Source organism: Planobispora rosea (assembly GCF_014648175.1).
Classification (GTDB): Bacteria; Actinomycetota; Actinomycetes; order Streptosporangiales; family Streptosporangiaceae; genus Planobispora; species Planobispora rosea.
On sequence record NZ_BMQP01000028.1, the window covers coordinates 1 to 96,886 of the forward strand.

The 96,886-nt window shown below is 71.7% G+C and carries 98 protein-coding genes and 1 pseudogene; 61 read left to right on the top strand and 38 right to left on the bottom strand.

Translation table 11 applies throughout. From position 1 onward, the window contains the following. Positions 1-372 (top strand): annotated as a pseudogene (locus IEZ08_RS25160) (hypothetical protein); the annotation flags it as partial. A 181-nt stretch (positions 373-553) separates the two neighbouring features. Here IEZ08_RS25160 and IEZ08_RS25165 read toward each other — a convergent pair. From IEZ08_RS25165 to IEZ08_RS25180, 4 genes are all read right to left on the bottom strand, one after another. Continuing rightward, positions 554-1,276 carry a sulfotransferase family protein gene (locus IEZ08_RS25165; protein ID WP_068922237.1) on the bottom strand — a complete coding sequence of 241 codons (723 nt, stop codon included), beginning with the start codon at positions 1,274-1,276 and terminating at the stop codon, positions 554-556. 121 nt (positions 1,277-1,397) lie between these two features. Next, positions 1,398-3,014 carry a methyl-accepting chemotaxis protein gene (locus IEZ08_RS25170; protein WP_068922238.1) on the bottom strand — a complete coding sequence of 539 codons (1,617 nt, stop codon included), beginning with the start codon at positions 3,012-3,014 and terminating at the stop codon, positions 1,398-1,400. Positions 3,015-3,091: 77 nt separating this feature from the next. Then, positions 3,092-3,589, bottom strand: coding sequence for an ATP-binding protein (locus IEZ08_RS25175; RefSeq protein WP_084779770.1), 498 nt, complete (start codon positions 3,587-3,589; stop codon positions 3,092-3,094). A 14-nt stretch (positions 3,590-3,603) separates the two neighbouring features. After that, the gene (locus IEZ08_RS25180) at positions 3,604-3,798 is read right to left on the bottom strand and encodes a hypothetical protein (protein ID WP_068922239.1); all 195 of its coding nucleotides are present in this window, start codon (positions 3,796-3,798) and stop codon (positions 3,604-3,606) included. Between the two features lie 294 nt (positions 3,799-4,092). Here IEZ08_RS25180 and IEZ08_RS25185 point away from each other — a divergent pair, with 294 nt between their 5' ends. Genes IEZ08_RS25185 through IEZ08_RS25205 form a run of 5 tightly spaced genes read left to right on the top strand, consistent with a single transcriptional unit; the run spans position 4,093 to position 9,510 of the window. Then, positions 4,093-4,449: a response regulator gene (locus IEZ08_RS25185; protein ID WP_176728428.1), complete on the top strand. Its 357-nt coding sequence runs from the start codon at positions 4,093-4,095 to the stop codon at positions 4,447-4,449. A gap of 6 nt (positions 4,450-4,455) precedes the next feature. Further along, positions 4,456-4,830: a response regulator transcription factor gene (locus IEZ08_RS25190; RefSeq protein ID WP_068922241.1), complete on the top strand. Its 375-nt coding sequence runs from the start codon at positions 4,456-4,458 to the stop codon at positions 4,828-4,830. Further along, complete coding sequence (locus IEZ08_RS25195; protein ID WP_068922242.1) at positions 4,827-5,927, top strand: HEAT repeat domain-containing protein; 1,101 nt, start codon at positions 4,827-4,829, stop codon at positions 5,925-5,927. Before IEZ08_RS25190 ends, IEZ08_RS25195 begins: the two co-directional genes overlap by 4 nt. Further along, positions 5,924-7,483, top strand: coding sequence for a glycosyltransferase family 2 protein (locus tag IEZ08_RS25200; RefSeq protein ID WP_203863697.1), 1,560 nt, complete (start codon positions 5,924-5,926; stop codon positions 7,481-7,483). Before IEZ08_RS25195 ends, IEZ08_RS25200 begins: the two co-directional genes overlap by 4 nt. After that, positions 7,480-9,510, top strand: coding sequence for an ATP-binding protein (locus IEZ08_RS25205; protein WP_189243115.1), 2,031 nt, complete (start codon positions 7,480-7,482; stop codon positions 9,508-9,510). The genes IEZ08_RS25200 and IEZ08_RS25205 overlap by 4 nt, the downstream gene beginning before the upstream one ends. Positions 9,511-9,533: 23 nt before the next feature. Here the strand turns inward: IEZ08_RS25205 and IEZ08_RS25210 are convergent, their stop codons facing one another. The 7 genes from IEZ08_RS25210 to IEZ08_RS25240 form a co-directional block, all read right to left on the bottom strand. Next, positions 9,534-10,499 carry a matrixin family metalloprotease gene (locus IEZ08_RS25210; RefSeq protein ID WP_068922244.1) on the bottom strand — a complete coding sequence of 322 codons (966 nt, stop codon included), beginning with the start codon at positions 10,497-10,499 and terminating at the stop codon, positions 9,534-9,536. Positions 10,500-10,683: 184 nt separating this feature from the next. After that, complete coding sequence (locus IEZ08_RS25215) at positions 10,684-12,312, bottom strand: hypothetical protein (protein ID WP_189243116.1); 1,629 nt, start codon at positions 12,310-12,312, stop codon at positions 10,684-10,686. A gap of 431 nt (positions 12,313-12,743) precedes the next feature. Next, complete coding sequence (locus tag IEZ08_RS25220) at positions 12,744-12,989, bottom strand: toxin-antitoxin system (protein ID WP_141703749.1); 246 nt, start codon at positions 12,987-12,989, stop codon at positions 12,744-12,746. A 147-nt stretch (positions 12,990-13,136) separates the two neighbouring features. Next, positions 13,137-13,409, bottom strand: coding sequence for a hypothetical protein (locus IEZ08_RS25225; RefSeq protein ID WP_068922247.1), 273 nt, complete (start codon positions 13,407-13,409; stop codon positions 13,137-13,139). Beyond that, a complete protein-coding gene (locus tag IEZ08_RS25230) occupies positions 13,406-13,699 on the bottom strand; it encodes a hypothetical protein (protein WP_068922248.1) in 294 nt (97 codons plus the stop codon). Before IEZ08_RS25230 ends, IEZ08_RS25225 begins: the two co-directional genes overlap by 4 nt. 108 nt (positions 13,700-13,807) lie before the next feature. Continuing rightward, positions 13,808-14,533 carry a response regulator transcription factor gene (locus IEZ08_RS25235; RefSeq protein ID WP_203863696.1) on the bottom strand — a complete coding sequence of 242 codons (726 nt, stop codon included), beginning with the start codon at positions 14,531-14,533 and terminating at the stop codon, positions 13,808-13,810. After that, a complete protein-coding gene (locus IEZ08_RS25240; RefSeq protein WP_189243117.1) occupies positions 14,530-15,639 on the bottom strand; it encodes a sensor histidine kinase in 1,110 nt (369 codons plus the stop codon). Before IEZ08_RS25240 ends, IEZ08_RS25235 begins: the two co-directional genes overlap by 4 nt. Before the next feature lie 212 nt (positions 15,640-15,851). Between IEZ08_RS25240 and IEZ08_RS25245 the strand changes: the two genes are divergently transcribed. From IEZ08_RS25245 to IEZ08_RS25290, 10 genes are all read left to right on the top strand, one after another. Beyond that, entirely contained in the window at positions 15,852-16,487 is a 636-nt protein-coding gene (locus IEZ08_RS25245; RefSeq protein WP_189243118.1) for a glucosaminidase domain-containing protein, read from the top strand. Next, the gene (locus IEZ08_RS25250; protein ID WP_189243119.1) at positions 16,484-18,979 is read left to right on the top strand and encodes an EAL domain-containing protein; all 2,496 of its coding nucleotides are present in this window, start codon (positions 16,484-16,486) and stop codon (positions 18,977-18,979) included. The genes IEZ08_RS25245 and IEZ08_RS25250 overlap by 4 nt, the downstream gene beginning before the upstream one ends. A 220-nt stretch (positions 18,980-19,199) precedes the next feature. Further along, positions 19,200-20,789 carry a methyl-accepting chemotaxis protein gene (locus IEZ08_RS25255; protein WP_068922253.1) on the top strand — a complete coding sequence of 530 codons (1,590 nt, stop codon included), beginning with the start codon at positions 19,200-19,202 and terminating at the stop codon, positions 20,787-20,789. Between the two features lie 457 nt (positions 20,790-21,246). After that, positions 21,247-22,653, top strand: a complete 1,407-nt coding sequence (locus tag IEZ08_RS25260; protein WP_068929317.1) for an MFS transporter — start codon at positions 21,247-21,249, stop codon at positions 22,651-22,653. Positions 22,654-22,919: 266 nt separating this feature from the next. Further along, the gene (locus IEZ08_RS25265; protein WP_068922255.1) at positions 22,920-24,011 is read left to right on the top strand and encodes a protein-glutamate methylesterase/protein-glutamine glutaminase; all 1,092 of its coding nucleotides are present in this window, start codon (positions 22,920-22,922) and stop codon (positions 24,009-24,011) included. A 4-nt stretch (positions 24,012-24,015) separates the two neighbouring features. Continuing rightward, a complete protein-coding gene (locus tag IEZ08_RS25270) occupies positions 24,016-24,861 on the top strand; it encodes a CheR family methyltransferase (RefSeq protein ID WP_068922256.1) in 846 nt (281 codons plus the stop codon). Between the two features lie 5 nt (positions 24,862-24,866). Further along, entirely contained in the window at positions 24,867-25,256 is a 390-nt protein-coding gene (locus IEZ08_RS25275) for a response regulator (RefSeq protein ID WP_068928547.1), read from the top strand. Beyond that, entirely contained in the window at positions 25,253-25,714 is a 462-nt protein-coding gene (locus IEZ08_RS25280) for a chemotaxis protein CheX (protein ID WP_068922257.1), read from the top strand. The genes IEZ08_RS25275 and IEZ08_RS25280 overlap by 4 nt, the downstream gene beginning before the upstream one ends. Before the next feature lie 14 nt (positions 25,715-25,728). After that, on the top strand, positions 25,729-26,091 hold the full coding sequence (locus IEZ08_RS25285) for a response regulator (RefSeq protein WP_068922258.1): 363 nt from the start codon (positions 25,729-25,731) through the stop codon (positions 26,089-26,091). A gap of 9 nt (positions 26,092-26,100) precedes the next feature. Further along, positions 26,101-26,580, top strand: coding sequence for a hypothetical protein (locus IEZ08_RS25290; protein ID WP_068922259.1), 480 nt, complete (start codon positions 26,101-26,103; stop codon positions 26,578-26,580). Between the two features lie 161 nt (positions 26,581-26,741). Here the strand turns inward: IEZ08_RS25290 and IEZ08_RS25295 are convergent, their stop codons facing one another. The 3 genes from IEZ08_RS25295 to IEZ08_RS25305 all read right to left on the bottom strand — a co-directional run bounded on the left by IEZ08_RS25295 (position 26,742) and on the right by IEZ08_RS25305 (position 28,435). Beyond that, the gene (locus IEZ08_RS25295; protein WP_189243120.1) at positions 26,742-27,161 is read right to left on the bottom strand and encodes a hypothetical protein; all 420 of its coding nucleotides are present in this window, start codon (positions 27,159-27,161) and stop codon (positions 26,742-26,744) included. Then, positions 27,161-27,442: a hypothetical protein gene (locus IEZ08_RS25300; RefSeq protein WP_068922261.1), complete on the bottom strand. Its 282-nt coding sequence runs from the start codon at positions 27,440-27,442 to the stop codon at positions 27,161-27,163. The genes IEZ08_RS25295 and IEZ08_RS25300 overlap by 1 nt, the downstream gene beginning before the upstream one ends. Positions 27,443-27,541: 99 nt before the next feature. Then, the gene (locus IEZ08_RS25305) at positions 27,542-28,435 is read right to left on the bottom strand and encodes a hypothetical protein (protein WP_068922262.1); all 894 of its coding nucleotides are present in this window, start codon (positions 28,433-28,435) and stop codon (positions 27,542-27,544) included. A gap of 188 nt (positions 28,436-28,623) precedes the next feature. Between IEZ08_RS25305 and IEZ08_RS25310 the strand changes: the two genes are divergently transcribed. Next, entirely contained in the window at positions 28,624-29,046 is a 423-nt protein-coding gene (locus IEZ08_RS25310) for a DUF6157 family protein (protein WP_068922263.1), read from the top strand. A 159-nt stretch (positions 29,047-29,205) separates the two neighbouring features. On the opposite strand, the gene IEZ08_RS25315 is transcribed toward IEZ08_RS25310, so the two are convergent. After that, entirely contained in the window at positions 29,206-30,789 is a 1,584-nt protein-coding gene (locus tag IEZ08_RS25315) for a methyl-accepting chemotaxis protein (protein ID WP_068922264.1), read from the bottom strand. 218 nt (positions 30,790-31,007) lie between these two features. After that, complete coding sequence (locus tag IEZ08_RS25320) at positions 31,008-32,102, bottom strand: methyl-accepting chemotaxis protein (protein WP_068922265.1); 1,095 nt, start codon at positions 32,100-32,102, stop codon at positions 31,008-31,010. A gap of 445 nt (positions 32,103-32,547) precedes the next feature. Here IEZ08_RS25320 and flhA point away from each other — a divergent pair, with 445 nt between their 5' ends. From flhA to IEZ08_RS25355, 7 genes are all read left to right on the top strand, one after another. Continuing rightward, positions 32,548-34,572: a flagellar biosynthesis protein FlhA gene (gene flhA, locus IEZ08_RS25325; RefSeq protein WP_068922266.1), complete on the top strand. Its 2,025-nt coding sequence runs from the start codon at positions 32,548-32,550 to the stop codon at positions 34,570-34,572. Further along, entirely contained in the window at positions 34,550-35,884 is a 1,335-nt protein-coding gene (locus tag IEZ08_RS25330) for a hypothetical protein (protein WP_189243121.1), read from the top strand. Before flhA ends, IEZ08_RS25330 begins: the two co-directional genes overlap by 23 nt. After that, the gene (locus tag IEZ08_RS25335) at positions 35,881-36,519 is read left to right on the top strand and encodes a PilZ domain-containing protein (RefSeq protein ID WP_068922268.1); all 639 of its coding nucleotides are present in this window, start codon (positions 35,881-35,883) and stop codon (positions 36,517-36,519) included. The genes IEZ08_RS25330 and IEZ08_RS25335 overlap by 4 nt, the downstream gene beginning before the upstream one ends. After that, positions 36,506-36,877, top strand: a complete 372-nt coding sequence (locus IEZ08_RS25340; protein ID WP_068922269.1) for a hypothetical protein — start codon at positions 36,506-36,508, stop codon at positions 36,875-36,877. The genes IEZ08_RS25335 and IEZ08_RS25340 overlap by 14 nt, the downstream gene beginning before the upstream one ends. 167 nt (positions 36,878-37,044) lie before the next feature. Then, positions 37,045-38,703 carry a methyl-accepting chemotaxis protein gene (locus IEZ08_RS25345; protein ID WP_218061668.1) on the top strand — a complete coding sequence of 553 codons (1,659 nt, stop codon included), beginning with the start codon at positions 37,045-37,047 and terminating at the stop codon, positions 38,701-38,703. A 291-nt stretch (positions 38,704-38,994) separates the two neighbouring features. After that, entirely contained in the window at positions 38,995-39,864 is an 870-nt protein-coding gene (locus IEZ08_RS25350) for a hypothetical protein (protein WP_068922270.1), read from the top strand. Positions 39,865-40,078: 214 nt separating this feature from the next. Beyond that, complete coding sequence (locus tag IEZ08_RS25355; protein ID WP_068922271.1) at positions 40,079-40,654, top strand: hypothetical protein; 576 nt, start codon at positions 40,079-40,081, stop codon at positions 40,652-40,654. A 333-nt stretch (positions 40,655-40,987) separates the two neighbouring features. Here IEZ08_RS25355 and IEZ08_RS25360 read toward each other — a convergent pair whose 3' ends face one another. Then, positions 40,988-41,881, bottom strand: a complete 894-nt coding sequence (locus IEZ08_RS25360; RefSeq protein WP_068922272.1) for a hypothetical protein — start codon at positions 41,879-41,881, stop codon at positions 40,988-40,990. A gap of 90 nt (positions 41,882-41,971) precedes the next feature. Next, positions 41,972-42,652, bottom strand: coding sequence for a VldE C-terminal domain-containing protein (locus IEZ08_RS25365; RefSeq protein WP_068922273.1), 681 nt, complete (start codon positions 42,650-42,652; stop codon positions 41,972-41,974). Between the two features lie 217 nt (positions 42,653-42,869). On the opposite strand from IEZ08_RS25365, the gene flgB reads away from it, so the two are divergent. The 12 genes from flgB to IEZ08_RS25425 all read left to right on the top strand — a co-directional run bounded on the left by flgB (position 42,870) and on the right by IEZ08_RS25425 (position 52,659). Next, complete coding sequence (gene flgB, locus IEZ08_RS25370; protein WP_068922274.1) at positions 42,870-43,238, top strand: flagellar basal body rod protein FlgB; 369 nt, start codon at positions 42,870-42,872, stop codon at positions 43,236-43,238. Between the two features lie 2 nt (positions 43,239-43,240). After that, positions 43,241-43,654, top strand: coding sequence for a flagellar basal body rod protein FlgC (locus IEZ08_RS25375; protein ID WP_068922275.1), 414 nt, complete (start codon positions 43,241-43,243; stop codon positions 43,652-43,654). Next, entirely contained in the window at positions 43,651-43,962 is a 312-nt protein-coding gene (gene fliE / locus IEZ08_RS25380) for a flagellar hook-basal body complex protein FliE (RefSeq protein WP_189243122.1), read from the top strand. The genes IEZ08_RS25375 and fliE overlap by 4 nt, the downstream gene beginning before the upstream one ends. Then, positions 43,962-45,572 (top strand): flagellar basal-body MS-ring/collar protein FliF, encoded by a 1,611-nt coding sequence (gene fliF, locus IEZ08_RS25385; RefSeq protein ID WP_068922277.1) that lies wholly within the window; start codon positions 43,962-43,964, stop codon positions 45,570-45,572. Before fliE ends, fliF begins: the two co-directional genes overlap by 1 nt. A gap of 2 nt (positions 45,573-45,574) precedes the next feature. Then, positions 45,575-46,588 (top strand): flagellar motor switch protein FliG, encoded by a 1,014-nt coding sequence (fliG, locus tag IEZ08_RS25390; protein ID WP_068922278.1) that lies wholly within the window; start codon positions 45,575-45,577, stop codon positions 46,586-46,588. Continuing rightward, the gene (locus IEZ08_RS25395) at positions 46,572-47,237 is read left to right on the top strand and encodes a FliH/SctL family protein (RefSeq protein WP_189243123.1); all 666 of its coding nucleotides are present in this window, start codon (positions 46,572-46,574) and stop codon (positions 47,235-47,237) included. Before fliG ends, IEZ08_RS25395 begins: the two co-directional genes overlap by 17 nt. Continuing rightward, entirely contained in the window at positions 47,234-48,538 is a 1,305-nt protein-coding gene (locus tag IEZ08_RS25400) for a FliI/YscN family ATPase (RefSeq protein ID WP_189243124.1), read from the top strand. Before IEZ08_RS25395 ends, IEZ08_RS25400 begins: the two co-directional genes overlap by 4 nt. 152 nt (positions 48,539-48,690) lie before the next feature. Continuing rightward, complete coding sequence (locus tag IEZ08_RS25405; RefSeq protein WP_068922281.1) at positions 48,691-49,266, top strand: flagellar FliJ family protein; 576 nt, start codon at positions 48,691-48,693, stop codon at positions 49,264-49,266. Next, the gene (locus IEZ08_RS25410) at positions 49,263-50,099 is read left to right on the top strand and encodes a C40 family peptidase (protein WP_203863615.1); all 837 of its coding nucleotides are present in this window, start codon (positions 49,263-49,265) and stop codon (positions 50,097-50,099) included. The genes IEZ08_RS25405 and IEZ08_RS25410 overlap by 4 nt, the downstream gene beginning before the upstream one ends. Positions 50,100-50,119: 20 nt before the next feature. Next, positions 50,120-51,313 carry a flagellar hook-length control protein FliK gene (locus IEZ08_RS25415; RefSeq protein WP_189243126.1) on the top strand — a complete coding sequence of 398 codons (1,194 nt, stop codon included), beginning with the start codon at positions 50,120-50,122 and terminating at the stop codon, positions 51,311-51,313. Between the two features lie 22 nt (positions 51,314-51,335). Next, entirely contained in the window at positions 51,336-51,809 is a 474-nt protein-coding gene (locus IEZ08_RS25420; protein ID WP_141703761.1) for a flagellar hook assembly protein FlgD, read from the top strand. Between the two features lies 1 nt (position 51,810). Further along, the gene (locus IEZ08_RS25425) at positions 51,811-52,659 is read left to right on the top strand and encodes a flagellar hook-basal body complex protein (protein WP_068922284.1); all 849 of its coding nucleotides are present in this window, start codon (positions 51,811-51,813) and stop codon (positions 52,657-52,659) included. Between the two features lie 90 nt (positions 52,660-52,749). On the opposite strand, the gene IEZ08_RS25430 is transcribed toward IEZ08_RS25425, so the two are convergent. Continuing rightward, positions 52,750-52,986: a hypothetical protein gene (locus tag IEZ08_RS25430; RefSeq protein WP_189243127.1), complete on the bottom strand. Its 237-nt coding sequence runs from the start codon at positions 52,984-52,986 to the stop codon at positions 52,750-52,752. Beyond that, positions 52,986-53,282: a type II toxin-antitoxin system Phd/YefM family antitoxin gene (locus IEZ08_RS25435; RefSeq protein ID WP_068922286.1), complete on the bottom strand. Its 297-nt coding sequence runs from the start codon at positions 53,280-53,282 to the stop codon at positions 52,986-52,988. Before IEZ08_RS25435 ends, IEZ08_RS25430 begins: the two co-directional genes overlap by 1 nt. A 200-nt stretch (positions 53,283-53,482) precedes the next feature. Here IEZ08_RS25435 and IEZ08_RS25440 point away from each other — a divergent pair, with 200 nt between their 5' ends. The 11 genes from IEZ08_RS25440 (at position 53,483) to IEZ08_RS25490 (ending at position 61,434) form a co-directional block, all read left to right on the top strand. After that, entirely contained in the window at positions 53,483-53,764 is a 282-nt protein-coding gene (locus IEZ08_RS25440; protein WP_068922287.1) for a flagellar FlbD family protein, read from the top strand. Further along, a complete protein-coding gene (locus IEZ08_RS25445) occupies positions 53,765-54,547 on the top strand; it encodes a motility protein A (RefSeq protein WP_068922288.1) in 783 nt (260 codons plus the stop codon). It begins immediately after the preceding gene. Next, positions 54,547-55,446 carry an OmpA/MotB family protein gene (locus tag IEZ08_RS25450; protein ID WP_068922289.1) on the top strand — a complete coding sequence of 300 codons (900 nt, stop codon included), beginning with the start codon at positions 54,547-54,549 and terminating at the stop codon, positions 55,444-55,446. The genes IEZ08_RS25445 and IEZ08_RS25450 overlap by 1 nt, the downstream gene beginning before the upstream one ends. 19 nt (positions 55,447-55,465) lie before the next feature. Continuing rightward, positions 55,466-55,933: a flagellar basal body-associated FliL family protein gene (locus IEZ08_RS25455; protein ID WP_068922290.1), complete on the top strand. Its 468-nt coding sequence runs from the start codon at positions 55,466-55,468 to the stop codon at positions 55,931-55,933. Between the two features lie 322 nt (positions 55,934-56,255). Then, positions 56,256-57,167, top strand: a complete 912-nt coding sequence (locus IEZ08_RS25460; RefSeq protein WP_203863616.1) for a flagellar motor switch protein FliM — start codon at positions 56,256-56,258, stop codon at positions 57,165-57,167. Continuing rightward, complete coding sequence (gene fliN, locus IEZ08_RS25465) at positions 57,167-57,895, top strand: flagellar motor switch protein FliN (protein ID WP_068922292.1); 729 nt, start codon at positions 57,167-57,169, stop codon at positions 57,893-57,895. The genes IEZ08_RS25460 and fliN overlap by 1 nt, the downstream gene beginning before the upstream one ends. A 55-nt stretch (positions 57,896-57,950) precedes the next feature. After that, a complete protein-coding gene (gene fliO, locus IEZ08_RS25470; RefSeq protein ID WP_068922293.1) occupies positions 57,951-58,391 on the top strand; it encodes a flagellar biosynthetic protein FliO in 441 nt (146 codons plus the stop codon). Positions 58,392-58,394: 3 nt separating this feature from the next. After that, positions 58,395-59,303: a flagellar type III secretion system pore protein FliP gene (gene fliP / locus IEZ08_RS25475; protein WP_068922294.1), complete on the top strand. Its 909-nt coding sequence runs from the start codon at positions 58,395-58,397 to the stop codon at positions 59,301-59,303. 10 nt (positions 59,304-59,313) lie between these two features. Next, complete coding sequence (gene fliQ / locus IEZ08_RS25480; protein WP_068922295.1) at positions 59,314-59,589, top strand: flagellar biosynthesis protein FliQ; 276 nt, start codon at positions 59,314-59,316, stop codon at positions 59,587-59,589. Positions 59,590-59,602: 13 nt separating this feature from the next. After that, entirely contained in the window at positions 59,603-60,358 is a 756-nt protein-coding gene (locus IEZ08_RS25485; RefSeq protein ID WP_068922296.1) for a flagellar biosynthetic protein FliR, read from the top strand. Continuing rightward, positions 60,355-61,434 carry an EscU/YscU/HrcU family type III secretion system export apparatus switch protein gene (locus tag IEZ08_RS25490; RefSeq protein ID WP_068922297.1) on the top strand — a complete coding sequence of 360 codons (1,080 nt, stop codon included), beginning with the start codon at positions 60,355-60,357 and terminating at the stop codon, positions 61,432-61,434. Before IEZ08_RS25485 ends, IEZ08_RS25490 begins: the two co-directional genes overlap by 4 nt. Positions 61,435-61,510: 76 nt before the next feature. On the opposite strand, the gene IEZ08_RS25495 is transcribed toward IEZ08_RS25490, so the two are convergent. Further along, positions 61,511-62,107: a helix-turn-helix domain-containing protein gene (locus tag IEZ08_RS25495; RefSeq protein ID WP_068922298.1), complete on the bottom strand. Its 597-nt coding sequence runs from the start codon at positions 62,105-62,107 to the stop codon at positions 61,511-61,513. Positions 62,108-62,309: 202 nt separating this feature from the next. Here IEZ08_RS25495 and IEZ08_RS39775 point away from each other — a divergent pair, with 202 nt between their 5' ends. Continuing rightward, entirely contained in the window at positions 62,310-63,026 is a 717-nt protein-coding gene (locus IEZ08_RS39775; protein WP_268249362.1) for a class I SAM-dependent methyltransferase, read from the top strand. Between the two features lie 104 nt (positions 63,027-63,130). On the opposite strand, the gene IEZ08_RS25505 is transcribed toward IEZ08_RS39775, so the two are convergent. Beyond that, positions 63,131-63,598, bottom strand: a complete 468-nt coding sequence (locus IEZ08_RS25505; protein ID WP_189243129.1) for a MarR family winged helix-turn-helix transcriptional regulator — start codon at positions 63,596-63,598, stop codon at positions 63,131-63,133. 61 nt (positions 63,599-63,659) lie between these two features. Here IEZ08_RS25505 and IEZ08_RS25510 point away from each other — a divergent pair, with 61 nt between their 5' ends. The 3 genes from IEZ08_RS25510 (at position 63,660) to IEZ08_RS25520 (ending at position 65,118) form a co-directional block, all read left to right on the top strand. Next, entirely contained in the window at positions 63,660-64,037 is a 378-nt protein-coding gene (locus tag IEZ08_RS25510) for a hypothetical protein (RefSeq protein ID WP_203863618.1), read from the top strand. Then, positions 64,034-64,651: an NAD(P)-dependent oxidoreductase gene (locus IEZ08_RS25515; protein ID WP_068922301.1), complete on the top strand. Its 618-nt coding sequence runs from the start codon at positions 64,034-64,036 to the stop codon at positions 64,649-64,651. The genes IEZ08_RS25510 and IEZ08_RS25515 overlap by 4 nt, the downstream gene beginning before the upstream one ends. Positions 64,652-64,758: 107 nt before the next feature. Then, the gene (locus IEZ08_RS25520) at positions 64,759-65,118 is read left to right on the top strand and encodes a hypothetical protein (RefSeq protein ID WP_068922302.1); all 360 of its coding nucleotides are present in this window, start codon (positions 64,759-64,761) and stop codon (positions 65,116-65,118) included. A gap of 150 nt (positions 65,119-65,268) precedes the next feature. On the opposite strand, the gene IEZ08_RS25525 is transcribed toward IEZ08_RS25520, so the two are convergent. Continuing rightward, complete coding sequence (locus IEZ08_RS25525; RefSeq protein ID WP_068922303.1) at positions 65,269-65,904, bottom strand: CHAP domain-containing protein; 636 nt, start codon at positions 65,902-65,904, stop codon at positions 65,269-65,271. Positions 65,905-66,378: 474 nt separating this feature from the next. Between IEZ08_RS25525 and IEZ08_RS25530 the strand changes: the two genes are divergently transcribed. Both IEZ08_RS25530 and IEZ08_RS25535 read left to right on the top strand, forming a co-directional pair. Further along, positions 66,379-66,621 carry a hypothetical protein gene (locus tag IEZ08_RS25530; protein WP_189243130.1) on the top strand — a complete coding sequence of 81 codons (243 nt, stop codon included), beginning with the start codon at positions 66,379-66,381 and terminating at the stop codon, positions 66,619-66,621. A gap of 393 nt (positions 66,622-67,014) precedes the next feature. Continuing rightward, entirely contained in the window at positions 67,015-68,103 is a 1,089-nt protein-coding gene (locus IEZ08_RS25535) for a hypothetical protein (RefSeq protein WP_189243131.1), read from the top strand. Between the two features lie 114 nt (positions 68,104-68,217). Here the strand turns inward: IEZ08_RS25535 and IEZ08_RS25540 are convergent, their stop codons facing one another. Together IEZ08_RS25540 and IEZ08_RS25545 are read right to left on the bottom strand one after the other, a co-directional pair. Beyond that, complete coding sequence (locus IEZ08_RS25540; RefSeq protein ID WP_068922306.1) at positions 68,218-68,454, bottom strand: hypothetical protein; 237 nt, start codon at positions 68,452-68,454, stop codon at positions 68,218-68,220. A 190-nt stretch (positions 68,455-68,644) separates the two neighbouring features. After that, a complete protein-coding gene (locus IEZ08_RS25545) occupies positions 68,645-70,270 on the bottom strand; it encodes a S8 family peptidase (protein ID WP_189243132.1) in 1,626 nt (541 codons plus the stop codon). Positions 70,271-70,519: 249 nt separating this feature from the next. Between IEZ08_RS25545 and IEZ08_RS25550 the strand changes: the two genes are divergently transcribed. Next, on the top strand, positions 70,520-72,850 hold the full coding sequence (locus tag IEZ08_RS25550) for a chemotaxis protein CheW (RefSeq protein WP_189243133.1): 2,331 nt from the start codon (positions 70,520-70,522) through the stop codon (positions 72,848-72,850). Between the two features lie 2 nt (positions 72,851-72,852). Continuing rightward, on the top strand, positions 72,853-73,305 hold the full coding sequence (locus IEZ08_RS25555; RefSeq protein ID WP_068922308.1) for a chemotaxis protein CheW: 453 nt from the start codon (positions 72,853-72,855) through the stop codon (positions 73,303-73,305). A 211-nt stretch (positions 73,306-73,516) separates the two neighbouring features. On the opposite strand, the gene IEZ08_RS25560 is transcribed toward IEZ08_RS25555, so the two are convergent. Continuing rightward, entirely contained in the window at positions 73,517-73,969 is a 453-nt protein-coding gene (locus IEZ08_RS25560) for an iron chaperone (RefSeq protein ID WP_068922309.1), read from the bottom strand. Positions 73,970-74,169: 200 nt separating this feature from the next. On the opposite strand from IEZ08_RS25560, the gene IEZ08_RS25565 reads away from it, so the two are divergent. After that, a complete protein-coding gene (locus IEZ08_RS25565; RefSeq protein WP_068922310.1) occupies positions 74,170-75,636 on the top strand; it encodes a GGDEF domain-containing protein in 1,467 nt (488 codons plus the stop codon). Positions 75,637-75,948: 312 nt separating this feature from the next. Here the strand turns inward: IEZ08_RS25565 and IEZ08_RS40530 are convergent, their stop codons facing one another. After that, a complete protein-coding gene (locus IEZ08_RS40530; RefSeq protein WP_307815634.1) occupies positions 75,949-77,544 on the bottom strand; it encodes an FAD-dependent oxidoreductase in 1,596 nt (531 codons plus the stop codon). Between the two features lie 233 nt (positions 77,545-77,777). Between IEZ08_RS40530 and IEZ08_RS25575 the strand changes: the two genes are divergently transcribed. Both IEZ08_RS25575 and IEZ08_RS25580 read left to right on the top strand, forming a co-directional pair. Next, complete coding sequence (locus IEZ08_RS25575; RefSeq protein WP_189243134.1) at positions 77,778-79,007, top strand: serine hydrolase domain-containing protein; 1,230 nt, start codon at positions 77,778-77,780, stop codon at positions 79,005-79,007. 104 nt (positions 79,008-79,111) lie between these two features. Further along, positions 79,112-79,519, top strand: a complete 408-nt coding sequence (locus IEZ08_RS25580; RefSeq protein ID WP_068922312.1) for a hypothetical protein — start codon at positions 79,112-79,114, stop codon at positions 79,517-79,519. A gap of 117 nt (positions 79,520-79,636) precedes the next feature. Here IEZ08_RS25580 and IEZ08_RS25585 read toward each other — a convergent pair whose 3' ends face one another. The 9 genes from IEZ08_RS25585 to IEZ08_RS25625 form a co-directional block, all read right to left on the bottom strand. After that, a complete protein-coding gene (locus IEZ08_RS25585; RefSeq protein ID WP_141703767.1) occupies positions 79,637-80,563 on the bottom strand; it encodes a type II secretion system F family protein in 927 nt (308 codons plus the stop codon). Between the two features lie 4 nt (positions 80,564-80,567). Then, entirely contained in the window at positions 80,568-82,694 is a 2,127-nt protein-coding gene (locus IEZ08_RS25590; RefSeq protein ID WP_189243135.1) for a type II secretion system F family protein, read from the bottom strand. Beyond that, positions 82,688-84,079 (bottom strand): TadA family conjugal transfer-associated ATPase, encoded by a 1,392-nt coding sequence (locus IEZ08_RS25595; RefSeq protein WP_189243136.1) that lies wholly within the window; start codon positions 84,077-84,079, stop codon positions 82,688-82,690. The genes IEZ08_RS25590 and IEZ08_RS25595 overlap by 7 nt, the downstream gene beginning before the upstream one ends. Before the next feature lie 91 nt (positions 84,080-84,170). Continuing rightward, positions 84,171-85,418, bottom strand: coding sequence for a CpaE/TadZ family protein (locus IEZ08_RS25600; protein ID WP_068922314.1), 1,248 nt, complete (start codon positions 85,416-85,418; stop codon positions 84,171-84,173). A 133-nt stretch (positions 85,419-85,551) separates the two neighbouring features. Then, positions 85,552-86,316, bottom strand: coding sequence for a Flp pilus assembly protein CpaB (gene cpaB / locus IEZ08_RS25605; RefSeq protein ID WP_189243137.1), 765 nt, complete (start codon positions 86,314-86,316; stop codon positions 85,552-85,554). A gap of 31 nt (positions 86,317-86,347) precedes the next feature. Next, positions 86,348-87,538, bottom strand: a complete 1,191-nt coding sequence (locus IEZ08_RS25610; RefSeq protein ID WP_189243138.1) for a pilus assembly protein TadG-related protein — start codon at positions 87,536-87,538, stop codon at positions 86,348-86,350. Beyond that, on the bottom strand, positions 87,526-87,996 hold the full coding sequence (locus tag IEZ08_RS39790; RefSeq protein ID WP_084779787.1) for a TadE/TadG family type IV pilus assembly protein: 471 nt from the start codon (positions 87,994-87,996) through the stop codon (positions 87,526-87,528). Before IEZ08_RS39790 ends, IEZ08_RS25610 begins: the two co-directional genes overlap by 13 nt. A gap of 46 nt (positions 87,997-88,042) precedes the next feature. Next, positions 88,043-88,225, bottom strand: a complete 183-nt coding sequence (locus IEZ08_RS25620) for a Flp family type IVb pilin (RefSeq protein ID WP_068922317.1) — start codon at positions 88,223-88,225, stop codon at positions 88,043-88,045. 249 nt (positions 88,226-88,474) lie between these two features. Beyond that, positions 88,475-88,849 carry a response regulator transcription factor gene (locus IEZ08_RS25625; protein WP_068922318.1) on the bottom strand — a complete coding sequence of 125 codons (375 nt, stop codon included), beginning with the start codon at positions 88,847-88,849 and terminating at the stop codon, positions 88,475-88,477. A gap of 193 nt (positions 88,850-89,042) precedes the next feature. On the opposite strand from IEZ08_RS25625, the gene IEZ08_RS25630 reads away from it, so the two are divergent. Together IEZ08_RS25630 and IEZ08_RS25635 are read left to right on the top strand one after the other, a co-directional pair. Beyond that, positions 89,043-90,908 (top strand): sensor histidine kinase, encoded by a 1,866-nt coding sequence (locus IEZ08_RS25630; protein ID WP_176728429.1) that lies wholly within the window; start codon positions 89,043-89,045, stop codon positions 90,906-90,908. 313 nt (positions 90,909-91,221) lie between these two features. Further along, the gene (locus IEZ08_RS25635; RefSeq protein ID WP_068928556.1) at positions 91,222-91,464 is read left to right on the top strand and encodes a DUF7455 domain-containing protein; all 243 of its coding nucleotides are present in this window, start codon (positions 91,222-91,224) and stop codon (positions 91,462-91,464) included. A gap of 153 nt (positions 91,465-91,617) precedes the next feature. On the opposite strand, the gene IEZ08_RS25640 is transcribed toward IEZ08_RS25635, so the two are convergent. Next, positions 91,618-93,660, bottom strand: coding sequence for an ATP-binding protein (locus IEZ08_RS25640; RefSeq protein ID WP_203863620.1), 2,043 nt, complete (start codon positions 93,658-93,660; stop codon positions 91,618-91,620). Between the two features lie 300 nt (positions 93,661-93,960). Here IEZ08_RS25640 and IEZ08_RS25645 point away from each other — a divergent pair, with 300 nt between their 5' ends. After that, entirely contained in the window at positions 93,961-95,199 is a 1,239-nt protein-coding gene (locus IEZ08_RS25645) for an EAL and HDOD domain-containing protein (protein ID WP_068922321.1), read from the top strand. Between the two features lie 43 nt (positions 95,200-95,242). Here the strand turns inward: IEZ08_RS25645 and IEZ08_RS25650 are convergent, their stop codons facing one another. Then, entirely contained in the window at positions 95,243-96,424 is a 1,182-nt protein-coding gene (locus tag IEZ08_RS25650; protein ID WP_189243140.1) for a coiled-coil domain-containing protein, read from the bottom strand. Positions 96,425-96,886: the final 462 nt, after the last annotated feature.

Consider the following 96,886-nt stretch of genomic DNA (forward strand, 5'->3'; position numbering starts at 1 on the left):
CCCGCCAAGAACACCGACAAGACCGACAACAAGGCCGAGAAGGCCGAGAAGGCCGAGAAGAAGACCGCCCAGGCCAAGACCACCAAGGCCGACAGCGTCACGACCACCACGCCCGCCGCCCCGGCCGCCACCGCCAAGGCCGACGCCGCGCCGAAGAACACTCCCGCGCCGAAGAGCACCCGGACCGCCAACCCCGCCGCGGCCAAGACCGTGGACCTCGGCTCCGTCGACACCGTCGCCGCCAGGGCCGACGTCCCCGCGCAGGACGGCACCTCCACCGGCCGGATCCTGGCCTTCACGCTGATCGCCGGTGGCGGCGCGTTCATCGCCGGCCGCGCGTTCAGCGAGCGCCTGGCCGCCAAGCGCGACTGACCCGGTCCCCTCGGGACACAGGCCGGACATACAGGCCGGACATACAGATCAGATACGGCGAGGCCGCCACCGGTGCCCGGTGGCGGCCTCGCCGTATCACGCGCGTCGCGCCGTACAGCTCGACCGCGTCATGGGGGCGTGTTCCCAGGTGCGCCGAAAAGCACCGAAGAACACCGAATGGCTAGGTCCGTGCCCTCCCGTGAGGCTCCTCCACGGTTGCGTGCGGGTGCCGTACGAGACCGGTCTCCCTCCCCCACAGGGTCCGGGCGAAGTTGGTCCAGAAGCTCTCGCTGTCGTTGGCCCGCGGGAACGGCTCGTCGGGCACCGGGACGCCGAGGAACGCGCACAGCGGCTCCCAGCCCTCCCCCACCCGGTAGACCAGCAGCCGGTCGGCCGGGATCGCTGCCCTGACCTCGGCGTTGTGCCGTTCGAAGTAGGCGATGGCGCTGTCGCGGTCGAAGGCGATGTCCCGCCGGGCCCGGTTGATCGCGCCCAGCATGCGGATGAACATCGCCGGTCTCGACTCGCGGGGGAGGAGCCGCAGCAGGGGGCCGAGCACGGGGTGGCGCATGAGGCGCGGCAGGCGGAAGATCGTCTTTCGGGCGCTCTCGAACCACGCGCCGGGATCGCGCAGGGTGAGGATCACCTTGGCCTCGGGGTAGTGCGCGGCCAGTTCCCGCCAGTACGCGGCGGCGGGGAAGTCGACGCACGCCCGATAACCGCGGAAGACGGTCTCCCAGTCCGGCTCCCCGCCCTGTGCCACGGCCGTCCACCGGCGCATCCGCTCCTTGCTGCCGAGGACCTCGAACATGTGGTGACAGGGTGCGAATCCCAGCTTCTCCAGGGCGAGCTTGAGCGAGCTGGTCCCGGTACGGCCCAGCCCCGCCCCGATGACGTGCAGCATCCCGTGCGCCCCTTCGCTCTACGGCCCGGACACTCCCCCTGCCCGCCAGGCATCCCGATACCGCGTGGAAGCTGATATTTCCAGCAGCATCACTCAGAGCCGGGAGAGCAGGGGGCGGGGGTCAGACGGTGAAGTTGCCCACCAGATCACGCAGGGAGCGGCTCATCCCCGCCAGCTCGGCCGCGGCCTGACGGGACTGCTCCACCCCGCGGGTGGTCACCTCCGCGGCATCGGCCACCCCGGCGATGTTGACCGCGATCTCGTTGCTGGCGCTCGCCGCGTCGGCCACGTTGCGGTTCATCTCCCCGGTGGTGGCGGTCTGCTCCTCCACCGCCGCGGCGATCGCCGCCTGGTGGTCGTTGATCCGGCCGGTGATCTCACCGATCCGGCCGATGGCCTCCATCGCGCTGGCGGTGTCGGCCTGGATGGCCTCCACCCGCTTGGAGATGTCCTCGGTGGCCTTGGCGGTCTCCTGGGCCAGGTCCTTGACCTCCCCGGCCACCACCGCGAAGCCCTTGCCGGCGTCGCCGGCGCGGGCGGCCTCGATGGTGGCATTCAGCGCCAGCAGGTTGGTCTGCTCCGCGATCGAGGTGATCACCTTGATCACGCTGCCGATCTCCGCCGAGGAGTTCTCCAGCTGGACCATCATCGCGTTGGTCGAATCGGCCACCGCCACCGCCTCGGCGGCCACCGCGGCCGCCTCGGAGGTGCTGTGCGAGATCTCCTGGATCGCCGCGCCCATCTCCTGGCCACCGGCGGCGACGACCTCCACATTGAGCGAGACCTCGCCGGCCGCCGCGGCCACCACGCCGGACTGGGCGCTGGTCTCCTCCGCGGAGGCGGCGATCTGCTCGGCCACCTGCGACAGGTGCGCCGAGGAACCGGCCAGGGTGTCGCTGTGGGCCACCACGGAGGCCACCGTGGTGCGCAGGGCGTCGGTGGTGGTGTCCAGCGCGCCGGCCAGGCGGCCCAGCTCGTCGCGGCGATCCAGGTTCAGCCGTACGGTCAGATCGCCGCGGGCCACCCGGCCCAGCGCGTCCACCACCGCGTTCAGCGGGCGGACCACCGAACGGGTGCTCAGCACGCTGAGCACGATCGCCACCAGCAGCGCCAGCGCCAGCGTGCCGAGCAGGACCCGCTCACCGGCGGACTCGACGTCGGCGATCTCCTTCTCCAGGGCGGCGATGCGCTTGTCGATGGAGTCCCGCAGCTCCGTGCTGATCTTCACGCCGAGTCCCCACGCCTCACCGGCGGCGCCCTCGTTGATGCTCGTCAGAGCCTCGGCCCGCGCCTCGCGGGTGTCCTCGGCGAGCAGCGCCATGATCTTGTCGTCCTCGACGAAGAAGTCCTCCCAGGCGGGGCGGAGCTTGTCGAACTGCGCCCGCTCGGCCTCGGTCAGGAACTCCACGTGGGTGGTGTCGAGCGTCTCGAAGAGCGCCTTCTTGCTCTCCAGCTCACCCTGGCGGTTGTAGCCGTCGGGCCCGATGGCCACCTTGCCGCCGAAGGCCCCGGCGTCGGCCACCACCAGTCCCTGCCAGCCGGTGATGTCGGCCACGTGGTAGGCGAAGGTCTGGATGTCGTCCTTGACCTGCTCCAGCTGGTCCATCCGGGTGTTGATGTCGTGCTGGCGCTGCAGGCCCCAGTGGCCGACGCCGACGGCGACGACGATGAGCAGCGACACCAGCGTGAAAGCCAGACCCAGTCGCTTTCCGACTCCCACGTTGCGCAGGCTGTTCATAGGGTTCCTCAAGATCGGTGAAGCCGCCTTCGAACGGCGACGGACGGATGGGCGGGATGGATGGGAGGGGGACGGGTTCAGGTTCGGGTGCCGGTACGGCGGAGCGCCGGTCCGTCGCAGGGCAGCTCGAACCAGACGACCCGCCCCGACGAGCCGTCACCGGACTGGCCCCAGCGCGTGGCGCACAGCTCCACGATTGCCAGGCCCCGGCCTCCGGGCAGCTGCTCGGCGTCCAGGTCGAGCAGGCGCACCACCGGGCTCTCCAAAGAGGTCCCCTCGTCGCTGATCTCCACCCGTAGGAAGGACGCGCCGATATACACGCTGACCTCGAAGAATCCGCCGTTGCCGCTCTCGGTGTGCAGGACGGCGTTGCTGGCGATCTCGGAGGTCAGCAGGACCGCGTCATCGGCCGCGGTGTATCCGTCCACGGCCAGCGCCACGAAACTCCGGGCGTGCTGGACCTGCTCGGGCAGGCCGGCGAAACGACGGCGGGTCAGCAGGGCCATGGACCTGTCACGGGAACCCGTGCCCGGACTCGGGAGCGCGACCCGGGCGTGGTCGGTGTCGTCATGCATGGGTCGTCACGCGTTCAGATGAGCGCGATGTCCTGCTCGACGGAGGTGGCCGTCAAGTAGAGCTCGAACCACGTCTCGTCATCCACCGAATCGGGGATCCAGGAAGCGCGCACCTTGTGGCGCTCCTCTTCGTACTGCAAAGCGAACATGCGTAGTTCGCGCACCCAGCGAGGATCGACCCCCTGGGCGATCACATCGAAGCCCGGCATCGCCGTGTCTCCTCAATCCGTTGAGAAATCCGGTCGTCAATCCCTTGACGTCGGCGGCTCCCCGCTGTCCCGGCGGCGCCGGGTCCAGCAGATGGGTCACCACTCCGACATTCGGCAGCCGGGAGGACTACTGAAGTTGCCGAGCGGGTGCTTTTCAGGAGCGATCTTCCACACGCGCCTGGACGTCACTCAGTGGATTCGATTGGTAACATGCCGAAATGGGATATCCGGCTGGGGGTCCGGTTCCCGTGCCGAGGGTCATCCTCAGCGGGGGCGGAGATCGGATGGTGGGCGATGACGCATCCTCGCGTGCTCGTGATCGATGACGAGCAGGATGTCCTCGATCTCCTGACGCGGCACCTCGGCGGGCTCGGCTGTCAGGTGCGCACCGCCAACACCGGCGAACTCGGGCTGAGCCTCGCCGTCCGGGACCCGCCGGACATGGTCGTCGTCGACATCAGGCTTCCCGGCGTCGACGGCAGGGAGGTGACACGGGCCCTGCGGGCCGATCCACGCACCCGTGACTGCCGGATCATCATCACATCCGTTCTGGACATGGAGGATCTCGTCGACATTCGCGCCGACGCCGTTCTCCCCAAGCCGTTCCGCCGCGCGGACGTCAAAAAAGCCGTGGACTCACTGTGGGGGTAGTTCGTGATGGCCACCGTCCTCGTCGCGGAAGACGATTCCGACATCAGAGATCTCATCGTATTCAAGCTTGAGCAGGCCGGGCACACCGTGATCGCGGTGGGCGACGGGGCGTCGGCGCTGCGGCTGGCGCGCGAGCGGCCTCCCGAGATCGTGCTGCTCGACGTCATGATGCCCGGCATGTCGGGCGTCGAGGTCTGCCGGGAACTGCGGCGGCATCCGGAGACCGCCGGTCTGCCGATCATCCTTCTCACCGCCCGGGCCCAGGAGAGCGACGTCGCCAAGGGGCTGACCGCCGGGGCCGACGACTACATCGTCAAGCCGTTCAGCCCGAGGGTGCTGGCCGACCGGGTGCACTCCGTACTGGCCAGGGCCCGGACTTGAGCGCCGCCCAGCTCGTCTCCCTCACGCTGGCCCTGCTGGCCGGCGCGGTGACGCTGCTCGGGCTGGTGATCGTCATGGGGCGGGCGCTGCACCGCTACCGTGACCGCCGCAACGCCCGGCTGTCGGCGGGTGTCCGGCCGCTGCTGCTGGAGCTCATCGGCGGCGACAGCGGCGAGGAGGTCAGCGAGCCGCTGATCCGGCTGGCCACGCTGAACCGGCGCGTCTGGCGCGCGGTCGAACCCGGTGCGATCTCGCTGCTCGCCAAGGTCAGCGGGAACGCGCGGACCGCGCTGGTCCGGCTGCTGGAGCAGCGCGGCCTGGCCCGTGACGCCCTGCGCGACCTGTCGAGGTTCAGTGCGGTACGGCGGGCCTCCGCGGCCCACGTGCTGGGGATGCTGGGCCATGCCGAGGCCGCCCTCCCCCTGGTCCGCCTGCTGTCGGACCGCAACGCCGAGGTCCGGGCCACGGCCGTGCGGGCCCTGGGGCAGATCGGCACGGCCGGGGCGGCCAGCCCGATCATCTCCATGGCCGGCGGCCGGGCCCCCTTCCAGCTGGTGGCCCAGGCGCTGATCCGGCTCGGCCCGGGGGCGCGTCCCGCGCTGGTGGAGGCGCTGTCCCACGACGACCCCGCGGCACGGGCCGTCGCCGTCGAGGTGCTCGGGCTCACCGGCGCCGTGGAGACCGCCGGCGCCCTGGTCGGCGTCCTGGCCGGGGACCCCTCCTCGGATGTGCAGGTACGCGCGGCCCGCGCGCTCGGCAGGCTGGGCACGCCCGTGTGCCTGAACGCGCTCATCCACGCCACCGGGCCCGCCCACCGGTACGCCGTGCGGGTCGAGGCCGCGACCGCGCTGGGCGACCTCGGCTCCCCCCGGGCCGTACCGGCGCTGCGCGACCTGCTGGCCGACCCCCGCTACCACGTCGCGCACAGCGCCGCCCGCTCCCTGTCGCGCCTGGGCAGGCCCGCGGCGGCGGCCCTGACCGAGACGATCGCCGAACGGGCGGGCACGCCGGCCGCCTCCCACGCGTGGGAGGCCCTCGCCCTCCAAGACCTCCAGGCCGGCCGTCCGCTGAGGCTGCCGGAGGCCGCGCCGCGGTGAGCGCGGCCGCGACCGTCGCGGGTCTCCTCGCGGGCCTGGAAGCGCCGGACGCTCCCGGTGTCCTGGCCGCAGGGGCGGCCCAGAGCGCCGGTGAGATCCTGGACGCGGTCCGGGAGGGCGCGCGGTGGACGCTGATGGCGATCAGCGCCATCGTCCTGGTCTACTCGGTGTCGATCAACACCAGCTACCTGCTGCTCATCTTCCTGGCGACCTGGGACGCCGTCCACCACCACCGCAGGGTGTCCTTCTCCACCGAGGAGGACCTCTACTCCAACCCGCTGACCCCGCCGGTCACCGTGATCATGCCCGCCTACAACGAGGAGGCGGGCATCGCCGAGGCCGTGCGCTCGATGTTGTCGATGCGCTACCCGACCTTCGAGGTCATCGTCGTCGACGACGGCTCGAAGGACGGGACGTTCGAGCGGCTGCGCGAGGAGCACAACCTGGTGGAGCTGCCCCGGGTGGTCCCCGACGACATCCCGATGCGCGGCACGGTGCTCTCCACGCACGTGCCCGCCAACGGCTCCACGCCGCTGCTGGTGATCCGCAAGACCAACAGCGGCCGCGCCGACGCGCTGAACGTGGGCATCAACTTCGCCCGGCATCCGCTGGTGTGCATGGTGGACGCCGACTCCCTGCTGGACCCCTCGGCCCTGCTGCTGGTGGCCAAGCCGTTCGCCGACGACCCGATGAACGTGGTGGCCACCGGCGGGGTGGTGCGGATCGTCAACGACTGCGACGTCGTCGGCGGGCGGGTCGCGCGGGTGCGCATGCCGCGCCGCTGGCTGGTGCGCATCCAGGTGATGGAGTACCTGCGGGCTTTCCTGCTGGGCCGTACCGGCTGGTCGCGCCTGGGCGGCCTGCTCATCATCTCCGGCGCGTTCGGGCTGTTCCGGCGGGACGTGCTCGTCGAGGTCGGCGGGCTCGACCCCGACTCCATCGGCGAGGACGCCGAACTGGTCACCCGCCTGCACCGGTATCTGCGCGAGGGCGGCCGCGACTACCGGATCGTGTTCGTCTCCGAGCCGGTCTCCTGGACCGAGGCGCCGTCCTCGGCGGCCGTGCTGGCCCGGCAGCGGCGGCGCTGGTCGCGCGGGCTGGCCGAGCTGCTGTGGAAGCACCGCACGATGATCGCCAATCCCCGGTACGGACGGATCGGGGTGCTGACCCTGCCGTACTTCGTGCTGTTCGAGCTGCTCGCACCGGTGGTGAACCTGGGCGGGGTGGCCCTGGTCCCGATCGCGTTGTGGGCGGGCGCCATCAACATGGACTTCGCCCTCGCGCTGCTGGTGGCCTCCTTCGGTTACGCGGTCCTCGTCGGTTTCGTGGCGCTGGCCGTGGAGGAGTACGCCTTCCGCCGCTACAACAGCTGGCGGGATCTGGGCGTCGCCGCGGTGGCGTCGGTTGCCGAGAATTTCGGGTATCGCCAGTTCAACGCCTGGTGGGGACTACAGGGGATCTTTGCGGCGCTCCGCCGTACAAAGCAGGTCTGGGGGGTAATGACGCGAGAGGGGTTCTCCACCCCGGGCCGGCCCGCGGGAGGAAAAAAGGGATGAAGTGGTTGAACCGCAGCGTAGGAAGAGCCCTGCGGGGCACTTTCGCGCTGCTCGTCTCCCTCGTCCTGCTCGCGGGCGTCGTCGCGACGGTCGAGTCGGTACGGCAGGGCGAGGCCCTCAACCGGCTCATCGACCACAACCTCCCGCTCCGGCTGAACAACCTCAAGCTCCGCTCGACGATGGGGGACGCCACCCGGGGGCTGCGCAACTACCTGCTCTACCAGCAGCCCAAGACCACCTACCAGCAGGCGCGCGCCACCTATCCGCCCTATCTGGAGGATCTGGACAAGCGCGCGGAGACCCCCGAGGAGCTCAAGCTGATCGGCGACCTGCGCGTCAAGGTCTTCGACTGGTTCGGCTACGCCGCCCAGGCCGAGCAGCTGCGCCCGGGAGATCCGAAGATCATGCAGTACGCCGAGGGCAGCCGCCTGCGCTACGAGGAGGTCCTGCGCTCCCACGACGCCCTGGAGGCGCATCTGGCGGGCAAGACCGCCGATCTCGACCGCCAGGCCGCCCGCAACCGGTTCTGGGGGCGGGTCGCCGTGGTCACCTTCGCCGTGGTCGCCGTCGCCATGGCGCTGATCACCGCGATCCGCACCTACCGGGTGCTGGTGCCGCCGCTGACCGCCATGGGCCACACCCTGGCGCGGTTGACCGCCGGGGAGCACGACGCGCGTTTCCCCGCGACGGGACCGACCGAGATCCAGCAGCTCGGCGACGCCATCAACACGCTGGCCGACGAGAGCGACCGGCTGCGCGCGGCCGAGCTGGAACGTTCCCGCCTGGCCAAGGTGGCGCACGAGACCGCGGCGCGCATCCGCCAGACCCTGGAGGCCGAGGAGGCCATGCGGGAGGCGGTGACCGCCCTGGGCTCCAAGCTCCCCGCCGAGCGGGTGTTCGTCCAGCTCGTCCACGAGGGCATGATCGGCCCGCCCGAGCTGGAGTGGGTGGACGGCCGTGTCACCAGGGACGGCACCCTTCTGCCGGCGGTTCCCTCCGAAGGGCTCGAACAGCTCTACCTGCAGGGCCTGACCCCGGCCGGATCCACCGCGGACCCGCCCGACTTCGTTCCCGGGGCCGCCGCCGAGGCGCTCCGGGGCTTCGGGGACATGCAGTTCCTGTTGGTCCCCTTCGGGGTGGGGCAGAAGGCGCTGGGCAGCGTCCTGCTCGTCCGCGACTCCGCCCGCGGCCCGTGGAGCACCGACGAGATCGAGGCGGTCAAGGTCGTCGGCACCGATCTGGGACGCGGGCTGGACCAGGCCAGCCTTTACAACCGTGAGCGGGAGCTGGTCAAGGAGCTGCGGGCGCTGGACTCGGCCAAGACCGACTTCATGTCCACCGTCTCGCACGAGCTGCGCTCGCCGCTGACCAGCATCGCCGGCTACCTGGAGATCCTGCGCGACGAGGAGGCGGGCGAGATCAACCCCGCCCAGGACCGCATGCTCGACGCCATCGACCGCAACACCACCCGGCTGCGGCTGCTCATCGAGGATCTGCTGACGTTGTCACGCATCGAGGCGGGCGCCTTCCGCAGCCTCAAACAGCGCACCGACGTGTGCGCGGTCATCGGGGGCTCGGTCGAGGCGATGCGGCCGACCGCGGCCAAGGCCCAGGTCGAGCTGACCGTCGAGGATTCCGGCTGCCCGGTGTTCGTCGACGGGGACCCCAACCAGCTCGACCGCGCCATGGCCAACCTGCTGTCCAACGCCGTGAAGTTCACTCCCGCCGGGGGCAGGGTCCACGTCCGCGTCGCCGTGGAGGACGACGACGCCGTGATCACCGTCTCCGACACCGGGATCGGCATCCCCGCCGAGGAGATGACGCGGCTGTCCACCCGGTTCTTCCGCGCCTCCAACGCCACCGAGCGGTCGATCCCCGGGACCGGGCTCGGTCTGTCCATCGTGCGCAGCATCGTCGCCAACCACTCGGGCACCTTCGACCTGCGCTCCGAGGAGAACAAGGGCACGACGGCGACCATGCGGATCAAGACGTCCGCGGCCGAGTCCGAGGAGCGTTCCAAGGGCTGAGCGGGCCGTTCAGCTCACGCTGTTCAGCTCACGCCGTACAGCTTGCGCATCGCGGCGTGGTCGCCCGCACCGAGGGTGCGGACGACGGCGCAGGCCGGGATGGTGGAGGCCATGACCTGGGTGCCGTGCTGCGCCGGGGAGACGTGGTTGAGCCCGTAGGCGTGACCCCACTCGTGGACGAGCACCGAGCGCAGGTCGAAGGAGGAGGAGCAGCGGCTCGGCCGGCTGGAGAACCACGTGTAGCGGGTGTTGATCGCGATGTCGGCGGAGACCACCTGACCCGTGCGCGTCCACCAGGTGCAGGTGACGGCGAGCGCGGTCGAGCCGAGCCGCTTCCAGCCGACGACGCTGTTGCCGTCCTCCTTGCCGCAGCCGGTGGACCGGGAGGTGGCGGTGACGGCGGGAACGAGCTTCGTCGCGCCCTTGTATGCCTGGCCCACCTTGAACGGGCCGGGCAGGCGGCAGACGTTCTTGCCCGCGACCAGATACTGGACCGCCGACTTGATCTCGGTGAGCGCCGTGCGGCCGACCGCGGAGGGTGCCCCGGAGGGGTTGTAGGTCCAGCCGAGGCGTCCCTTGACGCGCCACTTCGCCAGGGCGTAGGCGCGGTCGCGGCACTGGGCGGCCGCGGTGGCGGCGGAGGCCCGCGAGCCGGCGGCGTTCGCGGCGGTGGAGGTCGTGGAGGTGAAGGTCGTGGCGAGGGAGGTCGTGGTGGTGGAGGTGCCCGTCTCGGTCCAGGAGGCCTTGCGCCCGCCGGGGTAGACCGCGTCCACGGTCACCAGCAGGTCGCTCCCGGCGACCGCGATCGTCTCGTCCTCGTGAGCGGGCTCGTGAGCGGGTTCGGGGGTGAGCTCGGGGGCCGGGGCGGGTGCCGCGCCGGTGGGGGTGAGAACCTCGTCCACCGTCGACGCCACCGACACCACCAGGGTGATGAAGGCTGCGAACAACGCCAACGCCACCGGCAGAATCCGCGTGCTGCGACCCGTCACGCTGTAACTCCTGATTCGCCTGGCCCGCCAGGCGAGGGAGGTCGCCGGGTCCGGGAAGGGGCCGCCCGGGCGGCGCTCCTCTCACGGAGAATCGGCAGAAAATGCGCATAAATAAGGAAAACGGGCTTTTAGCTGGGGCGTACGGGGAACGCACCCCGCCGATCCGTGGCGGGAGTCCCGCCGGTCAGAGGGTGCGGGCGCCGGCCCCCGTGGCCTCCCCCGGCTCCGCGGCCGGGGCCTCGATGGGCCGCTCACGCTGCGGAGGGACCGCAGGACCGCCCTCAAGCCTGCGGCGGAGCCTCTCCCGGAGGTCCTCCAGAGAGGACCTGCCACGGTCGCGAGGGGGCCTGCCCGGGGAGGACTCGTCGCAGGAGGACCGGTCGTGCGAGGGGCCGGGGTGGGAGAGCCCCTCGTCCCGCGCCGGGGCGGCGGTGCCGGGCTCCCCGTACGGCACGCGCTCACGGCGCTCGTGGCGCTCGTGACGGGCCCGTTCGACGGCCCGCCTCCGGCTCTCCTCCCTGGCCGCGGCCTCCCGCAGGGTCTCCTCCAGGGCGCGCTGCCCGGCCTGCATCTCCTGCGCCCGGAGCAGCTCGACGTGCTCCCGCCTGCGCTGTTCGGCCTCCTGCGCCCTCCGCAGGGTCTCGGCGGCCTTCCGCTCGGCGAGCAGGTGCCGCCCGACGTCGTCTCCGGCCGCCTTCCGGTCGCGGACCCGCCGCGCGATGTCCTTGGCCGCCTGCCGTCCCTCCGGGGTGGACCGGGCCCGCCTGGCGGCAAGTTCCTCCTGCATCCGGCGGTAGCCGACGCCGTCCTCGTCGACCGGGAGGTTCGCGCGGCGCCGGAACGACCGCAGCCAGGAGCCGATCCGGTAGCGGACCACCCCCGTGACGTTCCGGGCCGAGGCGACCTGCTCGGTCAGCAGGTCCACCGCCTCGCCGGAAGGGACATATCTCAGCAAAAGCCTCACCAGGTGCTCAAGTGAGGCCAGCGCGGTGGCGTCCGGGACCTCGGTGCCGGACGGGACGAGTCCCGTTCGCTGCGCCCGCCACCGCGGCAGGCATCGCGCCAGCACCTCCCGGGCCTGCTGGATGTCGTTATAGCCGTTTTTGTCCCACCAGGGGCTTGGCTGGAGCGGGTCCCGGCCTCCTCTCCGGACCGGTCGCTGCGGGGGAGGGGTAGGGCCCTCCCTAAAGAAAGGAGACGTGTGAACTCTGCCGGAACCCGTCCGGACGATCTTCTCCGGGCTGAGTGCTCCGCCGTACTGCACGACGACGCACTGCGCGAGCGCGGCGTGCAGCCGGCCGAGACCCGGCTCGGCGCCGGGCGCCCTGGTCCTCGGCCCGGGAACCCGCCCCGGCGGGGCGTCCACGACGTCGGTGACGGCCCTGACGAGGTTCTTGGGCAGGTTGCAGGGGAGCCCCGCGATGTCCAGGCAGAGCTGGTAGAGGGCCGGGCGGCCGGGCGCGGCGCCGTGCACCCGGCGCACCCAGCCGACGTCCATCACGCGGCCCAGGTCCTTCCACCCGGTCCGCGTGCTCAGCCCGTGGTAGGCGGCGTAGGCGCGCATGACGCGCGGCATGTCGGTGATCTTGCCGCTCTCGTCCGCGTGGTAGGCGAGGTGGCGCGCCATCCGGCGGGCGCACGGGTCGGCCACCTCGCCGCGCCGCCAGAGCAGGCAGCAGACGCGGAACCAGGTGCGGGTGGGGACGGCAGGCAGTCGATGGGGGGCCTCGTAGCAGGGGGTCCGGCTGTGGACGGGGCGGATGGCGGCGCGGGGGGAACCGCGGCGGGACCGGCGGCGCTCGGCGCGTTCCACGTGCTCGACGTGTGCGCGGCGCTCGGGCCGGGGCCCTCCGCTGGGGGGAAGCGTGTCTATGGAGTTGTCACCGTTTACACGGGCTGTGCCGTTCATCCCCATTCGCGACACGCCACTTCGGGGAATAGCTGGCAGAGCCCGGGGCCCATCGTTTATCCTGGCTCCAGACTGTAGGCATACAACACGTAGGCATGCGACATGTAGGCGTACAGGTATGGCTAAGGGGACATGCGGCGCGGTGCAGCTGTAGGAGTTGAGGGCTCTAGCACCGAGCTCAATGTCCGGGTTTTGAAGGTCCTCGCGCTTGCTGGTTGCGGGCGCGGGGACCTGCTTTTTGTCGTTCAGTAGCGAGCTGTGATCAGCCGGTCACATTCTTCCCCCTCCGAGGGTCCGCAGGAAGCAAAACGCAGGTTTTTCCCCAGGTAGATGGGTTAGGCTGCCTCCGATTTGTCGGGAAGCGGAGACTTCTCCTGTCGGTACGCCTGCGGCACCGGCAGCGGCTGACCGCTATGTGCCGCTTCGAGCAGATCGACCAGATAGTCGTTCAGATGGCGATAACCGGCGGCGGCGGCCGCCGCCTCCAGGGTGAGCCGCAGAGGCCTGGGCGGCCGTACCATCGTCGGCACCCGGTCACCCTTGTGTGGCTGTGGCAATCCGAACCCCTCCTCCTGCACCACATGTGTCACGCCAGTTTTAGCGGAAACTGATACTGCGAGCGAGCATCTTCCACTAATTCGTTCTGGCGTGTCGCACCGGAGGCCGGAGGCGGGGCGACCCGGTGACGCCCGGGATGACAGGACGCTGTGCGATACGTGCGCCGACTATCAGAACAAAACGATCCGGGTCAGAACTACGTGATGGTCGTTCCTGCTAATGCGGTATTCCGCGATGCCGTACCCCTTCGGGATGAGGATCTCCCGCCAGTCCGGATCGGTACTCAGCTGCTCGCTGTCCTTCAGCCACGGGTTCTCGCAGATCGCCACCATGAGAGCCGCCACCGTGGAGAACACCTCGGCGGAGACGGCTGGATCGGCGAGGGTGTCAGCCACGATTTCCGAAGGGAGGACTGGCCACAGGTCGTCGGCGTCCTCGCTCACCGGGTGGCGCGCTCCTGCCGTCGACGGAGGATTTCGTCCATGGTGGTCGTGGGCAGGGTCCCCGCCTCGGCGGCCGCGTGGACACGGTCGCGTTCGGGGTCGGTGTCCAACATCGCGCGGCCCCACCACGTGGACAGGACACAGTCCAGTTCCGGCCCCTGCTGGGCCTCCAGGAGTTCGGCGAAGAACTGGGCCCGGCGGCTGCCTCGCAGAGCGTCGGAGATCCCGCCGATTGTCCGCGGAACCCTCGGCCGACCGGCTGGGTTCCCGTGAACGGGCTGAGCGCTCATGACCCACCTTTCTGCGTTTCCTCACCAGAGTACGGCGGAGGCGAAAGGATCGCAGTCCAATGTGCGGCGAGGGCGTCGGCCACGGGTTCCCGAGGCGGGCTGCGGAGGTCAGTGGCGCCGGGAGGACACGGCCTCACGTCCGTCCTGGCGCTGGGCCGGGGGGCGGTAGCGGTATCCCACACCACGGACCGCCTCGATGGGCGAGTTGGCGAGGTCGCCGCCGATGCGGCGGCGCAGGCGCAGGATCGCGAACTTCACCCGCTCCGGGCTCAGGCCGGTCGGGTCGTCCCAGACCAGGGAGAGCAGCTGCGAGGAGCTCAGGACGTTCCCGGCGTGCCGTACGAGCGTGTTGAGCAGCCGGAACTCGGTGGGCGTCAGGTGGACGTCCTGGTCCTCGACGAAGACCGTCCGGGTCGCCGGCTCCACCCGCACGACCCCGTCGTCGTAGACGTCCTCGGCCCACGACGCCGCGCCGGCGCGGCGCAGCAGCGCCTCCACCCGGGCGGTGAGCTCGGCCCGGGAGAACGGCTTGACCAGGTAGTCGTCGGCTCCCGCCCGCAGGCCCCGCACCTTCTCCCGCTCCTGGCCCCGGCCGGTGAGGATCAGGATCGGCAGGTCGCTGATGTCGCGGACGCGTTCCAGCACCTGCCAGCCGTCCATGACGGGCAGGCCGATGTCGAGGATCAGCACGTCCGGCTTGTGCTCGTGCAGCAGCCGCAGGCCGCTGCGGCCGTCCGTGGCCGGGACCACCTCGTGCCCGCCGTGACTGAGAAGCACCTGGATGACCGCGAGCGTGTCGGCGTCGTCCTCGATGACCAGCAGCTTGCTCATCATCCCTCTTCTCTTCGGTCGCGGACCGGCTCCCAGGGCAGTTCCACGCTGATCACCGATCCCTTCGTCCCGTCGTCGGTGATGTGGAGCGTGCCGTCGTGCATGCCGGCGATGGCGCGGGCCATGCCGAGCCTCGGCCAGGAGTCCTCGCGGGCCAGGGACTCGCGGCGGCCCGGTACGGGACCCGCCTCCCCGTCCCGGCCGGCCGGTGCGTTCTCGTGCGCGTCGCCGGAGGCCAGGCAGGCGATCTCGATGTGCCAGCCGTCGACCGTGGGGCGGGCCTCGACGTCGACGATGTCCCCCGGGGCGGACCGGGTGATCGCCGCCGTCAGCAGGATGTCGAGCATGCGGCGGATGCGGATCGAGTTGCAGGCCAGTGCCGGTCCGGGGCGGGCGTGGTACCGGAGGGTGATCCCGGCGTGGACGGCGCCGGGCCGGAGCTGGCCGACGATGTCGCGCACCAGCTCCATCGGGTCGACCCGTTCCCGCCTCAGCTCCAGTTCGGGCGAGGCGGGGTCGACCAGCAGCGGCAGGTCGTTGAGGAGCTCCGACAGGCGCATGGCGTTGCGCTCGATGACTTTGACGAACTCGCGCTGGTCGGTGGTGAGGGGCCCGGTGTCGGGGTCCGACAGCAGCCCCGCGTAGGCGAGGATCGGGGTGATCGGCGTGGCCAGGTCGTGGATGACGGTGGCGATGAACTCCGTCTTCGCGGCGGTCAGCGCGGCGTCGCGGGAGGCGGGGGCGGCGTTCGCCTCGGCGTCCCGGCGCAGGGACACGTCCAGGGTCGCCGCCAGGCAGGCCAGGGCCTCGGGGACGCCGTGGCTGTCGTAGCCGTCCCGCAGGGTCACGGCCAGCAGCCTGCCGGGCCCGGCGGGCCACAGGAGCTCCCCGCCGGAGGGCGGGGTCGCGTCGGCCGGGCGCAGTTCGGCCCGGAGGATGCCGGGAACGCTGCGCAGCCCGGCCAGCAGCGTCGGTTCGGTACGCGCGCCGTCGGAGTCGCCGCCGCCGCGCAGCCGTTCGTTGAGAAGGCCGAGGATCGCCCGCGCCGTATTCGACGGGTCGGGCAGGTACGAGGCGGTGTGATCGAGGCGATCACCGCTGTTCAGCATGCTGCCCCCCATATGTCCCCCGTGCGTGAGGCCCTCCCCAGAACCTCCGAGGATCGTCACATATAGCGATTCACCCCAAACTGAACGTTATCAACCCAGTTCATGTGGTTGTGACTGAGGCTTTCATTTGCCATTGCGTCTGCGGCAACGGTTCTGCACCCGGGAAGCAACCGAGAGTGCATCTTTCATCACTCAGCGTTCACCATGTGCCCGTGCTGACCCCGCGGCGTGCGCTGACTTCCCTGATCACCATCGGCGCCGCGATCTCTCCCTGCCTGCCCGCGGTGGCCACGCCGCCCGGCGGTGCCGCGCGCGTGCCGGCGGAGTCCCGGTCGGCATCTCCCCTGACGTCCTCCGCGGCCTCGTCCTCGTCCGCGCTGGCGGCGTCCTTCCTCCGGCAGGCCGGCGTCCCGGCCCGCCGCAGCCAGCGCGTGACGAAGGTGCCCGCGTCGGTGATCCTCGCCCAGGCGATCCTGGAGTCGTCGTGGGGCCGGAGCGGGCTGGCCGTCACCGACCGGAACTACTTCGGCATCAAGTGCTCCTCCTCGGGGGACCACGGCCCCTACGCGACGGGCTGCCGCCGCCACCCGACCACGGAGTGCGGTCCCCGCGGCTGCCGCCGGACCACCGCGCTGTTCCGGACCTACCGCTCCCCCGCGGACTCCTTCAAGGACCACGGCCGCTTCCTCTCCTCCAGCGACCGCTACCGAGCGGCGTTCGAGCACACCGCCGATCCCGACCGGTTCGCCAGGAGGATCGCCAGAGCCGGGTACGCCACCGATCCCGGCTATCCCGCCAAACTCATCAAACTCATGCGCACCTACGACCTGTACCGGTACGACCGATGAGCGACGACCCGCAGAGGAACGCGCATCCGGGCGTCTTCCGGCCCCGGCGCGGCAGGCGGCACCGGCGGGGGCGGGGACCCGTCCGATCCCGCCTCTGGTTCTGGTTCCTCCTGTCCGGCCTGCTGGTGAGCGTCGCCGGACTGCTCGCGCCGGGCGATACCGGTGTGGCCGCCCGGACGGCCCTGCAGGTGGTCGGGGTGGCCGCGATGGCCGTGGGGATCCGCGTGAACCGGCCGGCCGAGCAGGCGGCGTGGTGGCTGCTGACCGCGGGCGTGGGCGCCTGGGTGGGCGCCGACCTGATCTGGGCGGCCTGGTACTTCACGGCGGACGGCCCCGAGGTCCCCCGATGGATCGACCTGGTCTACCTGCTGGCCTACCCGCTGCTGGTCGCCGGCCTGGCGAAGCTGCCCGGCAACTCGATGCGCTCCAGGAACGTCGCCGTGATGGCGGACGCGATGGTCGTCGTGCTGGGCCTGGCCTTCGTGTACTGGACGATGACGTTCAACCCCTACGGCGGCCTGCGGACGCTGTCGGGCCGGGAGATGCTCCTCGCCTCGACCTACCCCATCGCCGACGTGGTCGTGCAGTTCATGGCACTGCGGCTGTGGTTCACCCACGGCCTGCGCAACCGCTCCTACGCTCTGCTCAGCCTCGGCTTCATCGGCATGGCCTTCGGTGACGTGACCCATGCCATGATGCTCCAGCGCGATGAGACCTGGAGTTACGGACTGCTGGGCAACGCGGGCTGGCTGGCGTGGTTCGTGCTGTCGGGGGCCGCGGCGCTGCACCCCTCGGCGGCCCGCCGCGCGAAGACCCCCGCCGCCCGCCTGACCACCGCGCGCAGCCTCGTCTTCCTGGTGATGGCCTGCGCGGGGCCGTTCTCCCTCATGCTCAACCTCCAGGCGGGCTCGGAGGTGCGGCCCGCGGACTTCGCGGTGCCGCTGATCATCTTCGCCGCTCTGATGACGTTCCTGGTCATCCGGCTGATCACCAACACCAACACGGCCCACCGCCGCGCCCGGCTCCTGGACGAGCAGGCCGCGGACCTCTCCCGCGCCCTGGACGAGCAGCAGTCGCTGCAGCGGCTGCTCAGCTACCGGGCGATGCACGACCACCTGACCGGGCTGGCCAACCGGGCGCTCTTCCAGGACCGCCTGGAGCAGGCGACGGCGCGGCGGGCCGGCCAGGCCCGGCACGCACTCCTCCTGCTCGACCTCGACGGGTTCAAGCTCATCAACGACACCTACGGCCACCCGGCCGGCGACCAGTTGCTCATCCAGGCCGGGCATCGGCTGCGGGGGATCCTCCGCGAGGCCGACACCCTGGCCCGGCTCGGCGGCGACGAGTTCGCCATCCTCCTGGAGGGGGTGACCCCCGGCGAGGCCGCCCACGTGGCCGAGCGGGTCGTCGAGGTGATCGGCCAGGCCTTCGTCGTGGGCGACCACTCCTTCCACGTCACCGCCAGCGTCGGCCTGTACATGATCGCTGAGGCGGCCGAGGCGCAGGACGTCCTGCGCGACGCCGACCTCGCCCTGTATGCGGCCAAGGCGGCGGGCAAGAACCAGATCAGCGTGTTCCACCAGGGACTGCGCGTGGAGCAGCTCGACCAGGCCAGGATCACCGAGGGCCTGCGCCGCGCCCTGGAGCGCGAGGAGTTCGTGCTGAACTACCAGCCCGTCGTGGACCTGGCCACCGGCCGGATCCAGGCGGTCGAGGCGCTGCTGCGCTGGCGGTCGCCCGACGGGATCGTGCCGCCCGACAGGTTCATCCCCGCGGCCGAGGAGAACGGGCTGATCGTGCCGATCGGCGTGTACGCGCTCCGCCGCGCCTGCGCCGACGCGGCCCGCTGGTACGCGCGGTACGGCATCGCCGTCACCGTCAACGTCTCCGGCCGCCAGGTGCACCGGCCCGAGTTCGTCTCCACGGTGCTGGAGGCGATGCGCGAGAGCGGGCTGCCGGGCGAGGCGCTCATCCTGGAGATCACCGAGACCGCGCTGCTGGCCCCCGGGCAGGACGACATGACCCGGGTCACCGGGTACCTGTCGGAGCTGCGCGAGCACGGCGTGCGGATCGCCATCGACGACTTCGGCACGGGCTACTCCTCGCTGGCCTACCTGCAGCACCTGCCGGTGGACGTGGTCAAGATCGACGGGGCCTTCACCACTCTCGACTCCGGGACCGACACCGCCTCCCGCCAGCGGCACGCCTTCACCCAGGCCATCCTGAACCTCTGCGAGGTCCTGAACCTGCCCGCCATCGCGGAGAAGGTGGAGACCAGCGAGCAGAAGGGGTTCCTCCGGGACATGCAGTGCCAGCTGGGCCAGGGCTACCTCTTCAGCAAGCCGGTGCCGGCCGCGGATCTGGACCGCCTCCTGGCCGACGCCGCCGCCGACGCCGGCCCCGAGCCCCTTCCCGGCCCGGCCGGGACCGGGCTGCGCTGGAGCGCTCACCCGCGCCGGGCGCCGGTGGAGGGCGAGCGGCTCGCCGGCTGACCGGGCCGCGGACGGCTGCGGACGGCCGCGGACGGCCGAGGAGTGCCGCAGACGGCCGGGAGGGTCCGGAAAGGCGCGGAAGGATCCGGAAGAGGCCGGAAAGCCACGAAAAATCAGCGGGAAAATAGTTTACGACTCAACTTTCCGCTGTTCGTGCCGATCGGGGTGATGGTCACATCTATCTGGAACGCCGCCGAGGGCGGCCTGCCGAGGAGTAACGGTGGAAGTAAAGGGGCCGTGGCGGCTGATCGCCGATCGGCGCATCAGCACCAAAATCTTGATTGCGGTCGCGATCCTCGCCCTGACCGCCGTGGTCACCGGCATGACCGGCCTGATGAAGATCAACTCTCTTGGGGACGTTCACGACCAGCAGGTGAACAAGCAGTTCCCCCTGCTCGCCACCCTCCAGCACGTCGCGCTGACCGCCAAGGGCGTCGCCAACGACGAGCGCGGATTCCTGCTCTCCGGTGACCCCGAGTTCCGCGACGAGTCGCTGGCGCGGTTCACCGAGATCGAGACGGGGCTCAAGCAGGCGCGCACGTTCACCCTCACCCCCGATGAGACCGCCCAGGTGGACGAGCTCGCCGAGGACCTCGATGGCTGGAAGGACGCGCTGGAGGCCGAGTACGCCCTCTACGCCACCGACAAGGCGGCCGCGATCCAGGAGTCCACGGACGGCGGCACCCGGAAGCTGCGCAAGGCCTACGAGGAGAAGCTGCAGGGCACGCTGACGGCCATCGGCGAGAAGATCAGCGCCAACACCGCGTTCAACGAGACCGCCGACTCCGCCCGCTTCGTCGTCATCCTCGTCCTCGTCCTCGGCCTGATCTGGGGCGTCCTCAGCGCCCTGATGGTCGCCCGCGTGATCGTCGGCCCGGTCCGCGCGGTGGCCGACGTGCTCAAGCGGATGGCCCACGGCGACCTGACCGGCCGGGCGCCGGTGCGCAGCAAGGACGAGATCGGCCAGATGGCCGTCGCGCTGAACCAGGCGGCCGAGTCGATGCAGGGCGCGCTGCGCACCATCGACAACTCCTCGGACTCCCTGGCCAGCGCCTCGGAGGCGCTCACCGCCACCAGCACCCAGATCGCCGCCAGCGCCGAGGAGACGAGCGTGCAGGCCGGCGTAGTGACCGCCGCCGCCGCCGAGGTCTCCCGCAACGTGGAGACGGTCGCCGCCGGCGCCGAGGAGATGGGAGCCTCCATCCGCGAGATCTCGCACAGCGCCAACGAGGCGGCCAAGGTCGCCTCCCAGGCGGTGGTGGCCGCGCAGTCGACCAACGACATCGTCGGAAAGCTGGGCACCTCCTCGGCCGAGATCGGCAGCGTGATCAAGACCATCACCTCGATCGCGGAGCAGACCAACCTGCTGGCGCTCAACGCCACCATCGAGGCGGCCCGCGCCGGCGACGCCGGCAAGGGCTTCGCGGTCGTGGCGGGCGAGGTCAAGGACCTGGCCCAGGAGACCGCCAAGGCCACCGAGGACATCGCCCGGCGGGTGGAGGCCATCCAGGCCGACACCGGCAGCGCGGTGGCGGCGATCGCGGAGATCAGCGAGATCATCGCGCGGATCAACGACTACCAGCTGACCATCGCCAGCGCGGTGGAGGAGCAGAGCGCCACCACCAACGAGATGAACCGCAGCGTCGCGGAGGCGGCGGCGGGTTCCGGCCAGATCGCCGGGAACATCTCCTCCGTGGCCACGGCCGCCCAGATGACCAGCGGAAGCGTCGTCGACACCCAGCGCGCGGCCGAAGAGCTCGCCCGCATGTCCGCGGAGCTGCGGGCCGTCGTCAGCCGCTTCTCCGTCTAGTCCTCCCTCCGGGAGGCTCCCCGACGGATCCCCGCCACGGCGGGGGTCCGTCGGAACCGGCCCGTCAGAGCCGGTCTGTAAGAGCCGGTCCGTCAGAACCGGCACGTCGGCCGGTCCATCGGATACGCCCCGGCCAAGAGCCCTCTCCAGACTGCCGAAGCCCCTCCCCCGGTGGTCCGCGAACCGCCCAGGACCTCGTCCCGGGCGGTTCGTGTCGTTTGCGGCCGGAGCCCGCGCACCCCGGCCCGGTAGCGGTTCGGTTGCCGTACCCCCCGGCTCCCGGAGGACGGCCCGCGGCTGCCGATCCTCCTGCCGAGGACGGCCGCCGGACCCCCGACGACCAGCACGAGCCCTACGGCCGTCCCGAACCTGACATGCGCCGTCCCGGCGCGATATCGGCGGGGGCCCGATGCGAAGCGACCTCTCGTCCGTGCGGATCCAGAGAGGAAGCGTCACCGTGTTCCGAACCCCCGACATGCTGCGGGCCCTGCGGCAGCGTAACTACCGCCTGTGGGCGGCGGCCGACTTCCTGTCGGTGGGCGGGACCTGGATGCAGGTCCTGGGCGTCAACTGGCTCCTGCTGTCCATCTCCGGGTCGGCCACCAGCCTGGGCTTCGGCCTGTTCCTGCAGTCGCTGCCGACTCTGCTGCTGGCCTTCGCCGGCGGCTCCCTCGCCGACCGGCTGCCCGCCCGTCCCCTGGTGCTGACCGGGCAGGCCCTGCACGGGCTGCTCGCCCTGGCGCTCGCGGTGATCGCCTTCTCCGATGTGCAGAGCGTGTGGCCGATCTACGCGGTCGCCCTCCTCGGCGGGATGGTGTCCGCCCTGGACGGTCCCGCCCTGGGGCGCTTCGGCGCGGAGGTCGTCGGCCCCGAGGACCTGTCCAACGGCCTGGCCCTCGGCTCGGTGATCAGCTCCGGCGGGCGCATCCTCGGCATGGCGCTGGCCGGGGCGCTCATCCCCCTGACCGGCACCGGGACGCTCTTCCTGCTCAACGCGCTGAGCTTCGGGGTCGTCATCGCCACGGTGCTGTGCATGCGCGCCGGCGAGATGCACCCGCTGCCGCGCGCCGAGGCCGCGCAGGCCGGGGTCGCGGCCGGGCTGCGCTACATCTCCCGCACCCGGTGGCTGCTCGTCCTGCTCGGCATGGCCTTCGTCCTGGGCGCCCTGGGCCGCAACTACCAGGTCACCATGGCCGCGATGAGCGAGGGACCGCTGAACGCGGGCGCCGCCGGCTACGGCGTCCTGTCCGTCGTCTTCGCCGTCGGCGCCGTCCTCGGCGGCCTGTACGCGGCCTCCCGGCCCCGCCTGACGTTCCGGATCCTGTTCGCCGCCGCCCTGCTCACCAGCGTGGGACAGGCGCTCAGCGGGATCGTGCCGGGCCTGCTCGGCTTCGCCGTCATGCTGCTGCCGATCGCCGCGGCGGCGGTGGTCCTCGACACGACCGTGAGCACGCGCGCCCAGCTCGACACGGACCCGGCCATGCGGGGCCGCGTGCTGGCCGCCCAGACGATGGTGGGAGCGGCCTCGGGGGCGGTGGGCGGCCCGGTGCTCGGGATGCTCTGCGACGCCCTGGGGCCCCGCCAGGCCCTCATCCTGGCCGGAGTGGTCACCACCGTGGCCGCGTGCGCCGCCGCCGCGCTGCTGACACGCTCGCTCGGGCGCACCTCCCCGGTCGCCGCCGCGATCGGCGCGCTGCGCGACGCCCAGGGCATCCGAGGACTCCGGGGCCTGCGAGGCCTGCGGCGCCCGTCCCCGGCCGGTCCCGTCCGCCGCCCGGGTGTCTCCCGCAGTGTCCGGCCCGGAGACGCCTCCCGGCTGTCGCGGGCCTCGGCCCGTGCCGCCGCGCGCCGTACCCGGGCCTGAAAAGCGCCGTACGGGGCTCGGCGAGCGCCCTCGCGCACGCCGCACCCGCCGGTCAGGGGCCGGAGGAGACCGCAGAGCAGAGATACCTTTATGAAGTTTTCTCATCACTCTGGGTATTCATCCTCCAAGCACCAATCTGCCCAGATTGGCGGGCATGAAGTCCGTATAAGTCCGATGAATCCTCATCCTTCCGCCTGAGCTGTCGATAAGGAGCGCGATGGACGGGCGGTGGCAAAAGTCCCGCTTCTGGCACAGGAGGCACTCGCGTGGTATCAGTTCTGGTGGTCGACGACTCGGTCGTCGTCCGGCGTCTGATTGTCGACGCGCTGAGTGGGGATCCTGGCATCCAGGTGGTCGGCACCGCGCCCAACGGCAAGGTGGCCCTTTCCAAGATCGACATGTTGAAGCCGGACATCGTCACGCTCGACATCGAGATGCCGGTCATGGACGGCCTGACCACCATCAAGGAGATCAGGAAGGTTCACCCACGCCTCCCGGTCATCATGTTCAGCACGCTGACCTCGGTCGGCGCGTCGGCCACCCTGGAAGCCCTCGCCTCGGGCGCCAGCGACTACGTGACCAAGCCCGCCAACGTCGGCAGCGTCGCGGAGTCGATCAGGAGCGTGCGGGAGCAGATCATTCCCCGCATCTACGCGCTGTGCAAGGTGGGCGGCGGCCCGGTCCGCGGGGGCGTCAGGCCCGCCCCGTCCGCCCCGTCCGCCCCGGTCTCGCTGGCCCGCCAGCCCGCGAGCGGGACGGGCACGCCCCAGGTCGTGGCCGTGGGGTGCTCCACCGGCGGCCCGGACGCGCTGTCCAAGGTGGTCAGCGCCCTTCCGGTGGCGTTCCCGCTGCCGATCGTGGTGGTGCAGCACATGCCGCAGGTGTTCACCAAGATGTTCGCCGAGCGGCTCGACCGCGCCGCGCGGCTGAAGGTGGTCGAGGCCCAGGCGGGCATGCCGGTACAGCCCGGGACGGTGTACATCGCTCCCGGTGACTACCACATGGAGGTCGTCCGGCGCGGTCCCGGCGTCTTCACCCAACTGCAGCAGGGACCGCCCGAGAACTTCTGCCGACCGGCCGTGGACGTGCTGTTCCGCTCGGTCGCCGCGGTGTACGGCGGGGCGACCCTGGGTGTGATCCTGACCGGAATGGGCCAGGACGGCAAGCGCGGCAGCGAGGGGCTTGTGGCGAAGGGAGCCGAGATCGTGGTCCAGGACGAGGCCACCTCGGTGGTGTGGGGTATGCCCGGAGCGGTCGCGACCGCGGGCCTGGCCCACGCCGTTCTCCCGCTGAACGAGATTTCCAACCATCTCATCAACCGTGTGGCAGGAGGCCGCACGGTCAGGTCCCGAGGATGACCCGATGGCTCTAACCCAACAGGAGTTCGCCTTCGTAAGCGGGCTCGTCCGACGCGAGGCGGCGATCGTCCTCGAACCAGGCAAGGAATATCTGGTGGAGGCCCGGCTGCTGCCCCTGGCCCGGCGGATCGGCACCGTCACGGTGTCGGAGTTCGTCGCGCGGGCCCAGCGGGAGCGCACGCTGGCCGACCAGATCGTCGATGCGCTGACCACCAACGAGACCTCGTGGCTGCGCGACCGTGAACCGTTCACCGCGTTCACCGATGTCGTGCTGCCCGACCTGATGGAGCGCCGCACCCCGACGCAGAAACTGCGTATCTGGTCGGCGGCCTGCTCCAGCGGGCAGGAGCCGTACGGCCTGGCCATGATGCTTGAGGAGAACCTCAAGAACAGCATGCAGTACGAGATCCTGGCGACCGACATCTCCAGTGAGATGCTGGAGCGCGCCAAGAAGGGCCGCTACAGCCAGCTGGAGGTGAACCGGGGACTGCCCGTCCCCATGCTGGTGAAGTACTTCCAGCGGGCGGGCACCGAATGGCAGGCGAGCGACGCCCTGCGCCGCAACGTCTCCTTCCAGAAGGTGAACCTCGCGGGGAACCTGCCGGCGGTGCCGCCCTTCGACGTGGTGTTCCTGCGCAACGTCCTGATCTATTTCGACCTTGAGACCAAGCGCTCCGTGCTGCGGCGTATCCGCAGCCTGATGCGTCCCGACGGCTGGCTCTTCCTCGGTGCAGCCGAGACCACCATCGGCATCGACGACGGCTACGAACGAGTCGTCGCCGGACGTGCGTCGGCCTACCGGCCACGCGCCGCGACCACTGCGCCGATCGGCGCGACAAGGAAGGGGTGACCACCATGCCCACCGCACTGGTGATCGACGACTCGCGAGCGATGCGCCTCATTCTGCGTCGCATCGTCACGCAGCTGGGCTTCGAGGTCCATGAAGCCGGCAACGGCAGGGAAGCCCTGGAACTGCTGGAAACACTGGACCCAATGCCTCAGGTTGCGCTCATCGACTGGAACATGCCGGAGATGAACGGACTGGAGTTCGTCACGGCGGTCCGCTCCCAGGAGCGGTTCCGGCGGATGACGCTGATGATGGTGACCACGGAGAGCGAGCACGGGCAGATCGTCCGCGCCCTCGCCGCCGGGGCGCACGAGTACGTCATCAAGCCCTTCACCCCTGAGGCCATCGCAGAGAAGCTGGCCCTCCTGGGCCTCGTACCGAGTGGAACCATGTCATGACCACACCCACGATCGACGACCTCCAGGCCATCACCGAGCAGGTCTGGCTGTCCTACCTCGACCCCGAGGGGATCACGCCCTTCCTGCCCTCGGAGGAGAGCCCCGGCATGCCCTGCGTGCTCGCGACGGTCTCCGTGACGGGCGCCTGGGACGGGCACGTCGTCATGACCTTCTCCCAGAAGGCCTCCCGGCTGTCGGCCTCGGCCCTGCTGGGAATGGAGGAGGAGGAAGTCTCCATCGACGATATCGCGGACGCGGTCGGCGAGCTCGTCAACGTGATCGGGGGGAACGTCAAGAGCCTTTTGCCTGACGGTTCCCTTCTCTCCCTCCCGCACGTGGCAACAATCGACGAGGGCGTCAACAAGTGGCCTGCTGCGGTGGAGGTTTGCCGCCTGCAGGGAAGCTGGCAGAACGAGCCGATTGCGATCACCGTGTTGACCAGCAAGAGCTCTGGGTAAGGAGACCTCACATCATGAAGATTCTCATCGCAGACGACAGCCGGGTTATGCGCCAGATCGTCACGCGGACCCTGCGGCAGGCCGGTTTCGGTGGGCACGAGCTCATCGAGGCGGCCGACGGTCGCGAGGCTCACGATCTTGCCATCTCCCAGAAGCCCGATCTGGTGCTCTCGGACTGGAACATGCCGGAGATGACCGGCATCGAGGTTCTGCGGGCGCTGCGGGCGGGCGGAGTGGACGTGCCGTTCGGGTTCGTCACCTCCGAGGGAACCGACGAGATGCGGAAGATGGCTGAGCAGGCCGGTGCGCTCTTCCTGATCACCAAGCCGTTCACCGCGGACAACTTCACCGACGTTCTCGGTCCGATCCTGGGGTAAAGGCCTGCCATGTCGACACTTCCGGTCCCGAAGGACGTCAAGGACCTGTTCGAGGATATGCTCGGCCGCCCCGTCACGGTGGGTGTCACCGACCCCGCGGTTGCCGCCGACCTGAACAAGGCGGTGGTCGCCCTCTATGTCGACAACTCGCGCAAGCTGACAGCCGTCGTGGGCATGGACCTGAAACTGGCCTCCTACGCGGGCGCGGCCATCGGCCTGATCCCGCAGGGCGGCGCCGAGGCGTCCATCGAGGACGGTGAGCTGAGCCCGATGCAGGCCGACAACGTCAGAGAGATCTGCAACATCATCACCAGCCTGCTCAACCAGCTGGCCCTGCCCCACCTGAAGCTGCACGAGGCGTACATGCCCGGCCAGAGCGCCCCGGCGGACGCCACGGCCCGCCTGCTGGCCCTCGGCGCCCGCCTCGACCTGCTGGTCGAGATCGGCGGGTACGGCAAGGGCAAGTTCTGGCTCTCCCTGGCCGGCTGACCGGCCCGCAGCCCGGCCGGACAGGGAGCCTCATCCCGCGAGACGCCGTCCCTCCCGCAGGGGCGGTGTCTCGGCGTGTCCGGCGTGTCCGGTGTCCGGTGTCCGCCCGAGGCTTCTCCGGCGGGCTCCGCACGGGGTCCGGCGGGGTTCGCTCCGGCGCCTCACCCCTCAGGGTCGGCGATCTCGACGATGTGCAGGGGTTCCTCGAAGGCCTGGGCCGCCTGCTCCCAATGCGATCGATCAAGGGTGAGAACGGGACAGATCGAGGCGTCGGCGAGAGCGGCGACGTGCGCGTCCCACGGGTCGAGCCCGGTACAGGCGATCGCGGACGCCAGGGCGATCCCGTGTTCGGGCTCGTGTGGTCCGGCGACGGTGATGTGCTCCATCGTGGCGATCCCGAGGAGCAGGTCGGCGGCGTCCTTGGATCCGGAGTCGAGAGAGGCTCCCGTGATCGCCAGGACGGACATGACCATGGACTGCCTCTCGGCGTCGAACCGGGCGATCATCTCCATGACGTCCGTGTCGCCCCGGGCGAGCTCGACGAGGACCCCGGTGTCGAGGATGAGCGGGGGGAGGGGCACTACGGAGTCCCTTCGGTGACGTCGGACGCCTCGGTGAGCTGTCGCTTGACGTGGGCCATCATCCGGTCGACCCGAGCGTGATCGGCTGCCTGCCGGGAACGGGCCAGGTGCGCCTGGAGGATCGCCCGGCGGCGGCGCTCTTCGCGGACGCGGGCAGCGAGAGCCTCGTTCACGTAGGCCGACAGGGACTTGACGTCGTCATCGCCGAGCCGGGAGCGGACGTATTCAACAAGATCGGGATCGAGTGTGACGGCGATGCTGGGCTTGGCACGGCTGGTCATGAATCTATGCTAATACTTCCCTATGATCTTTTAGGAATGTCAGAACCTCTTCCGTCTTCGCGTACGCATCCCCTCGCCGCGCCGTACGGCAGCGCGACTTCAGGCGGAGCTCGCGGACTGGTGGGCGGTGGCCAGGCGGGTGGTGCGGGCCAGGAGGGCGCGCAGCGGGTGGCCGCCGGGCAGGGCCGTGACGGCCGGGGCGGCGGCGAGGTCGGCCAGGAGCAGGCGGAGGCGGGCGGCCAGGTGCCGGGTCCGGGTGAGGTGGGCGGGGTCCCGGGGGTCGGCGGGGACACGGGAGAGGGACTCGGCCAGCTCGTCGAAGGACTCGGCCAGCTCGGGATCGGAGGCGGGAGCCGCTTCCGGGACGGTGGGACCGGAGGCGGGGACGGGGGCGGCGGCGAGGGGGCCGCGGTGCTCCGGTGGCCGCGTGGTGCGTGTCAGCCGGTCGCAGTGTTCCGGTGACTGCGCGGTGCGTGTCAGCCGGTCGCGGTGCTCCAGCAGCTGCGCCGTGCACGCCAGCAGGGCGGCGGCGTTGCGGTCCAGCCAGGCCCGCTCCCGTGACTCGCCGCGGCGGGCCGCCCGCTCGGCGACCTCGCTGCGGGGTGCGCCGCGCTCGGCGGCGGCGTGCCGGAGCAGGCGGTGCTGTACGGCCTGGCGGGACCGGAGCCCCAGGGCTGCCGCCAGCTCGCCCAGGCTCAGCCCGGACTCGACGCCCAGGGACAGCAGCCGGTGTTCGAGCCGGTCCAGGCGGCCGGGCAGGACCGGGATCGCCCGCCTGCCGTACTCCAGCAGGACCAGCGCGTCCAGCACGTCGCGCCGGAGCACCTCCCCGGGCACGCGCCGGTGGGCGGCGACGTAGGCGGCCACCTCCAGCGGACCGTCGGTCAGCGCCTCCAGGTCGGGGTCGTCGCAGCGGACACGACGGGCGGTGATCTCCTCGATGCGCCGCAGCGCCTCGGACTCCGGCACCGCGCGGACGGTTCTCGTGGGCATGCGTCAATACTGTATTGACGCATGCGTGCCGACGCCACGGCGGAGACGACGGGCCGACGGGGTAGGGGAAGACGGGCCGACGGGCGCGGAGGAAGAACTGGACTGAGCCGACGGTCATTGAGCCGACGGTCGTCCCGTGAACGGACGCCCGTCTCGTAAATGTCGGTCCTGCCGATCATCATGGCCGGGTGGACCTGAACTATTACGACACCCTCATCGCCGTCGCGGACGACTGCCCGGTCGATCACGCCGTGGAGCCGCCGCTGAGAGGCGGGAAGAAGACGGTCGCGGTGGTGCAGTTCGAGATGATCGACGCCGATCCGGGCGTCCTGACGCAGGAGGACGTGCTCTTCGAGAGCTGGCTGCGGCGTCAGGAGCCGGTGGAGCGGTCGGAGGCCGAGATCGAGGAGCTGCGCGCGCAGTTCTTCGCCAAGTCGCAGGCGTGCCTGCGGGCGTCGCCGCTGCCGAAGCAGTACGGCTGGGGCCTGCTCTTCGACCAGGCGGGCCGGGTGCGGCTGTGCCCGATGGAGTCGGCGGAGTATCAGCGCATCGTCGCCGGTGAGGTGGCGGATGTGAAGGTCCTCAAGGCGATGCGGTCCCGCCGCGCCTAGAACCTTCGGATCTCCGCCGCGGCGAGGTACCGCCTGTCTCCGGCGGATGCGACAGGCGTGCGACAGGCGTGCGACAGGCACCAGTGGGAGACGCCGGAGAACACACGGGCCCCGCCCTCGGGAAAAGGGCGGGGCCCGCGTACTGCGCGGCGGGCCCGGTCAGAAGCGGAACCGGCCGACCAGCCGGCGCAGCTCACCGCTCATCGTGGCGAGCGTGTCGGCCGAGTGCTTCGACTGCTCGGCGCCGAGGCGGGTGCGCTCCACGACGGCGGAGACCCCGGAGATGCCGGAGGCGATCTGGGAGCTGCCGCCGGCGGCGCTGGAGACACCGCGGTTCATCTCGTTGGTGGTGGCCGTCTGCTCCTCCACCGCGCTGGCGATGGTCTGCTGCGCCTCACTGATCTTGCCGATCACCTCGGCGATCTGGTCGATCGCCGTCACCGCGTCGGCGGTGTCGCTCTGGATCGCCTGGACCCGCCGGGAGATGTCCTCGGTGGCCTTGGCGGTCTCCTGGGCCAGGTCCTTGACCTCCCCGGCGACGACCGCGAAGCCCTTACCGGCGTCGCCGGCGCGGGCGGCCTCGATGGTGGCGTTGAGCGCCAGCAGGTTGGTCTGCTCGGCGATGCTCGTGATCAGCTTGACCACGTTGCTGATCTGCGCGGACGACTCCCCGAGGCGGGCGACGGTCTCGGTGGCCTCACCGACCTTGGCGACCGTCGCGTCGGCGACGGCGGCGGCGGCGGAGGTGTTGCGGGAGATCTCGGCGATCGACGCCCCCATCTCCTCCGATCCCCCGGCCACGCTCTCCAGGTGACGGGAGACGTCCTCGGCGGCGGAGGCGACCGACCGGACCTGGTCGGAGGCCTGCGCGGAGTCGCCGTTGAGGCTCTCGGCCAGCCCGTTCAGCCCGTCGGCGGCGCGGGCGACCTCGTCGGTGTTGCCGGCGATGCCGCGCAGGGTGCCGGAGATCCGCTCCAGCGCCTCGTCCAGCGCCGCGCCCATGCGGCCGATCTCGTCGCCGCGGTCGATGCCCAGGCGCGGGGTCAGGTCCCCGGCGGCGACCTTCTCCAGGACGCCCACGACGCGCTCGGCGGGCTTGCGCACCGAGCGGGTGAGCAGGACGGCGCACGCTCCCCCGAGCAGGACGGCGACGGCGGCCAGCAGGCCGGCGCGCCGGTCGGCGGCGTCACGGTTGTCGGCCAGGGCGGCGAGATGGGTGTTGCGCTCGGCCAGGACCGAGGCGTCGAAGGCCGCGGCGGCGTCCATGGCCTTGATGTAGGCGGGGGCCTCGACGACGTTGCTCAGCCGGACGGCCTCCTCGCGGTCGCCGGACTGCATGGCCGCCCACACCTGCTCGTCGATCCGGCCGAACTCCTCGAACCCCTCGCGGATCGTTGCGGCGGCCGCGCTCTGCTCCCCGGCCGAGGCCGTCGCCTCGGCCTGGTCCAGCAGGTCGGCGACCTTGTCGCGGGCGCCGAGGAAGAACTCGCGCTTGTCGTCCCTGGACGCCTCGGAGGCCGTGTAGGCGGTCTGCAGGCCGTACATGTCGGAGAAGCGGAACTGCAGCAGCGCCACCGTCCGGGCCTTGGGGTCGATCTCCTCGGCCACCCGGCGGGCCTGCTCGTTGAGGTCGCCGCGGACGGCGAAGCCGTCGACGACGACCACGATCAGCAGCGTCAGGACGATGCCGAACCCGGCCCGGAGTTTCCAGCCGAGGGAAAGATCGCGGATGAACCGACGCATTGCCGCACCTTCTTCGAGGCGAGAGATGTTTCTCACTTCATCGGCATTCATCCCTGTCATCTGAGGACGCGCCGGGTGCGGCGACGGAGCAGACCCGGGCAGACACCGGCGGGTCCTGATACGTCCGGGCCCGCCGGGACGGGATCAGCCGGTCCCGACCCGCCGGTACGGGTCCGGATGAGCCCGGACCCGCAGGGACGGGCTCAGTCGGTACGGGCTCAGCGCCGCCCGGCCACCGCGGTGTCGGCGACCTCGGTGAGCCGCGCGGACTGGTCCTTCAGCTTCGCAGCGGCGGTCAGCACGGTCTCGGCCGCCCGGGAGGCGGCCTGGCCCGCGCCGGCGACCGTGGCCATTCCGCGGGACATCTCCGCGCTGGTCGCGCTCTGCTCCTCCACCGCCGCGGCGATCAGCGTCTGCTGCTCGGCGACGGCGTCGATCAGGCTGGCGATGCCGGAGATCCCGGCGGCGGCCTGGGTGCTCTCCGCCTGGATGCCCTCGATCATGTCGGTGATCTGCGCGGTCGCCTCCGCCGTGCGGGCGGCCAGGTCCTTGACCTCGCTGGCCACGACCGCGAAGCCCTTGCCCATCTCACCGGCGCGGGCCGACTCGATGGTGGCGTTCAGGGCGAGCAGCTTGGTCTGCTCGGCGATCTCGGTGATCAGTTTGGTGATGCTGCCGATCTGCCGGCTGGACTCCTGCAGCTGCTCCATCCGGCGCGTGGCGTCACGCGCGGACTCCACCGCCGTCGCGGTGCTGGAGGCGGCGCTGCTGACTCCCTGGGAGATCTCCTGGATGCTCCCGGTCAGCTCGGTGGAGCTCTGCGAGACGGTCTCCGCCTGACTCGCGCTGTCGCCCGCCGTGCGCGCCAGCTCGTCGCCCGCCTCGGCCAGGAGGGTGCTGGTCGCGACGAGTTCCTGGCTCAGGTCCCGTACGGCCTGGTCACCGCGCACCCGCTCCGTGGCGTCCTCCCAGGTCACGATGTATCCACCGGGAATCCGGTCGAAGCCCAGCGACCCGTAGGTCGTCTGCTCGCCGACCGTCAGGTTGGACAGCGCGGTGTAGGGGAAGGACGACGCCTTGCGCAGGTGGGTCTTGAGGCTCTCGGCCAGCGTCAGCAGCGCCTCCAGCCCGTAGGTGGCGACCGTGTCCTGCATGAGCTTGTCGGCCGCCTGGTTGCGGTACAGGACGTCACCGGTCTCGTTGACGATCAGCAGCACCGCGGGGGCCTTGTCCAGCACCGTCATCAGCGCCTCGCGGGACTGCAGCACCGGATGGACGTCCGTGCGTGCCCGGCGGGACCGCCACCATTTCATGTCTGAAGCTCCTCTAATTAGTTGTTCTCTACATGAATCGGCGGCGACGGCTCCGAACTGAGCGACTCGGGCCCGCCGTGGACGGTCAGGCGATGCCTGCCGTGGAGCACGTCTCGGCGCAGGCGCCGGACGACAGGACGCAGCGGATCAACACAACTGGGCAACGGTGGCCGGATCCGTCTAATCCTCGCCCGGCCCCTGCCGATCGGGGGCACGAGATCGCCGGCTCCGCCCCGGCCGAGCCGCGCCGCGCCCTCCGGGCGCCGCGGCTCCTTGGCATGCCTTTTTTCACGACATCTCACGAAAAGTCTTAAGAGGTTCCGGCGGTGGCCGATGGGAGCGGTTGCCAGGACGGCGTGCGGGGTCACGGAGCAGACCTGCGGAAGCGTTCCAAGCCAGAAGCGGAAGCGGAGGGGGCATCGCTTTGCCCAAGGGCCTGAGCCAGATGGCGGTTCCGATCGGCGTCGTCCTGATCGTCGTCATGATGGTCGTCCCGATGCCGACGGTCCTCCTCGACCTGCTCATCGCGGCCAACATCACGATCGCCCTGATCGTGGTCATGGTCAGCATGAACGTCAAGAGGCCACTGGAGTTCTCCTCCTTCCCCGCGCTGCTGCTCGTCCTGACCCTGTTCCGGCTGGCGCTGAACATCAGCGCGACCCGGCTGGTGCTGGTCGACGGCTACGCCGGGAAGGTCATCGAGGCGTTCGGCCACTTCGTCGTCGGCGGCTCCCTCATCGTCGGACTGGTGATCTTCACGATCCTGATCATCATCCAGTTCATCGTCATCACCAAGGGCGCCGAGCGCGTCGCCGAGGTCGGCGCGCGCTTCACCCTCGACGCGATGCCCGGCAAGCAGATGGCCATCGACGCCGACCTCAACGCCGGCCTCATCGACGAGGCCGAGGCGCGCAAGCGCCGCCAGGAGGTCACCGCGGAGGCCGACTTCTACGGCTCGATGGACGGTGGTTCGAAGTTCGTCAAGGGCGACGCCATCGCCGCCATCATCATCACCGTCATCAACCTGGTCGGCGGCTTCGCCGTGGGCATGTTCCAGAAGGGCATGCCGGCCGGCGAGGCCATCCAGACCTACAGCCTCATGAGCATCGGCGACGGCCTGGTCTCCCAGATCCCCGCCCTGCTGCTCTCGGTCGCGACCGGCCTCATGGTCGCCCGCGCCAGCGGCGAGGGCGACATGGGCAGCACGGTCACCAGCCAGCTCGGCGCGCAGAAGCGCGCGCTGCAGGTCGGCGGCGGCGCCGCCCTGGCCCTGGTCCTCATCCCGGGCCTGCCCAAGCTCCCCTTCCTCGTCATCGGCGGGATCGTCCTGTTCATCGCCCAGCGCGTGCCCTCCGCACCGGCCCAGCAGGCCGAGGAGGACCAGGCCGCCGCGGCCGCCGGTCCGGCGCCCGACTCGCCCGAGTCGCTCATGGGAGAGATCCGGGTCGACCCGCTGGAGCTGGCGCTCGCCCCCGACCTCGTCGACCTGGTCGACACCGCCGGCGGCGACCTGCTCGACCGGGTGCGCGCGCTCCGCCGGAAGATCGCCATGGAGACCGGCGTCATCATGCCGCCGGTGCACACCCGCGACGACCTCGACCTGCCCCTGTCGGCCTACGTCATCCGCGTCAACGGCGTGGAGGTCGCCCGCGGCCAGGCCCCGCCCGGCACCGTGCTGGCCATCGGCGACGGACTGGAGGGCCTGCCGGGCCGCGCCGGGCAGGAGCCGGTGTTCGGCCTGGAGGGCAAGTGGGTCCCCGCCGAGCTGCGGCACCAGGCGGAGCTCCTCGGCGCGACCGTGGTCGACCGGGCATCGGTCATCATCACCCACCTGTCGGAGACGGTGCGCTCCAACGCGGGCCGCCTGCTGGGCCGAGAGGACGTCCGCGCGCTGGTCGAGGCCGTACGGCGCACGCACCCGGTCGTGGTGGAGGAGCTCACCCCGGCGCTGCTGAGCCTGGGCCAGATCCAGACGGTCCTGCAGTCCATGCTCGACGAGGGCGTGTCCATCCGGGACCTGGTGCGCATCTTCGAGGCGCTGTCGCTGGCCGGCAAGGGGACCTCGGACCTCGACACGCTCTGCGAGGCCGTCCGCAACGCGCTGGGCCCGGCCATCGCCGCCCAGCACGCCGAGCCGGGCGGGAGCCTGCCGGTCCTGACGCTGGACCCCAGGCTGGAGCACGCGCTGCTGGAGTCGCTGCGCCCCACCGAGCAGGGCATCCAGCTCCTCATCGACGCCACCCGCGCCGAGAGCCTGATCACCCAGGCGAGCAAGCTCGCCGAGAACGCCGAGCACCAGGGCGTCGCCCCCGTCCTGGTCTGCTCACCCCAGCTGCGGATGCCGCTGCGGCGGCTGCTGAAGCTGGCCGCCCCCCGTCTGCCCCTGCTGTCCTACACCGAAATCGCGGAATGCCCGTTCCGTGTGGAAACCCTGGGAGTTGTGACCGATGCCGAAGCGCTTGCTGCTTGAGGGAACCGACATCGAGGAGCTGCTGACCCAGGTCCGCAATGAGCACGGACCGGATGTCTCCATCGTGTCGGCCGACCGGGTGCGCACCGGCGGGTTCGCCGGGTTCTTCGCCCGCCAGCGTTACGAACTGACCGTCGAGGTCAACGACGAGCCGGTCCGCCCGGCCGCCCCGGCCCAGGGCTCCGCCGTCCCCGCGGCCGTCCCGGTCCAGGCTCCCACCGCCGCCCCGGCCTCCGTGCAGTCCTCCGCCGACCCGGTGGCCGCGCTCCTGGCCCGCGCCGAGGAGCAGGAGCGGCAGCTGGGCGCCTCCGGCTCCCGCCCCGCCGTCCCGGCCCAGGGCTCCGTGGCCGCCCCGGTCTCCGTCCCCGCCGCCTCCCCCAGCCTGGGCCAGGCCCTGGGCTCCCCGGCGTTCACGGCCCCCTCCGGTACGGCGCAGGCCGTGCCGTCCCGGGTCCCCGCCGCCGCGGCCGGCGACTTCGTCGTCGAGCCCGGCGCGGAGAGCCTGGCCTTCGCCGACATGCTGAGCGCCCTCCAGCGCGACGGTTCCGCCACCCGGTCCGGCGCCCTGGTGGCGCGGGCCTACCAGCCGCCGGCCGTCGTGGAGGAGCAGCCCGCCACCGGGATGGCGCGTTCCTTCCACGCGCCCGTCATCGAGCAGCAGCGGCCGTTCGTGCGCGGGCTGATCGAGCTGGGCATGCCCGAGGGCATGGCCCGCAAGGCCACCGAGACGGACATGTACGGAGCGGTCAAGAGCGCCCTGGCGGACCTGCCCGACGCCCCCGGCCTGCCGGGCAACCCCGGCGACGTGCTCGTCATCGTCGGCGAGACCCACTCCGCGCTGCGGCTGGCCAAGAAGGCCGCGCGCATCCTGAACATCGGCCCCGGCCAGATCCTGCTGGCGGCCCGTTCCACCGCGGGCACCGACATCCACACCTCCCGCCGCCTGTCCGGCCCGCGGGCCGCCGCCCAGAAGGCGCGCAAGATCCACCGCGATGACGTTCCGTACGTGGTCGTCGTCGCCTCCACCCCCGAGGAGCGCAACGGCGAGTGGGCCGGCGCCGTGGCCGACGCGCTCGGCGCCACCGCCGTGTGGGCGGTCGTCGACGCGACCCGCAAGACCGCCGACACCGCGCGCCACCTGCGCTCGCTCGGCAAGGTGGACGCCGTCGCCGTCACCGCCGTCGAGGCGACCGGCGACCCGGCCAGCGTCCTCCATCTGGACCTGCCGGTCTCCTACCTGGATGACCGCCCCAGCAACCGCCAGGCGTGGACCGCTCTGCTGTGCGAGCGACTTGAGGAGATGCAGTCGTGACGTCCGTCAGCCTTCCCGGCATCAACGCGCTCGTGGAGCTCTCCCTGTCGGACGGCAGGAGCTACCCGACGCGCGTGGAGGATGTCGACGGGTTCGTGGTCAAGGTGGCCGCGCCACGCGGCGCCGGCGACATCGACGTGCCGGCGCTCGGTACCGAGGTGTCCCTCCACTGGACCGGCCCCCGCGGTCTCTACACCGCGCCCGGCGTGCTCACCTCCATCGAGCGCGACCGGGTCAGCCTCTGGTCGATCGAGGCCGACGGCAGCGTGGACTACTACAGCCGGCGCACCGCCGTACGGGTGACCGCAGGTGAACCGATCCGGCTCCTGGACCTCACCACGGGATCGGAGGTCTTCCACGGCCGGTTCGTGGACATCTCCGAGCGCGGCGTCCGCTGCCACGGGGCGGCGGCCGGGCTCTCCGCGGAGCAGCCCCTGATGGTCAAGATGGTGCTGGACAACCACCTCCTGGCGCTGGAGGGCAGCGTGCTCACCGTGAGCGACCACGAAGGGGAGGACGTCACCACGGTGGTCATCTACGATCCGCCGGAGGCCCAGGCACAGGTGATCCGGCGCTACGTCCTCAACGCGCAGATCCGGGCAAGGAAGGCGGCCGCCGACAGTGCTACTGGCTAACCCCCTCACTCTGCTGCTCGCCCTGGTCCTCGCCGGTCCGGCGCTGTGGCACGCGTTCGTGCTGGAGGACCTCGACATCGCCACCGCCCTGGTCCGGTACCTGATAGCCGTCTTCGTCAGCGGCCTCATGCTGTCCGCGGTACGCAGGGTCACCGCTCCCTACCTGAAGGACGAGTCCGAGGAGGCGGGGGAGACGGTCACGACCCTGTCGGTCGACCGGGTGCCGACCGCCGCCAGGAGGGCCACCGACCCCGCCTCTCCGGAGCCCGCGTCGGACATCGCGGAGCTGGAGCCGACGCAGATCCAGTCCCCGCGGGCCGAGATCGCCGCGCTCCCGCCGGCGGGCGGCGCGCGCTGATCCGCCGGAGGGCCATCCGCTGACCGTCTGGCCAGTCGATCGGTTGTGCGGTCATCGGGATATCGAACGTCTCACCTCGAACCACGGGGTGCCGATGGGCGATGAGCAAGACGTCTTCATCCGCCGCTGCCCCAGCAGCCCCCGGTCTCGCTGGAAAGGACCTGACCGTGACCGACCCGTCCGTAGAAACCGTGCTTCCCGACGCGGGCACGCGCCGTAATCCGCTGCTGGGATGGTTCGCCGACCGCCGGATCAACACCAAGATCCTGACCGCGGTGGCCGTCGTGGCCGTCATGGGCGGCGGCATCAGCGCGGTCGCGCTGAACCGCATGAGCGAGCTGAACGACGACATCAGCCAGATCAAGGAAGCCAACGTCCAGCGGCTCTCCCACCTGGGTGACGCCCGCGGCCGGATGGCCGACATGTTCAACATCAACATCGGTGTGGTCGCCATTCCCGACCCGGCCCTGAAGGCTCAGGCCGTGGAGAACCTGCACAAGGCCACCGATGACGTGACCACCGCGTTCGAGGCGTACAAGTCCCAGCCCTCCTCCTCCAAGGACTGGCAGGAGAACGTCGCCGCCTTCGAGGAGGGCTGGGAGAAGTACATCGTCCTGCGCGGCGTCGTGCTGCTCGGTGAGAAGCCTCCGGCCGGGGTCGACATCCCCACGGACACCGCCGGAATCCTGAAGCAGTTCAACGACGTGGCCGGGGCGATCAACACCGCCATGGACAACCTGGCCGCGACCGAGCGCCAGGAGGCCGCGGCGGTGACCGCCGCGGCCACCGAGGAGTACGAGAGCGCCCGCACCCAGATCCTGATGCTGCTGGCCGCCGGCCTGCTGCTGGCGCTGGGCCTGGCGCTGACGGTGTCGCGGCTGATCGTGCGGCCGCTGGCCGGGGTGTCCGGGGTGCTGGACGCGATGGCCAAGGGCGACCTGACGCAGAAGGTCCAGGTCGCCTCCCGCGACGAGGTCGGCGCGATGGCGGTGGCGGTCAACCAGGCCACCGACTCGGTGCGGCAGGCGATCGAGGCGCTGGCCTCCAGCGCCGACACCCTGGCCACCAGCTCCGACGAGCTGTCGGGCGTCAGCCGGCAGATCGCCGCCTCGGCCGACGAGGCCTCCATCCAGGCCAACAACGTCGCCGCCGCGGCCGGCCAGGTCTCCTCCAACGTGCAGACCGTGGCCGCCGGGTCGGAGGAGATGGGCGCCTCCATCCGGGAGATCGCCCACAACGCCAACGAGGGCGCCAAGGTCGCCTCCCAGGCCGTGGCGGTGGCCGAGTCCACCAACACCACCGTGGCCAAGCTGGGCGCCTCCAGCGCCGAGATCGGCAGCGTGATCAAGGTGATCACCTCGATCGCCGAGCAGACCAACCTGCTGGCGCTGAACGCCACCATCGAGGCGGCCCGCGCCGGCGACGCCGGCAAGGGCTTCGCGGTGGTGGCCGGGGAGGTCAAGGACCTGGCCCAGGAGACCGCCAAGGCCACCGAGGACATCTCCAAGCGGGTGGAGGCCATCCAGGCCGACACCGAGAGCGCGGTGGCGGCGATCGCCGAGATCTCCACGATCATCGGCAAGATCAACGACTACCAGCTGACCATCGCCAGCGCGGTGGAGGAGCAGACCGCCACCACCAACGAGATGAACCGCAACGTGGCCGACGCCGCGCGCGGCAGCGCCGACATCGCCGGAAACATCTCGGTGCTGGCCAACGCCGCGCACGTGACGGCCGAGGGCGTGGCCGACAGCCAGCGGGCCGCGGCCAACCTGGCCGAGCTCTCCACCCGCCTGCACGAGCTGGTCTCGCGCTTCCGCTACTGATCCGCCGCCTCCGCGGCTGCTCCGCTTCCGTCCCGGCGGGCGGGACGGGGCCCGAGGCTCCGGCCGGGACGAGTGCCGTCCCGGCGGGACCGCACCCCGGGAGGAGTGCCGTCCCGAGGGAACCGCGCAAGGCCGCCCACGGTCACGACCGTGGGCGGCCTTGCCCGTTTCCCGGGTAAAACTCGCACTTCTATCAACTAATTGTGTTGCGCCAAGAACGCACCGTGATATTTGGTAATAAATATCGTGATCAATTGGGTTGTATCCCATTCCCGGTGTAACACTGTTTTAATGTATTCCCTGGTCAGCGCCCCTGTGCTCGGTTTCGACCTGACGCGGCTGGACGGCGGAGCGGCGACCGCCGCGGTGCTTTCCCGCGCCCTGCGTCTCACCCCCGGCGACCTTCCGGCGCTGGCCCGCAGGCTCCCCGACGACGAGGTCCGCGCCCGGCTGTGGCAGGACATCCATGGTGCGACCATCCTGCGCCCGACCATCCGCGGACTGGCCCAGCAGGAGGCCGACGGGGCGATCGCCCTGCTGGAGCGCGCGCCCATCGGCACCCCCGACGCGCTGCTGCACTGCGTCCGGCACGACGTGCTCGACTGGACGTGGACCGTCGAGGACGGCACCCGCCGTCAGGACGACACCGCCGCCCGCGCCACGGCGGTCGTCTGCGACGCGGTGATGGCCACCTACCTGCGGGAGCTGCTGCCGACCGACACCCGGCGGCGGCTGGCGATCGGCTGGCTGGCCGGCATCCGCGAACTGCCCGAGCCGCCCGTCGACACCGGCCCCCAGCACGAGGCCGTCATGGCACTGTGCCGCCGCGTCGCCACGCTCGGCGCAGCCGGCGTCGAACGCCTCTCCGCCCTGACCGACCGCGCCCGCTCCGACGCCGGCTCCTGGTCGAAGGCGGTGCACTCGGCGTCCTGGGCGGTCCACACCTCCGACCGGGTGCGTGCCGCCGCGGCCGCCCAGTTCGAGCTGGTCCAGGCGGTCGACGCCGCCGGGATCCCGGTCGCCGAGCGCGCGGGCGGCGTGTGGAACCTGCTGAGCGGCGCCGTGCACGCCCTCACCGTCGCCGACATGATCGAATCAGATCTCGTGGAGCAGCTGCTCGACCCCTGCCTGAACGTTCTGGGCCTGCCCGTCCCCAGCTGACCGGAGCCCGGCCCCATCGCGGCCCCATCGCGGCCCCGCAGCCGCCCGCCGTACGGCACGTGTCCGCACACCGTAGGGCGGCGGTCCTATGTCATGCGGCGAGCGGCGGCGGTGCACGACGGGAGCACTCGGGTTTCTTCCGGTTTCCCTTCAGTAGATCCTCCGGCTGCCGAATGTAGCCGAGGAACCACTGTCGGCAATCGGAAGGGATGCCATGTCGAACAGCAGGAAGGCCTGGAGCGCGCTGCTGCTGGCCGCCGCCGTCACGGTGAGCGTGCCCGCCGCCGCGGGCGCCGCCAACGCCGCCCCCAAGGCCAAGAGCGTCAAGACCGTATCGGCCAAGTCCAAGGCCGCCGCCAAGGCTGCGGCTGCCAAGGCCGCCGCCGCCAAGAAGGCCGCGGCTGCCAAGGCCGCCGCCGCCAAGAAGGCCGCCGCCGCCCAGCCGTTCACGGCCGTCGGCACCGTCACCGAGGTGGACGCGGCGGCCCGCACCATCACGGTGCATGTGGCCTCCGGTCACAAGGGTTACCGCGGCACGGACCTGGTGATCACCGTCACCAGCGCCACCAAGGTCGTCAAGGACGAGGTCAAGGGCGGTTTCGACCTCCTGGCCGTGGACGACGTGGTCACCGCCAACGGCACCAGGACCACCGCCGGCCACCTGGCCAAGAACGTCAACGCCCACGACCCCGAGCCGGAGCCCGAGGAGCCCGTCGCGGACCCCGAGGAGCCGGTCGTCGAGCCGGCTCCCGAGCCCGACCCGGTCGTCGAGCCCGAGCCCACGGCCTGACCCGACAACGCTCTGACGTAGGTCAGACATAGGTCTGATGTAGGTCTGGCGTAACAAGCGAACGCCCTCTTCCCACCGGTCACTCCGGCGGGAAGAGGGCGTCTCGCGTTACGGCCCGGCCCTGGACGCCAGCGCGGTCCCGCTGCATCTGTCCGGCGATGTCTACACCGCCGCCATGATCGGCGCGGCGTTGGAGAGCGAACGTCCGATCGTGGTAACCAGAGCGACCCCCTCTATGACTGGGCGATCGTGACCGAACATCCCGAGGTCTACCGGAAAGCGGTCCCGGGGCTGCCGACCGGCTGGCGTTAGGGCGGTCAGGGGGCAGGGCGGTCAGGGGGGCAGTGCGGTCCAGGCGGTGTAGTCGTGGACGGCGATGCCGGCGAATGAGGGATAGCCGGCGGCGGCCGCGTCGACCTCGGCCAGGGCCGCGTCCATCGCCGCGCGTCCCTTCCCGTGGAAGGTGCAGTGCGGGCAGTCGGGCAGGCGGAGGGTCTCGGCGCCGAGCCGTACCGGACGGCCCGCCCGCTCGCCGCGGCGGAGCATGTCGGCGGAGATCTCCATGATGGAGCCGGGGCCGGTGGCGGTGTCGCGGTAGGACATGACGGTCACCGCGTCGGTGCGGGCCAGGACCTCGTCGGCCAGGGTCCCGGAGCCCCCGGTGGTCGGCGAGCCCGCCGAGTTCGCCGGGTCCGCGCCGGAGGGGGCGGCGGGGACGGTGTGGTACCAGAACGGCACGTCGGCCTCGAGTGGGCGGGGGTCGGCGTCGCGGAGTCCGGTCAGCAGCGCGGTGAAGGACGCGACGGTCCCGGCCCGGTCGGTGCGCCAGGCGGGCAGGTGGTACGGCTCGACGTCGACGTGGGCGGCGTGGAACAGGCCGGTGCCCATCGCGGTGCGCAGCCAGGACAGGGCGGCGGCGTGGTCGAGGGCCCACTCGGGCGCGCCGCCCAGGGCGGCCAGCTTGATCCCGGCGGCGTCGGCGTTCTTCTTGAGCGTGGCCAGCCGGGCGCGCTCGGCGGCGGTGAGCTCCTCCGGCACGTAGGCGAAGATCTCGCTCACCTGCTGGGCGGTGGCCCACTCCACGACGGCGGCCGGGTCGGCCGGGTGCCACAGCCACATGGCGCGGACCGGGGCGGGGGCGGCACAGCCGCCGAGCGGGGCGAGCACGGCGGTGACACCGGTGAGGGCCAGCAGCGTCTGCGCCCATCCCCGCGCTCGTCGTCGCACGCCCCGCCCCCGCTCACATCGTCCGCAGCGGTACCGTACGTACCCATCCGCCGGGAGGGGCGGTCACCCGCGGGGCCGCTTGTCGGGGGACTACTTCTCGACGGAGATGTGCACGTGGTCGAAGTGGTTCTGGGTGACGCTGCCGCGGTCCTCCATCAGGCGCCAGCCCTCGTCCGCCCGGGCGGGGCTCCAGATGTGCTGGGCGAAGATGATGTATTTGATGCCGAGTTTCCCGGCGTTGTCCTTGACGTAGTTGGCGACCTCCCAGCCCTCCTTGAGCTTGGCGCTGGAAGGCATCCTGCCGCCCGTAGTGATCATGAAGTCGGCGGCCTTGCCGGTGGGGTGGTCGCTGCCGGGCATGCCGCCGTCGGCCCGCCAGGCGCCGATGGTCGGGAACGGGCCGAACTTGGCGTCGACGTCGTCGATGACCTTCTTCATGGTGGCCGTGATGCGGTCGCCGCCGCCGAGGACCTTGGAGTGCTCGTGCGCTTTCTCGGTGGCGGTGGTCCCGGTGGTCCCGGTGGTCCCGTTCGTCCCTGTCGTCCCGGTCGTGGCCGAGGTGCTCGCCGTACCGGAAGTGCCGGAGGCGCCCGCCGCGGGAGCGGACGGCGAGGTGGACGTCGTGCCGGCGGCCGCGGCCTTCTGCTGCTCGGTGGTGAGCCGGGTGGCGAACTGCTGGGCGGAGGAGACGCCGGAACGGGGAGTGATCTGGGCGAACTGGCTCTGCAGGACGGCCACACGGGCCTGGATCGCGGCGATGCCTTCGGTCACGCGGGCTCTCCTCGCTGGTGGGCGGCTTCGAGAATGGGCTCGCCGCCCCATCGGCAGGGCGGCTCCCCCATCTGAGGACTTGGCACGAGGACGGAGACGAAAGCCGGAAAAGTCCTCAGGACGACTCCGGACTGTCCGATGGGCCTACCTGAGCAGGGAGTGCTCGCCCCGTTACGCCATGGATCGGCGGTCGTAGTAGAGCGAACGGAGTCTGTTCGTGCTCGAGGACGTCACCTCCAGCGCTGTGCGCATCGCGCTGAAGGGCCTGGCCCAGCGCCAGCGAGTCATCGCCGACAACATCGCCAATATCGAGACTCCCGGTTTCCTCGCCGGCCGCGTCCAGTTCGAGGAGGCCCTGCGGACCGCGGTCACCAGCGGATCACCCGACAAGGCCGCCAGTGCCGTCAGAGGTGTGCAGCCGGGCGTCGCCCGCTCCCTTGAGCCCACCCGGGAGAACGGCAACAACGTCAACCTCGACCACGAGACCTTGTCGCACATGGACACCGTGCTGCGCTACCAGACGATGTTGAAAGCCCTCGACGCCAAGTACGGCCAGCTGCGTTCCGTCATCAGGGGAGGTGCGTGACCATGGCTACCGGTCCCTTCGGAGCGATCGGCATCGCCGGCACGGGTGTGACCGTCTACCGCAAGTGGCTGGACGCCGTGTCGGACAACATCGCCAACATCAACAACGTCGCGCCCACCAGCGGTGAGGCGTTCCGGGCCCGCTATGTGCTCGCCCAGGCCGTGGACTACGGCTCGGGCAACGGCGGCGTCCAGGTCGGCGGAATCGAGCTGGGCAAGGCCGAGGGCCGCCTGGTCTACGAGCCCGACCACCCCCTGGCCGACGAGAAGGGCTACGTGCGCTACCCCGACATCGACCTCGGCGCCCAGATGGGGCAGCTGATGATGGCGCAGCGCTCCTACCAGGCCAACCTTTCGGTCGTCGACCGCGCCTATGACGCCTACCAGGCCGCGCTCCAGCTCGGGAGGAACGGATGAGCATCGACTCGATCGGCCCCATCGCGGGACCGCTGCGCATCGTCGCCCCCGACGCCCCGTCGGGCCTGTCGGCCGCGCGGAACGCGGGCGACGTCTTCGGTGGGATCCTCACCCAGAGCGTCGAGGGCCTGCAGGCCACGCAGTCCAAGGCCGACGCGCTGGCCGTCAAGGCCGCCACCGGCGACCTGCAGGACGCCCACGACTACATGGCCGCCAGCACCGAGGCCGCACTGGCCACCCAGCTCACCGTCGCCGTCCGTGACAAGGCCATCGCCGCCTTCACCGAGATCATGAGGTTGCAGGGCTGATGCAGGAACGCGCACTCGCCGCCCTCCGCCAGGGCCGCTCCGCCTTCGCGTCGTTCAGCAGCGGGCAGAAGGCCGTCACCATCTCGCTCGTCCTCGTCCTCGCGGTGGGTGGATTCTTCTTCGCGCAGTGGGCCTCGCAGCCCACGTACGGCACGCTGTACTCCAACCTGTCGGGGTCCGACGGCAACGCGATCGTCGAGAAGCTCACCGCCGAAGGCGTTCCCTACCAGCTCACCGACGGCGGCAGCACGATCCTGGTGCCCCAGGCCCAGGTGTACGACCTGCGGCTGAAGATGAGCGGTGAGGGCCTGCCGTCCCAGGAGGACGGCGGCGGCTACGCCCTGCTGGACAAGCAGGGTGTCACCACCTCCGACTTCATGCAGCACGTCGGCTACCAGCGCGCCCTGGAGGGCGAGCTCGCCAAGACCATCAAGGCGATCGACGGCGTCAACTCCGCCAGCGTGCACCTCGCGATCCCGCAGAAGGACGTCTTCTCCGACGACGCCGCCAAGCCGACCGCCTCGGTCTTGGTGAGCACCGTCCCCACCAAGGAGCTGACCACCGCGCAGGTCAAGGCCGTGGTGAACCTGGTCGCCTCCAGCATCGAGGGCATGGAGCCGACCGACGTCACCCTCGCCGACTCCACCGGCAGGGTGCTGTCGGCCGGCGGCGAGCAGGCCCTGACCGGCGCCGGCGACGAGCGCGAGCAGCAGACCCAGGCGTTCGAGCAGCGGATGGGCAGCTCGATCCAGCAGATGCTGACCCAGGTCCTCGGCCCGAACAAGGCCGTCGTCAAGGTCACCGCCGACCTCGACTACGACCAGACCGAGACCAAGAGCCAGCGCTACGTCAGCGACCCGAACACCCCGCCGCTGTCGTCGACGACCAAGGAGGAGAGCTACGACGGTGGCGGCACGCCGACCGGCGGCGTCCTCGGTCCCGACAACATCCAGGTCCCGAGCACCCAGGCCGGCAACAACTACCGGTCGGTCACCGAGACCCGTGACAACGCCGTCGGCCTGGTCAGCGAGACCCGCAAGACCGCGCCCGGCGCGGTCCGCAAGCTCGACGTCGCCGTGATGGTCGACGGCCAGGCGTCCGCCGGCGTGGACATGGCCGAGATCCAGCGCATCGTGACCTCCGCCGCCGGTGTGAGCACCCAGCGGGGCGACACCATCGCCGTCGCCGCCATGCCGTTCGACAACAGCACCGCCGAGAAGGCCGCCGCCGACCTCGCCGCCGCTCAGAAGGCCGAGCAGGACGCCCAGACGATGGAGTACGCCAAGATCGGCGCTGCCGCCCTGGGCATCGCGCTCCTGTTCGTCATCGGGATGCTGCGCGGCCGCCGCAAGCGCCGCTCGGCGCTGTCGAAGAAGGAGCAGGCGCGTCTGGAGGAGCTCCAGATCGAGCTGGAGCGCGTCCGCGCCCAGGCCGCCCTGGAGGCCTCCGAGCGCGAGGCGCTCATGGCCGCCCCGGCCGATCCCGCCCCCGCCGAGCCCGACGCCGGCAAGCGTGAGGAGCTCCGTGACGAGATCTCCGGCATGGTGTCCCGCCAGCCGGAGGAAGTCGCCCACGTCCTGCGCAGCTGGCTCGCGGACAGGAGGAACTAGCCATGCCGATGACCGAGACCATGTCCGGCCTGCGCAAGGCCGCCATCCTGCTCGTGCAGATGGGCAAGGACGACTCGGCGAAGGTGCTCGGGCAGCTGCGCGAGCCCGAGGTCGAGGAGCTGACCGCCGAGATCGTGCGGCTGGGCACCGTCGACCCCGGCGACGCCGTGGAGATCCTCTCGGAGTTCCGCGACCTGACCACCGCCTACCGCTACGCCGGCCAGGGCGGCATGGACTTCGCCCGCGAGCTGCTGGAGGCGTCGCTGGGCCGCGAGCGGGCCAGCCAGATCGTCGAGCGGCTCTCGGCCACGCTGGTCGACCTGCCGTTCAGCTTCCTGCAGCGGGCCGACCCCCGGCAGGTGCTCTCGTTCGTGCAGGACGAGCACCCCCAGCTGATCGCGCTGGTGCTCGCGCACCTCCCGTCCCACCTGGGCGCGCAGATCCTGTCGGGCCTCAGCCCGACCCTGCAGGCCGACGTGGCGCACCGGATCGCGGTGATGGACCGCACCTCGCCGGACATCATCCGCCAGGTGGAGACGATGCTGGAGCGCAAGCTCTCGTCGGTGCTCCAGCCGTCCGACCTGTCGGCGGTGGGCGGCCTGCAGCCGCTGGTGGACATCATCAACCGCGCGGACCGGGTCACCGAGCGCCTGATCCTGGAGGGCCTGGAGGGGCGCAGCCCCGAGCTGGCCGAGGAAGTCCGCAGCCGGATGTTCATGTTCGAGGACGTCGTCCACCTCGACGACCGCGCCGTCCAGCTGGTGGTCCGGCAGGTCGAGACCGCCGACCTGGCGACCGCGCTCAAGGGCGTCAGCCAGGACGTGCTCAACAAGGTGACGCGCAACCTGTCCGCGCGTGCCGCCGAGAACCTCGTCGAGGAGATCGACCTGCTCGGTCCGGTACGGCTGCGCACGGTCGAGGAAGCCCAGGCCAAGATCGTTCACGCGATCCGGGCGCTGGAGGAGTCGGGCCAGATCATGATTCGTCGCGGGGATGAAGATGAGTTTGTCGCCTGAGGTGGTCGTCCGGGGGACGCAGGCGCGCACCTTCAGCGCCGCCAGATTCACCGCCGATTTCGGTACGGGAGCCAACATCCCTGCCGATGTGATGGAACGAGCCCGGGCCGAGGCCCGGGCCACCGGATACGCCGAGGGCTGGGCGCAGGGCCGCGAGGAGGCCCGCCAGGCCGCCGCGGCCGAGGTCCGGGACGAGGCCGAGCGCGTCGCCCGGGCCGAGGCCCGCAAGATCGCGCGGCTGGACAGCGCCCTGTCCGCGATCACCACCTCGGCGGGCCGGCTGGAGCAGCAGACCGCCCCGGCGGCCGCCGAACTGGAGGAGCTCATCGTTCAGACCGCCTACGCCCTCGCCGAGGCCGTACTCGGCCGGGAGATCGAGAACAGCCCCGAGCCCGGCCGCGAGGCCCTGGCCAGGGCACTGGCCCTGGTGCCGGAGAACCGCCCCGTGCTCGTCCGGCTGAGCCCCGCCGACCACGCCGCCCTCGTCGGCGCGGCGAACAACACCTTCGACATCGACGGCCGGAGCGTGACCATGGTCGTCGACCCCCGGATGAAGCCCGGCGACGCCGTCGCCGAGTGCGACGCGACCGCCGTCGACGCCCGCCTGTCCACCGCCCTCGAACGCGTCAAGGAGGCCCTGGGCCTGTGATCCCGCTGCTCGACTCCCGCATCGCCGCCGCCACCAAGGTGGCCAGGCCCATCGTGGCCGGCCGCGTGTCCGCCGTGGTCGGACTCTCGGTCGCCGTGGAGGGCGTCTCCGGCAAAGTGGGCGACCTGGTGTACCTGGGCGAGGGCCCGGCCGCCGTCCCGGCCGAGGTGGTCGCGCTGGACAGCGGGCGGCTCAGCTGCCTGCCGCTGGGCTCCCTGACCGGCATCGGAGTGGGCAGCCCCGCGATCGCCACCGGCGACACGCTGCGGATCCCGGTCGGTGAGGCGCTGCGCGGCCGCGTCCTGGACGGCCTGGGCCGCCCGATGGACGGCGGTCCCTCGCTGGCGGGGCTGGAGATGGTCCCGGTGGAGAACGAGCCGCCGAACGCCATGCAGCGGCGCCGGATCACCGAGCCGATGCCGGTGGGCGTGCGCGCCCTGGACACCATGGTCACCGTCGGGCGCGGGCAGCGTCTGGGCATCTTCGCCGGTTCCGGCGTCGGCAAGTCCAGCCTCATGTCCATGATCACCCGGGGCACCGAGGCCGAGATCACCGTCGTGGCGCTGGTCGGCGAGCGCGGCCGGGAGGTGCGCGAGTTCCTGGAGAACGACCTCGGCCCCGAGGGCCTGGCCCGCTCCGTCGTGATCGTGGCCACCTCCGACCAGCCGCCCATGGTGCGCCTGCGCGCCTGCTTCGTGGCCACGCGCATCGCCGAGTGGTTCCGCGACCAGGGCCGTGACGCCCTGCTGCTGATGGACAGCCTCACCCGGGCCGCCATGGCCCAGCGCGAGGTCGGCCTCTCGGCCGGTGAGCCGCCGGCCACCCGCGGCTACCCGCCGTCGGTGTTCGCGATGCTGCCCCGGCTGCTGGAGCGGGCCGGGCCCGGCGTCGACGGCACCATCACCGGCCTGTACACGGTGCTGGTCGACGGAGACGACCACAACGAGCCCATCGCCGACGCCGCGCGCTCGATCCTCGACGGCCACGTCGTGCTCGACCGGCGCCTGGCGACCGCGGGCCACTTCCCCACGATCGACGTGCTGGAGTCGGTCTCCCGCGTCGCGGGCGCGGTGACCAGCCGCGAGCAGCGGTCCGGCGCGACCTCGCTGCGCCGTCTGCTGGCCGCCCACCGCGACATCCGCGAACTGGTGGAGATCGGCGCCTACGTACCCGGCACCAACCCCGACGCCGACCTGGCGCGGGCGCTGTGGCCGCGGATCCAGGGATTCCTCCGTCAGGACATGGAGGAGCGCACCTCGGCCGGGGAAGCCTGGCAGGAGCTCCAGGCCCTGCTGGGCTGAGGGGCTCCCCGCTGACGGAACCCCCCGGAACCTCCCGTCAGGACCTCTCCCGGAACCTCCCGTCAGGACCTCCCCGCCGGAACGTTCCTGCGGCCGGGATCTCCCCTCCCTCTTCCCTCCCACGTCCAGGATCACGACCTTAAGGAGCTCCCATGAGCCCACGATTCCGGCTCTCCTCGATCCTGCGGGCCCGCAAGGCCCAGGAGGACGCCGCCAAGGGCGGGGTGATGCGGGCCCGCTCCGCGGCGGCCGCCGCCGCCCAGCGGGTCGAGGACCAGGAGGTGGAGCTGCAGGCCCGGATGGTCGTGCCGGAGCCCTCCGACGCCGCCGCGTTCGTCGCGGCGATGGCCGCCCGGCGCGCGGTGGCCGCGGAGCTGTCGCTGCGGCGGCAGCAGGCCGAGGAGGCCCAGCGGAAGGTCGCCACCAGCGTGAACAGCTGGAGCGCGGCCTCCCAGCGGCGCCGGATGGTGGAGAAGCTGGCCGAACGGCACGAGGCCGCCCGCCAGGAGGCCGACGCCGCCGCCGAGCAGCTCGCCGTCGACGACCTGTCGACCACCCGCCGGCCGCGCACCGGCGGACTGCCGGACGGCGGATCGCAGGCCGCCAGGCCGCGCACCGGCGGGCTGCCGAGCAGCGGATCGCAGCCCGGCAGGCCGTGGACCGGCGGGACGCAGACGGACAGATGGCAGTCGAGCAGGTGGCAGGCAGGACAGGAGAAGGGCCGTTGAGCATCGCGGACGTCACGGCGAGGATCGCCCAGCTGCACGCCTTCGGCGGGGCGCCCGCCGTCTCCGCGGCCGGCGCTTCGGGCACCCCGGCGACCTCGTCCGCCTCGTCCGCCTCGGCGACCGACTTCGCCGCCGCACTGGAGGACGCCAAGCAGACCACCACGGCGGGCACCGGCGCCACCACCTCCACCGGGGCGACGGGCAAGGTCACCTCCGGCTCCGCCGACGGGAAGGTCACCGGTCAGGACGTCGTGGAGCAGGCCCGCCGCTACCTCGGAGTCCCCTACCTGTGGGGCGGCACGGAGCCGAGCCGGGGCCTGGACTGCTCCGGCCTGGTCCAGCTCGTCTACAAGAAGCTGGGCATCTCGCTGCCGCGCGTCTCGCAGGACCAGCAGAACGAGGGCCGCAGCATCCCCAGCCTGAAGCAGGCGCAGCCGGGTGACCTGCTGACCTTCGGCTCCCCCGCGACGCACATCGGCATCTACATCGGCGACGGCAAGATGCTGCACGCCCCCCGCACCGGCGACGTGGTCAAGATCGTCAACATGGACGACTACTACCGCAAGCCCACCGACATCCGCCGCATCCTGAGCGACGACGCGGCGAGCGCCACCGGGGCGACGGCCGGCCAGGCCACTCCTGCGGCGTCCACTCCCCTGGCCGCGGCGGCCCAGATCCAGTCCGGGTACGGCGCCGCCGCGCTCGATTCCAACAGCACGCCCAATTTGACGCAGGTCCTCCCGGGCGCTGCCGATGGACTGGGTACCGGCCTCTACGACCCGGCCCAGGCTTACGTCCGCACCATTCAGTCGGCCATGAACGGCATCGGATAGCAGGAGAGACGATCTTGACCATGCCTTCGATCCCCTTGACGGGGAGCCCGTCGCCGATGGCGGCGCCGTCCGGCGCCTCTGGTGAGGGGCAGGCTGGGCAGACCGGGGCCGGCGACGCCTTCGCCGCCCTGCTCGCCCTTCTCGCGGGCGGGGGGATGCCGCAGGGCGTCCTGCCCGGCTTCGGCGACGCCGCCGCGGGTTCCGGCGAGACGGCCCAGACGGCCCAGGCAGTCACCGCACTGTCCCCGGCACAGACCGCACCCGGCACCCAGCTCGGAGTCCCGCTCACCATCCAGGGCCAGCTCAACGGCCAGGACCAGGGACAGGTTCTCTCGGCGCAGCTCCTGACCCCTGGTGGTGTGCAGGTTCAGGGGCAGCAGCCCGCCCAGGCCGGTGGCCTGACGGGAGTGCCCGCCGTACCGACCGCCGTGCTCCTGGGCGGAACGGTCGCCCCGGCGGAGGCCGCGCTCACCGCGGCCGGCCCCGGCGCCGCGCTCACCGCGGCGGAGCCCGCCGCCACGACCGGCACGGACCTGCCCGCCGCCTCCGGCACGACCACCGAGGGCGTCCCGGTCTCCACCGTCCCGGCCACCGGCTCCGGCGCGGGCGCCTCGACCGGCGAGGGCGGCTCCGGGCAGCCCGGTTCCGCGGCCACGGCGGTGAGCGAGAAGACCGAGGTGTCCGACGCCGCGCCGCAGGCCGTACCGAACGTCACCGCGACCGCGCAGACCAAGGCGGCGGAGCAGGTCTCCGCTCCCGCCTCGTCCCGCCCGGCCCCGCCCGCCGCGCAGGTCGCCATGCACATCCTGCCGCTCCGGCAGGACCCGGACGGCATCCACCGGCTCACCGTCCACCTGCACCCCGTCGACCTCGGCCCGATCAGCGTCGTCGCCGAGCTCCGCAACGGCGCGGTGCACCTGCAGCTCGCCGGGGCCAGCGACGCCGCCTTCGAGGCGCTCCGCTCGTCCCTGCCCGACCTCAAGCGGGAGCTGGAGGACGGCGGGTTCTCCTCCTGCAGCCTGGACCTGCAGCGCGAGGCCCCGAACGGCGGCCAGTTCGGCGCGGGCCGCCAGCCGCAGGCCCAGCAGGACCCGGCCCAGCAGGGAGGCCAGGGCTGGAACGGCGACCCGTACCGCGGTGCCCGCACGGCCCCCGCCACGGCCGACCCCGTACCGGAGCGGCCCGGATCCCGCCTGCTCAACGTCCGTCTCTGACCCGTCTCCCGCAAGGAACCACGTGACCAGCATCACGAGTGGGGCCTCGACCCCCGTCACCGCCACCACCGCAACCACGGCCGCCACGACCGGAACGACGTCCGCGAGCAGCGGCAGCAAGCTCGACAAGGACACCTTCCTGCAGCTTCTGGTGGCCCAGATGCGTTACCAGGACCCCAGCAAGCCCGCCGACACCTCGGCGTTCCTGTCGCAGACCGCGCAGTTCACCGAGGTGGAGAAGATGGAGGAGCTCGTCAAGCAGCAGGGTCAGCTGCTGGCGGCCCAGCTCAGCCTCTCGGCCAGCGGCCTCGTCGGAAAGACCGTCAGCTACACCGGACCAGACGGCACGGAAGCCGTCGGTGTGGTCACCTCCGCCTCACTCGGCAGCAGCCCGACCCTGAAGGTCGGGAACACGGATGTACCGCTGTCCTCGGTCAAGGAAGTCACCAGCGCCGGCCGGCCCGGCACCGAACCCGCCTCCACCGAAGGAAACTGACATGCTTCGCTCCCTGTACTCGGGCATCAGCGGCCTGCGCGTCCACCAGACGATGATGGACGTGACCGGTAACAACATCGCCAACGTCAACACCACCGGCTTCAAGACGTCCCAGACCACCTTCCAGGACACCCTGAGCCAGATGATGCGCGCCGCGGGCGCCCCGCAGGCCGCCGACGGCGTGAACCAGGCCGCCGGTGGTTCCAACCCGGCGCAGGTCGGCCTGGGCGTGCGCCTGGCGGGCGTCGAGACGAACTTCGGCCAGGGCGCGGCGCAGACCACCGGCCGCAAGACCGACCTGATGGTCCAGGGCGACGGCTTCTTCGTCGTGCAGAACGGCACCGAGCAGCTCTACACCCGCGCCGGCTCCTTCAGCTTCGACGCCAACAGCAACCTGGTGACCCCCGACGGCAACTTCGTGCTCGGCTGGAACACCACCACCGGCACCATCAACACCGCCGCCCCGCTGACGCCCGTGCAGCTGCCGACGGACGGCTCCCTGGAGTCCTACACCATCTCCCAGGACGGCACCCTCGTCGGTGTCATGAACGACGGCACCAAGCGCCCGATCGGCCGTATCGCCATGGGCAACTTCGTCAACCCGGGCGGTCTGGAGAAGGCCGGCGGCTCGACCTACCGCGCCACCGTGAACTCCGGTGCCGCCACCGTCGGCACCGCGGGCACCGGCGGCATGGGGCTGATGCAGACCGGCGCGCTGGAGATGTCCAACGTCGACCTCGGCCAGGAGTTCACCAACCTGATCATCTCCCAGCGCGGCTTCCAGGCCAACACCAAGGTCATCAGCACCTCCGACGAGCTGCTGAACGACCTGGTCAACCTCAAGCGCTAAGCATCCCGCCCCGCCATGCGGGGAACGGCATGAGGCCCCGGGCACGCACGTGCCCGGGGCCTTCGCGCGTCGCCGCCCGGGTGCGGAGGGTCAGGTGTTGGCGCGGACGGTCCAGACGGACACGTGGTCTTCGCCGTAGGTGTAGCGCAGCGTGAAGGAGTCCGTCACGATCTCGAAAGCCGACGGGATCATCCCGTACGGTTGCGCGCCCGGGGGCTCAGGCTCGTCCGGCAGGCAGTAGACCGTCTCCAGGACGGTGGCGCGGAGACCGAGCGGCAGCTTCAGCACCGACTCCTCGGCCTCCACGCTCCACAGGACGGTTCGCATCAGTCACGTGCGTCCGGCAGCGGCACGCCGAAGTGCGCGTATGCGGCTTCCTTGCTGGCGAAGCCGGTCAGCCGGGCCTCGCCGCGCTTCACGGCGGCTATGCGCTCCCTCATCTCCGCGACTTCGGCCTGCTCGCGAAGGCGCTGGAGCTCGGCGTACTCGCTTTCGCTGATGAGCACGGCGTGTTCGTCGGCCGAGCGGCTGATGCGCACCGGGACGTGGGCGTGCACGGCACGGGAGACCAGTGTGCCCAGGCGCTTGCGGGCTTCGACGATGCCTATCTGCTCCATGTCCATGTGTCCATAGTAATTCAAGTGTTCATTGTGTACATCAAGGTTGCCCTCTCGGCAGGGGCCACCCGCGCCGGGTGGACGAGACCGGAGAAGGGACCTTGGTCCCGTGGGTTTCCTCAGGCCGCAGAGGCGATGGCCGATGGGGGAAACAGCGCGGTTCGGGACGGGCCGCACGCCCGCTGACGACCCCGAGGACGGACCCGGTGATACTTCTTACCCGCCTTAACGGGCCGGAGTTCGCACTGAACCCGGACCTGATCGAGCGAGCCGACCAGACCCCCGACACGGTGATCACTCTCGTGGACGGGACCAAGTACATCATCGCCGAGTCCCTGAGCGAGTTCATGTCGATCGTGCGCCGCTACCGCGCCGACCTGCTCGCCGACGCGGAGATCCTCGTCTCCTCGGGAACGCACCGCCCGCCCGCCGCGCCCACCGACTCCGACCAGGCGCGCGTCGTCCGACTTCACCGACAGGAGCGGTAGATGGATCCGGCAACCCTGGCAGGTATCGGCATCGCCGTCGCCTCCATGCTGGCGATGATGTTCCTTGAGGGCGCGGACCCGATGTCGATCATGCTTCCGGCCCCGCTCATCCTGGTCTTCGGCGGCACCTTCGGCGTGGCGATGGCCGGTGGCGTCCTGCGTGACAGCCTCGGCATCGGCAAGCAGATCCAGCGGGCCATCAAGTCCAAGCCGGTGCCCAGCAAGGAGCTGGTCGACTCGATCGTCAAGCTCGCCGAGCGCGCCCGCCGCGAGGGCCTGCTGGCCCTGGAGGACGCGATCAAGGAGGTCGAGGAGCCGTTCCTCCGCCGCGGCCTGGAGCTGGCCATCGACGGCACCGACCCCGAGGAGCTCCGGGAGATCCTGGAGGCCGAGGTCGACGCCAAGCGCAAGGCCGACAAGTCCGGCGCCAAGATCTTCACCGACATGGGCGGCTACGCCCCCACGATCGGCATCATCGGCACCGTCATCAGCCTCGTGCTGGTGCTGGAGAACCTCAGCGACCCCTCCAAGCTCGGCCACATGATCGGCGCCGCCTTCGTCGCCACCCTGTGGGGCGTCTTCAGCGCCAACGTGATCTGGCTGCCCATCGGCAACCGGCTCAAGCGCCTCAGCGAGCTGGAGTGCGCCCAGATGGAGCTCACCATCGAGGGCATCGCGAACATCCAGTCCGGCACCAACCCGCGCCTGGTCTCGCAGAAGCTCAAGAGCCTGCTCCCGCCGGGTGAGGCCGAGGACAAGGCCGAGGAGAAGAAGGCCGCCTGATGAGCACCAAGGCCCGTCGCCACAAGAAGCACGAGGAGCATGAGGAGGCTCACGCCGACGAGCGCTGGCTGGTCACCTACGGTGACATGCTCACGGTGCTGATGGCCCTGTTCATCGTGCTGTTCGCGATGAGCCAGGTCGACCAGAACAAGTTCAACGCGCTCAAGGCGAGCCTGTCGATGGCCTTCGGCGAGCCCTCCGTCACCTTCGCCGCGCCGGGCAGCGCCGTGACCGGCGAGGCCGGCGGGGAGGACTCCTCCTTCACCGACGTCGCCAACCCGGCGACCAAGGAGGAGAAGGAGGAGGCCGAGAAGCAGGCCCGCTCCGCCCTCGCCGCCCTCGACCGGGCCCGCGCCTCCGCCCGCGCGAAGAACGCGGAGAAGGAGGTCGAGAAGTTCGACCGGATCAAGCAGAAGATCCAGAAGGCGCTGGCCGCGCAGGACTCCGCCGACAGCGTGCAGTTCCGCGTCGACGAGCGCGGCCTGGTCGTCACCGTGGTCACCAGCTCCGTGGTGTTCGGCAACAACAGCGCCACGCTGCTGTCGGACGGCAAGAAGATCATCGACGCGATCGCTCCGGCGCTGCGCGGCGAGAGCAACAAACTCGAGGTCGACGGGCACACCAACTGGCTGCCGGTGACGTCGGGCCCGTACCCGTCGAACTGGGAGCTGTCGACCGCGCGGGCCTCCACGGTGGTCCGCAGGCTGATCACCAAGGGCATCCCGGCCGGCCGGGTCAACGCCTCCGGCTACGCCGACCAGCGCCCGCTGTACCCCGACACCGACCCGCGGTCGGTGTCGCTGAACCGCCGCGTCGAGGTGGTCGTCCTGTCCGACCTCGACTCCCAGACCAAGGCACTGCTGCCCGCGGCCGCGGGCCAGTCCAGCACGAGCAACTGACACCCACCGGGAGAACACCATGGCCACCGCAACGCTCAAGGCCGCGCCCGACGCCGGGGAGGCGGATGGCGGCAAGAAGAAGTCGAAGATGAAGCTGTTCATCATCGCCGGCGCGGTTCTCGTCCTCGCGGGGGCGGCAGCGGCGTACTTCCTGCTCTTCGCCGGCGGCGGGGAGGATGCCGCGGCCGAGGAGCCCAAGCCGGAGCCCGGCGCGGTCGCCGCCCTGGAGGCGATCACCATCAACCTGGCCGACGGGCACTTCCTGAAGCTGAAGCTGGCCCTGCAGGCGACCGCCGAGGTCCACGAGGCGCCGGACGGCAGCAAGGCCCTTGACCTGGCCATCGACCACTTCAGCAACAGGCCGGTGGACGAGCTGTCCTCGGACAAGGCCCGCAACCTGGCCAAGCAGGAGTTGCTGGAGAAGGTCGAGAAGGCCTACGAGGGCCAGATCATGGACATCTACTTCACCGAGTTCGTGATGCAGTAGCGCCCCGCGCGCCCGCGTGACCGCTCCGGGCCGTCCTGAACGGCCCGGAGCCCCTTCACGCCGCGCCCTCCGCCGGGGCCGTACGGCCCCCGCACGACCATCCACGCCCGCCGTAGCCGAGACCAGAGGAGGACGACGGACCGACAACCGCACAGCGGCGGAGGGCACGCCCGGAGCGTGCGCCCCCACGGGAAACGGGACCCTCTTGTCACGAGGTGAACCCGATTTCTGGCATTTCCTTATATGGGGAGAGGCGGCGCCGATGGGTGTTCTCGTGAGTCAGACGCAGCCTTTCGCCCCAACGCATCGCCTGCTTGGACGCGTGTCCCGACGGGCGAAGAACTCTGAACCGCACACCTATGACTTCCGCCGCCCGATCAAGCTCTCGCGTGAGCACACGCGCACGCTGCAGATCGCGTACGAGACGTTCGCCCGGCAGTACACGACCCTGCTGACCTCCACGCTGCGCGTGGTGTCCCAGGTCTCGCTGGTCTCCATCCAGCAGCTCACCTACGACGAGTACATCTCCGGCCTGGCCAACCCGACGATCGTCGCCACGCTGACCCTCGACCCGCTGCCCGGCGCGGCCATCATGGAGTTCTCGCTGAGCACCGCGATGGCCAGCATCGACCACATGCTCGGCGGTCCCGGCGGCCCGCAGATCGAGCGCCCGCTGACCGACATGGAGCTGCCGCTCCTGCGGGACCTGCTCAACCGGGTCCTGGACGAGATGCACTACGCCTTCGAGTCCATCACCGACTTCCGGCCCATGCTCGGCGCCGTCGACTACAACCCGCAGTTCGTGCAGGCCGCGGCCCCCGCCGACGCCGTCATCGTCGCCTCCTTCGAGATGCACGTGGGCAGCGAGGAATGCATCATGACGTTCTGCCTGCCGTTCACCTCGATCTTCCCCAAGCTGCAGGTCAACGACAACGACGTCACCCTCAGCGACTCCCAGCGCAGGACGCGCGAGGAGGCCCACCGCAACATGGTCGCGGCGCTCGGCACCACCCCCATCGAGGTGTCGGTCCGCTTCGACTCGGTCGAGCTGCGCCCCGAACAGATCGTCCGCCTCGAACCGGGTGACGTCGTACCGCTCACCCACGCCGTCACCGCGCCGCTCGCGGTGACCGCCGCGGACATCACGTTCGCCCACGCAGTGCCCGGCAGTCAGGGTCCGCGCCTGGCCTGCCTCGTCGTGCCCACGCCGCAGAACGAAACGGAAAACCAGTAATGACCACGATCACCGTCGCCCCGCGCGTGGCGCTCGCGCTCGACGCCGCGGAGGCCGCTCTGGCCCTGCTGCCCACCGGCGGTTCCCTGGAGGTCGGGACGCCCGTCTCCGGCGTCCCAGGTGAGGTCCCCGCGGGCCAGGCCGTGTGCGCACGCTTCTCCGGCACCGCCCAGGGCGAGGTCGCGATCGTCGTCGGCCAGGACCTCGTCGACGCCCTGAAGCAGAGCCCGCTCGGCGAGCTCGACCTGACCAAGGCCGTGCAGCCCGCCCTGGAGGCGGCGGCCCGCGCCCTGGGCCCGATCGTCATGGACCCCGCCCAGGCCGTCGAGCCCGAGGTCGGCCTGGGCGCGCTCGCCAACCGCGGCGAGGCCATGTTCGTCCCGCTGCTGGAGGACGGCGTCGTCCGCGCCCTGGTCGCCCTGGTGGCGAACCCGTGGCCGGCGCCCGCGTCCGCGGCCCCCTCCACCCCGGCCCGCAAGGGCGGCCTGGAGATGCTGCACGACGTCGAGATGAGCGTCACCGCGGAGCTCGGCCGCACCCGGATGACCATCCGCGAGCTGCTGTCGCTGTCGCCCGGCGCCGTGGTCGAGCTCGACCGCGCCGCGGGCAGCCCCGTGGACCTGCTGGTCAACGGCCGTCTGATCGCCCGCGGCGAGGTCGTGGTCATCGACGAGAACTTCGGCATCCGCATCACCGAGATCGTCCCGCCCACCGCAGAGCGCTCCTGACACCGAGCGCCCCCGGCCCGACCGAGACAGCCTCCGCGGAAGGAACAGCCCGAAAATGATCGAGACCGTCCTGAGAATCACGTTCTCGCTCCTGGTCGTCCTGCTCCTGGTGTGGGGGCTGTCGAAGGTCGCCCGCAAGCCGATGGCCGCCCGCGGCGGACACCTCTCGGTGATCGCCCGCCAGCAGCTGAGCCGCAACTCCTCGGTGGCCATCGTCCGCGTGGTCGACCGCGCCCTGGTCATCGGCGTCACCGAGGGCCAGGTCACCCTGCTGACGGAGACGGACCTGGCCGCGGTGGAGGAACCCCGCGAACAGAGCGTGGAACGCACTCCCGTCTCCCTGCCGGACGTCCTCCCGGCAGCCGACTCCTCTCCGGCTGCCGAGGAGGCGACCCCCGAGCGGGCCGCTGCGACCGGCCCCCTGGCAGGTTCCGCCCTGTCGCTCCAGACCTGGAAGACCGCCCTGGAAACGCTGCGCGAACGGACGGCCCGCTAACTCATGAAGCGCATCATCAGCCTGGCCGTGGTCGGCCTGGCTACCTTCGGCACGCTCGCGCTCGGCGCGGCCCCGGCCTCGGCCGCCACCCAGCCGGTACGGCAGGCGGCCCCGGTCTCCTCGGCCGTCCCGGCCGCGGCCTCGGCCCCGCAGGCCGCCGCCCCCGCCGCCACCTCCGCCGTCTCGGTCTCCGCCTCGCCGGCCTCGCCCCAGCCCAAGGGCCCGAAGGGCCCGGGCGGCCCCGGCACCGACACGGTCACCATCGACCTCAACGGCGTCAACGGCAAGCCGAGCCAGTCGATCGTCATGATGCTGGGCCTGACGGTCCTGTCCGTCGCCCCCGCGATCCTGCTGCTGTGCACCAGCTTCACCAAGATCTTCGTGGTGCTGAGCATCACCCGCAACGCGCTCGGCCTGTCCAACGTCCCGCCGAACCAGGTGCTGGCCGGTCTGGCGATCTTCATCAGCCTGTTCATCATGGGGCCCGTCGCCTCGCAGGTGAACGACAACGCCGTCCAGCCCTACCTCAAGGGCGAGAAGAGCGTCTCCGAGGCCGTCGCGGCCGCCGAGCCGTCGGTGCGGGAGTTCCTGACCAAGCACACCCGCAAGGACGACCTGGCGCTGTTCACCAAGGTCGCCGGGGACAAGAAGCCGGCCAACGCCGAGGCCGTTCCGATGACCACCCTGATCCCGGCGTTCGTCCTGTCGGAGCTGCGTTCCGCCTTCATCATCGGGTTTGTCATCTACATACCGTTCCTCATCATCGACCTGGTCATCTCCGCGGCCCTGATGTCGATGGGAATGATGATGCTCCCGCCGGTCACGGTGGCGATGCCCTTCAAGCTCCTTCTCTTCGTACTCGTCAACGGCTGGGGACTCATCGTGACGTCCCTGGTCGGAAGCTACCAGTGAGGATCTGACCGTGACCGACACCCAGGTGCTGCACATCGCCACGCAGGCCATGGTCCTCGCGACCAAGCTCGCCGCCCCGATCCTGATCACTGCCCTGCTCATCGGCTTCGTGATCTCCCTGTTCCAGTCGGTGACCCAGATCCAGGAAGCCACGCTGTCCTTCGTCCCGAAGGCCGCCGGAGTGGCCGTGGCGCTGATCTTCACCGGCAACTGGATGCTGCACGAGCTGGTCGCCTTCACCACCCAGCTGTTCGACCAGGTGCCCCAGCTCATCCACGGCGGCTGAGCCCGTGACGGGAATGTTGTCCTCGCCCACCCTGGCCGCCCTGCTGCTGGCCTCGATCCGGGCCGCGGCCTGGCTGCTGATCAGCCCGCCGTTCAACTCCAAGGCGATCCCCAACATGGTCAAGGCTCTGCTGGCCGTCGCGATCGCCCTGCCGCTGACCCCCCAGCTGGCCGGACAGCTTCCCGACATCACCGCCGCCACCATGCTGATCGGCGCCATCGAGCAGGTCATCGCGGGCGTGGCACTGGGCTTCCTGACCTCCCTGGTCTTCGCCGCCGTGCAGGCCGCCGGCGACCTCCTGGACATCTTCGGCGGCTTCTCCCTGGCCACCGCCTTCGACCCGCTGTCGATGGCCGCCAGCTCGGTGTTCGGCAAGTTCTACCAGATGCTGTGCACCACCCTGCTGCTGGTCAGCGGCGCCTACCAGTTCGTCCTGCTCGGTTTCACCAAGACCTACAGCGTGCTCCCGCTGAACGGCACGCTGTCGCTGGGGACCCTCAGCGAGCTGATCACCGGCGGCCTGGCCGACCTGTTCGTGGCCACCCTGCAGATCGCCGGCCCGATCATCGCGGTGCTCTTCTGCGCCGACCTCGCGCTCGGCCTGCTCAGCAAGGCCGCCCCCGCCCTGAACGCCTTCTCCCTCGGGTTCCCCGTGAAGATCTTCCTCACCCTCGCCCTGGCCGGGATCGGCATCTCGGTGCTGCCCGGCGTCATCGACGGGCTGACCGACCGCGCCGTACGACTGATGATGGAAGGGGCCGGATCATGAGCGGCGGCGGGGAGAAGACCGAGCAGCCGACAGCCAAGAAGAAGAAGGACGCCCAGAAAGAGGGCCAGGTCCCCCAGACGCCCGACTTCGGGGCGTGGGCGTCGATGCTGGCGGCCGGCCTGCTGCTGCCCATGGTCCTGGAGAGCTCCGTGGCGGCCGCCGAGCGCATCATGCTGCAGCTCGGGGAGATCATCCGCGATCCCGACCCGATGATGGGGCTCGGCCTGCTCGCCACGGGCCTGAAGGACGCCATGCTGGCGATCGCGCCGCTGGCCGCCGTCACCGTGGTGATCACCCTGGCCGCCGCGGGCGGCCAGACCGGCCTCAAGCCCGCCAGCAAGCTGTTCAAGCCGCAGTTCAAGAAGCTCAACCCGCTGTCCGGCCTGAAGCGGATGTTCGGCGGGCAGGCGGTGTGGGAGAGCGTCAAGGCCCTGCTGAAGACCGCGGTGCTGACCGGCGTCGCCTACATGGCCATCCAGGACCTGATCCCGGTCCTCATGGCCTCCGGCTCCCTGCCCCTGGGCGTGCTGCTGACCACCGCCGGCGACGCGATCCTGTCGCTCATGCGCTTCGCCGGCGCCGCCGGTGTCGCGCTGGCCGCCGCCGACTACGCGATGGCCCGCCGCCGCATCGGCAAGCAGCTGAAGATGACCAAGCAGGAGGTCAAGGAGGAGCACAAGCGCAGCGAGGGCGACCCGCACGTCAAGGGCCAGATCCGGGCCCGCCAGCAGGCGATGGCCCGCAACCGCATGATGGCCGACGTCCCCAAGGCCGACGTGGTCCTGGTCAACCCCACCCACGTCGCCGTCGCCCTGCGCTACGACCCCGCCAAGGGCGCCCCCCGGGTGGTCGCCAAGGGCTCCGGCACCGTCGCCGCCAAGATCCGCGAGCTCGCCTCCGAGAACCGCATCCCCATGGTGCAGGACGTCCCGCTGGCCCGCGCGCTGTACAAGAGCTGCGAGATCGGCCACGAGATCCCGGCGGAGATGTACGGCGCGGTCGCCAAGGTGCTGGCCTTCGTCATGAGCCTCAAGGCCAGGGGCTCGGCCGCGGGCCTGCACCGCCTCGCCGCATGAGACCCGCGGCGCCGTACGGCAGGGCCGGAGATCCCCGTACGGCGCCGCGCCCGCCCCTGACCGGCCGGTGGGACGCTCAGGAGGCGTCCTTCGCCCGGGGGCGGGCACGCAGGTGCGCGCGCTCGCCCTGCCTGCCGAACAGGCTGAGGAACTCCACCGGCTCGCCGTCGGCGGCGCCGAACCAGTGCGGCACGCGGGTGTCGAACTCGGCCGCCTCACCGGGCGAGAGCACCAGGTCGTGCTCGCCGAGGATGATCCGCAGCCGCCCGTTGAGGACGTAGAGCCATTCGTAGCCCTCGTGGGTCTGCGGATCGGGCTCCCGCCGGGGACTGCCGGCCGGAATCACGATCTTGTATGCCTGGATGCCGCCGGTCCGGCGGGTCAGGGGCAGCATGGTCATGCCGTTGCGGGCGACCGGGCGCAGGTGGATGCGCGGGTCGCCGGTCGGCGGGGCGCCGACGAGCTCGTCGAGCGTGACGCCGTGCTCCCTGGCCAGGGGGAGCAGGAGCTCCAGGGTCGGCCGGCGGGCGCCGGACTCCAGCCGGGACAGGGTGCTCACCGAGATGCCGGTCGCCGCCGACAGGTCGGCCAGCGTGGTCTCGCGCTGCCGGCGCAGCGCGCGCAGCCGGGGGCCGACCGCGTCGAGTGCGTGGCCGAGGTCATCGTCGTCCATGCCTCCAGTTTGCCATAACGGCAACTAGGTTTGCGCAAACGGCCAATGATCCCGCATGGTTGCCGTGGAGGGGCGACACGGTGGCCGCCGCCGGTCACGGGACCCCGCCCCGCGCGGCCGTCACCCGGGGCCCGTCCCTCCGGCCCGCAAGGACGGGCTCCTGACCCGCACGGACCTGGTGAACAACGGAAAGGAGACCGCCGTGTCCCACGCATTCGACAAGGCGTTCTGGGAAGAGCGCTACCGCGGCCACGACCATGAGCACGACCATGCCCAGGACCGCGGGCACGACCACGGTCATGACGACGGCCATGAGCACGGTCATGAACACGAGCACGACCACGCCCCGGCCCGCCCGAGGCAGCCCAACCCGCACCTGCTGGCGGAGGCCGCAGACCTCGCACCCGGCGCGGCGCTGGACGCCGGTTGCGGCGAGGGAGCCGACGCCCTCTGGCTCGCCTCGCACGGCTGGCGGGTGACGGCGGTGGACATCTCCGCCACCGCGCTGCGCCGCGCACGCGAGCACGCCGAGACCCTCGGCGCCGGAGCCGCGGACCGGATCGACTGGATCGAGGCCGACTTGACCGCCTGGGCACCTCCCGAGGAGCACTTCGACCTGGTCTGCACCCACTACGTGCACGCGGCGGCGTCCCGCGAGACGCTGTTCCACCGGCTGGCGGCGGCGGTCGCGCCGGGCGGCACGCTGCTCATCGTCGGCCACCACCCGTCGGATCCGCACTCCGCCGCGCACGCCTCGGGCCCGGGGGTGCACTTCACGGCCGAGGAGATCGCGGCCGGGCTCGACCCCGCGCGATGGGACGTCGCCGTCGCCGAGACCAGAACCCGGCAGGTCACCCACCCCCGCGGCCACGAGATCACCTTCCACGACTCCGTCCTGCGGGCCCGCAGACGCCCCTGACCCGCGGGGACGGCACCGGGACGGGCCGGCTCCGCGGCGGCCCCGCCGTGACCCGGCCACACCGATCACCGCTTACACGGCCTGCCCCGCACGACGGGGGCGGCTCATCCCCGGTCGGCGATCTCGGCCGCCCACGCGCGCAGCCCGGCCAGGAAGCCCTCCCGCTGCCGGGGCGTGAGCACGTCCATCGCGCGCAGCAGCGGGCCTGCCCGCATCTCCAGGAACTCCGCCACGACGGCGCGGTGCTCGGGGCTGAGGTGGACGAGCGTGCGCCTGCGGTTGGCCGGGTCGGGAGCGCGGTCGGCCAGGCCGGCCCGGCACAGGTCGCTCACCAGGTCGCTGGCGTTGGGCAGGGAGACGCCCAGTCGTGCGGCCAGTTCGGAGACGGTCAGCGGGGAGTCGATGCCGAGCTGCGTGACGACCGCACCGTGGCGCCGGGTCAGGGAGTGGCTCTCGAAGACCGCGCGCAGGCCGTCGGGCATCCCCGGCGCGGGGTGCTGGCGGAAATAGACGGCCACCTGGGGGATCAGTTCGAGGATCTCGCGCCGGACCGCCTCGGAGTTGCTGGACATGGACCCGGAGTATACAGTTCAAAAAATCAAACAGTTAAAATATTTGAACTGTGGAGGTGTCGTGTCGCAACAGCGCGCGCTCCGGGCCAGCCTGCGCGCCGACGGCGTCGGAACGGGGATCTTCGGCCTCTTCATGCTGGTCGGCGGGCAGGGGCTGGCAGATGCGATCGGCGTGCCCGGCTCCTGGACCGTCCCCATCGGCCTCGGCATGCTGGGCGGAGCCGTCCTTCTGCTGGTCTTCAGCGGCCATCCCGTCCTGCCCCCCGTCGCGGCCGCGGTCAACTCCGTCGCCGCCGTCGCCATGGTCGGGCTGACGCTCGGCGGCCTGCTGCCGCTCACCGGGCTGGGCGTCGCCTTCATGCTGGCCGGGGCCGCCTGGGTGACCACGTTCGCGGTCCTCGTGCTCGTCCTGCTGCGCCGGGCGGAGGGCACCCGATGAAGATCGTGGTCTTCGGCGCCAGCGGCGGCACAGGGCGCGAACTGGTCAAGCAGGCGCGGACGGCCGGTCATCGCGTGACGGCGGTGGTGCGCTCGCCGGGAGATCTCGCCGACACCGTCGTGGCCGACATCTTCGACCCCCCGTCGCTGGTTCCGCTCCTGGCCGGACACGACGCCGTCCTGTCGGCGCTGGGGCCGCGCGGGCGCAGCGCGACCTCGGTCTGCTCGACCGCCGTGGCGGGGATCATCGAGGCGATGGCGGAGGCGGGCGTGCGCCGGATCGTCGCCGTCAGCGCCCAGCCGGTGCTGCGCGGCGGGGCGGGGGAGCCATGGTGGCACCGCCTGACCACCCGGCCGCTGCTGCGGACGGTCTACCGGCACGTCTACCGCGACCTGGAACGCATGGAGCGCACCCTGTCGGCCAGCGACACCGACTGGACGGTCCTGCGTCCGCCCTACCTCACCGACGACCCGCCCACCGGCCTCTACCGCACCGCGATGGACGCCAACGTCCCCGGCTGGAGCCTGGCACGGGGCGATCTCGCCCTCGCCATGCTCGACACCCTGGACAACCCCGCCACCGTCCGCCGGGCCGTGGGCGTCGGGCCGGGCTGAGGGAGCGCTCCGGGCCGATCGGCTGGCCGCCGCCGGCCGCGCGCGGGTACCGTGCTGTTCGAACGGGTCCCGGCCCGCTCGACCGCCCGAACACCAGGAGCCCTGAGATGTACCCGGCGACTCCCCCGCCGTCGGCCCACGTCCACGAGAACGCGGCCTGGGCCCGCTACCTGCTGGCCATCAGCTCGCCGCGGGCCGCGCAGGTGATCCGGGAACGCGCGCTGGAACGGCGCCGCCGCGTCCGCCACCGCGACCCCGGCCCCGATCACTGGCGGCGGACCGACATCCTGGCCCAGACCGCCCTCGACCTCAACCGCCCGCAGACGGATGACTGGGCACCCCCGGCGGACGAGGAGGAAGTGGACGAGCGGACGCTCGCCCTGGCCCGGGCGCGCACCAGGGCGCGACTGGAACGGGCGGCGCGTTCCACGCCGGGCCCGCACGGCGGCGGACCGCCGCGTACCTGAGACGCCGCCGGGCCGACGCCGCAGGGCCAGGCCGCATCCGGCGGACCGCACGCACAGGACATGCGGGAAGGGGCACGGCGCCGCGCGCCGTGCCCCTTCCCGCATGTCCGTGTCCGTCGTGTCCGTGCGGTCCGCCGGATCAGTGCCGGATCAAGAGGTGTACTGCGGGTAGCCGTACCCGGTGACCTGCGACTTCGGGCGGACCCGCTGCTCGACCTTGCCGTTGCCGGTGTTGCCCTCGATCGTGGTGATCGTGCCGTCGCCGTTGTCCTTCTTCACGAAGCCGACGTGGTCGATCCCGGACAGGTCGCTGCCGCCGTCCCAGTCGAAGTAGACGACCGCGCCCGGCTTGGCCTCGGTGCCCCAGCGCTTGTTGGCCTTGAACCACTGGGCGTGGGTGACGGTGTAGGCGTCCCAGCCGACGGTGGGCCGCAGGCCGACCTGCTCGCCGACCCAGGAGACGAACATCTCGCACCAGGGGGCGTTGGTGTAGGCCTTCACGTTGCCGCCGTCGCGGGCGACGGTCTCCTTGGCCCGCGGGGAGCCCATGTACCAGGAGTGGAACTTGGTGCCGCCGCCGGCCGCGTTCTCCTTGGTGCCGACCTGCTCCTCGGCCACCTTCAGCAGCCGGTCCGCGCTCACCTGGGGCAGCTTCTCGGCCGAGGGGCGCGCCTGCTCGGCGGCGACGTCGGCGTGGGCGGCACCCCCGAAGGCGACGGTCGCGGCGGTGGCGGCGGCCAGGCCCAGGGCGGCGGTCAGGACACGGGTGCGGGCGGCGAAAGTCATCAAGCGGCATCCTTCGGACGGAGACAGGACTTCCGGCGGTGGACTCCCGCGAGCGGGATCCGGTGCCGGTGAAGGCTGCCGTAGCGGCCTTCGACATCCAGTAAGCCGTCCAGACGTAGCGGGAGAAGTGCGTCAAAGGTGCCGTACGGTTGCCGCCTCCGCGGAAGGCTCACAACCCTGTAAAGCGGTCACACCAGCGGGGGCGAACACCCGCGCGACAGCCCACCCAGTGCCCCGTACAGCGCCCCACCCAGCGCCCGCCCCACGCCCCTACGAGGCCAGCCGCCGGTCATCGCCTCAACCCCGCCTCAACCCGCCTCAACCACCGGCGCAAACCGTCCTCCCGCCGCCCCGGACGCCCACGACGGGGCCGGGACCAGGGCGTACCTGGCGCAGGTAACGCTCTGAATATTTTTCGCGACTCGCCGTGACGGCTGCTGGATCGATGAATCGGCAAATCGGTATAACGGCCTCATGAGTGGTAGCAAGCGCGGACCTGACCCCAAGTGGGGGCCGGTGAAGCAGCACCCCCTGCGGGTGCCCGTTGAGCTTCTCGGCGACATCAAGACACTCGCCCAGCAGCGCGGATGCTCGGTGAACGAATACATCGTCAGGGTGCTCGCCCGCGAGCACGACTTCGTTCTGGCCCCGCCGCCGCGCACGGCGACGCAGGACCCGCTCCCGCTCATCGAGGGGCGGCAGGGAGCCGCGGCATGAACATCGCGATTCTCCCGCGAAGGAGGAGCTCCAGGCGTTAATCTCAATCGCCGCCAGTCGGCGACCGCATAAACGCGGAAGCCCCCGCGCTGTTGGCCTGAGAAACCTTTGCGCGAGGGACTTCCCCCAAACCACAGGACATCGCATAACACCTGGCCACGACGGCCGGGCCCTTGTCATGCCTGTCGCTGTAGCAAACAACTGGAGACCACCATAGACGACAGGTCCCCGGGTCGGCCACCTACACGCGAAAATCGCGCCTTCCGCGTGTCCCGCCCCGCCTCACGCGATATCAGTCTTCGTACGACTACGCCTGTTTTCCGTAAAACGGGCCCTAAATGTGTTCCAGCCACGGTAATGCCGGACGGCCTCATTCCGGACACCCTCATCCGGGTGCCCACCCTGGTGCTCTGGCTGCACGTCATCCAGTCCCACCCCGACGCCGCCGGCCGCCGCGCCGACTGGTGGCGCAACACCACGGCCGTGGTCTGGCAACTGCTCCTGCACGTCGACTCCGACATGGTCACCTCACCGCGCAAGGGCGCCACCTGGGAGCTGCTGGCGGCCAAGGCCGGAGTCTCCCGCCGGACCTTCGCCGACCGGCTGCGCTGGCTCAGGGAGCGCGGCCTGCTCCACACGCTCGTCTCCGGCTCGACCCCGCGCCACCGCCCCGGCTGCCGGGGCGGACGCGTCGACGACGGGCTCGGCAACCTCGCCGCCCAGTACGTCCTGACCGTCCCCAGGGCCGTCCTGGACGCCATGGACTTCGAGGAACTGGAGCGGCTGACCTCCACGACCCATCCGACGCCTCAGACCCTCGCAGAGGAGCCCTGGCAGGACGTGCCGTGGCCGGTGGAGGTCCTCCCCGCGAAGCCTCCGGCGGATCTTCCTGTGGAGGTAACTTGCACCCCATGTGTTTCCATGGTTGCTCTAAGTGAAAACATCAGCCCCGTATACGCGCGCGAGGAAAGCGGACAGAGCGGGACATCACCCGCGACACCCGAACGAACCTGGCCAAGCACCGTAACGCCGGAAAACAAGTCTCAGATGCTTCAAGCCTGCCGGAGGCTCCGCGACGACGTCCCCGTCCTGCGGAGAATCTCCCCCCAGCACCTGCGATCGCTGCTACGGTCTTCGTTCAGCGCCGGGGCCACCGTCAGCGACGTCAAGTACATGCTCAACGTCAATCCGGACGGGCGGCCGTGGGGATACACCGACGAGCCACGCTGGCTGCCGGGCTGGATCCGCTACCGCCTGGCGCCGTGGATCGACGACTCCGGGACGCTGCTGGCGCGGCTGCCGTCCCAGGCCGTGGCGGAGGCGAACCGCCGCCGGCTGCGAGAGCAGGCGGAGCGGGCCGAGCAGCTGGCCGAGGCCAGAAGGAACCGGGCCGCGCCCGATCCGGAGCTCCTGGCGGGACTGAGAGCCCGGCTGGAGGCCGTGCGGGGCGGGGTGGGAGGTTCCCCGGGGAAGGCCGCATGACCCTCTCCGGGGTGTTGTGCGATCCGCACTTCTTTACAATGTAAAGGCGAATGGATCGCACAGGCGACGGCCTCTCCGGCCGCGGCGCTCTCCTCCGGGGGAAGTAGTCGCAGGTCAGGCGTACAGGGCACCGACGACGGAGCTCGCCCAGCGCATGCGCTCGCAGACGAACTCCGGGTGCTCGCCGAACTCCTGGGCGAGGGCCGCGGCGCAGCCGGCCTCGCCGCCGTGCTTGTCGATCGCCTGCAGGATGGCGGTCTCGGCGGTCTCGCGGTCCAGCGAGGCCCCGGCCGAGACGGGTGCGAGGGCCAGTGCCTCGGCTCGGACGGTGTTGTTGATCTCCATGCTCATCGGAACGTCATCTCCTCGTCCGTCTGGCGTCCGGGTTGCTCGGCCCGGCGCTTGTTCTCATTGGATGTGGCGTGGGTCTCACTGCCGGTAGCGCTTGGGGTGCCGGACGGTTGCGTCCGGCGTGGTTGGTGCGCCCGGGACCCCGCGGGGCATCGCTGAGGCCCCGGGCACGGCTGGGGTGGTGCGGCGGTCAGGAGAACCGCACGCTCCACGTGTCGAGGTAGCCGTTGTTGCGCATCGGCAGGAGGGTGCGCACGCGCAGCTTCCAGGTGCCGTCGAGTGCGCGGCCGGTGACGGGGAGGGTGTAGGTGGCGTCGAGGTCGGCGCCGCGGTCGCGCAGGTTGAGCTTGCGCAGCAGGAACGTCCGGCCGTCGGGCAGGACCACGTCGATCACGAGGTCGGCGCGGCTGCCCCGCTTGATCGTGACGTCGACGGCGGCGGTGCCGGCGCCGCCGGACATGCCGCTGACGGTGATCGAGCTGGTGGAGGCGTGGTACCACCGCTTGGTGAGTGCCACGTCGACGTCGTTGACGAAGTGGGTGTCGGCGGGCGGTTCGGGCTCGGCCGCCGGGGGCTCGGGGACCGCCTCGGTGCCGGTGTAGGCCAGGAGGTCGGGTGAGCCGGTGCCGGCGTTGCGCACGACGGCGGGGGTGGCGGCGCCGGTGAGGGCCTGGGCGACCTGCGCCGGGGTGGCGTCGGGGGTGGCGGCCAGGTGCAGGGCGGCGGCTCCGGCGACGTGCGGGGCGGCCATGGAGGTTCCGCTGATGGTCTTGGTGGCGGTGTCGCCGGTGCTCCAGGCGGAGGTGATGTTCACGCCGGGGGCGAACAGGTCCAGGCAGCGGCCGTAGTTGGAGAAGGAGGCGCGGCTGTCGCCGTTGGCGGTGGCGCCGACGGTGAGGGCCTCGGGGACGCGGGCCGGGGAGGTGGTGCAGGCGTCGCGGGCGCTGTTGCCGGCGGCGACGACGTAGGTGACGCCGGCGGCGACGGAGCGGCGGACGGCGTCGTCCAGGGCGGTGCTGGTGCCGCCGCCGAGGCTCATGTTGGCGACGGAGGGGCCGGTGGCGTTCTGGGTGACCCAGTCGACGCCGGCGATGACGCCGGACAGGGAGCCGCTGCCGTCGCAGCCGAGGACGCGGACGGGGTGCAGGTCGGCGCCCTTGGCGACACCCCAGGTCTGGCCGGCGATGGTGGCGGCGACGTGGGTGCCGTGGCCGTTGCAGTCGCCGGTGCCGCGGCCGTCGCCGACGGTGTCGACGCCGCCGGTGACGCGGCCGCCGAAGTCGGTGTGGCCGGGGCGGATGCCGGTGTCGATGACGTAGACGTCGACGCCGGCGGCGGTCGAGGGGTAGGTGTAGGAGCGGTCGAGGGTGCCGGCGCGCTGGTCGAGGCGGTCCAGGCCCCAGGTGGGGTCGGTCTGGACGTCGGTGGCGTGGATGACGGCGTCCTGCTCGACGTAGGCGACGGAGGGGTCGCCGGCCAGGAGGCGGGCCTGGGTTTCGGAGGCCCGTACGGTGAAGCCCTTGAGGCCTCCGGCGAAGGTGCGGGAGACCTTGCCGCCGCGGCGGGTGGTGAGGGTGCCGGCCTGCTTGCGCACGGCGGTGGTGGTCGCGGTGGCGGTGCCGTTCTTCAGGACCACGATGTACTGGCCGGAGATGAGTTTTCCGGCGGGTTTGCGGACGGTGCCGGGCTGGGGGGCCGGGGCGGCGTTCGCTTCGGCGGCTGCGGCGGTCCCGCCGAGGAGGGCGAAGGACAGCAGGGCGGCGGTGGTCGTCGCGCGGAGTGTTCTGCGTGGTCGAGGCGTGCCGATACGGAGCATCGTCTGTCCCTTCCGTGGTGCCCGGGTGCTCCCCCGTGTGCGGCGTCCTTGCCGCTTCGGGCGACGGGTGTGGGCCTGTCGCGGGCTGGAGCTGGAAGCTCGATGTCTTCGCATCGGCGGCCGGGGGGCGGTGCTGAGGAAAACGGGGGTGCGTGCTGTGGGGTGTGTGCCGGGTTTCGCAGAGTTCCTCAGGTGGCGTGGGCGATCGCCGATGAAATGGCTGCCTTATGAGAGAGGGAGAGGAACGTCGTGGACGAGTTGGGCGACATCATCCAGGAGTTCCTGGTCGAGAGCCATGAGAACCTGGATCAGCTGGATCGGGACTTGGTGGCTCTTGAGCAGGATCCCGGCTCCCGGGAGATGCTCTCCAGCATTTTCCGGACAATCCACACCATTAAGGGCACGAGTGGTTTCCTGGCGTTCCACCGCCTGGAGACGCTGACCCACGCCGGCGAGTCCCTGCTGTCCCGTCTGCGTGACGGTGCCCAGCAGATGAACCCCGCCAGCGCGGACGCCCTGCTGGCCATGGTCGACACCGTGCGCAAGCTGCTGGAGTCGATCGAGGAGACCGGCGGCGAGGGAGACGTCGACGTCGAGTCGGTCATCGCCATGGTGACGGCCTGCATCGAGGACCCGTCGGCGCCCAAGGCCGAGGCGCCCGCGCCGGAGGCCAAGCCGGCCAAGCCCGCCAGGTCCCGGTCCGCCAAGAGCAAGGCCCCGGTCGCGCCGGAGCCGGCCGCGGAAGCACCCAAGGCCCCCGAGGCCCCGGTGAAGGCCGTCGAGGTCGCCGCGCAGGCCCCCGAGGTCCCGGCGCCGGCCGTAGCGGCCGCACCGGCCGTGGCCAAGCCCGCGGCGCCGGTGCGCGAGCCCGCGGCCGAGGAGTCCGGCCAGAACACCAAGCGCAGCATCGCCGACAGCTCCATCCGCGTCGACGTCGACCTGCTCGACACGCTGATGCGTCTGGTCGGTGAGCTGGTGCTGACCCGCAACCAGATCGTCCGGGGCGTCAACGACATCTCCGACCCGGTGCTGGCGCGTACCACCCAGCGGCTGAACCTCATCACCAGCGAGCTGCAGGAGAGCGTCATGAAGACGCGTATGCAGCCCATCGACCACATCTGGTCGAAGCTGCCGCGCGTCGTGCGCGACCTCAGCGGCTCGCTCGGCAAGCAGGTCGCGCTGGCGATGGAGGGCAAGGAGACCGAGCTCGACCGCAGCCTCCTGGAGGCCGTCAAGGACCCGCTGACGCACCTGGTGCGCAACGCGGTGGACCACGGCATCGAGACCGTCGAGGAGCGCGTCGCCAAGGGCAAGCCCGGCCAGGGCACCCTGACGCTGCGCGCCTACCACGAGGGCGGCCACGTCATCGTGGAGATCAAGGACGACGGTGCGGGCATCGACGTCGAGCGGGTGGCGCAGACGGCGCTGGACCGCGGCGTCGTCACCCGCGACCAGCTCGCCCGGATGGAGTCCCGCGAGATCATCAGCCTGGTCTTCCGGCCCGGTTTCTCCACCGCCAAGAAGGTCACCAACGTCTCCGGCCGCGGTGTCGGCATGGACGTGGTCAAGACCAACATCGAGCAGATCGGCGGCACCGTCGACGTCGACTCGACGCTGGGCAAGGGCACCACGTGGCGGCTGACCATCCCGCTCACGCTGGCGATCATCCAGGCCCTCACCGTGGAGTGCGGCGCCGAGCGCTACGCCATCCCGCAGGTCGGCGTGGACGAGCTGGTGTTCGTCGACGGCCAGTCCGGCCAGGCGATCGAGCACGTGTCGGGCGCGCCGGTCTACCGGCTGCGCGGCAAGCTGCTGCCGCTGGTCCGGCTGGACGAGACGCTGGGCCTGCCGGTGCGCAACAGCGACCGCGACGTCTACATCGCGGTGCTGCAGGCCGACGGCCGCCGCTTCGGCCTGGTGGTGGACCGGGTCCTCAACACCGAGGAGATCGTCGTCAAGCCGCTCAGCGGCCGGATGAAGGACGTCGGCGTCTACGCCGGCTCCACCATCGTCGGTGACGGCAAGGTCGCGCTGATCCTCGACATCGCCTCGCTGGCCCGCCGCTCGCACCTGGCCGCCGAGGCCGCCGAGCGCGCGCAGCTGGACCAGGTCGACAACCGTCCTCGCGGCGGCAGCATCGAGCGCCTGCTCATCGCCGGCATCGGCGAGCGCCGGGTGGCGATCCCGCTGGACATGGTCACCCGCCTGGAGGAGTTCCCGGTCGAGCGCATCGAGCGGGTCGGCAGCCGGGAGGTCGTGCAGTACCGCGACCACATCCTGCCGGTCATCCGCCTGGCCTCGCTGCTGGGCTGCTACGACGTGCACGAGAGCGAGACGGTCCCGGCGGTCGTCTACACCGAGCGGGGCCGCAGCGTCGCCCTGGTCGTCGAGCAGATCGTCGACATCGTCGAGGACCACATCGAGGCCCGCAGCGACCTGGACGACGACGGCCTGACCGGTTCGGCCGTCATCCAGCAGCGCGTCACCGAGCTGCTGGACGTGCGGCGGGCGATCCTCGCCGCCGACCCGCGGTTCTACACAGAGATGTCCGAAATCACCAACTCGATGGTGGGAGCCTGACAATGCCCAGCCGCCAGTACGCCACCTTCGAGGTGGCCGACCAGCTGTTCGGGGTGGACGTGGCCCAGGTCCAGGAGGTCCTGCGCTTCCACGAGTACACCCGCGTCCCGCTCGCGCCGACCTCGGTCGGCGGCCTGTTCAACCTGCGTGGTCAGGTCATCGACGCGGTGGACCTGCGGGTCCAGCTCGGCCTGCCGCCGCGGGACCTGAACGTCCCGGCGATGAACGTGATCGTCTCGGTCGACGACGAGTGGGTGAGCCTGCTCGTGGACCGGATCGGCGAGGTCATCGAACTCGACGACGAGGCGTTCGAGCCGCCGCCGGACACGCTGGCCGGCGCCTACCGCAACCTCATCGTGGGCACCTTCAAGCTTCAGGACCGCCTGATGCTCGCCCTGGACGCGCGCCGCGCGGCCGACACGACCGTCCCGGTCCCGGCCGCCCAGCACGCCTGAGAGGTACGGCCGGCGCCCCGGCCTGAGCGCCCGTAGCGCTCGTAGCGCCTGAGGGCCCCGTGGCGGACGCCCCGCCGATCACAGGTGATCGGCGGGGCGTCCGCGCGTCCAGGGGGCCTCCACCGGGGCGTTCCGCTGACACCTCCCGTCCGGCGTCTCCCGTCCGGGGTCGCGCGCAAGGGGGTGCGGGTCCGCCTGAGCCGGGCGGGTCTCAGCCCAACGCCTGCTTCACCAGCGCGGCGATGCGCGCCTCGACCTCGTCCGTGACCTCGGTCAGGGCGAAGGAGACCGGCCACATCGCGCCGTCGTCCAGCTGAGCCGGGTCGCTGAAGCTGAACGTCGCATAGCGGGTCTTGAACTTCTCCGCCGGCTGGAAGTGGCAGACGATCCTGCCGTCCAGCGCGTAGGCGGGCATGCCGTACCAGAGCTTCGGCGCCAGGGCCGGGGCGGTGGCGGTGACGACGGCGTGCACGCGCTCGGCCAGGACGCGGTCCGCCTCCCCCATCCCGGCGATCTTCGCCAGCACGTCCCGCGCCGCCTCGGCGGCCTTGTCAGCCGCGCTGCGGCGCGCCGCCGTCTTCTTCAGCTCCTTGGCGTGCTCCTTCATCGCGGCCCGCTCCTCGGCGGTGAACCCCTCGTAGGCGCTGCCGGCGGTGCTGCTCATCGTGCGCTCCTTCATCGTTTCCGGTATGAGACAAGCATGCCGGTCCGGGTTGATACATCCGCGATGCGATGACGATGCGACGGCGACGGCGACGGCGACGGCGACGGCGACGAGGAGACGTCCTCGGAGTACGAAGGAGATCCCAGGTCATCTCCTGGAGAATTACTCATTTCATACAGTGATCATCCGATCACAGGAATATGACCGTTCTCCGCACCTGGTGGCTCGTGGCGGCCGCGGCGCTGGCCGGCGTCCTCATCACGATGACGATCGGCACCGTGACCGGCGAGGCCGTCTACTTCGGCTGCTACGCCGTCGTGTGCGCCGCCGCGTGGTGGGCGGCGCTGCGCCCGGCCGCGGACTCCGGCACCCGCGCCGGCCGGCGGCCCTGGCTGCTGATCGCCCTGGGGCAGACGCTCCTGCTGACCGGCGATGCGGTGATGACGGTCTTCTTCTACTTCCTGCCGGAGGCGACGCCCATCGGCTGGATGGACGTCCCGTGGCTGGGCGGATACGCCGCGATCGGCGCCGGACTCATGATCATGGCCCGGCGGCGGGCCCGCGAGCAGATGCGCGAGCCGCTGCTGGACATGCTCACCCTGACCACCGCCGCGACGCTCGGCCTGTGGCGGGTCATGATCGACCCGGAGCTGAAGGCGAGCGGCGGGCAGTACACCGCGGAGATCCTGCTGGACGCCTCCTACATGATCGGCGACGTGCTGGTCATGGCGGCGGTGGTGCTGCTGGTGCTGTCGCCGGGCGTGCGGGGCGTCCCCACCTGGCTGATGATCGTGGCCGGCTTCGGCCGGCTCCTCGCCGACGTCGGGCGCGTGCTGTGGCAGTACGAGTCGATCGTCGTCTTCGTCAGCGGGATCATCTTCTTCGCCAACGCGCTGATGGTGATCACCATGCTCCGGGCCGACCGCGACGAGCTGGTCCGCCCCGGCCGCCGGACCCGCACCCTGCACCCGGCCCGCATCGTCTTCCTCGGCCTGGCCCTGCTGACCGCCCCGGCCATCGCCGTGGCCGAGGGCTCGGGCTCCACCGGTGAGCGCCTGGCCCTGCTGACCGCCACCGTCGCCGCCAGCAGCTTCGTGCTGACCCGCTTCACCACCGCGGTGCGCCAGCAGGAACGCGCCGAGCGGCTGCTGAGCTACCAGGCCTCCTACGACCCGCTCACCGGCCTGGCCAACCGGCGCACCATCCTGGCCCGCCTGGAGGAGTGCGTCACCGGCGACGTCCTGCTCTATCTGGACCTGGACGGCTTCAAGGCGGTCAACGACACCCACGGCCACGAGGCCGGCGACGCCCTGCTCGTCGAGATCGGCAACCGGCTGCGCGGCGCCGTACGGGAGGAGGACCTGGTGGCGCGGCTCGGTGGCGACGAGTTCGCCCTGCTGTGCCCGGGCCCCGCGGACATCTCCGAGATCACCGCCCTGGCCGAGCGGCTGCTGGCCGTCGTCACCGAACCGGTCGACTACCACGGCCACGAACTGCGCGTGGGCACCAGCGTCGGCATCGCCGTCTACACCGGCGGCATCACCTCCCCCGGCGATCTGATCCGCGCCGCCGACGTCGCCATGTACCAGGCCAAGCGCGGCGGCCGCGGCCGCTGGGTCCTGGCCGGCCCCACCCCGGGCAGCCCCTCCCTGGCCCTGGCCGGCTGACCCTCGCGGCTCCTCGGGGCCCCTTCCGCCCGCTCGTGGAAAAGAAGGGCACGGGACGGGAACATCCCGCGCGGGGCGGCCGTTACACCTCTCCGTGGACGGTGTGTCCGGTGTCCCCGGGCCTCACCTAATTTGCCTTCGCGGATTACCGTACGGCTGGAGCCGCGTTGTGCCTTTCGCCGAGAGGCGACCCGCACACCGACCCACAGACGTCGCCGACCCCGCCGGGATCCCTCCCGGCGGGGTCGGCGGCGTTTCCTCACCGTTTCTCGCCGTTTCCGCCCTGCCGCGGCCCGCGGGCCGCGGACCCGCTCACCTGCGGCGGGCCACCAGGACGGCGTCGTGGATGGTGACGTCGCGGCCCTCGGGGTCCTGCGCGGTGCGCGGGCGCGCCTCGGCGGCCAGCACCTTCCAGGCGGCGGGGTCGAGGGAGGCCGCGACCTCCTCGGCGGTGAACATCATGTCCGGGAAGTGCATCCGGCGGGCCGTGGTCCGCAGGTCGGACGGGTGGTGCCCGACGATCAGCAGGGTTCCGCCCGGGGCCACCGCGGCGGCCAGCCGGGCGAACAGCTCCCGGCGCGCCTCGCCCGGCAGGTGCATGAACTGCGACGACACCAGGTCGTAGGCGCCCTCGGCGGGCGGCTCGGCGCGCAGGTCCGCGTGCACCCAGTCGATGCGGCCTGCGACCTGCGCACCGGCCCGCTCCGCGCGGGCGGCGGCCCGCTCCAGCGCGGTGGCGGAGATGTCGGCCGCGGTCACCCGCCAGCCCCTCTCGGCCAGCCAGACGGCGTCGGCGCCCTCGCCGCTGCCGACGTCGAGCGCCCGGCCCGGGGCCAGCCCCGCGGCCTCGGCGACGAGCTGCGGGTTCGGGCGCCCGCTCCAGATCTCCGGGCGGGCGCGGTAGCGCTCCTCCCAGGCGTCCTGCTCGAACATCGTGCGCACCCGGTGCCGGTAGTCCTCGACCGCCTCGCGGATGTCCTCGGCGACGAGATCGGCGTTGATCGCTCCGGCCGCCGTCAGGCCCGCCGCGGCCGACGTGATCACCTGGGCGCGCGCGTCGGTGACGTTGCCCGCCACCCACACGCCGGGCACGGAGGTGGCCCCGTTCGCGTCCGCCGGGATCTGGCTGCCGATGACGCCGCCGTCCACCTCCAGGTCGACCGGCTTGATCCCCAGCGACTCCAGCAAGCCGGCGCGGGGGGTGAAGCGCGGCGTGACGACCACCGCGTCCAGCGCGACGACCTCGCCCGAGGCGAGCCGTACCCCGGTGAGCGCGTCACCGTCGACCTCCAGCCCCGCGACCGGGCCGTCCACGACGGTGATCCCGCGGGCCGCGAGCCGCTCGGCCTCCTCGGCGTCCGGCGCGGGGCTCTCGTGCAGCAGCAACAGCACGTGCGGGCTCCACTGCCGCCACAGGTGCGCCTGGTGCAGGGCCAGCGGCCCGGTGGCCAGCACGCCGATCCGCCGGTCGCGCACCTCCCAGCCGTGGCAGTACGGACAGTGCAGGACGTCGCGGCCCCACCGCCCGGCGACCCCCGGCACCTCGGGAAGCTCGTCGACGAGCCCGGTCGCCACCAGCAGGCGCCGCGCCCGCACACTCCGCCCGCCGTCCAGCGTCACCAGGAAACCGTCGCCGTCGCGCACCGCGGTCTCGACGTCCCCGCTGACGATCTCACCGCCGTACCGGGTCACCTCCTCGCGCCCGGCCGCCACCAGCTCGGCCGGTGGCGTGCCCTCCCGGGTCAGGTAGTTGTGCACGTGCCCGGCGGGCGCGTTGCGCGGCCGCCCGGCGTCGACCACCAGCACCGACCGCCGCGCCAGCGCCAGCGCCAGGGCCCCGCCGAGCCCGGCCGCCCCGCCGCCGACCACCACCACGTCGTATGCCCCGCCCATCACGGTCTCGTCCACCACGCGTTTCCTTTCGCTCAGCATCCGAGCCCAGGGTGCGACGCGACCCGCCAATCCGACAAGAAAGGTTGCCGTTCCGGCAAACGCGGTGGCGTGTCAGCGGCCGCGTCAGTACGGCGACAGCCCGGTATCAGAGCGGCCGGCGACAGTAGGCGCCATGAACGGTTCAGCGATCGCGGCCCCCGGGCCGCGAACCGGACCACCCTTAAGACCGAATGTGAAGGAGATTCAGGATGGGAACCGGCAACAGCGGCTTCTCCGGAGCGGGCCTGCGCAGGCTGCGTGAGGTGCTGGCACGGCACGTCGAGTCCGGGAAGATCCCCGGGCTGGTCGCCCTGGTCAGCCGGGACGGTCAGACGCACGTCGAGACGCTGGGCACGATGCGGCACGACGGCGGCGCGCCGATGCGCCGGGACACGATCTTCCGGATGGCCTCCACCTCCAAGCCGGTCTCGATGGCGGCGGCGATGGTGTTGCTGGACGAGTGCCGGCTGCGGCTGGACGACCTGGTGGAGCCGTGGCTGCCGGAACTGGCCGGCCGGCAGGTGCTCAAGCGGATCGACGGCCCGCTGGACGACACCGTGCCGGCGCGGCGGCCGATCACCGTGCGGGACGTGCTGACCTCCACGTTCGGCCTCGGCATGGACATGACGTCGGTGGGCACGCCGATCTTCAACGCGATTTTCGAGCAGGGGCTCACGCCCTCGGGACCGCAGCCGCAGCCCGAGCCGGACGAGTGGATGCGCCGCCTGGGCACGCTGCCGCTGATGCACCAGCCCGGCGAGCGGTGGCAGTACCAGATCAGCAACGACCTCGTCGGCGTGCTCGTCTCCCGGGTCACCGGCCAGTCGTTCGAGGAGTTCCTGCGCGAGCGCCTCTTCGAGCCGCTGGGGATGAAGGACACCGCCTTCCACGTGCCCGCCGACAAGATCGACCGGCTGCCGGACCTGTACGCCCCCGACCCGGCCACCGGCGAGTTCCTCGTGTGGGACGAGGCCAAGGGCGGACGGTGGAGCGAGCCTTCGGCCTTCCAGGGCGGCGGCGGCGGACTGGTCTCCACCGCCGACGACTACCACGCCTACTTCCGGATGCTGCTCAACGGCGGCACCCACGAGGGCAGGCGGATCCTGTCCCGGCCCGCCGTCGAGCTGATGACCACCAACCGGCTCACGCCCGAGCAGCAGGCCGCCGTGCACGCCATGGCCACCGGCAACGTGCACATCTCCTTCGGCCAGGGGCAGCAGGGCGGCTGGGGGCTGGGGATGGCGGTGCGCACCCACCGCGGCGACTACGCGCCCGTCGGCCAGTTCGGCTGGGACGGCGGCAGCGGCACCTCGGCCTACGCCGACCCGCGCAACCGGCTCACCGGGATCCTGCTCACCCAGGTCGGCTACTCCGTGCCGAGCCCGGCGCGCCTGATGAACGACTTCTGGACCACCCTCTACCAGGCGATCGACGACTGACACCCACCCCCACCGGAGCCCGACCGGGCACCGGGCCGTTCGTCCCACCGGCTTTCACACCGCACACAGAACTTCCGCACCCCACGTAAAAGGAGCACGCCATCATGTCCGTCACCCTCACCGACCAGGACAAGTCCACCCTGCGCACCGCCGCCTACGGTGCCGTCTCGCTGCTGGCCGCCGCCGACGCCGCCGGCTCGCCCCACAGGATCGCCACCCAGGGCTCCATCGCCCTGACCTCCGCCACCGGCCTGGTCGGGCACGTGCTCGCCGCCAGGAGCAGGGACATCGACCTGGGCGGCAAGTCCACCGCCGAACTCGCCGACCGCGTGCTGCCGGCCCTGACGGCGGCCATGAGCCTGCTCAAGCGGCAGGCTCCGGCGGAGGCCGACAACTTCCGCAGCACCGTCACCGTCGCCGTCGAAGCAGCCGCCCAGGCCCGCAAGGGCGAGCCCACCCCCACCATGGCCGAGATGATCCGCAAGATCACCGCAGCCCTCGACGCCGCCTGACGTCCGCCGAGCGGTACGGCCGCAGCGCGTCCCGGGGTCCGGACGGGACCCCGGGACGCGGCGGCAGGACGACCGCAGTCCTGGCCCGCCGCGGAATCCAGATCTAGGTGTACGTCGTCAGGTGCCGAACAGGTCCATGATGCGCAGGACGCCGGGGCCGATGATGATGACGAACAGGGCCGGGAACAGGCAGAACAGCAGCGGGAAGAGGATTTTGATGGGGACCTTCTGGGCCGCCTCCTCCGCGCGCTGGCGGCGGCGCAGCCGCATCTCCCTGGCCTGCTCGCGCAGCACGTTGGCGATCGGGATGCCCAGCTCGCTGGCCTGCACCACCGATGAGGAGAACCCGCGCAGCTCTATCACCGTGGTGCGCTCGGCCAGGGCGCGCAGCGCGTCGGTGCGGGGCTGGCCGAGCTGCATCTCCCGGAGCATCCGGGCGAACTCCGCCGCCATCGGGCCCTCGGCGTTGGCGCGCACCTGCGCCACGGCGGCGTCGAAGCCCAGCCCGGCCTCCACGCTGACGGTCAGCATGTCGAGGATGTCCGGCAGCGTCCTGGCGACCTCCTGCTGGCGGCGCACGCCGAGGTTGTAGACCAGCAGGTCCGGCAGGAGGAACCCGGCCGCCGCGCCCAGCCCGGGGCCCAGGAGCGTCAGCGCGCCGCCCAGGCCGGAGCCGTACAGCAGGCCGACGAAACCGCCCGCCAGCAGGCCCAGCCCCTTGGCCTGCATGACCCGCTCGACCGGCCACTTCGGCGGGTTGCCCGCGTAGGTGAGCGAGCGGTTCATCCGGGCGACCATGCCGGCGGGGGTGAGCCTGCGGGCGAGCGTGCCGAACCGACCGGCCAGCGGGCGCAGCACCCGGTCGGTGAACGGCTCCTGGGCCGCCTCCCGTACGGCGCCGCCCGCGCCGTACACACGCTCGATCGACTCCAGCCGCCCCGGATCCACCCGCCGCCCGGAACGGCCCATCGTCAGCACCCGCACCAGCAGCACACCGGCGGCCGACAGCGCCGTCAGCCCGCCCATCAGCAGCAGCAGTCGCACCGGCTCAGACCTCCACCTTGATCAGGCGGCTCATCCAGAAGGCCCCGAAGGCGACCAGCAGCACGGCGGCGACCAGCAGGACGATGCCCAGCGGCTCGGTGTAGAGGGGACGCACGTACTCGCCGCGGATGAGGAACATCCAGCCGCCGACGCCGATGGGCAGCGCGATCAGCACGTACGCCGACAGGCGGCCCTCGGCGGTCAGGGCGCGCACGTGGCGGCGGAGCCGGGCGCGCTCGCGCATGGTGTCCACCGCGGTGGCCATGATCTCGGCCAGGTTGCCGCCCACCTCCCGCTGGATGCGGATGGCCATCACCAGCCACGACAGGTCCCGGCAGGCGGTGCGCTCGGCCGCCTTCTCCAGGGCGTCCTCCAGGTCCACGCCGATCCTGGTCTCGGCCAGGGCCCGGCCGAACTCGGTGCTGACCGGCTCGGCCGACTCCCGTACCAGCGCCGCCAGCGCCTGCCCGAGGGAGAACCCCGACCGCAGCGAGCCGACGACCAGCTGCAGCGCGTCCGGGAGCTGCTCGGCGAAGCGGCGCGAGCGCTGGGCGGCGCGGTGGCGCCGGTAGAAGGCGCAGGCCGCCCAGGCCGGAACGGGACCGAGCAGGAGCCCGGCGACGGGTGAGAGCAGCAGGCCGAACAGGACCGTCGCGCCGAACGCCACACCCAGCCGCAGCAGCGTCCACTCGTGCGGCAGCAGCTTCATCCCGGCCTGCTCCAGCTCGATGGTCAGGCGCTCGTGCCTGCCCCGGGCGCGCACCACCTTCTCGGTGAGCGCGAGCGCCGCCTCACCCAGGGCCCCCGCGCCCGTGCCGCCCGCGGGCGCGGCCCGGCCCAGCGTGAACCGCTCCAGCTGGGCCAGCCGCCCGCCCCCCAGGCCCCGGCGGGGCCGGGTCAGCGCCGCGGCCGCCAGCGCCAGGGAGGCCAGCAGCGCGCCGCCGCCCGCCGGGTACAGCCAGTCCGGCGGCCCGGTGACCGCGACGGCGGCCGGGGGTGCGCCGCCGCCGTCCGGGCGCGGGTCGGCGGCGAAGGTCACCTGGACGGTCGTGCTCGCCGCCCAGCCGGTGGCCGTGGAGGCGGGCGTGTCCTCAGGCGCGGGGGCGGGCGTGTCCGCCGGCGTGGGGGTGGGCGTGTCCGCCGGCGCGGGGGCGGCGGAAGGAGCGGCGGCCGGGGTGCCCGCGCGTGCCTCGACCGTCAGGCGCGCGGTCCGGCCGGCCAGCTCTCCCGGCACCCGTACGGTGACCCGCACCGGCGGGGAGAACCCGGCGGCGGCCGACAGGAACGCCGCGGCCAGTTCCCCGCCCTGGGACGCGCGGCGAACCTTCCCCCCTCCGGCGAAGGCGAGGCGGCTCAGCGCGGCGACGTCGGCCCGATCGCCGAACGCCACCACCTCGACGACGGCCCCGTCCCGGCTCAACCGCCTGGCCAGGGTCTCCAGGCCGCTCTGCGAGGAGGTGTCGGAGCCGTCGGACAGCACCAGCATCCGCCGGTCCCCCTCCTCCTCCCGTGACAGCAACGCGTGCGCCTCGGCGACCGCGTCGTACAGGGCGGTGGCGCCCGCCGCCCGCAGACCGCGGACCGCCGCGGCGAAGGCCGCGCGGTCGGCGGTGGGCGCCAGCACGGTCTCGGCCCGGTCGCCGATCCTGACCAGGCCGAGCCGCACGTCGGCGGGGACGGCGCCGGCGTAGCGCAGCGCGGCGTCCTGGGCCTGGGCCAGCGGCGGGCCGGCCATCGAGAGGCTGGCGTCGAAGACGATCACCACGGATCTGACCGGGGCCCGCGCGCCGGGCCCTCCGCCGTTCCCCGTGCCGCCCGTGCCGCCCGTGGCGGGTTCGGCGGTGACCGGCAGCGGCGTGCCCCCGGCGCGCACGGTGATCCGCGCCGTCTCCAGGGACGCGCCCGGCGGCAGATCCCGCGCGGTCAGGTAGAACTCCGCCTGGCCGGGGGCGGCCCGCACGGCGCTCGCCGCCAGCGACGGTTCACCGTCGGCCCACGCCACCGGCGCCGCGGCGAGAGCTGAAGGCACCGCGGCGAGGGCGGCGGGAGCCGTGGCGAGGGCGGCGGTCAGCAGGAGGGCGAGCAGGGCCGCCAGCGCGGCGGCGGGCACGGGCCCCGTCGGCCTCACCACGCGCCGCCGAAGCTGCCCGGCGGGACGGTGATGCCCGCCTTGGCGATCTCGTCGAGGAAGCGCGGCCGCAGCCCGGTGGGCACCAGCGTGCCCCGGTAGCGGCCGTTTTCGTCCATGCCCGCCCGGTAGTCGAACACGAAGATGTCCTGGAGGGTGACCACCTCGCCCTCCATGCCGGTCACCTCGGTGACATGGGTGATCCGGCGCACGCCGTCCTTCATCCGGGTCACCTGGACGATCACGTCGATGGCGGAGGCGATCTGCTCCCGGATGGCCCGCGCGGGCAGGTCCACCCCGGCCATCAGCACCATCGTCTCCAGCCGGGCCAGCGTGTCACGCGGGGTGTTGGCGTGCACGGTGGTCAGCGAGCCGTCGTGACCGGTGTTCATGGCCTGGAGCATGTCGAGGGCGGCGCCGTCGCGGACCTCGCCGACGACGATGCGGTCCGGGCGCATCCGCAGCGCGTTGCGGACCAGGTCGCGGATGGTGACCTCGCCCCGGCCCTCGGTGTTGGCCGGGCGCGACTCCAGGCGCAGCACGTGCTTCTGGCGCAGCTGCAGCTCGGCGGCGTCCTCGATGGTGACGATGCGCTCGCCGGAGGGCACGAAGCTCGACAGCACGTTGAGCGTGGTGGTCTTGCCGGAGCCGGTGCCGCCGCTGATGACCATGTCGAGGCGGCCCCGCACGCACGCCTCCAGCACGTCGGCAACCGGCCGGGTGAACGTGCCGAAGGAGATCAGGTCCTCGACGGTGTAGGGGTCGGCGGAGAACTTGCGGATGGTCAGCAGGGAGCCGTCCAGCGCGATGGGGCTGACCACCGCGTTGACCCGGCTGCCGTCGGGCAGACGGGCGTCGACCATGGGGCTGGCCTCGTCGACGTGCCGGCCGACCCGCGAGACGATGCGGTCGATGACGCGCCGCAGGTGGGCGTCGTCGGCGAAGCGCGTCTCGACCTCCTCGATGCGCCCGGACCGCTCCACAAAGATCAGGTTCGGGCCGTTGACCATGATCTCGCTGACGTCGGGGTCGCGCAGCAGCGGCTCCAGCGGGCCGTGCCCGAGGATGTCGTCGGCGACCTCGTCGGCGATGCGGGCCCGGTCGGCGGCCGTCAGCGGCGTCTCCTCGCCCGCCAGCACCTCGCCGATGGTCTCGCGCACCCGCCGCCGCAGGTCGTCGTCACCGCCCACGTCGGCGTACATCTGCGGGCCGAGCACGTCCAGCAGCGCCTGGTGCACCCGGCGGCGCACCTCGGCCAGCGGGTCGGGGACCCGGACCGGCACGGCCCCGCCTCCGGCCCCGGTCCCGTCGGCGCCCGGCGCCCGTTCGGCGGTCTGCCGCGGTACGGCGTCCACGCGCCGCCGGGCGATGCGGTCGTTGAGTCCCATCTCGTCAGCCCTTCACCCGGTCGTCGTGTCCCATGAGTCGCGGTGTCCCATCAGCCGCCGGTCCTCCCCGGTCGCCGCGTCCCACCGGCTCTCAGCCCCTCACCCTGCGCAGCAGGCCCCGCCGGCCGCGCTCGCGGCGGGGAGGGCCGGCCGGCGCGGCGTCCAGGTGGCGGGCGGCGAGGTCGGCGATGGCGCGGCTGACCGCGTGGGCGGGGTCGGCGGCCGCCAGCGGCACGCCCCGGTTCAGCGAGATCGGCACGTCGGCGCTGGAGGGGATGTGGGCGTGCGGCGGCACCCGCAGCACCCGCTCGACGTCCTGCGGGGTCAGCCCGACCGGCGAGCCGGAGCGGTTGAGCGTCACGATCCGCCGGTCGGCGAGGTGGCCGAGCAGGTCGAGCGTCTCCAGCGCGATGCGGGTGTTCTTCAGCGTCAGCACGTCGGGCGCGGCCAGGACCAGGAAGTGGTCGGTGACGTCCAGCGCGGCCAGCGCCGGGTCGGAGAAGTGCGGCGGCGTGTCCACCACGACGTAGTCGAACATGTCCCGGGCCAGGCGCAGCACCTCGCCGACCAGCGGGCCGCCGATCTGCTCGCCCTCGGTCGGCCGGACCGGCGCCAGCAGCGTGTCCAGGCCGGGCCGGTACGGCGTCAGCAGCGAACGCAGCCCGGTCTCGTCGAGCCGGTCGGCCATCGCGATCGCGTCGGCGAGGCCGCGTTCGGGGGTGAGCTGCAGCGCGATGGCCACGTCCCCGAACTCCACGTCCAGGTCCACCAGCAGGACCCGGCGGCGGCCGCCGTCGGCCAGCGTCACCGCCAGGTTGGTGGCGACGGTGGTCTTGCCGCAGCCGCCCTTGGTGGCCAGGACCGTGACGATCCGGCCGGGCGGGCGGGCGTCCGGGGCGGGCTGCGCGCCGTACGGGCCGCCGTGGGTGCCGGGCGGGCTGTGGGGGCCGTGCGGGCCGTACGGCGGGGCGGCGGCCAGCTGCCGGGACACCTCCAGCGAGCGCCCGCACGCCTCCAGCACGGCCTGCGGGTCGCCCGGGTCGGCGACCTCCCTGATGCCGGCCCGCAGCGCCTCCCGCAGCAGGCCGGCGCCGGCGTCGGCGCTCAGCAGCACGACGCCGGTCCCGGGCCGGCGCATCCGCTGCTCGGCGGCGAAGGTCACGGCGTCGGCGGGCGCGGCGCCGGGGCCGAAGACCACGAGCGGCTCCGCGGGGTCGGCGGCCAGGAGCGCGGTCAGTTCCACGAGGTCGGCCACGGTCCGGACCGCGTGACCCGCCTGCCCCAGGAGCGCGGCGAGCTCCGCGGCCGTCGCGGGCCACGGTTCGTACAGGACGGTCATCTCCGCCTCCTTCCGGCGTCAGGTCTGTTCTCCTGTGCCTTCTCGGCCCCAGGTCCGGCTGTCTTCCGGCTGTCTTTCCGGCTTCCACCGCGCCGCCGTCGCCCCCGGTCCCGGCGCCGTACTCCCCCGCCGGTCAGCGGAACAGCGAGTGGTTGTCGACGCCGGGACCGGGGGCGACGTCGCTGGTGCCGGTGAGCAGGCCGAGGTAGAGGGTGCCGGTCTGGGCCCCGTGCACCAGCCGCTCGGCCTCGTCCTGGTTGACGGCCACGGTGACCAGCACGGTCCGTTCCTGCTCCTGTTCCTGCTCGGCGGCGGCGTTCTCGGCGGGTACGGCGCGGCGCTGTCCGACGGCGAGCACCTGGACGCGGGGCAGCAGCACCCGGGTGGCCTTGTTGGTGTCGGCCCCCTCGGCGAGCCGGTCGCCGGAGGGCACGCCGTCGCGGCCTTCGAGCACGTTGAAGGTGTCGAAGACGACCACCTGCGTGTCGGGCCGGACGTACCCGGCGACGTCGGCGGCGACGGTCATCTCCACCGTGACCGCGAGCTTGCCCTCGGGGATCACCAGTCCCCCGGCGGCCTGCTGCCGCGCGGCGAACATGCCGCGCAGCAGCAGCTGGCGCGGCTGGAGGCCGGAGGTGAGCGCCAGCTCGTCCAAGCCGGCGTCCAGGCGGCCCAGCGCGTCGGCCGGGACGGTCTCGGCGGGCATGCGCACCGGCTCGGTGAGATCGCCGGAGCGCACCCGCTCGCCGGTGGTCCCGGCCGGGATGCGCTCCTTGGCCACCAGCACGGTGACGACCTTCTTGCCCTCCAGCGCGCGTTCTTCGGCGCCGGAGACGTAGACCAGCACCGCGGCGGCTCCGCCCAGGGCCAGCGCGAGCGCGGCCAGGAGCGTGAGCATGCGCGACTTCACCTCTGTCCCCCCATCCGGTCTATCCGATCAGCGTCACGATGGCGGCGCCCAGGTCGGGGCCGCCGATCGTGCCCCTCGCCGGGATGAGGGCACGGGTGAAATAGCCGTAGACGCACTTGTCGGAGCCCTTGCAGTGGCTCACCCCGGTCAGCTCCGACGGTTCGGAGCCGCCGGGCAGGGCGTAGCCGGTGATGACGAACGGGGCAAACCCCTCGATCGTGTACCGGGTGTTCTGCCCGGTCCCGGCGACCTCCCGGAAGATCGGCAGGTAGGTGAGCGTCCGCCTGGCGCGGGCGTCCTTCAGGACCCGCTCGCACTGCCTGGACAGCGACGCGCCCGGGTCGCCGCCGTAGGTGCCGTCGGCCTCGACGAGCACCGAGCAGTTGTCGTCGGGGTCGTCCAGCCAGCCGAACCCGCCCGGGTTGTCGCCGCCGGAACCGCGGGTCGTGCACGTCTTCGCCGTGGTGGTGTGCAGGTAGAGCACCCTTTCGGCGGCGCCGGTGACGACGGCGGGCGGCGCGGGCGCGAACGCCGTGCCGCCGGCGGTGGCCTCGCGCCACTCGCACAGCGAGATGGTCAGGCCCAGGCCCCGGGTCCGCAGCGGCGGCCCCCAGGCGGCGCGGGCGCAGGCCCGCACCTCGGCCCCGGCGTAGCCGTCGCGGCCGAGCAGCGTCTGGGCGAGGATCGGCGGCAGCAGCGTCTCCCCTCCGGGCTGCCGTGACAGGGTGCGGGTCTCCACGTACACGGCGGTGGCGGGCGGCTCGCCGATGCAGGCGGCCAGGTTGCCGGACGTGGGCGGGCAGGCGGGCAGGCCGCCGTCGCCCGTCCTGCCGCACACGAGCTCCACCCCCGACGTCCCGTCCTTGGCGTTGGCGTCGGCGTAGCGCTGCGCCGTGGCGGACGGCGCCGTACCGCACCGTCCGCCGTCGCGGGCGCACAGTTCGGCGACGGCGACGGCGGCCGCGTCGGCGCCGCTCTGCAGCTCCTCGCGCTCGGCGTAGAGCTGGCCGACGTCGACGGCCAGGGCGCCCATGCCCAGCAGCACCCCTCCGGCGAGCAGCACGCAGATCAGGACGGCGATGCCGCCCTCGTCGCCGCCGCGCCGCACGAGGCGCAGGCGCGAAGCCAGACGTGAAGCCAGGCGTGACACGGGCAGGCGGAGGGCCCGCCGGGCCGGGCGGGACTCCGGCCGGGGATTCAGCCGAGGCATGGCATGACCCCCCTGCCGGTCAGGGTGATCGGCCCGTCCAGGCCGCCGCCGAACAGCGCGGCCAGCCCGGCCATCGGGGTGATGAACTCGAAGGGGTGCCTGACCTCGACGACAGCGTCGGCGCCGGGGTCAGGAGCGATGGGGCAGGAGGTGACGGTGGTGGTCACGGGTGACAGCCCGTACACCGCCGACTCCACCCGGGGCCCGGCCAGGTGGCCGAGGGCGACGGCCCGCGCCCCCTCCCGTGCCGCCTCGGTGAGCGTGACCTGCGCGTTGAACATCCGCCCGAAGTCGATGATCGCGAAGAGGAGGAAGAGGATCACGGGGAGCATGAGCGCCGTCTCCACGGAGGCGGCGCCTCGTTCTCCGGCGCGCGCTGTACGCCGGTGTTCCGCGGGTACGGCGCCGCGGCCCGCCGCGGTGGCGGGCCGGCCGGAGAAGCCGGGCTGCGTGGCCATCCTCGTACGGCCCGGCTGCGCGGGAGAGCACAGCCGGAGCACACGATCAACCGATCTGGTTGAGGACTTCGGTGAACTGCACGTCGAGCGCCTGGCCGAGGAAGATCACGGTGCCGACGATGACCGCCGCGATGAGCGCGACCATGAGGCCGTACTCCACGGCCGTGGCGCCGCGGTCGCGGTCGGAGTCGCTGAGCAGGGCCTGGAGCTTGAGATAGAGACCGGTCATGATGCACTCCTCCGTGAGTCGCAGGCCATCAGCGGCGCTCGGCCGGTGATGGCTTTCCGTAAGGCAAAGACCACGGTAGGTGGCGATCAGTTGCCAGAACGGGTGCGAAAAAGGTGCAAAACCGGTGCACATTACCTTTTGTAGTTATCCAACAACACTTTGTCATATATCGCTGAGAGCGAACACTGCCTGATCCGTGCTCTCCCCGGCGTCCCGGCGGAGCCGCCGGGACGCCGCACCGGGACGGGCTCAGGGGCGGGCGCGCGACAGGAGCGCCTCGACGCGCACCGCGAGCTCACGCGGGCTGAACGGCTTGACCATGTAGTCGTCCGCGCCCGCCCGGAACCCCTCCTCCACATCGCCCTCCTGGGCCTTCGACGTCAGCATCAGCACCACCACGCCCTCCATCTCGGGCATCGCGCGCAGCCTGCGGCAGACCTCCGGCCCCGACAGGCCCGGCATCATCCAGTCCAGGATCACGATGTCGGGACGGTTGGCCTCCAGCTCCGTCAAAGCCTCCATCCCGTCGCCTGCGGTGCGCACCTCGTGGCCCGCCTGCTCCAGCCGGAACACGGTCAGATCCCGGATGTCGAGATCGTCCTCGACGATCAGAACGCTGCTCATGGTCACCCCGTGACGTCTCTCCCCGAAAGCCCCTTTGACCAGCGTTCATACCCGGTTCCTCTGTTCTAGGCCTCAATCGTGCCGCAACCGCCCGCAACCGATCAGCACCTCAACTCCACGGCGGGCCTTCCGATGGGACAGCGAGATCTATCCAGTAGCGGATCGGGGGGTGAGGATGAGCCTGCGCGACAGGATGGCTGCGGATTCCGCCGACCTCCGGACGCCCCGGCGCGTCGGCCGCGCCGGCGGAGTGGTGCTGGCGGGCGTTCTTCTGGTGCTCGGCCTGTTCGTGACCACGCTGGCGGCCGGGGCACTGGCCGGAACGCAGCGTCAGCAGGACGAGAGCCGGATGGACCGCTCCATGGAGGTGGCGCGGGCCGTGGTCGCCGGTGAGGCCTACCGGCGTGTGGAGCTCCTCGGTCAGCTCTCGGCCTCGGTCGGCACCCAGAGGGAGCTGACGGCGCACGACTTCAACGCCCTGACCCACCGGTTCGCCTACCGGGGACTGCCCGGGGTCAGCGAGGTGGGGTTCGTCGTCCCGGCCACCGACGACCAGGTGCAGGGCGTGCAGCGCCTGTGGCGGAGCAGGGGGTCGGCCGTGGCGGTGCGCCCCGTGCCGGCCGACGAGCACCGGCTCGTCGTGCTGAGCCGCAGCCTGGACGGTCTCTCGAGCGCGCTGGGCGCGGATCTGGCGGCCGCCCCCGAACCCGTGACGGCCATGGACGCCGCCCGCCGTACCGGGCAGGTCACCGCCAGCCAGGTCTACGTGCTGCTGCGGGACCGCCCGCTGGCCCCCTCGCGGCGGCAGCCGTCGTTCGTGCTGGCGGCCCCCGTCTACGGAGCGGGCGACGTCCCCGACGCCGGGCTGCTGCGCGGCTGGTTGCTGATGGGCGTGCGCGGCGTCGACTTCATGGACGGCACCCTGAAGCAGATCGCCCAGGGCATGATCAACGTGAAACTCACCGACGTGTCCGTACCCGGCCAGGAGAGGCGGCTGGCCGAGCTGCGGGGCGGCGAGCCGGTGGGCGACACCGGCCTCCACCGCGAGACGACGATCGACGTCGGCGGACGTCAGTGGAAGCTGGAGCTCCAGCCAACCACCGGATTCCTCTCCGCCGGGGGGACGCGCACCTACCAGGCGATCATGGGCAGCGGAGTGATCGCGAGCCTCCTGCTGGCCGGGCTGGTCCTGGTCCTGGTCACCTCGCGGGACCGCGCGCTGGCCCGGGTGGAGCAGGCGACCGCGGCGCTGCAGGCCGACATCGTCCACCGCCAGCACGTGGAGACCCACCTGCGGGAGCGGGAGGCGGAGCTGGAGCGCTTCGCGGCGGTCGCGGCCCACGATCTGAAATCCCCGCTCACCGTGATCATGGGGTACTGCGAGCTCGTGGAGGACACGCTCGCCCCCGGGAGCGACTCGCAGGTGACCGGCTGGCTGGGACGCGTGCGGACCGGGACACGCAGGATGCAGCACCTCATCGACGACCTGCTCGCCTATGCCGCCGCCGGGGACGGATCCCTGGAACCGGCCGAGATCGACCTCGACACGCTCGTCGCCGACATCGTCATGGAGCGGACCTCCCACCTCGACCACGACCGGCCCAACATCGAGTTCGGCAGGCTGCCGAAGGTCGTCGCCGACCCGGCCCGCATCCGGCAGGTCCTGGACAACCTCATCGGCAACGCCGTCAAGTACGTCCGGCACGGCACCGTCGCCCAGGTCGACATCAGCGCCGAACGCGAGGGGGACATGTGGCGGATCGCGGTCGCCGACCACGGCATCGGGATCTCCGCCGACCAGCGCGAGAACGTCTTCGCCGCCTTCGCCAGGGCCCGCGGCAGCGAGGGCTACCCCGGCACGGGCCTCGGGCTCGCCATCTGCCGCCGGATCGTCAACCACCACGGGGGAGAGATCCGCGTCGAGGAGAACCCCGGTGGCGGCTCCCGGTTCGTCTTCACCCTTCCGGTGGCGCCGGAGCCGTCCAGCCGGGGCGCCGAGGCGGAGGGCGGCGAGGACGACAGGGCCGAACGCTCCGCCTCGGGATCCGGCCGCAGGTGAGCCGCAACCGGACGGGCCTGGGCGGTGTGAGCCGCGGCCGGACGGGCCCGCCGTGCCGAGCCGGACGGGGTCGCCCGGCGGCCGCAACCGGGCGGCACCCCGGCTGATCCCCTCCCGCCACGCGGGTCGCGCCCAATGGAGACAGGTGACAAACCTCACTGCCGCCGGATCCACGGAACAGCGGCGCGTGCGCGGTCGTTCACGGGGACGGCACGGGTCACCGGGGTCGCATGTCTCAGTTGCCGGGCTCACCGGCCGATGGTGTGACGACCAGCAGTAATGACCGTAACCGAATGACACGGGGGTGGAAGTGATGACGATCACCAAGGAGAGGATCCTGCAGAACGACCCGCTGAAGATCGCGGACCGTTGCGATCAGTGCGGTGCTCAGGCGTTCGTCCGCGTCGTCTTCGGCATGGACCGTGATCTGCTGTTCTGCGGCCACCACTTCAACCGGCACGAGCCGATCCTGATGACCCAGTACCCCCACGTCAGGGTGACCGACGAGCGCCACCGGATCAACCACAAGCCGAGCCTGTCCGCCAACGCCGACTGAGCGGGGTCCCTCCCCGGCACCAGCCCTGCCGGGGCGGACCGCCCGCGCACGCAGCGATCTGCACGCGAGGAGCCGTGCGTACACGCTCCCGCTCCGCTCCGCCCCAGCCCCCGGTCCTGCAGGACCGGGGGCTGGGCCGTTCGACGGGCCGGGTCAGCCGGGCGCGGGGATGGTGAAGAAGAAGCGGGAGCCGCCTCCGGGATTGTCCTCGACGCCGATGGTGCCGCCGTGGCGTTCGACGATGCGCTTGCAGATGGCCAGACCGAGGCCGCTCCCGACGTAGCCGGCCTTCACGTGCGCGCGGTGGAAATTCTCGAAGATCGCCTCGTGCTGCCCCGGGGGGATGCCGATGCCGCGGTCGGCGACCTCGACGCGTACCCACCCCCGTCCCGCGGGCCCGGAGGTGACGGTGACCTCCGGCGTGCTGCCGGGCGCGACGTACTTGACGGCGTTGCCGATCAGATTGTCCATCAGCTGGCGCAGGAGCGCCGGATCGGCCCGCACCTCGGGCAGGTCGCCCAGGTGGAAGCGGGGTGGATGGGCCCCGCTCAGATGGGCCGGGAGGTCGGCACGCGCCGAGACGATGTCCCGCACGACACCCGCGAGATCGACCGTGGCGGGCCTGACGGCCGCGTCCCGGGCGGTGGTGTAGGTGAGCAGGTCCTGGATCAGGTGCCGCATGCGGGCGCTGGCCCGCTTGATCCGGGCGATGACGTCCTTCACGCCGCCCGGCCCCTCGGCGCCGGGCTGCTCCTCGACGGTCTCGGCGAGCACGTCGGCCCAGCCCTCGATGGTGGTCAGGGGATTGCGCAGGTCGTGGGCGACCACGCCGGCGAACGCGGTCAGCTCGTCGCGGTGCCGGCGCTCGGCGGTGACGTCGTGCAGGACCATGACCACCCCGCCCTCGGGCGAGGGCATGGGGATCGCGCTGACGCTGAGCGTGCGGCCCTCGGGGACGCCGGGGTTGCGCACCACCACGTCCATGCCGCTGACCTCGTGGCCGGCCAGGGCCTTCAGGTGCGGCATCTCATCGTCCCGGAGGGGCCGCCCGTCGGGGTGGAACAGGCCGTAGTGCTCGCTGCCGGCGAGCCTGTCGGTCGGGCTGGTCACCCCGCCGAGCAGGCGCTGGGTGGCGGGGTTGCGCATCAGGAAACGCCCCTCCGCGTCCAGTACGGCCAGGCCGTCGTGCATCGTGTCGACGATCGTCGTCAGGAGCCGCGCCTGACCGGAGGCCGACTCCTCGGCCGCGCTGAGCCGCCGCAGGAGCGCCTCGCGCTCGTCCCGGCTGAGCGCGAGGGTGAGGCCGACGAGGGTGACCAGCCCCACGAAGACCTGCGCCACCATGGCCCGGACCGGGGCGGACTCGATCGACGCGAAGGGGCCGTGGCCGTTCAGAGTGAACAGGATGCCGGCCGCGCCGACGATGAGGTCGTGCAGGACCACGAAGGTGGTGTTGAACCGGAGCCCCGCCCAGACCGTCACGGCCAGCAGCGGGAACGCCAGCGGCAGGTCGTGGTTGATCCCGAAGGCCACGACGTAGGCGAGGGCGGACGTCACGATCAGTGCGGCGCACTCCAGCCTCCGCCACGCGCCGAGCCCGCGCAGCATGGCCCAGGCGGCCCGGAAGGCGGAGGCGGCGTCGCCGTACGAGCCGAAGAAGCGGCCCAGCCGCAGGCCGACCGCGCCGATCAGCACGACGCTCACGGTGTTGCGGATCAGCCACACCGCCGTGGAGATCCACGCCCACTGGCCGGTGAGGATCCACGACGCCGTGGGACCGATGGCCGTACCGCACAGGGTGCTGGCCGCCGCGGCCAACAGAAGCCGCCAGACATGCTGAACCCGGTCGAAGCGCCCCCAGCCCGCAAATTCCCACAAATCAGGACATAGCAGTTTAAATAACCGCAGAAAAACCCACACCTGGACCAGATTCGCAACCACGAAAGCGACCGCCAGCTCGGCCGGAGCGCCGGTCAGCACGTTGACGGTGAACGTGAGCGCCGCGAACACCGCCGCGTCCAGCCACTGCGACCGTTCGTGACGCTGCGCCGTGAACCACAGCACCGCCACACCCGCCGAGGGCCACACCAGGCTCAGGCTCGACCCCTCGATCACGGTCATCCGGCCGGCGAACGTCGCGATGAGGAAGACCAGGGCGAACCCGGCCGTACGGCGCAGCGCGGACGCCGTGGGCACCAGCGGGCTCCCCGCCGCGGGCATCAGCGGACCGCCCGCCGCGCCGTACGGCCGCCGAACTCCGACAGGTCTGCGCAGCCCGGATCCGCCCTCACCGTCGTGGAAGGCAGTTCACCGGTCTCGCACAACTTCACCGGAACCTCATCCCCCCAAGGCGACCCGGCTTAACGGCGGCGTCGGCCCCGGTGACCAGGATTTCCGGACTGTTGCCGGTAGCGTTCTCCGTGGCCGACGGGAGTGAAACCCACTTCAGTGGAGGAGATTTCTCACATGGAGCCCTCGCCAGTCGATATAGGTCACATGTACACCGCCGACAGGCCTGTCGACTGCGGCTGGCACCGGATTCACATCGGTCGCCAGCCGATCCATGACACCACCGGTGAATTGGTCGCCTACGAGCTCCTCTTCCGCTCCAACGCGCGAGCCGAGGGAGCGAGCGCGCGCGGCGCCGAGGCGACCAGCCAGGTGATCGTCAACGCGTTCAGCGAGTTCGGACTGGAACGGCTCACCGGCTCACGGCTGTGTTTCATCAACCTGACGCGTGAGTTCCTCGTCGGCGAGCTGCCGCTCCCGTTCGACTCGGGCTCGGTGGTGCTGGAGGTCCTGGAGAGCGTCAGCATCGACGACCAGGTGATCTCCGGAGTGCGCAAGCTCTCCGAGCAGGGGTTCGCCATCGCGCTGGACGACTTCATCCTCGGCAACGAGCACGAACGCCTGCTCGACGTCGCCTCCTACGTCAAGCTCGAGGTCTCCGGGGTGGACCCCGAGGTCCTGCGCTCCCGCGTGGCGGTCTGCAGGGCCTACGAGGGCCTGCTGCTGGTGGCCGAGCGGCTGGAGACCATGGAGGACCTGGCGTTCGCCCGCGAGCTGGGATTCCACCTGTTCCAGGGCTACCTGCTGGGCAAGCCCCGCGTGCTGTCCCTCGACACGCTGGAGCCCAGCCGCCTGCGCCACCTCGAACTGATCAGCAAGCTCGCCGACGAGCAGACCGACATGGACGAGGTGGCGGCGACCGTCACCGCCGACCCCGCCCTGTCCTACCGCATCCTGCGTGCCGCGAACTCCGCGGCGACCGGTCTGTGGCAGCGGATCTCCTCGGTGAACGACGCCATCATGATCATGGGTACCGAGCGCCTGCGGCACTGGGTGACCCTGATGCTCCTCAGCGACGTGGTCGGCACCGACGGCAACGTCGAACCCGAGCGCATGTCCTACATCCTCACGCGGGCCCGGCTCTGCCAGCTGCTCTCCAAGTCCCTGGGCCTGCCCAGCGACAAGGCGTTCACCGTGGGGCTGCTGAGCGGCATAGCCGACCTGCTGGGCGTGGCTCCGGCGGATCTGATCTCCCACCTGGTGCTCAGCGAGGACGTCTCGGACGCGGTCATCGGCGAGCGCGGCCCGCTCGGCTCGGTCGTCACCACCGCCAAGGCGTACGAGTCCGGGCGTCTTCCCGACGACAGGATCGACGAGTCCGGCCGGCTGGCGCACGCCTACCTGAGCGCCGTGGACTGGTCGATGAACATCGTCGCCAGCGCCTGACCCTTCCGGCCCGTCGCGGCCCCTCCCGGCCCGTCCCGGGCGGTCAGACGTCCGGACGCTCAGGCGCCCGGACGTCCGGGACCTCCCGGGCACCCTGGACGCCCTGGACATTCCGGACGGGGGCGAGGGCGGCCAGCGCGGCCATCAGCTCGTCCATCCGGGCGTCGCGGGCGGTCTCGGCCGCCTCCCGGGCGGCCTGCAGCTCCCGGACCCGGTCCTCGGCGGCCTGCCGTACGGCGTGCGCCTGCTCGGTCTCCGCGCGCGCCCGGGCCGCCTCGTGCCGCGCCCGGCCGACGGCGGCCTCGGCGTCCGCACGTGCCCGCTCGGCCGCGCTCTCCGCGATCTCGGCACGCTCGCGCAGGCGTTCAGCCTGCTCCTGAGCCGCACGGACCCGCTCCTCGGCGAGACGGGCCTGTTCGCGGGCCCGGTCCGCCTGCTCGCGCAGCACCGTCCCCTCGGCGCTCGCCTCCGCCAGGGCCCGCTCGGCGGCGGTGAGCTGCCCGGTCTGCCCGGCATGCGCGGTGCGCAATCCCTCCAGCTCCCGCCGTACGGCGCGCAGCTCCGCGGCCGTCTCGTCACGGGCGGTCTCGGCCGCCTCCCGGGCGGCCTCGGCGACCCGGTGCGCGGCCTGGGCGGCCTCCCTGGCGGCCTCCGCCTGCCCCCGGGCCCGCTCGTGCACGACCGCCTCCTGCCACGCCTCGCGCCGGGCGTCCTCCGCCTCGGCCCGCGCCCGGGCCGCCAGCCGTTCGGCCCGCTCCCGGGCCTGGCGGTCCTCCCGGGCGGCGTTCAGGGCCTCGCGGCGACGCCTCTCGGCGACCTCGGCCCGCTGTCCGGCGTCCTCGGCCTCGGCGCGGGCCTCGGCCGCCTCGGCCTCGGCGGCGGCGATCCGGGCCAGCGCACCGCTCTCAGCCGTCTCCAGGCGTTCCAGGAGCCGGGCGAGCAGGCCGCTCAGCTCACCCGCGGCCGGCAGCAGGCGGTCGGCCAGCGCGGCGGCCTCGGCCAGCGGCCCGGAGACGGCGGCGGCCTGCTGCGCCCGGCGGGCGCGGGAGGCGGCGTCGGCGCAGGCCTTCCTGCAGTAGAGGCGGGGCCGTCCCCCCTTGCGCCTTCCCTCCTCGTCCAGGGGTTCGGGGGGCAGCGGCTCCCCGCAGTGCACGCACGCCGCGGCCTCGCGCCCCGCCGGGCTTCCGCCGCCCGTCTCCCCTGAACCCGCGTCTTCGCCGCTCATGTCTTCCCAGGCCGAGTCCCCGCCGGTCGTCCCGCCTGCGGTCGCGCCCTCTCCGCTCACGTCTTCCCCGGCCGCTCTCCCCGCGGGAGCGTGCTCCGCTGACGCCGGTGCGCGTCCTTCCGACCCTCCCGCCGGGGCGGCGCCGGATCCGTCCCGCCGACGGGGTTGCTCGATCATGCGAGGACTCTACAGCAAAAGCTTTAGCGCCACGCTTAAGGAAATCGCGTTAGAGAAAAACCTATACCATCCATATCTCTGAGTTTCGATAACACCTGCTTAACGCAACTCAGAAATCCCGTGCGGAGCGGGCTGCAGTCCTCATGGGAAGTGTGCTCCGCCGTACCGGTCAGGCTCCTGCGCGGTGGAGGGAATCGAGGCGGGCCATCTCGTCAGGGGAGAGTCGCAGCGCGCCGGCGGCGATGTTGTCGGCCAGGTGGTCCGGGTTGCCGGTGCCGGGGATGG

Bases quoted from the DNA above. Each gene is read 5' to 3' on its own strand.
- IEZ08_RS25610 (WP_189243138.1), bottom strand. From the start codon at position 87,538: ATGCCTCGGCTGAATCCCCGGCCGGAGTCCCGCCCGGCCCGGCGGGCC.
- IEZ08_RS25645 (WP_068922321.1), top strand. From the start codon at position 93,961: ATGTACACCGCCGACAGGCCTGTCGACTGCGGCTGGCACCGGATTCAC.
- IEZ08_RS25280 (WP_068922257.1), top strand. From the start codon at position 25,253: ATGACCACACCCACGATCGACGACCTCCAGGCCATCACCGAGCAGGTC.
- IEZ08_RS25395 (WP_189243123.1), top strand. From the start codon at position 46,572: ATGAGTTTGTCGCCTGAGGTGGTCGTCCGGGGGACGCAGGCGCGCACC.
- IEZ08_RS25190 (WP_068922241.1), top strand. From the start codon at position 4,456: ATGGCCACCGTCCTCGTCGCGGAAGACGATTCCGACATCAGAGATCTC.
- IEZ08_RS25285 (WP_068922258.1), top strand. From the start codon at position 25,729: ATGAAGATTCTCATCGCAGACGACAGCCGGGTTATGCGCCAGATCGTC.
- IEZ08_RS25330 (WP_189243121.1), top strand. From the start codon at position 34,550: ATGCCGAAGCGCTTGCTGCTTGAGGGAACCGACATCGAGGAGCTGCTG.
- IEZ08_RS25405 (WP_068922281.1), top strand. From the start codon at position 48,691: ATGAGCCCACGATTCCGGCTCTCCTCGATCCTGCGGGCCCGCAAGGCC.
- IEZ08_RS25455 (WP_068922290.1), top strand. From the start codon at position 55,466: ATGGCCACCGCAACGCTCAAGGCCGCGCCCGACGCCGGGGAGGCGGAT.
- IEZ08_RS25495 (WP_068922298.1), bottom strand. From the start codon at position 62,107: ATGGACGACGATGACCTCGGCCACGCACTCGACGCGGTCGGCCCCCGG.
- IEZ08_RS25600 (WP_068922314.1), bottom strand. From the start codon at position 85,418: ATGACCGTCCTGTACGAACCGTGGCCCGCGACGGCCGCGGAGCTCGCC.
- IEZ08_RS25300 (WP_068922261.1), bottom strand. From the start codon at position 27,442: ATGACCAGCCGTGCCAAGCCCAGCATCGCCGTCACACTCGATCCCGAT.
- IEZ08_RS25580 (WP_068922312.1), top strand. From the start codon at position 79,112: ATGTCCGTCACCCTCACCGACCAGGACAAGTCCACCCTGCGCACCGCC.
- IEZ08_RS25445 (WP_068922288.1), top strand. From the start codon at position 53,765: ATGGATCCGGCAACCCTGGCAGGTATCGGCATCGCCGTCGCCTCCATG.
- IEZ08_RS25425 (WP_068922284.1), top strand. From the start codon at position 51,811: ATGCTTCGCTCCCTGTACTCGGGCATCAGCGGCCTGCGCGTCCACCAG.
- IEZ08_RS25235 (WP_203863696.1), bottom strand. From the start codon at position 14,533: ATGATGAGCAAGCTGCTGGTCATCGAGGACGACGCCGACACGCTCGCG.
- IEZ08_RS25275 (WP_068928547.1), top strand. From the start codon at position 24,867: ATGCCCACCGCACTGGTGATCGACGACTCGCGAGCGATGCGCCTCATT.
- IEZ08_RS25250 (WP_189243119.1), top strand. From the start codon at position 16,484: ATGAGCGACGACCCGCAGAGGAACGCGCATCCGGGCGTCTTCCGGCCC.
- IEZ08_RS25205 (WP_189243115.1), top strand. From the start codon at position 7,480: ATGAAGTGGTTGAACCGCAGCGTAGGAAGAGCCCTGCGGGGCACTTTC.
- IEZ08_RS25595 (WP_189243136.1), bottom strand. From the start codon at position 84,079: ATGGGACTCAACGACCGCATCGCCCGGCGGCGCGTGGACGCCGTACCG.
- IEZ08_RS25270 (WP_068922256.1), top strand. From the start codon at position 24,016: ATGGCTCTAACCCAACAGGAGTTCGCCTTCGTAAGCGGGCTCGTCCGA.
- IEZ08_RS25185 (WP_176728428.1), top strand. From the start codon at position 4,093: ATGACGCATCCTCGCGTGCTCGTGATCGATGACGAGCAGGATGTCCTC.
- IEZ08_RS25530 (WP_189243130.1), top strand. From the start codon at position 66,379: ATGAGTGGTAGCAAGCGCGGACCTGACCCCAAGTGGGGGCCGGTGAAG.
- IEZ08_RS25315 (WP_068922264.1), bottom strand. From the start codon at position 30,789: ATGCGTCGGTTCATCCGCGATCTTTCCCTCGGCTGGAAACTCCGGGCC.
- IEZ08_RS25515 (WP_068922301.1), top strand. From the start codon at position 64,034: ATGAAGATCGTGGTCTTCGGCGCCAGCGGCGGCACAGGGCGCGAACTG.
- IEZ08_RS25485 (WP_068922296.1), top strand. From the start codon at position 59,603: ATGTTGTCCTCGCCCACCCTGGCCGCCCTGCTGCTGGCCTCGATCCGG.
- IEZ08_RS25545 (WP_189243132.1), bottom strand. From the start codon at position 70,270: ATGCTCCGTATCGGCACGCCTCGACCACGCAGAACACTCCGCGCGACG.
- IEZ08_RS25415 (WP_189243126.1), top strand. From the start codon at position 50,120: ATGCCTTCGATCCCCTTGACGGGGAGCCCGTCGCCGATGGCGGCGCCG.
- IEZ08_RS25375 (WP_068922275.1), top strand. From the start codon at position 43,241: ATGGCTACCGGTCCCTTCGGAGCGATCGGCATCGCCGGCACGGGTGTG.
- IEZ08_RS25635 (WP_068928556.1), top strand. From the start codon at position 91,222: ATGACGATCACCAAGGAGAGGATCCTGCAGAACGACCCGCTGAAGATC.
- IEZ08_RS25320 (WP_068922265.1), bottom strand. From the start codon at position 32,102: ATGAAATGGTGGCGGTCCCGCCGGGCACGCACGGACGTCCATCCGGTG.
- IEZ08_RS25430 (WP_189243127.1), bottom strand. From the start codon at position 52,986: ATGCGAACCGTCCTGTGGAGCGTGGAGGCCGAGGAGTCGGTGCTGAAG.
- IEZ08_RS25240 (WP_189243117.1), bottom strand. From the start codon at position 15,639: ATGCTGAACAGCGGTGATCGCCTCGATCACACCGCCTCGTACCTGCCC.
- IEZ08_RS25505 (WP_189243129.1), bottom strand. From the start codon at position 63,598: ATGTCCAGCAACTCCGAGGCGGTCCGGCGCGAGATCCTCGAACTGATC.
- IEZ08_RS25165 (WP_068922237.1), bottom strand. From the start codon at position 1,276: ATGCTGCACGTCATCGGGGCGGGGCTGGGCCGTACCGGGACCAGCTCG.
- cpaB (WP_189243137.1), bottom strand. From the start codon at position 86,316: ATGCTCACGCTCCTGGCCGCGCTCGCGCTGGCCCTGGGCGGAGCCGCC.
- fliG (WP_068922278.1), top strand. From the start codon at position 45,575: ATGCCGATGACCGAGACCATGTCCGGCCTGCGCAAGGCCGCCATCCTG.
- IEZ08_RS25355 (WP_068922271.1), top strand. From the start codon at position 40,079: ATGTCGAACAGCAGGAAGGCCTGGAGCGCGCTGCTGCTGGCCGCCGCC.
- fliN (WP_068922292.1), top strand. From the start codon at position 57,167: ATGACCACGATCACCGTCGCCCCGCGCGTGGCGCTCGCGCTCGACGCC.
- IEZ08_RS25525 (WP_068922303.1), bottom strand. From the start codon at position 65,904: ATGACTTTCGCCGCCCGCACCCGTGTCCTGACCGCCGCCCTGGGCCTG.
- fliO (WP_068922293.1), top strand. From the start codon at position 57,951: ATGATCGAGACCGTCCTGAGAATCACGTTCTCGCTCCTGGTCGTCCTG.
- IEZ08_RS25560 (WP_068922309.1), bottom strand. From the start codon at position 73,969: ATGAGCAGCACCGCCGGCAGCGCCTACGAGGGGTTCACCGCCGAGGAG.
- fliP (WP_068922294.1), top strand. From the start codon at position 58,395: ATGAAGCGCATCATCAGCCTGGCCGTGGTCGGCCTGGCTACCTTCGGC.
- IEZ08_RS25630 (WP_176728429.1), top strand. From the start codon at position 89,043: ATGGCTGCGGATTCCGCCGACCTCCGGACGCCCCGGCGCGTCGGCCGC.
- IEZ08_RS25175 (WP_084779770.1), bottom strand. From the start codon at position 3,589: ATGCATGACGACACCGACCACGCCCGGGTCGCGCTCCCGAGTCCGGGC.
- IEZ08_RS25625 (WP_068922318.1), bottom strand. From the start codon at position 88,849: ATGAGCAGCGTTCTGATCGTCGAGGACGATCTCGACATCCGGGATCTG.
- flhA (WP_068922266.1), top strand. From the start codon at position 32,548: ATGGCGGTTCCGATCGGCGTCGTCCTGATCGTCGTCATGATGGTCGTC.
- IEZ08_RS25350 (WP_068922270.1), top strand. From the start codon at position 38,995: ATGTATTCCCTGGTCAGCGCCCCTGTGCTCGGTTTCGACCTGACGCGG.
- IEZ08_RS25565 (WP_068922310.1), top strand. From the start codon at position 74,170: ATGACCGTTCTCCGCACCTGGTGGCTCGTGGCGGCCGCGGCGCTGGCC.
- IEZ08_RS25435 (WP_068922286.1), bottom strand. From the start codon at position 53,282: ATGGACATGGAGCAGATAGGCATCGTCGAAGCCCGCAAGCGCCTGGGC.
- IEZ08_RS25290 (WP_068922259.1), top strand. From the start codon at position 26,101: ATGTCGACACTTCCGGTCCCGAAGGACGTCAAGGACCTGTTCGAGGAT.
- IEZ08_RS25230 (WP_068922248.1), bottom strand. From the start codon at position 13,699: ATGAGCGCTCAGCCCGTTCACGGGAACCCAGCCGGTCGGCCGAGGGTT.
- IEZ08_RS25490 (WP_068922297.1), top strand. From the start codon at position 60,355: ATGAGCGGCGGCGGGGAGAAGACCGAGCAGCCGACAGCCAAGAAGAAG.
- IEZ08_RS25555 (WP_068922308.1), top strand. From the start codon at position 72,853: ATGCCCAGCCGCCAGTACGCCACCTTCGAGGTGGCCGACCAGCTGTTC.
- IEZ08_RS25620 (WP_068922317.1), bottom strand. From the start codon at position 88,225: ATGACCGGTCTCTATCTCAAGCTCCAGGCCCTGCTCAGCGACTCCGAC.
- IEZ08_RS25180 (WP_068922239.1), bottom strand. From the start codon at position 3,798: ATGCCGGGCTTCGATGTGATCGCCCAGGGGGTCGATCCTCGCTGGGTG.
- IEZ08_RS25650 (WP_189243140.1), bottom strand. From the start codon at position 96,424: ATGAGCGGCGAAGACGCGGGTTCAGGGGAGACGGGCGGCGGAAGCCCG.
- IEZ08_RS25170 (WP_068922238.1), bottom strand. From the start codon at position 3,014: ATGAACAGCCTGCGCAACGTGGGAGTCGGAAAGCGACTGGGTCTGGCT.
- fliE (WP_189243122.1), top strand. From the start codon at position 43,651: ATGAGCATCGACTCGATCGGCCCCATCGCGGGACCGCTGCGCATCGTC.
- IEZ08_RS25540 (WP_068922306.1), bottom strand. From the start codon at position 68,454: ATGAGCATGGAGATCAACAACACCGTCCGAGCCGAGGCACTGGCCCTC.
- IEZ08_RS25305 (WP_068922262.1), bottom strand. From the start codon at position 28,435: ATGCCCACGAGAACCGTCCGCGCGGTGCCGGAGTCCGAGGCGCTGCGG.
- IEZ08_RS25520 (WP_068922302.1), top strand. From the start codon at position 64,759: ATGTACCCGGCGACTCCCCCGCCGTCGGCCCACGTCCACGAGAACGCG.
- IEZ08_RS39790 (WP_084779787.1), bottom strand. From the start codon at position 87,996: ATGGCCACGCAGCCCGGCTTCTCCGGCCGGCCCGCCACCGCGGCGGGC.
- IEZ08_RS25575 (WP_189243134.1), top strand. From the start codon at position 77,778: ATGGGAACCGGCAACAGCGGCTTCTCCGGAGCGGGCCTGCGCAGGCTG.
- fliF (WP_068922277.1), top strand. From the start codon at position 43,962: ATGCAGGAACGCGCACTCGCCGCCCTCCGCCAGGGCCGCTCCGCCTTC.
- IEZ08_RS25450 (WP_068922289.1), top strand. From the start codon at position 54,547: ATGAGCACCAAGGCCCGTCGCCACAAGAAGCACGAGGAGCATGAGGAG.